Source organism: Haloferax sp. Atlit-4N (assembly GCF_003383025.1).
Lineage (GTDB): Archaea > Halobacteriota > Halobacteria > Halobacteriales > Haloferacaceae > Haloferax > Haloferax gibbonsii.
This window is the reverse complement of sequence record NZ_PSYY01000003.1, coordinates 286,409-401,751: the sequence shown is the minus strand read 5'-3', so window position 1 is coordinate 401,751 and position 115,343 is coordinate 286,409. Positions and strand designations below refer to the sequence as shown.

The 115,343-nt window shown below is 60.3% G+C and carries 99 protein-coding genes and 10 pseudogenes (2 of these 109 running past the window's edge); 49 read left to right on the top strand and 60 right to left on the bottom strand.

Features of this window, described 5'->3' with window-relative positions:
• A pseudogene (locus C5C07_RS17270) lies at nt 1–19 on the bottom strand (IS4 family transposase) (its annotated part extends 493 nt beyond the left edge of the window); the annotation flags it as partial.
• 96 nt (nt 20–115) lie between these two features.
• Between C5C07_RS17270 and C5C07_RS17265 the strand changes: the two are divergent.
• The 4 genes and pseudogenes from C5C07_RS17265 to C5C07_RS17250 all read left to right on the top strand — a co-directional run bounded on the left by C5C07_RS17265 (nt 116) and on the right by C5C07_RS17250 (nt 4,306).
• A pseudogene (locus C5C07_RS17265) lies at nt 116–751 on the top strand (IS6 family transposase).
• Nucleotides 752–973: 222 nt separating this feature from the next.
• The gene (locus C5C07_RS17260; RefSeq protein ID WP_115805667.1) at nt 974–1,876 is read left to right on the top strand and encodes a dihydrodipicolinate synthase family protein; all 903 of its coding nucleotides are present in this window, start codon (nt 974–976) and stop codon (nt 1,874–1,876) included.
• Nucleotides 1,877–1,985: 109 nt separating this feature from the next.
• Complete coding sequence (locus C5C07_RS17255; RefSeq protein ID WP_115805666.1) at nt 1,986–3,089, top strand: enolase C-terminal domain-like protein; 1,104 nt, start codon at nt 1,986–1,988, stop codon at nt 3,087–3,089.
• 458 nt (nt 3,090–3,547) lie between these two features.
• Complete coding sequence (locus tag C5C07_RS17250; RefSeq protein ID WP_115805665.1) at nt 3,548–4,306, top strand: SDR family NAD(P)-dependent oxidoreductase; 759 nt, start codon at nt 3,548–3,550, stop codon at nt 4,304–4,306.
• Nucleotides 4,307–4,380: 74 nt separating this feature from the next.
• On the opposite strand, the pseudogene C5C07_RS17245 reads toward C5C07_RS17250, so the two are convergent.
• The 7 genes and pseudogenes from C5C07_RS17245 to C5C07_RS17215 all read right to left on the bottom strand — a co-directional run bounded on the left by C5C07_RS17245 (nt 4,381) and on the right by C5C07_RS17215 (nt 11,637).
• A pseudogene (locus C5C07_RS17245) lies at nt 4,381–5,063 on the bottom strand (IS6 family transposase).
• A gap of 188 nt (nt 5,064–5,251) precedes the next feature.
• Nucleotides 5,252–6,124: an ABC transporter permease gene (locus C5C07_RS17240; protein ID WP_115805664.1), complete on the bottom strand. Its 873-nt coding sequence runs from the start codon at nt 6,122–6,124 to the stop codon at nt 5,252–5,254.
• 2 nt (nt 6,125–6,126) lie between these two features.
• Nucleotides 6,127–6,975, bottom strand: a complete 849-nt coding sequence (locus tag C5C07_RS17235; RefSeq protein WP_115805663.1) for an ABC transporter permease — start codon at nt 6,973–6,975, stop codon at nt 6,127–6,129.
• On the bottom strand, nt 6,972–7,817 hold the full coding sequence (locus C5C07_RS17230) for an ABC transporter ATP-binding protein (RefSeq protein WP_233510435.1): 846 nt from the start codon (nt 7,815–7,817) through the stop codon (nt 6,972–6,974). Before C5C07_RS17230 ends, C5C07_RS17235 begins: the two co-directional genes overlap by 4 nt.
• 276 nt (nt 7,818–8,093) lie before the next feature.
• Nucleotides 8,094–9,356 carry an ABC transporter substrate-binding protein gene (locus tag C5C07_RS17225; protein ID WP_147302039.1) on the bottom strand — a complete coding sequence of 421 codons (1,263 nt, stop codon included), beginning with the start codon at nt 9,354–9,356 and terminating at the stop codon, nt 8,094–8,096.
• Between the two features lie 242 nt (nt 9,357–9,598).
• Entirely contained in the window at nt 9,599–10,366 is a 768-nt protein-coding gene (locus C5C07_RS17220) for an IclR family transcriptional regulator (protein ID WP_115805661.1), read from the bottom strand.
• Between the two features lie 164 nt (nt 10,367–10,530).
• Nucleotides 10,531–11,637, bottom strand: a complete 1,107-nt coding sequence (locus C5C07_RS17215) for a Gfo/Idh/MocA family protein (protein WP_115805660.1) — start codon at nt 11,635–11,637, stop codon at nt 10,531–10,533.
• A 546-nt stretch (nt 11,638–12,183) separates the two neighbouring features.
• Here C5C07_RS17215 and C5C07_RS17210 point away from each other — a divergent pair.
• The 4 genes and pseudogenes from C5C07_RS17210 to C5C07_RS17195 all read left to right on the top strand — a co-directional run bounded on the left by C5C07_RS17210 (nt 12,184) and on the right by C5C07_RS17195 (nt 16,407).
• Nucleotides 12,184–13,332, top strand: a complete 1,149-nt coding sequence (locus C5C07_RS17210; RefSeq protein ID WP_115805659.1) for a Gfo/Idh/MocA family protein — start codon at nt 12,184–12,186, stop codon at nt 13,330–13,332.
• 115 nt (nt 13,333–13,447) lie between these two features.
• Nucleotides 13,448–14,797 carry a DUF362 domain-containing protein gene (locus C5C07_RS17205; RefSeq protein WP_115805658.1) on the top strand — a complete coding sequence of 450 codons (1,350 nt, stop codon included), beginning with the start codon at nt 13,448–13,450 and terminating at the stop codon, nt 14,795–14,797.
• A 300-nt stretch (nt 14,798–15,097) separates the two neighbouring features.
• Nucleotides 15,098–16,097 (top strand): annotated as a pseudogene (locus C5C07_RS17200) (IS630 family transposase).
• Between the two features lie 26 nt (nt 16,098–16,123).
• A pseudogene (locus C5C07_RS17195) lies at nt 16,124–16,407 on the top strand (helix-turn-helix transcriptional regulator).
• A gap of 714 nt (nt 16,408–17,121) precedes the next feature.
• Here the strand turns inward: C5C07_RS17195 and C5C07_RS17190 are convergent.
• Nucleotides 17,122–17,499, bottom strand: a pseudogene (locus C5C07_RS17190) (hypothetical protein).
• Between the two features lie 540 nt (nt 17,500–18,039).
• Nucleotides 18,040–18,937 (bottom strand): annotated as a pseudogene (locus C5C07_RS17185) (DNA-binding protein).
• Between the two features lie 596 nt (nt 18,938–19,533).
• Between C5C07_RS17185 and C5C07_RS17175 the strand changes: the two are divergent.
• Nucleotides 19,534–20,739, top strand: a complete 1,206-nt coding sequence (locus C5C07_RS17175) for a pyridoxal-phosphate dependent enzyme (protein WP_369333278.1) — start codon at nt 19,534–19,536, stop codon at nt 20,737–20,739.
• 129 nt (nt 20,740–20,868) lie between these two features.
• Here the strand turns inward: C5C07_RS17175 and C5C07_RS17170 are convergent, their stop codons facing one another.
• A complete protein-coding gene (locus C5C07_RS17170; RefSeq protein WP_115805657.1) occupies nt 20,869–21,834 on the bottom strand; it encodes an LLM class oxidoreductase in 966 nt (321 codons plus the stop codon).
• Between the two features lie 79 nt (nt 21,835–21,913).
• The gene (locus C5C07_RS21935) at nt 21,914–22,075 is read right to left on the bottom strand and encodes a hypothetical protein (protein WP_233510433.1); all 162 of its coding nucleotides are present in this window, start codon (nt 22,073–22,075) and stop codon (nt 21,914–21,916) included.
• A gap of 362 nt (nt 22,076–22,437) precedes the next feature.
• On the opposite strand from C5C07_RS21935, the gene C5C07_RS17160 reads away from it, so the two are divergent.
• Nucleotides 22,438–23,208 carry a helix-turn-helix domain-containing protein gene (locus C5C07_RS17160; RefSeq protein WP_115805655.1) on the top strand — a complete coding sequence of 257 codons (771 nt, stop codon included), beginning with the start codon at nt 22,438–22,440 and terminating at the stop codon, nt 23,206–23,208.
• A gap of 314 nt (nt 23,209–23,522) precedes the next feature.
• Here C5C07_RS17160 and C5C07_RS17155 read toward each other — a convergent pair whose 3' ends face one another.
• A complete protein-coding gene (locus tag C5C07_RS17155; RefSeq protein WP_115805654.1) occupies nt 23,523–23,732 on the bottom strand; it encodes a hypothetical protein in 210 nt (69 codons plus the stop codon).
• A gap of 986 nt (nt 23,733–24,718) precedes the next feature.
• Nucleotides 24,719–26,011: an MFS transporter gene (locus C5C07_RS17150; RefSeq protein WP_115805653.1), complete on the bottom strand. Its 1,293-nt coding sequence runs from the start codon at nt 26,009–26,011 to the stop codon at nt 24,719–24,721.
• Nucleotides 26,012–26,265: 254 nt separating this feature from the next.
• Between C5C07_RS17150 and C5C07_RS17145 the strand changes: the two genes are divergently transcribed.
• The 4 genes and pseudogenes from C5C07_RS17145 to C5C07_RS21930 form a co-directional block, all read left to right on the top strand.
• Complete coding sequence (locus C5C07_RS17145; RefSeq protein ID WP_115805652.1) at nt 26,266–26,763, top strand: VOC family protein; 498 nt, start codon at nt 26,266–26,268, stop codon at nt 26,761–26,763.
• Entirely contained in the window at nt 26,763–26,972 is a 210-nt protein-coding gene (locus tag C5C07_RS21145; protein ID WP_147302038.1) for a hypothetical protein, read from the top strand. The genes C5C07_RS17145 and C5C07_RS21145 overlap by 1 nt, the downstream gene beginning before the upstream one ends.
• Nucleotides 26,973–27,252: 280 nt before the next feature.
• Nucleotides 27,253–28,488: an MFS transporter gene (locus tag C5C07_RS17140; protein ID WP_115805651.1), complete on the top strand. Its 1,236-nt coding sequence runs from the start codon at nt 27,253–27,255 to the stop codon at nt 28,486–28,488.
• Nucleotides 28,489–28,765: 277 nt separating this feature from the next.
• Nucleotides 28,766–29,012: pseudogene (locus C5C07_RS21930) on the top strand (RNA-guided endonuclease TnpB family protein); the annotation flags it as partial.
• Nucleotides 29,013–29,161: 149 nt separating this feature from the next.
• Here C5C07_RS21930 and C5C07_RS17130 read toward each other — a convergent pair.
• From C5C07_RS17130 to C5C07_RS22430, 4 genes are all read right to left on the bottom strand, one after another.
• The gene (locus tag C5C07_RS17130; RefSeq protein WP_115805650.1) at nt 29,162–29,941 is read right to left on the bottom strand and encodes an IS5 family transposase; all 780 of its coding nucleotides are present in this window, start codon (nt 29,939–29,941) and stop codon (nt 29,162–29,164) included.
• Nucleotides 29,942–30,135: 194 nt separating this feature from the next.
• On the bottom strand, nt 30,136–30,372 hold the full coding sequence (locus C5C07_RS21140) for a hypothetical protein (RefSeq protein WP_147302037.1): 237 nt from the start codon (nt 30,370–30,372) through the stop codon (nt 30,136–30,138).
• A gap of 41 nt (nt 30,373–30,413) precedes the next feature.
• On the bottom strand, nt 30,414–31,283 hold the full coding sequence (locus C5C07_RS17125) for a formylglycine-generating enzyme family protein (protein WP_199522759.1): 870 nt from the start codon (nt 31,281–31,283) through the stop codon (nt 30,414–30,416).
• A 231-nt stretch (nt 31,284–31,514) separates the two neighbouring features.
• The gene (locus C5C07_RS22430; RefSeq protein WP_394338708.1) at nt 31,515–31,838 is read right to left on the bottom strand and encodes a PfkB family carbohydrate kinase; all 324 of its coding nucleotides are present in this window, start codon (nt 31,836–31,838) and stop codon (nt 31,515–31,517) included.
• Here C5C07_RS22430 and C5C07_RS22425 point away from each other — a divergent pair.
• Nucleotides 31,761–31,922: a hypothetical protein gene (locus tag C5C07_RS22425; protein WP_394338707.1), complete on the top strand. Its 162-nt coding sequence runs from the start codon at nt 31,761–31,763 to the stop codon at nt 31,920–31,922. The genes C5C07_RS22430 and C5C07_RS22425 overlap by 78 nt on opposite strands.
• Nucleotides 31,923–32,120: 198 nt before the next feature.
• Here C5C07_RS22425 and C5C07_RS17115 read toward each other — a convergent pair.
• Both C5C07_RS17115 and C5C07_RS17110 read right to left on the bottom strand, forming a co-directional pair.
• Nucleotides 32,121–32,950, bottom strand: a pseudogene (locus tag C5C07_RS17115) (IS5 family transposase).
• 269 nt (nt 32,951–33,219) lie between these two features.
• Complete coding sequence (locus tag C5C07_RS17110; RefSeq protein ID WP_115805648.1) at nt 33,220–34,071, bottom strand: DNA-binding protein; 852 nt, start codon at nt 34,069–34,071, stop codon at nt 33,220–33,222.
• Nucleotides 34,072–34,512: 441 nt separating this feature from the next.
• On the opposite strand from C5C07_RS17110, the gene C5C07_RS17105 reads away from it, so the two are divergent.
• The gene (locus C5C07_RS17105; protein WP_115805647.1) at nt 34,513–34,947 is read left to right on the top strand and encodes a nucleotidyltransferase family protein; all 435 of its coding nucleotides are present in this window, start codon (nt 34,513–34,515) and stop codon (nt 34,945–34,947) included.
• Nucleotides 34,948–35,373, top strand: a complete 426-nt coding sequence (locus C5C07_RS17100; protein WP_115805646.1) for a DUF86 domain-containing protein — start codon at nt 34,948–34,950, stop codon at nt 35,371–35,373.
• A 353-nt stretch (nt 35,374–35,726) separates the two neighbouring features.
• Here the strand turns inward: C5C07_RS17100 and C5C07_RS17095 are convergent.
• The 3 genes and pseudogenes from C5C07_RS17095 to tnpA all read right to left on the bottom strand — a co-directional run.
• Nucleotides 35,727–36,053, bottom strand: a pseudogene (locus tag C5C07_RS17095) (type II toxin-antitoxin system death-on-curing family toxin); the annotation flags it as partial.
• A 43-nt stretch (nt 36,054–36,096) separates the two neighbouring features.
• Entirely contained in the window at nt 36,097–37,425 is a 1,329-nt protein-coding gene (locus C5C07_RS17090; protein WP_115805644.1) for an RNA-guided endonuclease TnpB family protein, read from the bottom strand.
• Entirely contained in the window at nt 37,422–37,802 is a 381-nt protein-coding gene (tnpA, locus tag C5C07_RS17085) for an IS200/IS605 family transposase (RefSeq protein WP_115805643.1), read from the bottom strand. The genes C5C07_RS17090 and tnpA overlap by 4 nt, the downstream gene beginning before the upstream one ends.
• A 395-nt stretch (nt 37,803–38,197) precedes the next feature.
• Between tnpA and C5C07_RS17080 the strand changes: the two genes are divergently transcribed.
• A complete protein-coding gene (locus C5C07_RS17080) occupies nt 38,198–38,494 on the top strand; it encodes a ribbon-helix-helix domain-containing protein (RefSeq protein WP_115805642.1) in 297 nt (98 codons plus the stop codon).
• Nucleotides 38,495–39,395: 901 nt separating this feature from the next.
• On the opposite strand, the gene C5C07_RS17065 is transcribed toward C5C07_RS17080, so the two are convergent.
• The 17 genes from C5C07_RS17065 to C5C07_RS16980 form a co-directional block, all read right to left on the bottom strand.
• Nucleotides 39,396–39,854, bottom strand: a complete 459-nt coding sequence (locus C5C07_RS17065) for a DUF86 domain-containing protein (protein ID WP_115805639.1) — start codon at nt 39,852–39,854, stop codon at nt 39,396–39,398.
• A 43-nt stretch (nt 39,855–39,897) separates the two neighbouring features.
• Nucleotides 39,898–40,332: a nucleotidyltransferase family protein gene (locus C5C07_RS17060; RefSeq protein ID WP_233510432.1), complete on the bottom strand. Its 435-nt coding sequence runs from the start codon at nt 40,330–40,332 to the stop codon at nt 39,898–39,900.
• Nucleotides 40,333–40,385: 53 nt separating this feature from the next.
• Nucleotides 40,386–41,639, bottom strand: a complete 1,254-nt coding sequence (locus C5C07_RS17055; protein ID WP_115805638.1) for a hypothetical protein — start codon at nt 41,637–41,639, stop codon at nt 40,386–40,388.
• A 343-nt stretch (nt 41,640–41,982) separates the two neighbouring features.
• Nucleotides 41,983–46,164, bottom strand: a complete 4,182-nt coding sequence (locus C5C07_RS17050; protein ID WP_115805637.1) for an ATP-binding protein — start codon at nt 46,162–46,164, stop codon at nt 41,983–41,985.
• Complete coding sequence (locus tag C5C07_RS17045) at nt 46,151–48,349, bottom strand: VirB4 family type IV secretion system protein (protein ID WP_115805636.1); 2,199 nt, start codon at nt 48,347–48,349, stop codon at nt 46,151–46,153. Before C5C07_RS17045 ends, C5C07_RS17050 begins: the two co-directional genes overlap by 14 nt.
• On the bottom strand, nt 48,342–49,451 hold the full coding sequence (locus tag C5C07_RS17040; protein ID WP_115805635.1) for a hypothetical protein: 1,110 nt from the start codon (nt 49,449–49,451) through the stop codon (nt 48,342–48,344). Before C5C07_RS17040 ends, C5C07_RS17045 begins: the two co-directional genes overlap by 8 nt.
• Before the next feature lie 6 nt (nt 49,452–49,457).
• On the bottom strand, nt 49,458–50,525 hold the full coding sequence (locus tag C5C07_RS17035; RefSeq protein WP_115805634.1) for a hypothetical protein: 1,068 nt from the start codon (nt 50,523–50,525) through the stop codon (nt 49,458–49,460).
• A gap of 2 nt (nt 50,526–50,527) precedes the next feature.
• Nucleotides 50,528–51,370 (bottom strand): hypothetical protein, encoded by an 843-nt coding sequence (locus C5C07_RS17030; protein ID WP_115805633.1) that lies wholly within the window; start codon nt 51,368–51,370, stop codon nt 50,528–50,530.
• Nucleotides 51,367–53,109: a hypothetical protein gene (locus C5C07_RS17025; protein ID WP_199522755.1), complete on the bottom strand. Its 1,743-nt coding sequence runs from the start codon at nt 53,107–53,109 to the stop codon at nt 51,367–51,369. Before C5C07_RS17025 ends, C5C07_RS17030 begins: the two co-directional genes overlap by 4 nt.
• Nucleotides 53,110–53,139: 30 nt before the next feature.
• Entirely contained in the window at nt 53,140–53,472 is a 333-nt protein-coding gene (locus C5C07_RS17020) for a hypothetical protein (RefSeq protein ID WP_115805631.1), read from the bottom strand.
• 505 nt (nt 53,473–53,977) lie between these two features.
• Nucleotides 53,978–56,281, bottom strand: coding sequence for a pentapeptide repeat-containing protein (locus C5C07_RS17015; RefSeq protein ID WP_115805630.1), 2,304 nt, complete (start codon nt 56,279–56,281; stop codon nt 53,978–53,980).
• A 201-nt stretch (nt 56,282–56,482) separates the two neighbouring features.
• The gene (locus C5C07_RS17005; protein WP_008097137.1) at nt 56,483–57,439 is read right to left on the bottom strand and encodes a hypothetical protein; all 957 of its coding nucleotides are present in this window, start codon (nt 57,437–57,439) and stop codon (nt 56,483–56,485) included.
• Nucleotides 57,440–57,461: 22 nt separating this feature from the next.
• Nucleotides 57,462–57,992, bottom strand: coding sequence for a DUF2617 family protein (locus C5C07_RS17000; RefSeq protein WP_115805629.1), 531 nt, complete (start codon nt 57,990–57,992; stop codon nt 57,462–57,464).
• 6 nt (nt 57,993–57,998) lie between these two features.
• Complete coding sequence (locus tag C5C07_RS16995; RefSeq protein ID WP_115805628.1) at nt 57,999–59,834, bottom strand: spermidine synthase; 1,836 nt, start codon at nt 59,832–59,834, stop codon at nt 57,999–58,001.
• Nucleotides 59,835–59,892: 58 nt separating this feature from the next.
• On the bottom strand, nt 59,893–60,618 hold the full coding sequence (locus C5C07_RS16990; RefSeq protein ID WP_115805627.1) for a hypothetical protein: 726 nt from the start codon (nt 60,616–60,618) through the stop codon (nt 59,893–59,895).
• Between the two features lie 93 nt (nt 60,619–60,711).
• On the bottom strand, nt 60,712–61,302 hold the full coding sequence (locus C5C07_RS16985; RefSeq protein ID WP_233510431.1) for a hypothetical protein: 591 nt from the start codon (nt 61,300–61,302) through the stop codon (nt 60,712–60,714).
• Between the two features lie 130 nt (nt 61,303–61,432).
• A complete protein-coding gene (locus C5C07_RS16980) occupies nt 61,433–62,695 on the bottom strand; it encodes a glycosyltransferase family 2 protein (RefSeq protein ID WP_115805625.1) in 1,263 nt (420 codons plus the stop codon).
• 205 nt (nt 62,696–62,900) lie between these two features.
• On the opposite strand from C5C07_RS16980, the gene C5C07_RS16975 reads away from it, so the two are divergent.
• From C5C07_RS16975 to C5C07_RS16965, 3 genes are read left to right on the top strand one after another with little or no spacing between them, the layout of a single operon-like run.
• Nucleotides 62,901–63,374: a molybdopterin-dependent oxidoreductase gene (locus tag C5C07_RS16975; protein ID WP_008097123.1), complete on the top strand. Its 474-nt coding sequence runs from the start codon at nt 62,901–62,903 to the stop codon at nt 63,372–63,374.
• Nucleotides 63,375–63,378: 4 nt separating this feature from the next.
• Nucleotides 63,379–64,341 carry an extracellular solute-binding protein gene (locus tag C5C07_RS16970; RefSeq protein WP_115805624.1) on the top strand — a complete coding sequence of 321 codons (963 nt, stop codon included), beginning with the start codon at nt 63,379–63,381 and terminating at the stop codon, nt 64,339–64,341.
• Nucleotides 64,322–65,131, top strand: a complete 810-nt coding sequence (locus tag C5C07_RS16965; RefSeq protein ID WP_115805623.1) for a molybdenum ABC transporter permease — start codon at nt 64,322–64,324, stop codon at nt 65,129–65,131. Before C5C07_RS16970 ends, C5C07_RS16965 begins: the two co-directional genes overlap by 20 nt.
• A 227-nt stretch (nt 65,132–65,358) precedes the next feature.
• Here the strand turns inward: C5C07_RS16965 and C5C07_RS16960 are convergent, their stop codons facing one another.
• A complete protein-coding gene (locus C5C07_RS16960; protein ID WP_115805622.1) occupies nt 65,359–67,539 on the bottom strand; it encodes a cation-translocating P-type ATPase in 2,181 nt (726 codons plus the stop codon).
• Nucleotides 67,540–67,662: 123 nt separating this feature from the next.
• Complete coding sequence (locus C5C07_RS16955) at nt 67,663–68,091, bottom strand: universal stress protein (RefSeq protein ID WP_115805621.1); 429 nt, start codon at nt 68,089–68,091, stop codon at nt 67,663–67,665.
• 312 nt (nt 68,092–68,403) lie between these two features.
• Here C5C07_RS16955 and C5C07_RS16950 point away from each other — a divergent pair, with 312 nt between their 5' ends.
• Nucleotides 68,404–69,612 (top strand): CBS domain-containing protein, encoded by a 1,209-nt coding sequence (locus tag C5C07_RS16950; protein ID WP_115805620.1) that lies wholly within the window; start codon nt 68,404–68,406, stop codon nt 69,610–69,612.
• A 105-nt stretch (nt 69,613–69,717) separates the two neighbouring features.
• Here C5C07_RS16950 and C5C07_RS16945 read toward each other — a convergent pair whose 3' ends face one another.
• Nucleotides 69,718–70,326, bottom strand: coding sequence for a hypothetical protein (locus C5C07_RS16945; protein ID WP_115805619.1), 609 nt, complete (start codon nt 70,324–70,326; stop codon nt 69,718–69,720).
• Between the two features lie 671 nt (nt 70,327–70,997).
• Nucleotides 70,998–71,426, bottom strand: coding sequence for a hypothetical protein (locus tag C5C07_RS16935; RefSeq protein WP_049913728.1), 429 nt, complete (start codon nt 71,424–71,426; stop codon nt 70,998–71,000).
• A 267-nt stretch (nt 71,427–71,693) separates the two neighbouring features.
• On the opposite strand from C5C07_RS16935, the gene C5C07_RS16930 reads away from it, so the two are divergent.
• On the top strand, nt 71,694–72,134 hold the full coding sequence (locus C5C07_RS16930; protein ID WP_342339227.1) for a diadenylate cyclase: 441 nt from the start codon (nt 71,694–71,696) through the stop codon (nt 72,132–72,134).
• A 38-nt stretch (nt 72,135–72,172) separates the two neighbouring features.
• Here the strand turns inward: C5C07_RS16930 and C5C07_RS16925 are convergent, their stop codons facing one another.
• Nucleotides 72,173–72,412 carry a hypothetical protein gene (locus C5C07_RS16925; protein WP_049913727.1) on the bottom strand — a complete coding sequence of 80 codons (240 nt, stop codon included), beginning with the start codon at nt 72,410–72,412 and terminating at the stop codon, nt 72,173–72,175.
• Between the two features lie 382 nt (nt 72,413–72,794).
• Here C5C07_RS16925 and C5C07_RS16915 point away from each other — a divergent pair, with 382 nt between their 5' ends.
• Complete coding sequence (locus tag C5C07_RS16915) at nt 72,795–73,010, top strand: hypothetical protein (RefSeq protein ID WP_004971465.1); 216 nt, start codon at nt 72,795–72,797, stop codon at nt 73,008–73,010.
• A gap of 88 nt (nt 73,011–73,098) precedes the next feature.
• On the opposite strand, the gene C5C07_RS16910 is transcribed toward C5C07_RS16915, so the two are convergent.
• The gene (locus C5C07_RS16910) at nt 73,099–73,662 is read right to left on the bottom strand and encodes a hypothetical protein (RefSeq protein WP_233510430.1); all 564 of its coding nucleotides are present in this window, start codon (nt 73,660–73,662) and stop codon (nt 73,099–73,101) included.
• A gap of 318 nt (nt 73,663–73,980) precedes the next feature.
• Between C5C07_RS16910 and C5C07_RS16905 the strand changes: the two genes are divergently transcribed.
• The 4 genes from C5C07_RS16905 to C5C07_RS21795 all read left to right on the top strand — a co-directional run bounded on the left by C5C07_RS16905 (nt 73,981) and on the right by C5C07_RS21795 (nt 76,515).
• Nucleotides 73,981–74,718: a sporulation protein gene (locus C5C07_RS16905; RefSeq protein ID WP_004971461.1), complete on the top strand. Its 738-nt coding sequence runs from the start codon at nt 73,981–73,983 to the stop codon at nt 74,716–74,718.
• Between the two features lie 81 nt (nt 74,719–74,799).
• Nucleotides 74,800–75,810: an aldo/keto reductase gene (locus C5C07_RS16900; protein WP_050460006.1), complete on the top strand. Its 1,011-nt coding sequence runs from the start codon at nt 74,800–74,802 to the stop codon at nt 75,808–75,810.
• Between the two features lie 171 nt (nt 75,811–75,981).
• Nucleotides 75,982–76,350: a type II toxin-antitoxin system death-on-curing family toxin gene (locus C5C07_RS16895; protein WP_233510429.1), complete on the top strand. Its 369-nt coding sequence runs from the start codon at nt 75,982–75,984 to the stop codon at nt 76,348–76,350.
• Between the two features lie 24 nt (nt 76,351–76,374).
• Nucleotides 76,375–76,515, top strand: a complete 141-nt coding sequence (locus C5C07_RS21795; RefSeq protein ID WP_169330631.1) for a hypothetical protein — start codon at nt 76,375–76,377, stop codon at nt 76,513–76,515.
• Nucleotides 76,516–76,614: 99 nt separating this feature from the next.
• On the opposite strand, the gene C5C07_RS16890 is transcribed toward C5C07_RS21795, so the two are convergent.
• A complete protein-coding gene (locus C5C07_RS16890; RefSeq protein WP_004972276.1) occupies nt 76,615–77,634 on the bottom strand; it encodes a GNAT family N-acetyltransferase in 1,020 nt (339 codons plus the stop codon).
• A gap of 285 nt (nt 77,635–77,919) precedes the next feature.
• Between C5C07_RS16890 and C5C07_RS16885 the strand changes: the two genes are divergently transcribed.
• Nucleotides 77,920–78,312 carry a pyridoxamine 5'-phosphate oxidase family protein gene (locus C5C07_RS16885; RefSeq protein ID WP_004972274.1) on the top strand — a complete coding sequence of 131 codons (393 nt, stop codon included), beginning with the start codon at nt 77,920–77,922 and terminating at the stop codon, nt 78,310–78,312.
• A gap of 47 nt (nt 78,313–78,359) precedes the next feature.
• Here C5C07_RS16885 and C5C07_RS16880 read toward each other — a convergent pair whose 3' ends face one another.
• From C5C07_RS16880 to tenA, 3 genes are read right to left on the bottom strand one after another with little or no spacing between them, the layout of a single operon-like run.
• Entirely contained in the window at nt 78,360–79,889 is a 1,530-nt protein-coding gene (locus C5C07_RS16880; RefSeq protein WP_004972271.1) for a sodium:solute symporter, read from the bottom strand.
• Nucleotides 79,883–80,713: a TenA family protein gene (locus C5C07_RS16875; RefSeq protein ID WP_115805616.1), complete on the bottom strand. Its 831-nt coding sequence runs from the start codon at nt 80,711–80,713 to the stop codon at nt 79,883–79,885. Before C5C07_RS16875 ends, C5C07_RS16880 begins: the two co-directional genes overlap by 7 nt.
• The gene (gene tenA, locus C5C07_RS16870; protein WP_049968747.1) at nt 80,710–81,375 is read right to left on the bottom strand and encodes a thiaminase II; all 666 of its coding nucleotides are present in this window, start codon (nt 81,373–81,375) and stop codon (nt 80,710–80,712) included. Before tenA ends, C5C07_RS16875 begins: the two co-directional genes overlap by 4 nt.
• A 230-nt stretch (nt 81,376–81,605) precedes the next feature.
• Between tenA and C5C07_RS16865 the strand changes: the two genes are divergently transcribed.
• From C5C07_RS16865 to C5C07_RS16855, 3 genes are all read left to right on the top strand, one after another.
• A complete protein-coding gene (locus tag C5C07_RS16865) occupies nt 81,606–82,172 on the top strand; it encodes a TATA-box-binding protein (RefSeq protein ID WP_008097102.1) in 567 nt (188 codons plus the stop codon).
• Nucleotides 82,173–83,022: 850 nt separating this feature from the next.
• A complete protein-coding gene (locus C5C07_RS16860) occupies nt 83,023–84,255 on the top strand; it encodes a Cdc6/Cdc18 family protein (RefSeq protein ID WP_004041152.1) in 1,233 nt (410 codons plus the stop codon).
• Between the two features lie 115 nt (nt 84,256–84,370).
• Nucleotides 84,371–85,528, top strand: coding sequence for a M20 family metallopeptidase (locus C5C07_RS16855; protein WP_049968746.1), 1,158 nt, complete (start codon nt 84,371–84,373; stop codon nt 85,526–85,528).
• A 60-nt stretch (nt 85,529–85,588) separates the two neighbouring features.
• On the opposite strand, the gene C5C07_RS16850 is transcribed toward C5C07_RS16855, so the two are convergent.
• The gene (locus tag C5C07_RS16850; protein ID WP_004972263.1) at nt 85,589–86,008 is read right to left on the bottom strand and encodes a heme-binding protein; all 420 of its coding nucleotides are present in this window, start codon (nt 86,006–86,008) and stop codon (nt 85,589–85,591) included.
• A 232-nt stretch (nt 86,009–86,240) separates the two neighbouring features.
• Complete coding sequence (glyA, locus tag C5C07_RS16845; RefSeq protein WP_008097091.1) at nt 86,241–87,488, bottom strand: serine hydroxymethyltransferase; 1,248 nt, start codon at nt 87,486–87,488, stop codon at nt 86,241–86,243.
• A gap of 370 nt (nt 87,489–87,858) precedes the next feature.
• On the opposite strand from glyA, the gene ilvA reads away from it, so the two are divergent.
• Nucleotides 87,859–89,100 (top strand): threonine ammonia-lyase, encoded by a 1,242-nt coding sequence (gene ilvA, locus C5C07_RS16840; protein ID WP_008097085.1) that lies wholly within the window; start codon nt 87,859–87,861, stop codon nt 89,098–89,100.
• 121 nt (nt 89,101–89,221) lie between these two features.
• Nucleotides 89,222–89,602 (top strand): Rid family detoxifying hydrolase, encoded by a 381-nt coding sequence (locus C5C07_RS16835; RefSeq protein WP_004972257.1) that lies wholly within the window; start codon nt 89,222–89,224, stop codon nt 89,600–89,602.
• Nucleotides 89,603–89,607: 5 nt separating this feature from the next.
• Here C5C07_RS16835 and C5C07_RS16830 read toward each other — a convergent pair whose 3' ends face one another.
• On the bottom strand, nt 89,608–90,480 hold the full coding sequence (locus tag C5C07_RS16830; RefSeq protein ID WP_049913725.1) for a hypothetical protein: 873 nt from the start codon (nt 90,478–90,480) through the stop codon (nt 89,608–89,610).
• A gap of 248 nt (nt 90,481–90,728) precedes the next feature.
• Here C5C07_RS16830 and C5C07_RS16825 point away from each other — a divergent pair, with 248 nt between their 5' ends.
• Complete coding sequence (locus C5C07_RS16825; protein WP_008097082.1) at nt 90,729–91,379, top strand: helix-turn-helix domain-containing protein; 651 nt, start codon at nt 90,729–90,731, stop codon at nt 91,377–91,379.
• Nucleotides 91,380–91,410: 31 nt separating this feature from the next.
• Here C5C07_RS16825 and C5C07_RS16820 read toward each other — a convergent pair whose 3' ends face one another.
• Together C5C07_RS16820 and C5C07_RS16815 are read right to left on the bottom strand one after the other, a co-directional pair.
• Nucleotides 91,411–91,785: a hypothetical protein gene (locus tag C5C07_RS16820; RefSeq protein WP_115805615.1), complete on the bottom strand. Its 375-nt coding sequence runs from the start codon at nt 91,783–91,785 to the stop codon at nt 91,411–91,413.
• Nucleotides 91,778–92,920, bottom strand: coding sequence for an aromatic ring-hydroxylating dioxygenase subunit alpha (locus C5C07_RS16815; RefSeq protein WP_115805614.1), 1,143 nt, complete (start codon nt 92,918–92,920; stop codon nt 91,778–91,780). Before C5C07_RS16815 ends, C5C07_RS16820 begins: the two co-directional genes overlap by 8 nt.
• A 198-nt stretch (nt 92,921–93,118) precedes the next feature.
• Between C5C07_RS16815 and solA the strand changes: the two genes are divergently transcribed.
• From solA to C5C07_RS16800, 4 genes are all read left to right on the top strand, one after another.
• On the top strand, nt 93,119–94,261 hold the full coding sequence (gene solA / locus C5C07_RS16810) for an N-methyl-L-tryptophan oxidase (protein WP_115805613.1): 1,143 nt from the start codon (nt 93,119–93,121) through the stop codon (nt 94,259–94,261).
• 284 nt (nt 94,262–94,545) lie between these two features.
• Nucleotides 94,546–96,300 carry a BCCT family transporter gene (locus C5C07_RS16805; RefSeq protein WP_008097076.1) on the top strand — a complete coding sequence of 585 codons (1,755 nt, stop codon included), beginning with the start codon at nt 94,546–94,548 and terminating at the stop codon, nt 96,298–96,300.
• 34 nt (nt 96,301–96,334) lie between these two features.
• A complete protein-coding gene (locus C5C07_RS21790) occupies nt 96,335–96,493 on the top strand; it encodes a hypothetical protein (RefSeq protein ID WP_008097074.1) in 159 nt (52 codons plus the stop codon).
• Between the two features lie 140 nt (nt 96,494–96,633).
• A complete protein-coding gene (locus C5C07_RS16800; RefSeq protein WP_008097072.1) occupies nt 96,634–99,147 on the top strand; it encodes an FAD-dependent oxidoreductase in 2,514 nt (837 codons plus the stop codon).
• Between the two features lie 227 nt (nt 99,148–99,374).
• On the opposite strand, the gene C5C07_RS16795 is transcribed toward C5C07_RS16800, so the two are convergent.
• Both C5C07_RS16795 and C5C07_RS16790 read right to left on the bottom strand, forming a co-directional pair.
• Nucleotides 99,375–99,785, bottom strand: a complete 411-nt coding sequence (locus tag C5C07_RS16795) for a hypothetical protein (RefSeq protein ID WP_115805612.1) — start codon at nt 99,783–99,785, stop codon at nt 99,375–99,377.
• Entirely contained in the window at nt 99,782–100,645 is an 864-nt protein-coding gene (locus C5C07_RS16790) for a ParA family protein (RefSeq protein WP_004972235.1), read from the bottom strand. The genes C5C07_RS16795 and C5C07_RS16790 overlap by 4 nt, the downstream gene beginning before the upstream one ends.
• 262 nt (nt 100,646–100,907) lie before the next feature.
• Between C5C07_RS16790 and C5C07_RS16785 the strand changes: the two genes are divergently transcribed.
• The 6 genes from C5C07_RS16785 (at nt 100,908) to C5C07_RS16760 (ending at nt 109,217) form a co-directional block, all read left to right on the top strand.
• Nucleotides 100,908–102,278, top strand: a complete 1,371-nt coding sequence (locus C5C07_RS16785; protein WP_008097067.1) for an SLC13 family permease — start codon at nt 100,908–100,910, stop codon at nt 102,276–102,278.
• Between the two features lie 158 nt (nt 102,279–102,436).
• On the top strand, nt 102,437–103,090 hold the full coding sequence (locus tag C5C07_RS16780; RefSeq protein ID WP_199522754.1) for a helix-turn-helix domain-containing protein: 654 nt from the start codon (nt 102,437–102,439) through the stop codon (nt 103,088–103,090).
• A 183-nt stretch (nt 103,091–103,273) separates the two neighbouring features.
• A complete protein-coding gene (locus tag C5C07_RS16775; RefSeq protein WP_115805610.1) occupies nt 103,274–105,139 on the top strand; it encodes an ABC transporter substrate-binding protein in 1,866 nt (621 codons plus the stop codon).
• Nucleotides 105,140–105,190: 51 nt separating this feature from the next.
• Complete coding sequence (locus C5C07_RS16770) at nt 105,191–106,186, top strand: ABC transporter permease (RefSeq protein WP_049913740.1); 996 nt, start codon at nt 105,191–105,193, stop codon at nt 106,184–106,186.
• A complete protein-coding gene (locus C5C07_RS16765) occupies nt 106,183–107,103 on the top strand; it encodes an ABC transporter permease (RefSeq protein WP_004041131.1) in 921 nt (306 codons plus the stop codon). Before C5C07_RS16770 ends, C5C07_RS16765 begins: the two co-directional genes overlap by 4 nt.
• Nucleotides 107,100–109,217 carry an ABC transporter ATP-binding protein gene (locus C5C07_RS16760; RefSeq protein ID WP_115805609.1) on the top strand — a complete coding sequence of 706 codons (2,118 nt, stop codon included), beginning with the start codon at nt 107,100–107,102 and terminating at the stop codon, nt 109,215–109,217. The genes C5C07_RS16765 and C5C07_RS16760 overlap by 4 nt, the downstream gene beginning before the upstream one ends.
• Nucleotides 109,218–109,605: 388 nt before the next feature.
• Here the strand turns inward: C5C07_RS16760 and C5C07_RS16755 are convergent, their stop codons facing one another.
• Nucleotides 109,606–110,646: a zinc-binding dehydrogenase gene (locus tag C5C07_RS16755; RefSeq protein ID WP_008097059.1), complete on the bottom strand. Its 1,041-nt coding sequence runs from the start codon at nt 110,644–110,646 to the stop codon at nt 109,606–109,608.
• 98 nt (nt 110,647–110,744) lie between these two features.
• On the opposite strand from C5C07_RS16755, the gene C5C07_RS16750 reads away from it, so the two are divergent.
• Nucleotides 110,745–111,518 carry an SDR family NAD(P)-dependent oxidoreductase gene (locus C5C07_RS16750; protein WP_049968738.1) on the top strand — a complete coding sequence of 258 codons (774 nt, stop codon included), beginning with the start codon at nt 110,745–110,747 and terminating at the stop codon, nt 111,516–111,518.
• Nucleotides 111,519–111,796: 278 nt separating this feature from the next.
• Here C5C07_RS16750 and C5C07_RS21130 read toward each other — a convergent pair whose 3' ends face one another.
• Nucleotides 111,797–112,198 carry a hypothetical protein gene (locus C5C07_RS21130; protein ID WP_147302035.1) on the bottom strand — a complete coding sequence of 134 codons (402 nt, stop codon included), beginning with the start codon at nt 112,196–112,198 and terminating at the stop codon, nt 111,797–111,799.
• Nucleotides 112,199–112,257: 59 nt separating this feature from the next.
• Here C5C07_RS21130 and C5C07_RS16745 point away from each other — a divergent pair, with 59 nt between their 5' ends.
• Genes C5C07_RS16745 through C5C07_RS16735 form a run of 3 tightly spaced genes read left to right on the top strand, consistent with a single transcriptional unit; the run spans nt 112,258 to nt 115,280 of the window.
• Nucleotides 112,258–113,127 (top strand): fumarylacetoacetate hydrolase family protein, encoded by an 870-nt coding sequence (locus C5C07_RS16745; protein ID WP_115805608.1) that lies wholly within the window; start codon nt 112,258–112,260, stop codon nt 113,125–113,127.
• A complete protein-coding gene (gene gfo6, locus C5C07_RS16740; protein WP_115805607.1) occupies nt 113,124–114,242 on the top strand; it encodes a D-xylose 1-dehydrogenase Gfo6 in 1,119 nt (372 codons plus the stop codon). Before C5C07_RS16745 ends, gfo6 begins: the two co-directional genes overlap by 4 nt.
• Nucleotides 114,243–114,302: 60 nt before the next feature.
• On the top strand, nt 114,303–115,280 hold the full coding sequence (locus C5C07_RS16735) for a D-xylose 1-dehydrogenase (RefSeq protein ID WP_049968735.1): 978 nt from the start codon (nt 114,303–114,305) through the stop codon (nt 115,278–115,280).
• A gap of 27 nt (nt 115,281–115,307) precedes the next feature.
• Here the strand turns inward: C5C07_RS16735 and xacC are convergent, their stop codons facing one another.
• Nucleotides 115,308–115,343 carry the 3' end of a pentonolactonase XacC gene (gene xacC, locus C5C07_RS16730; protein WP_115805606.1) on the bottom strand. Its footprint extends 819 nt past the window's final position, so 36 of the gene's 855 nt are visible here — the last part of the coding sequence; its start codon lies beyond the right edge, outside the window — the gene reads right to left on this strand; it ends in the stop codon at nt 115,308–115,310.

The following is a 115,343-nucleotide window of genomic DNA, read 5'->3' as shown; positions in this document are numbered from 1 at the left end:
CCACCAAGGGAATGGCGCGCTAGTGGCTAGCGTGCTTTTTGAAGATAGTCACCGAGGTAATTGGCAGTGTTCAGATAAGGTCAAAGCATGAGTCGGACGTGGTTTCTTGATTCCTATGCCAGAAACCCGCCGCCTCACCGAATGTAGCGACTTCCCGGAGTTAGAATTTGTGGACCGAGAGGCGGCACCCGAGCCGGCGAGGAAGCTCGGTATCCAACACCACCTGGCGGGGCTGTCGCTGTCGGATACCGTGTCTTTCCTCGCTGGTCTGGGGGTCAACCGCTGTCGAACCACCGTTCACAACTGGATTCAAAAGGCAGGCTTACAGTCCACAGAGGGCTGAAATCCGAATCACGTCGTAGTTGACGAGACCGTGATTTGGGTCAACGACCACCGCTACTGGCTGTACGCTGCTGTCGATCCCGAGACGAATTATCTGCTGCACGTCCGGTTGTTTACGACGAGAACCACCGCCCTCACTGAGATGTTCCTCGCGGAACTCCGCGGGAAACACCTCGTTGACGACGCGGTCTTCTTGATCACTGGTTCGCCGTGGTTACACGCGGCCTGTCACAGTCACGGCCTGCGATTTCAGCATGTCACCCACGAAAATCAGAATGCCGTCGAACGAGTGTTTAAAGAACTGAAACGCCGCACAGAGTCGTTCGCAAACCATTTTAGACACGCTGACTCCGAGACCGCGGAAACATGGTTGCAAGCCTTCGCATACTGCTGGAATCAGCTAATCTGAACAATTCCTCTGGACGGTGGGCAAGGAATAAATACCTTAACCACAATTGATCTCCTATGCACGACCTGCAGATTGAGAGGCACAGAAAGAGCTCTGAAGGCAACGACAGGGCCATCTGTTCGACGCGGAAAGCGGCGAAACGATCAAGTACCGGGATAGACCCGACGACATGATATCTGAGTGGGCCTCGCGGTCTGGTTCTATGACGAGTGAGTACCCAATATGAGTGAGATAGAGGGAGTCTGCCCAATAATTGTCGTCCCATTCACAGATCAGGGCGCGATCGACTTCGATAGCTTCCGCAAGCAGATCCGTACACTTGCCGAAGGAGGTTGTCACGCCCAGATCCTCTTTGGATTCGCGAGTGAGTTCTATAAACTATCAGACGGTGAGCGAAAGGAACTGATAGAAACGGCCGTCGAAGTCGGCCGCGAGATGGACTGCCAGATTTGGGCGTCCGTGACGGAACAGTCGACACCTGTCGCCGTGGAGTGGGCGCAGTACTTCGAAGACGTCGGCGTCGACGGGTTGATGCTATTACCACCGTATACTGGTGAGACTGACAAAGAGTCGCTTCTAAGACATATGGAAGCGGTTGCCGACGGGGTCGATGTGCCGATCTTGATCCAGTACGCCCCTAACGAAGTCGAGACAACAATTAGTCCCGACACATTCGTCGAGTTGTACAATCGAGTGGACAACGTCACGTCATACAAGATCGAATGTAATCCACCTGGACCATACATGACCGAGCTACTTGAGCGAACAGACGGCGAAATAGACCTTCTAGTCGGAAACGCAGGCCACCAGTTCATCGAAGCGATGGATCGCGGTGCGGTCGGCGTCATGCCCGGTGGTGGGATGTCTGACTACTACCTTGACATCTATCAGAGCTACCAGGACGGCGACCGAAAGCGGGCGATCGAACTCCACAACGAAATTCTCCCGATGTTGAACCACATCACGCAGTCCGGACAACTGTTCATCCACTACGAGAAGCAGATAATGAAACGGCGTGGGATGCTCGCGACCGACCTGTGTCGTGAACCGACAGTAGCGCCTGACGCGTACTTCGACGGTCTCGTTGACGAGTATTACACGATGCTCGAAGATCGCCTCGATTAAGATAGATTGGCGTCGTGTCGTTCCGGATCGCGCTGCCACAGTGTCGTCACGTCAGGATTTCTAGCAGTTTTGTGGATATCTATTTATTGTAGGCTTCATATCAATCCGTATGGTAATTACCGGTGTCGACCTCTGGACGATAGACTACGACTCTATCACGAAAGAGGTCGGCAGCAATCCTACAGAGAAGTCCCGTCCACAGAACGAGACGTTCTGCGTCGAGATCCGGACGGACACCGGCGAGCGCGGGGTGGCCGTGAACCGCGGTGGTGGAGAAAGCGCCTGTAAACTCATCGACGACTACTTCAGACCAATTCTTGAAGGGAGCGACCCAGCGCGGATCGAGCACCTCTGGCAAGAGATGTACGACGCGCTACCGACGGCCCGCGGCGGGCTTTCGTACATGGCTTTGAGCGGGATTGATTTGTCCCTCTGGGATTTAAAGGGACGTGCAACTGACCGTCCGGTCTACGACCTTCTCGGTGGGGCAGTCCGCGAGGAATTGCCGTGTTACGTCACGGTGTTCCCGAATGTCATGGAGTCCCTGTCAGACGAGGAATTTCTTGGGGTAAAAATCCCGACTAAAGCGCTCCCCGAAGATGGACTTCGAGGCCTCGACGAACTCGAGACGAAGGTTGCCAGAGCCCGAGAGTTCTTCGGGGAGACGGCCGACATCATGATCGACTGCTTCATGGACTGGAACAAAGAGTACACGGTTCGAGCAGCTGATCGGCTTCAGAAGTACGATCTGAAGTGGATTGAAGATCCCCTACCAGCGGGCCATACAGTCCAGCAATATCGAGACATTCGCAACGAGGTGAAGCCGGTTCAACTCGCCGTCGGCAATGTTGAGTACGGTCATCGGAGTTTTCACCAACTTGTAAACCAGGGGGCAGCAGACATCATTCAGCCCGATATCCAGTGGGCCGGGGGGATGACCGAAATGAATCGGGTCGGCCACATCGCGAAACCAATGGGAATTCCCGTGATCCCCCACCGGTCGAACATCTACAGCTGTCACTACGCGCTTGCCCGCCACGACACGCCGTACGTCGAGTATATGTTGGGCCGAGGAACAGAAGTCCAACCGGTACGACCGGCGGCTGACGGCGAGCTAGTGCCTAGTGACGGAACGATTACTGTCCCCACGAAGCCGGGTTTTGGAATTGAATTAAATAAGTCGGTTCTCAATCGGTTCGTGGGCTCGGAGTAACATCCGGTATGGCCGAAAAGTCTAGAGAAACATTCGTGAAGAACGTGAGATGCTGACCCCTACGGTGAAAGACTAAGTGAGTAGCTGCCTAACATTACAGACATAGTAGCGTAAGTGATTCAGGAGTATTCAGAGACCACCCAACAGACCTCTGAGATCAAGGAAGAATGGTCTGAAGAGTCCATAGTGGAACAATATAGAGATTTACTGTTTCGGCATTACCGGAAATGGGCTGTGGAAATCTACAACTGGTTACGTGAGGTGGTATTTGTCGCCGAGTAGACGCAGTAAGAAATGTAGACAGCAGACCGAAGGTGAAAAGATAAAAAGTGCGAACAACTGAATGAAATGAATTCAAAGTCCGGTAGTACCGAAACTCGAAGCCAGTTAGTCGACGCAACAACACAGGCCCAATTGGGACACGAACGTTTAACACAGTTCGCTCCTAGATCGCGTTCATGGGATTTCCACTCGAAGGATCTCACTTCCTCGTAACGGGCGGAGCTAGCGGAATCGGTAAAGGAGTCACGTCTTGTCTGATCGAACAGGGTGCATCGGTATCTGTCGTTGACGTTGACGCGGAAACTGGAGCGACGTTCGTGGACGAGAATGATGCAGCCAAGTCACAGCTCCGTTTCTACGAGTGTGACATCACGGATGCGACACAGGTCCATACAACCGTTTGTGAGATTATCGAAGAGCTTGGACCCTTGCACGGATTGGTGAACAGTGCAGGTATCCAGGAGACGACACCGATCATGGATATACCTCTGGAGAAGTGGCAGCAGCACTTGGACGTGAACACGACGGGAACGTTCCTCGTCACACAGGAGGTCTGTAATCACATGATCACTGAGGAGATCGATGGGACTGTCGTGAATATCGGTTCAGTTGCTGCCTCGTTACGGCCGAGACCTGGACAGGGCGCGTACGCGGCGTCAAAAGCAGCAATGACGACATTCACGATTGTGTTGGCACAGGAATTGGCGGAGTTCGGAATCAACTGTAACGTTGTCCACCCTGGACCAATCGATACACCGATGTTCAGGAACGTCGAGGAAAAGCAGGCATCCGAAGAACGAGCGACACAGCTTCTGCTAGATAGAATTGGACGCCCAGAAGACGTGGGTTATCTCGTAACGTTTCTACTCTCAGATATGGCGGAGTGGATAACCGGCCAATCGTTCACGGTCGACGGCGGTGTGGTACACCGATAGGGTAATACTTCGGGCACTATCTAGTTAGTAACCTCCTCAACCGGCGTTCGTCCGTTGAGCGCTTGATGTGGCCTCTAAAAATTGTAGTATTGCACAATTGTATGAACCACTTGCGGACGCTTCCGTAACTGCCAACCCACGAATTATGGAAGCGGTCAACTCACACTTTGAGGGTGTGAATCCATTTTTCGATCAGGTTTCGGTCGACATGGTCAAGCCGACCACTCAATCCTAATCGAGAGAGTGAAGTCTGATAGCCGTAGCCATCAACGAGAAATACAGCATCTAAGAGATCGTGTTTCTTTGAGAGTCGATGGAGAAACGCAGCAGCCGGACCAGTCCCATTCCGTCCAAACAATTCGACGTCAAGAATCAGCTTTGTCTCGAGGTCTATTGCAGCGTACAACCAAGACCACTCGCCGTTGATTTTGACAGCGGTCTCGTCGACCGTAACCCGCTTCGGCTTCGCCTCAGGCGGGTTGTGACCGCTGTCAGCCATCCGATGTACCCACTGCCAGACAGCTTGGTGAGACCGTTCAATTCCGAGTAATCGAAGAATTTCTTTTGTTTCTCTAAGCGAACATCCGGTCGCGTGAAGCTGGACAGCGAACGCCCTGACGGGCGTCCCCAGAACGCTTTGCGTTCTGGTGTGCGAACGAGACGCAGAGCGTCTCGTCAACGTCGCTGTCCGCTCACGCTCCCCAGTTCCTTCTAAACCCGCCGCAAAGCACTCGCTGAGCAGGTCTGCGAGCGTCATGACCAATTCACTCAAGGGCCTGCTCGCTTCTCAAACTGGCTTAACTAGACAGCGCCTTTCTTGTAAGGATTTTTGAGTAAAAATTCTAACGGTTACTATATTCCGAGTCAGTATTGAATCGGTCAGGACCTTGGAGGATTCCTCAGCTGACCTCCCCATGCAGGCTTGTAGCCAAAAATTGGTAGAATTCAGGAGAGTGATCCGGGGGGTGTTATCTTCTTGACCGTCCATACGGCAAGTTGATAAAACACGTACGAGCCGACCATGATCACGAGTGCGACCCCAAACATATACCCCAAGTCGCCGGTCTTCCAACCAAGGACTATTTGGTACCCAATACCCGAGGACGAGGCAATAAACTCAGCAACGATGACGCCCACGATCGTGAGTTGTACTGTAGATTTGATACTACTCGCGATATTGGGAAGTGCACGCCAGAATCGGAAGTGTTTGACCATCTGCCACCTGCTCGCACCGAGCATCATTCCGAAGTGTTCGAATCGCTCCTCGAGTTCGTTCATGCCAGTGATGGTGCTGATAAACACCGGGAAAAATCCGACCCACGCACCGAAGGTACTGACGCCGTCGATGCCCAGTTTCAATTGTGCGTCGGCTGCCCCAACAGCAGGGAAAATGTAGGCTGTGGGACCAGTAAATGTGAGGAGCGTAATCTCCCCACCGACGATGAACCAAATAATAAACATCGGTGCGAGCACCGGGTGAGGGACGGCGTACGCGAAGATTATTAGTGGCATCGTCATCTGCCGAAGGGCATATATTTCGGCGACAATCACACCGAGGGCAACCCCGAATACGACAGCAAGGATGAACGCAACGAAGACCGAAGAGAACGTCTCCATGACCTGCATCGAGATCGTGTCTGCCTCTGTTACGAGGGAACTCACGGTGTATGGGATGTCCGCAACGATGCGGTTGTTATCGATTACACGGGCGATGATCTCCCAGAGCACGAGAAACAAGAACCCTGCAATCACCGTTGTAATCTGCCGTCGCATCCACTGTTTTGCTCTGACAGACTGGCGTGGTGAAACGAGTGACATGTTCACTCAGCCCCCATAATCGACGATTTCCGCCAGAAAATCATCTTGCTTTCGATGAGGTAGACGAGCAGCACGACAGCGGTACTGATGGCCCCGAGGACAAGTACGATTGCGAACGCGCGTGCCACGCTGGTCCGTCCAATTGCGGAGGCAGCCTGTGACCCAATGCCGAACGTTCCACTGACGAATTCGCCGACGACTGCGCCGATCATCGCAAGGACGAAACCAATCTTCATGCCATCGAAGATGAACGGCAGCCCTTTCTTGAATCGGACGTACTTGAACTCTTGCCAGGTAGTTGCACCGTACACGTGAAACATATTCTCTGTGTCCTCGTCGATACTCCGAAAGCCATCTATGGCGGCGATCAACATAGGGAAGAACGCGACCCAAACCGCCATCACGTAGTTTGCCAAGTAGAGCGCAGACGTGTTGTAGAAGCTAACCCAGTAGATCACGAGTGGCGTCATCGCGATACGTGGGACGGTGTTCGTCCCGATGATGAACGGCATCAGTGCGTCAAGGACCCGTGGGTTAGCCACGAGGAGTACCGCGACAGTAATCGACAGCATGAGTGCGAGCAGATAGCCGATGATGGCTGCCGACAGCGTGTTCGGCAACGCGGAGACGATAGCCGGCCAGATCCGAACCAATTCAGACAGTACTTCGAGTGGGCCCGGGAAGTATTTCGGGTTGAGATCCATCATCGCGGTGGCTGTGTGCCAGAATGTAAGTAAGAGGACGATGCCGAACCCGGATAGGGCCCAGCGCATTTGTCTAGAGTCGCTCGCGTTGGAGATGTCGATGTTAGGCATTCCTTCCCCGATTTTCTTTGTGGCGCTTCCAATCATTGCAATCTTTTGAAATGCTGGTGGAGCTTGGCAGACAGTTCGACGAAGCGCTCGCTTCCTCTCGTGTCTTCGTCACGGGGGCGTTCCAGGTCGACGTCGATGACTTCGGCAACCTGACCCGGCCGTGGAGAGAGCACGACGACGCGGTCCGAGAGGAAGATGGCCTCGTCCAAATCGTGGGTGATGAACAGGATGGTCTTTTCCGTCTCTCGCCAGATACGAAGGAGTTCGATGTTGAGGTCGTCCTTGGTCATGGCGTCTAACGAGCCAAACGGTTCGTCCATCAACAGCACAGAGGGGTTGTAAATGAGCGCTTGACTGATCGTGACGCGCTGTTGCATCCCTCCAGAGAGCTCGTTTGGATACGCGTTCGCGAATCCATCTAGACCGACGAGTGAAATGAGCTCCTCCGCACGGTCCCGGTAGTACTCCTTGTCGTGGTCTATTGCCCCGTTTTCTTTCAGGATTTGAACGGGGAGCATGATGTTCTTCCTTACTGTTCGCCATTCGAGGGCGACGGGGTGTTGGAACACGAGTCCAACCTCTTTCCGTTCGTGTTGCGGACTCTGGACGTCTACACCATTGATTTCAACAGAGCCACTCGTTGCGTCGAGAATACCCGCCGTCATGTGTAATAACGTCGTTTTTCCGCACCCTGAGGGGCCGACCACGGACACGAACTCACCGCGTTCGATGTCGATGTCAATTCCTTTGAGGGCTGTCACTGACTCCTCAGCAGGGGCATCTTCCCCGTACACTTTATCGATGTCGTTGAATGAGATCATACTACACTCAGCTGTGTCATCTTTCATCTCTGGTTCTTTGTTTGTTTGATTATTCATTTGGGTACAATGTCCTTATTGAAACGGCATAAACGTGCCTGCTGCTGTAACTCTACTTGAAGGCTGGTTCCCCTGTGTGAGGGTACTGTGGTGACGTCGATATGAGTTCATACGAGTAGCGTCGTCTACGATGTTGTTCCTCCCGGCTTTCGGTTGTCGCCCTGCTTCGGAGGCCAGACGACCGAATCGGGCGTTGAGGGCGAGATGCTGTTTTTGACGGGGAGTTGGATGACGCAAGATGTGACCTTGGTGCACTCGAACAGTTACACAGCGACGTCAGTTATCGGATTCTGCCTCTTCGAAGAGGTCCCAGATGAACCCTGCGTTTTTGGCTAGTTGGTTCCATTCGTCGTCGGTGAACGTCGCCGGTTCCATGTGTTCTAAGGGTTCCGTGATCACCATCTCACTCGCGGATGGGAGTGCGTCGGGGTTGTCGACCAGTGCCGGGCCGGCGTTCTCGAGGACGTTCGCGATGCCATCCTCAGTAAAGTAGCCCAATCCGTTATCTTTCATGTCGAGGGTGATAGCTTGCGCACAATTCACAGAGTGTTGGCCGGTGAGCTCCTCTTCTGTCCAGGTCTGTAGGTTCGGGTTCACCTCGTTCTTTAGATAGTCCAGATACTCCGATTGGTTCAGAAGGCCCCATTTCATAGCTTTGAAGTAGCCAGTCATGACCTGACCAACGAATTCGGCGGCGTTCTCTTTGTTGTCATACCAACTATTGTTCACCCAGATTGGGTATCCGGGGAACCCACCGAAGGCAGTGAGTGGAGTGACACCGAGTTCGGCATCAACTTCCTCCTGATAGACGGGAAGAAGGTCAATTGATCCCCAGACTGCGGCTACCTCACCATTGGCCAGTTTCGGTGCAGCAACTTCCTCGGTCCCCTCTTCGAGTGTCACTTCGCTCTGGTCAACATCGACGAGGTTGGGATAGACCTGTATCGTCGCCGCAGCAAACCCGGATGCCGCGAGTATGGTCTTTCCCGCGATATCGGCACGGTCCTCCATCATGTCTTTCCGCCAGATGAGAGACAGGAGAGGCCGGCCTCGAGCCAATCCCACCACGCTCATATCTAACGCTTCGGTGTTTTCGGTTTCGGGGTAGACACTAATTGCTGTGGTTATCGATGTGACCCCCATAGGTTTGTTGCCGACACCGATGTTCTGAGATTCTGTGTCAGAACCGTTCCCGCGAGTACCGTCGATGTTCGGGACACCGGCGTCTTCCCAGTACTCTCGCCCTTCGGCGACGTGGGTGTGGCCCCAAGATGGTTCTTTTTTCCACGGTGCTGTGAAGACAGCTTTCGTCTCGTCCAAGAACTCACCGTCAGAGGATTGGTCGGTGTCTGAACTATCGTTGTCTCCGTCACCTCCGTCGTTTCCTCCGCCTTGACCTGTACAACCGGCTAGCAAGGTGGCACCGATTGCCCCGAGTGAACCTTGCATAAACTTCCGTCGGTCGATAGACCCGGGAAGTGTACTATCAAGCTCGTCGAGTAATTCTGCTTTTGTTTCACTCTGTTCTCGTTTTGTCATGCTTCTGGACAGACTATTTTACCACATCATATATATAATTATTGTTCGTTTTGTCATGTGTTACCCTCATACGGGTGCTACACCGTCCTCGCTCTCCCACCCGCTGTGTCCTTCCCCCACCCCATCGAGATAGTATAGGGTGAAAATTCAAATAGAGATGTTCGTCCTCCGAAGCCACCGGCCCGTTTACTCGATCAAGGTAGTCAGAAAGCCACCTCGACCAAAAAATGACTCAATGTACACTATGCGAGCGCGAGTTCCAACTCGAACTCGTTAGCAATGTCAGTAACAGCGCTTGCTAGCTCGTCTTCCCTTTCGGGCCCCGTGATCGAGTGCTCCGGACCCGTAACGCTGAACCCTCCGATTACACCTCCCGAACGTTTGGTCGCTGCGACACCGATTGCGTAGAGTTCCTTGAAGTTCTCCGCGTGATTGACAGCGTATCCTTGGTCGCGAACGGTCCTCAATTCCTCGAACAACGTTTCTCTGGTGGTGATCGTGTTCTCAGTCTCTTTGGTGAGACCCCACTGGTCGATGATTTGTTCGACCCTCAGATTGGGGAGTTCAGCAAGAATTGCCTTCCCGACAGCAGTATCGTGAAGGTCAAGCCGATTCCCGATCTGTTCGTGTGCCCACCCCATCTTATTTCCCGAAGCGGTATGGAGGATGACTGCTTTTCCTCCCATCTCTGCGACGAAGACGGAACGAAGCCCGGTTTTTTCGAACAGTTGTTCTGTGAACTGCCGAGCGAGGACGAACCCAGACTCACGCGTCCGGACTTGACTCCCTAATCGAAGTAGCTCAGGACCGAGAAAGTAGAGGTCTCCTTTCTTCACAACGAACTGTTTCTCTTTCAACGTCGCGAGATGTCCGTGAATCGTACTCTTGGGCTTGTCCATTCTCGTCGCGATTTCGGAAACTCTAGCACCGTTGACAACATCGAGAATTTCGAGCACCTCTATAGACGTCGTGGTGGTCTGGAGTGTTTTCGAATCATCAGTTGTTGTCATGGCTAGGTTATGAACATCCCTATATAAAGTTCATTACGTTCGAACAATGACGACCGAGTGGTACCCTCGACGTTCGTTGGATTCAAGTCATCTATATAAGAGATGGATCTCTCTTTCAAGTGGACGATATGCAAAAACCGAACTCGATTCTGCAACGAGCAGGTTCAGTCTTCGACTTCGACCCACCCACCGCGTTCCCCTGATTCGTATGCCGCGTCGAGAACTCGAAGTAGTTGCACAGCATCATCGACCGTTGCCGGAACGTCCCCGGTTTCGTAGCCGGCGAAGTAGTCTTCGAAGTAGTCCTGCACGAAGTCCCCCCACGCTGGGAACCGGTCGTAGGTAAACCCGAACTCGATGGTTCGCTTCGGCGCGGCGGTCCAGTCGGGATGTTCCGACGTTAGGTCGAGAGAGACCGTCGGTTCGTGCTGGAGTGCGTCGTGGTGCAGAGGCGTCAGCGCCTGAGCGTTGGTCCCATAGAGACCGAGATGTGTGTCTTTGCCCCGGTCGCTCAGGTAGTAACCAGTGTGGTACGTTCCCAGGGTTCCTCCACGAGTTTCGAACTGCAGAACTGCCCCGGTTTCGACGTCCGCCTCGTCGGCTTCGTGAAATCGCGCGTTTATCCGAGAGATTGGATCGTCAAGAATCCACGGCATCATATCGACCCAATGAGGACCGATCCACTGGAGTGCGCCACCCCGGCTCGTCTCTTGATCGTAGATGTAGTGATCGGTGTTCCGATAGGAGAGCTGGCTGGCGTTGAACCGACCGTCGACGGTCCACACATCACCGAAGAACCCATCAGAAACTCGGTCACGAAGTTCTATCGCGACCGGGTTACGCCGGTAATACATTGTCGGCGAGACGGTTACGCCCCGTTCGTTGGCCTCTTGGGCTATCTCTTCGAGGTCGGCCGCTGTTCGGGCAATCGGTTTCTCACTGATAACGTGTACGCCGTTCTTCACGGCGGATTCGATAATCGCAGGCGTCTCATCGCTCCGGTAGGTGATCCATGCGACATCAACGGACTCGTCAGCGACGAGTTCGTGGGGGTCCTCGTAGACCGCTGCCCCCTCTACGAGGTTGGCCATGTCCTGTCCCTCCGTCGTTATCTCGTCTGGCCGTTCGTCCATGGCCGCGATGTTTTCGACGTCAACCACTCGACCGGGTTCACAGACCGCGGTGATAGTCACATCCAGTTCGCTCGCGACGGCGAAATACGGGTCGCGATGGTGGTGGTCGATACCGATGTATCCGATATTAGCACCCATGCATACGAATCGCCGAAAGTAGTATATAATGATTTGTATATCGGCAACAGAAGGGGATGAGCCCGATAGGTAGGTCTCGTTGCGGAACCAGGGGTGTCCCACTGACTCATCAGCTAACAACATTGCGTCTCGACAGACCGACAACCAGACGTATTTCAGAGTACATAATGGTCGACTATGTCGAACCAAACTTTTCGCTGTCAGAATGTAATGGTGAAATAGACGCCAGTATATTACAAGTGTAACTTTGTAATGTTTGGAAGGCACACATAAAGTTCGATATACTCAAACAGCATATCATGGAACCCCAGCCCGCGTGAGTCACAACCAGACACGAAACATAGGTGCGAAATTGGCAGATGTGAATGCGTATTTATGTGCTACGTTACATAATTCAACCATTTGTCACTTTACATAACCGGTCGAAACCAAGTATGCTATTCTCCATCCTCGAACGGCGTCGATGATTCGACGAGATAGACCGTACAATATCTACCCAAAACATTATTATCTTTCAAATTACATCGATTACCAGCGTATCAGATAATGCAAGAAATAGGTATCATCATGAACGGCGTGACCGGGAGAATGGGAACGAATCAACACCTCATCCGATCGATTTTGGCGCTGCGAGAGGAAGGTGGCGTGGAACTCCCTAACGGCGAACGAGTAATGCCAGACCCTCTGCTGGTTGGTCGAAACGAACGTAAACTCCGCGCTCTGAGTGAAGAACACGACATCGACCGTTGGGTCGCAGACCCCGACTTAGAGACCTGCCTCGACGGTGACGACCAGATATACTTCGACGCACAAGTGACCCCTCGGCGGCCCGCCAGCGTGATGAAGGCTATCGAGGCCGGCAAAGACGTTTACTGCGAAAAACCGCTTGCAGGCGATCTTGAAACAGCGCTCGAGGTCGCAAGGGCGGCAAAAGAAGGCGACGTGAAACACGGAATCGTTCAGGACAAACTATGGCTGCCCGGCCTGATGAAACTCCAACGACTCATCGATCAAGACTTCTTCGGCGACATTCTCTCGGTCCGAGTCGAATTCGGGTACTGGGTATTTACAGGAGAGGTTCAACCTGCGCAACGGCCGTCGTGGAATTATCGAGCAGAAGATGGCGGCGGGATAATCGACGACATGTTCTCACATTGGAGCTACGTATTGGAGAACCTGTTTGGTCGCGTCGAGTCGGTTCGTTGCCTTCAGAAGACGCACATCGACGAGCGAATTGACGGATCTGGGGAACCGTACGAGGCAACAGCCGACGATGCCGCCTATGCGATTATGGAGCTGGAAGGCGATATCGTCGCACAACTCAACTCCTCGTGGACTGTCCGTGTCAACCGTGACGACCTTTTCGAGATGCAAGTCGATGGAACCGACGGAAGCGCAGTCGCTGGACTGCGCGACTGCAAGACGCAAGACCACTCGAACACGCCTAAGCCGGAGTGGAACCCAGATACACCAAAAGAGCACGATTTCTACGAGGACTGGACAAACGTGCCAGACAATCAGACGTTCGAGAACGCGTTCAAACTTCAATGGGAAAAGTACATTCAACACGTCGTCGCAGACGGACCGTTCCCATGGGACTTCACGGCGGGTGTAAATGGTGTTCAACTGACTGATGCGAGTTACCGGTCATCCCAAGAAGGCCGTCGCGTCGACCTGGACGAGCTCGGGATCTGAAGACTAACCTCTATAGGATGAATAACGGTAGGAGGGTGATACCCCCTACGTCGTCGATCATCTCGTAAGCTATCCGACGGACAGTTTTATTTTGAACTCGTGCATCTTACCTAATATGTCTGAAAATACCGAGTCGAACCCTACTCGTTGGGTCTCTGTTTCAGAAGACGTTATTCTCGAGGCATGTGGGAATCCGCCACTCCCCGAGATGGGTGTCATCGAGCAGGTATGGGAAACGAACCCAATTCCCGAAGAAGAAATCTTGGCGGTCGCTAAGAGAGTTGTAGATTCGCTTTCGTTCGCGGAGGTCCAACATGGGGGAGAAGTCGCACTCGGCGTCGGAAGCCGCGGAATCGCTAACTTGGCCGAAATCGTAACTGCCGTGGTTGAGGCAGTCGCCGCGGAAGGCTTTGAACCGTTCGTCTTTCCCGCAATGGGGAGTCACGGAGGTGCAACCGGTGAAGGACAGCGAGAGATGCTGAACGAACTTGGGATCACCGAGGACCGAATCGGCTGTGAGATTCGGTCCAGCATGGAAGTGGTAGAAATCGGGCGAACACCAGACCGTGATGTTCCCGTTGTCGCCGATGCGAACGCTGTCGACGCCGATGCAATCATCCCCATCAACCGTGTCAAGCCGCACACCGACTTCGACGGAGAGGTAGAGAGCGGACTCTCGAAGATGTTGGTCATAGGTATGGGCAAACAGCGCGGGGCGCAGATCGCACACAAGTGGGCAGTCGACTGGTCGTTCCGGCGGATGATTCCCGAGATCACCGAGCAGCTACTCGACTCGCTCCCAATTGTTGGCGGTATCGCCATCGTTGAGGACCAGCACGACGATACCACGCTGATCGAGGGTGTTCCCCCGAGTGGATTCCTCGACAGGGAGCGTGAACTGCTAGAAGTCGCCTACGACTTGATGCCGAAACTTCCGTTCGAAGAGCTTGATTTAGTTGTGTTCGACCGACAGGGCAAAGAGATTAGCGGACAGGGAATTGATACGAACGTCATCGGTCGACGGCCGTTTTCCATCAACGAGCCTGCGCCGGAGAAACCAAACATCAAACGCATCTACACTCGCAGCCTGACGAAGAAGACGCACGGCAACGCGATGGGTATGGGATCAGCGGACGTCGTTCACGAAAACGTCGCTGCCGAGTTGGACGCGCAGACGACACTCATCAACGCCCTCACCGCGAGCACCATCCGTGGCGTGAAACTCCCCCCAGTCGTGGAAACAGATCGGGCTGGGATGGTTGCAGCGCTATCGACTATCGGCGTCGTCGACCTCGATACGGTCCGTGTCGTCCGCGCCGCGGACACGATGCATCTTCATCGTGTGTACGCGTCGACAGCGTTGGTCGAAGAAGCACGTAAACGAGACGACCTCCGCGTGGTCGAAGAACCCTCGCCGATAGAGTTCGAAGATGGGCAGTTTACCGCACCATCGCTCCGCGAATAAGGCAAGCACAGCTTCTCGTCGTTCTGAGGGCCACCAACAGGTAGTGTGGATCTGGACGAGGTGGTGGCTGTGAGAAGGTAACCTTCAGTTTCACAACGTCGGTGGTTTGGAAGGAGCTGATTCGCAAGGTCGATATCTCCACCCGTACTCCAGAGTCACAATGGCGACTGACCGATACCGGGGTTACCTATCGTGCTTCTGATCAGAGCGCAATAGTTAGGTATCTCGGTGAGACATACTTTGTCGATGCAGCTATAGTAACCGTTAGAACTTTTTGCACGGAGACTGTTGCAAGGGATAGTGAAGCATCTCGACGAGATCACCGTCGAGGAATTGCACCACAGCCTCGACAACGTGGACGGAAAGAAGCCGACACAACGGCTCTTAGCAGCTATCGCGTACAAGAACGGTGTCACACAGACTGAGCTAGCCGAGTGGTACGGCGTTCAGCGCCGGACAATCTACAGCTGGCTCAAGCGACTCGATACTGACGAGTCGCTTGAGCAAGCCGTCTCTGATGATAAGCGAACTGGGAGAAAACGAAAACTCTCAGAAACACAGCAAAAAGAATTCGAAGAAGCTCTTCACGAACCACCCCAAGAAGTCGGCATCGACGCGCCGGCGTGGACGCCGGCGCTTGTCCAAGATTTCCTCGAAGAAACCTACGACGTCGAGTATTCAATCCCGAGCTGTCGGCGGTTACTGAAAGAAGCGAGATTGAGCTATCAGAAACCACGCCGTACAGCCGCCGAAGCTGACGAAGACGACCAAAAAGCGTTCTACGAAGAACTCAAAAAAAGCGGCGGGAGATGGACGCCACCGTAGTCTGTATTGACCAAACCAAGAAATCCGTACAAGTTGAGCCGCGTGCCGCGCGAAAACCACGCGGCACGCGGCTCTCCGTCGAACTCTCTGGCCAACGCGACTGGATGTGTCTGCTGGGTGCGATCACCGAGGACGGTGATCGCTTCTTCTCGCGATTCGAAGAGTACGTTACCGCCGATCACGCGAAGCATTTCATTTTAGCACTATGTAAAGAAATTGAAGATGACTTGCACGTGGTGCTAGATGGTGCGCCGTACTTTCAAGCGTCGGCCGTCACGGACTTGGCGGCCCGTGACGACCTCGAATTCGTGACGCTTCCTTCGTACTCGCCGGAGCTAAACCCGGTTGAGGAGTGCTGGAGACAGCTTCAAGCAGCTCTGAGTAACCGGTTCTTCGACTCACTTGACGAGCTAACAACAGCGATTGATACTGCCCTTGAGCAACTTCAGTTCCAAACGTGAGTAATTACTTCTAACGACTACTATAGCTGCGGACAGCAAAATGCACGACTTGACCGGATTCCAACGCGATCTGCTGTACGTCACCGCCGGCTTGGATGAGCCACACGGACTCGCAATCAAAGACCACTCGAGGACTACTACGAAACCGAGATCCACCACGGCCGGCTGTATCCTAATCTCGATACGCTCATCGAGAAGGGACTGCTCGATAAAGGCGAGAAAGACCGCCGAACGAACGTCTACACGATCACAGCCAGAGGTCGCCGGGAGATCGAAGCCCGCGACGACTGGGAACAACAGTATACGAGCGAACTCACCACCTGACTGCTGTTACGAGACGAGTGACAGTTTTCTTCGACAACAGTACAAGTGAGGCAGGCACCTATTTGGATCTGAAATTCACGAACTCGTACTGAGGCGTTTGATTCCTAGTCCAAGTGAGCCACTGAGAGTTCCGGGTATAAGCGCAGCACTCAAACCAACCAGTCCTGCCCATGCGATGCGAAAGACTAGCCCTGGCGAAGCCCCAGTAATCCCAACCCCAGCGAGGTGAATCCCGAACCCAGCGGCAAAGGAGAATACGAACAGCCACGTTCGAACCAGTCTATCGTCTCAAGCAGCAAGGACAGCGCTGACTACCAGTAGCCCAAACGCAAGATACACCCATCGAAACACCGATACGAGAATCTCGATCACGCCGCCAACGCCAATTCGGGGTAGTTTAGGAATCTACGGACAGAGCTATGACTTCAGTCAAAAATCAATGACGGTCCTACTTCGGAGTGAAAGAGGGAGGGGTACCCTCTGACGTGTATCAGGCCGGGCATCCTGGAACACGCCAATGCTGGTGGTTTAGAGGCACTCAGCACGATTGTAGTGATCTACGACCATCTTCAACTTGGCGGTTACGTCTATCCTTGAGATGTCGATTAGATGTTTTGACAGGACGTCACCGGGGCATTTGCTGGACATTCGTTGGTAGCCCACCTTTTGTTTAGAACTGTGGAACTGCCGATGGCCACTGAGAAACATTTTCAGCTACCCCTCTATCGCTTTGAGGGTGCTGAGGTCCGCGTAGAGGACTTCGCCGTCGCGAACGACGTATCGCTTCGCCAGAACCGAACCAACACTTTGTGTACCCCGCGGTCTGGATGTCGAGTTCTTCACCGGACTCGAGATAGTTGGCCAGCTTTCGGAGGAACTTGTGATGACGAGACCACCTTCGTAGTCCGGAAGTCCATCCTCACGAGTTTCGTAGATCTCGAAGGCGTCGTAGCCCCAGATGATGAGCTCTCCTTCTTCGTCTACTTCCCAATTCAGGGTCCCGAAGCAATGTGCTTCGCAGAGTTAGTGGACTGCCTGTGCATCGGTTACGGTTGCACCGGTCGACGTCGTCGCTGCTTGGAGTGTTGCCATTGTTAGTCCTCGAGGGCACTTTCCTTCTCCCGTACCCCTTTGGGGAATAAAACCGACTGGAAGAGAAGCCGAACCGACGCTGTTCGACCGAGCCTTTCCTCAGGATTCGGCCTTGGTGTTTGCTTTCTCCTAAGCACCTAGCCGAGTGAGCAGCCCTACTTGTTCCAGAAGCGTGGTGGCCTCAACGATTCGCTCTCGGTCGGGAGAGTCCAGTTGCTCGGTGTCGATGCTGTTGAGGTTACTGAGTGCGCGATGCAGTCGGTATCCTGGTGTATCTCGTGGGTCCATCATGTACGCCTCCGCCTACTTCTAGCGCAGAAAAACTCTCTCTGGTCGGTCTTTCGACACTGCCCTCCGCGAATCCTTGACCTACGTAATGAGGTCGTGGCTGCGCGCGCAGCGGAGTCCTCGTGAGCATCGCGAACGAGGGCACGTGAGACAGCGAATGCGAGTCTCACGGAGCGAGCACGGAGCGGAGGGTGGGGAGGTGGGGTCTGGGTCGGTCCGGCACGTAGCAAAAAAGAAGGGTGCGACGACTGGCTATTCCCACCACCGTCCGCGCTCAGGGAGATGCACGGTGCTCCAGCCGGTCAGAGCTACCGAAACCCGCCCATTGTACCAGTTCTTCGCCGCTCCGTGAATGCGAACCGTCTCACCCTCTTCGATCCAGGGTTGGTCACTCGCCACCCACGACGTCAGCTTCGTTTTTCCACTGTAGTCTTCGATAAGTCCCACTTGGGAAATGGCTGAACTTGACGGCTCCCACAACTGCGTCACGGTACCTTCGATGCTCACCTCTTTGCGATTGACGTCCTCGAGCTTCCCGATGGGGACCACCTGTCCCGGCTCCGTCTGCAACTCCTTGAACACCCCGACAACTGCACTCGTCAGGTCTTTTCCCACTGACTACGGCTTCACCCAGCCGCCGACCAATCGCTGATCGCGACCAGCCATCCAGCTTCTTCGCCAGCCGCATCGACTGCTTGTTCACTGCCGCCAACTGCTCCTGCGTGAGTTCTGCACGGGGATCACCTCGTTCCGGGTCAGCCATCGGATTCACGCTCGCCGCCCGCTTCTGGAACTCTGCACGCCGCTCAGCGCTCCGCTTCGCTGCAATATCTCGCGTCCGCTTCTCCCGACCTTCCTGCGTCCCCAGTTCTGCCTGGGCACTGATGCGCTCCAGCTCTGTTTCCCGCGCCCGAATGCGCTCTTCCTGTTCGAGGGTCGCACCGTAAATCCGCTCGTCACTGGTGTCGACCATCCCGTCCGGGTGGTTCGCGTCGACCTTCGCCTGCACTTCCATCTGCACCGTCGCCTGGAACTCCGGCGTCTCATCGACGACCTCGAAGCCCTCTTCGTCGACCGCCGCGTCGTCCGCTGTTTCGAATGCCTGTTCATCCACCGAAACCTCATTACCAAAGACGTTCTTACTTGACATTGGAGTTCAACTCCTGAAGGCGCTCACGCGCCCGACACCGCGATGCTATGACATCGCGGTTCTTCGACGACACCGACCGACAGAACCATCTGCGCGCTCTCGCTCGCGCCTTCGCGAGCGCCCCCTGGGGCGCGAGCGAGAGCGCCATAGGAAGGCTACCCAACCAGCACCGCGCGCCGTCTCACCGAGCGCAGCGAGGTGAGGTACGAGGCGCGAGCGAAGCGAGCGACCCGGAAAGCCGCCCGGAGCGAGCGGCCAGCGCATTCCCCGTTCGCCGCGACGCAACCACGTCCGTCGCGGTCGGCTTCGCCGAGGTCCGGAGGACCCAAACGGGTGAAGCGCTGGCGTCGAGACCAGATTTACTGTAGCCCGGAACGCGATCGAGTGACGGAGGAACGAGAGCGCGTCAGCCCGGAATGGTCGGTCGCGAGCGACGCGGAGGGCGGAACGCGGCGAGCGGGGCGAGCCGTATCGTCCCACACCAGCCAGCCGATGGAGCGCGTTGATTCCGCAACGAACCCTAGGAGGGACAGAAAGAGGCCGTACGTTCGAAACCGCAAGCGAACGCATATGTCCCCGGCCGCCACAGCATCGCTATGTCTCTCTCGTTGAGCTGTTACCGTTGCGGGGAGCGCTATGACGACGGCATCCGGGTCAGGTGCGCCTGCGGGGAACCGCTCTGGGTCGACACGGACCCGGCGGCATTCTCATGGGGCGACTGTCGAGACCGGGGTGGGATGTGGCGGTACGAGGCACTGTTGCCGATCGATTGCCCCGAGGGTATCGCGCGGGCTGCAGGCGGCACGCCCCTCGTCAGGAGCCCCGGACTCGACGATGCTGCGGGCGCTCGGGTGTTCGTCAAAGACGAGGGTGAGAATCCAACTGGTGCGTATAAGGACCGCGGGAGCGCGGTGGCCGTTCCTCACACGGCCGCGACCGGTGACGACGTCGTTGGCACGGTCTCGTACGGCAACATGGCAATCAGCACCGCTGCCCACGCGGCGAGCCTCGATCGGCAGTGCGTCGTGTTCGTTCCGGAGCGGACCTCGTCAGTGCGGCTGGAGCTCATCGCTCAGTACGAGCCGACCATCGTACAGGTCGCCGGCGACTACGGGAAGCTGTACGGGGACGCGCTCGACCTGTCCGAACGCCTCCCGATCGACGTGCTCGTGAGCGACGCACCCACCCGCATCAGCGGGTACAAAACGGCACTGTTCGAGATCTACGAGTCGCTCTCCCCGGCGGCGCCCGACGTGATCGTACTCCCTGCGAGTTCCGGTGGATTCGCCTCGGGGGTCTGGCTCGGAATCCGGGACCTCGAGCGTGCGGGACTGATCGCGGAGCCGCCGCGCCTGTGTCTCGTCCAGACTGCGACCGCCGACCCGCTAACGCGGGCGTTCGAGGCCGGAGAGACGGATCCGACACCGCTGTCGCCCGACGAGATCGGCGACACGATCGCTCACTCGATCGGTAACCCGGACCCGCCGAGCGGCGCTCGCGCCCTCGCCGCGGTTCGCGAGACTAACGGCGCCGTCGTCTCCGTTACCGACGACGAGATACGGACCGCTCAGCGCCGGTTCGCCGCCGACGGCGGGTTCTGCGTCGAGCCGGCGTCCGCGACGACGCTAGTCGGCGTGTCACGCCTCGCGGAGCGTGGCGATATCGACGCTGATGAGTCCGTCGTCCTCGTGCCGACTGGGACGGGGTTCAAGGAGATGGGAACCGGTGAGGCTGAGGTCACGACCGAGACAGTCCGTAGGGACGCCCTTCGGGATCGGCTCGAATCGTTGCTCGCCCCGTAGCGCTCGCGGTTCGAGGCGAAGGAGATCATCCCAGCGATTGGCGTGACGTCCTCTCAATGGCTCTTGTCGAGATTGAAGCTCGTCAGCGTGCATTCTGGGGAGACTAATTCTGCATACCACTCACACGGTTCAGGAGAACGAGACCTCCGGGAGTACTTCCGTCCCAATCTCTTCGAGAACGTCCGCTGCTGGCCGGTTGTTGTATCGGAGGTTGATAGTGAGGTGGTCGACACCGACATCGTGCCATCGTTCAAGTCGATCGATGAGTTCGTTCCGGCCAAGCTCGACGCCTTGATGGATGCGTCGCGGTTCAGCGTCTGACTCTTCGGCCAGGAAGATGTGTTCAGACATCGCGAAGGGTTTCTCTACATCAGGTCCAGCCTGTTTTGCGACTCGCTGACGCCAGTCGTCGACGAGTGCCTGCTGTGTCTCGAAATCCTGTGTGTAAAACAGCCAACCGTCACCGTGTTCGGCAATCCAGTCGCGTTCTTGTCGCGCGTGGCCGGTAACGAGAAGTGGGATCTCATTGGTCGGTTTCGGGACGACGTCGGCAGTCCCCTCTAGTGTCGACCGTGCCGAATCAATAGTCGGGAACTCCGACCCGAGTGCTTGACGGAACACGTCGATGTGCTCGCGGAACAGCTCACCTCGCGACGCAGCGTCGACGTCGAACGCAGGGAATTCGACCGGTCGATCACCGCTGGCGACGCCCATCACGAGACGCCCGTCGGAGAGTTGATCCACAGAGGCTGCCTGCTTCGCGGTGTGAAGTGGGTGGCGAAGCGGGAGGACGACGCTTCCAGTTGCGAGTGCGATATCGTCTGTGTGCGCCGCGATATACGAGAGATACGTGAAGGTATCGTAGAGATGGCCAGCGTCACCGAACGACGGGTCCCACAGGGGGACATCACGGAACCAAAGCGCGTCAAATCCGAACGACTCGGCACGCTGTGCGAGCTTGACCTGGTTCTCCATCGTAGGTTTGCCCTGTTGGACCGACTCAATAGGAAAGAATAGGCCGAGTGTCAGGTTGTCGTCTCCAAACAGGCGGTTGTACCCGGCGTTGTAGCCGTGGTCGAAGTCGTATGTGGTCATCGCCTCCTCGTTATCGCTCGTTGTCGTTGGACCCTTGGTTGGTACATTCCGAACTGTGCGACTTCCAGGTACCAGCGGCTCAGTCGGGGCAGGAGTACCCTGAGAGATTCACGCCTTCAGCCTCGGCGGCGTTCCTGACCCCCTCCTGAAAGAACTCTACAGGCCACTCACCGTCCGCACCGGGCGGCAATCGGTGACCACAGACCTCGATTCGACTGCAGACTTGATTCTCGTCGTCCATACAGAACCGACATTGGAAGAGCCGCCCGGAATCCTCTCGGCCGACCAATTGGACGCCAGTCTCTGTGACGTCGCTACTGCCGACATTGCACTCATCAGGCTGGGATGTCACGATTCGGAGCTCACCAGCTGGCGAGACAAGTTGGGAACCACACCGAGGACACCGTCCGTCGTGGGGTCCACTTCCGAGGAACCAGTAGGTGTGGTCACAGTCGTAACACGACAGTTGTCCCTCCGGGGCTTGGTGGGGCATTCAAGGCTTCTGAGAGCTTGGTTGGGGTATTCCGAGTCCGTCACACGGCTCCCCTTCGAGTTGGAATATTCTAAACGAGGCTATAGGTGCCGACAAATAGGTGAGATATCATGCGCGAATTCGTCTTCACTGTCGAATACGAGAAGGGAGCCGACGAGGTCATGGATCTCTTTATCGGAAACCCAGATCTGCACTCCAAAACGATGGCCGTCCACGCGACGAACGAGTCGATGTGGCGTCTCGACAGAATCACCGGACCGACAGAGGCCCTCGAAGAGTTTGATGCAGTCGTCGAGAGCGTCACCCTCTGTAACGAAGTCATCGGTATGTGTGGGGCACCGGTTGTCGAGTGGAACTATGAGACGCTCTCCAGTACCTCGAACGGGCGTATTGTCTACTCGTGTCGTGAGGAGGGTGGGGGTGTTCAGTCGATTCCATACGTTGCGGCAAAGCACATTGGAGATGGTCTCATGATGCAAGCAGAACGTCGCGGAAAGCAGTACCAGTGGCGGCTCCTTATCGACGACGATACTGTCGGTGAGATCTACGAAGAGGTGAACGATGGCCTCAGCGAGGGACTCTCGCTCAGCGTCCAGCGCATCAGCGAACCGGAATGCTGGCTCGAGGAGGGATTCGACTCGGACGAGCTCCCACCGGAACAACAAGCAGCACTCGAAGCCGCAGTCGAGTTCGGCTACTACGAATCACCGCGTCGTAATACAGTCAAAGAGATTTCCGAGAAACTCGGCATCCCCAACTCGACGCTGCAGTACCGCTTGACTCGAGCGGAGGCGTGGTTAGCTCGTGAATTCGTCACGGACACACTCGGTACCGAAGTCGAACACCGTGTCGACCCTGACGAACTCGAAGTGAGTGCGTGAACTGCCTCGGGGTCAAGTGGTTCGAGACGCAGAGCGTCTCGTCATCACGGAAAGTTTTGATTTCCGTACGACCCCGAGGCACTCGCCTTGAGCCGCTTGTAGATTCGAATTGAGAATAGTCGTCTCCAATCGCGTGGTGTCGTCCGCTTTGTGTCTCACGAGAACCAGTTACGGTGGAACGGCTCTGTTGAAACCTCTGATCCTGACAGTAAGTGCGTGCTGAATATCGAGGGTGAGTTCAGCACGACCGAGGGATGACAGTCCGACCCGACGGGAACGGTTTGCGTAGCATTGTAAACCACGGTTAGGTGGAATCAGAATCGACGTATGACAGAGATAACGGCACTAACAGCGATGATACCGCCAATAATCCCAACTGTGGCAAACAGGAAGAAGTGTTCGTTGCCATCGGAAACGAAGTATCCAATGTCGGCAAGCACAATCAGTACGAGGGCATGAATCAACGTCTGTAGGTTTGTCTGGGTGCGGATTGACTGGAGTTTTTCAGCCGTTTCGGAGGGCATAATCAAAAAGCGGAGAGTACGCTTTTACAGGTTGTCCTTCAGCACACCACGCCCACAGACTGGATGCTGACTCTGCGCTCTTTATTCAGCACGACAATCAAAACATATCATGGATTGAGGATCTCAACAGAGCGGGTGGAACAGTTATCTCCCCCGGTTGTGTATGCAAAATCACACACCAGATGTGGAATTCAACCACTATCTTGCTACTATCTGTCCAACATTTGATGCACGCAGTCAGTCGTCCCGAACTTGCTTGCAGAAGGCGAGAAACAAGCGTCCCCAACGTGAACGGTCACAGATCAACGAGAACCGAAAGAACGGACTCACCATGATTTACTCCTCAGTCCTTCTCGACATCGACATCGAAGAAGCGAAAAAACTCGTTCGGAAGCGGAACCGTGGCCTCTCTCGCAGGGAGACCGATGGAGAGGTGGTGTACATGAGCCAAGCCGGGCATCGGTTAGGCACACTCACAGAAGCTACACTCCCGAATGGCCGGGTGGGGACACGACTTCGATATCGAAGCTCGATAATCTCACCAACTGAGGCAAACGCAAAGCGACAAGCGAGAGGAATATATGACGCAGTATCGTCTTCGAAGTACAGGTGACATCCTCCCAGAGATTACAATAATCACACCATGGTTGGGTATTGATCTACCGACGTATCCGTAGACTCCTGTGCAATCTCTTTCATACGTACACGGCCCCAGTAGTGGTGGCACTATCGGGTTTTAAACAGAGACGCGGGTTGTCATTCTCGTTACACTATTCTGGGCCGGGCATATCGGCACGGGCCGTCTCGTGGGCGATGGGTTGACGAGACGCCTCGCGTCTCGTTTGTGCACGAGTGCTTAGCACTCGTGAACGCTGTATCCCCTCCCTACTCGCTCCTTGAGGAAGCGAACTTAGCGCCTATTTTCAGTAAAAATAACTCACAAACACAGTACCTCTTCGCACGAGGCGGATGTCGCGAGCGGTGATTCAGTCGGACGTGACCACCGAGGTAGTCTTCGAAGATGACTGTCGACGGTCGAGCAACCAACTGATGGTAGTCAGTACCAGTCCACCGGCGACGAACACCGCACCAATCCACGGCGTGTCGACGAGTCCGAGGCCGTTACCGCCCTCAGTGACCCAGCCACCGACGTAGGCGCCGACAGCGATGCCGACGTTGAACGCGCCAATGTTGAGTCCGGAGACGACGTTGACCGCTTCGGGGGCGAGACGTTCGGCTTTATTGACGACGTACGTCTGCAGCGGCGGAACGTTCGCGAAGCCGACGACGCCGAGTAAGAACACCGTGACGATACTCCACGTCGGGTCGCTGGCGGTGAACGTGAACGCTGCGAGGACGACTGCCTGGACGGCGAACAGTCCGACCAGCGTCTGGACTGCACCGAACCGGTCCGAAAGCTTTCCTCCGCCGAGGTTACCGACGAACACGCCAGCACCGTAGAGGACGAGTAGTGCACTCACGGTCGCAGGAGCGAAGCCCGAAACTTCGCGGAGAATCGGTTCGAGATAGGTAAATGCGACGAACGTCCCACCGTATCCGATGGCAGTCATCGCGAGGACGAGCAGAATTTGTCCCTCAGCGAGCGCCGACATCTGATCCGAGAACGACCCTTGCTCTTTGTTCTTGAGGCCACGCGGGATGAGGACCCAACTGGAGACGAAGCCAACCAATCCGAGGAGGACGATGGCCCAGAAGGTCGTCCGCCAGCCGAAGTTCTGACCGATATACGTGCCAAGTGGGACGCCAGTCGCGGTGGCGACCGTGAGACCGGCGAACATGATGGCAATCGCACTCGACTCGCGTTCCTTCCTGACGATGTCGACAGCGATAGTGGACCCGATGGCGAAGAACACACCGTGGGCGAGCCCCGTCAGGACGCGTGCGAGGACGAGCAGTTCGTACGTAGGTGCGAACGCCGCGACGACGTTCCCCGCGACGAATAGCCCCATCAAGCTCAACAAGAGCTTACGACGTCCGACGCGACTCGCCAGTCCGGTGATCACCGGCGCACCAAAGGCGACGGCGAGTGCATAGAGGCTCACGAGGAGGCCTGCGGTTGCGACGGTGACACCGAGATCGATGCCGATCGGTGTCAACAGGCCGACGATGATGAACTCGTTCGTCCCGATGGCAAAGGCACTAATCGTGAGTGCGAGCAGCGCTGCCGGGTATGGGAAGAAGCGCGATACCGGCTCGCCTGCTGGTGAGTCATCACCAGTAGGTTCGTCGTGTGCTGTTTCAGCTTGATTCGATTGCACACGTTGGTCGATGTGAGCGGCCTGATTCAGCCCTCGTTCGGAATATCTTAACTGATGCCTAGGACCCAGTAACAACTAAAAGCGGCAGTTGAGACATTCCAACGTTGTGGGTTGTTCATGGACATTCCGAGTGCCCCGTAGTTGAACGAGTATCAGTATCGACCGAGTGTGACTGACGCCCGCTCGTGCCACGCTTTGCGGCAGAGACGTCGGCCTTCACGCCAGTCTTTAGGACTCCCTGTCGATGGACGATGATGAGTTCAAATCCACATCCGCGTGGCATAGCACACGTTGGCGTTTCTGTCCCCGAGGTCGAGAAGGCAATCGACTGGTACGAACGGGTCCTCGGATTTGAGTGTTTCATGGGTCCCGAGACAGTCGACGGAGACGAAGAGACGCAGATTGGCGAGTTGTGCCGTGACGTCCTCGGCGAGTTCGAGTCGGTGCGTATCGCACACTTGTCGACGGGCAACGGTATCGCAGTCGAACTGTTCGAGTTCGACGAGCCAGAGCCGTTCGAAGAACCCAATCCCAAGCGTCCGGGCTACTTCCACATCTGTGTCATCGATCCCGATATCGAGGGACTCGCAGCCGAAATCGAAGCAAGCGGTGGTGAACACCACACAGACATTTGGGAACTGTTCCCCGGCCAGGAGTACCGAATGACTTACTGCAAGGACCCCTTCGGGAACCTCCTCGAAATATACACGCACAGCCACGAACGAATCTACAGCAACCAAGGAGACTACTGATGGACGCCATCGTCCTCGACGAGCCTGATGGACCGACTTCACTTCGACAGGCGGCCGTTGAGACGCCGACCGCGAAGAGGCCGGCCGATGCCTCGGCGAAATCCTCGAACGTGAGCCAATTCTCCCACGACGGTTCCGCATGGGAGAACCCCTTGATCCCGTCAGCGGCGACTTTCGTCACGAGACGTGGGGAAGTCCATCGGCGGTAGAGCCTGCGGAGTACGCCCCACCCTCGCTGTTGGAGAGGTCTGGGCCGCCCCAGTACGCACCGGGCGTGCTACCGACCCACGAGGAGACGAGCGAGCCATCGAAGCCGAACTACCCGATATACGCGTTTTTGTTGCGTGACCGACGTGCGCTCTGTATTCAGCACGAACTCGGCAAACTATCAGCTGCTGAGGTTTTCAACAGGGCCGATTATCTTGAAACTGTATTGGCTACGCAGTCGGATGGTCACACTCAAGCAGCTCAGGAACACTCGTCTCGAGTGTGAATATTCGGATCCCAAGGGCGAAAAATGAGGAACGTCTTGTTCTCGGGTCGGTCATTGTTAGCACGTTCTTCATCGGATTCGGTGGGGGAGTGATTTTCCCCATCTTGCCGAACCTCGGTGCTATTCTCGGAATTTCCCCGTTTCTCGTCGGTATGATCTTGAGCGCGAACCGGTTTTCACGTCTGTTCGCGAATGCACCGGCCGGAAGCCTCGTGGACCGATTTGGGACGAGGAAACCGTTCGTCATCGGAATGTTCGTCCAGGGGATTTCGACACTCGGCTACGTTATCGCAATGATCGCACCACTTCCCGAAGCGTGGTTCATGACTGCCCGCATTCTATGGGGTGTCGGGAGCGCGCTTGTTTTTGCGACTGCGTACACGATAGCCGACGATATCAGTGATGGTGGGTCACGGGGATCGAATATGGGACTCATCAGAGGCGGCGTACTTTTTGGATTCCCGACGGGAGTAGTACTCGGCGGCCTCGTCAGCGAATTCTCCGGGGACGTCGTTGCGTTCGCGGTCGCTACCGCTTTCGCGTTCTTCGCCAGCGTCGTCGCATACCAGACAGTGCCCGAAACACACGTTGATGGAGGTGCGAATCAGTCTGTCAAGCCTTGGGAAATTAATAAGAGTCTCCCCGCAGTAACGGTCGGCTTAGTCAACTTTGCCGTCCTGTTCGTCTACATTGGGGCGTTGTTTGCGACGCTAGTCTTATTTCTCGACCAGAACCAACTCAGCGTATTTGGATTCGATGCTCAGGGCACCTCGGGTCTGTTCATGGGCCTCACTGTTCTCGCTGCAGGCCTATCGATGTATCTTGGAGGACGCGTCAGCGATCAGGCTCAGTCACGAGTCCCGGTTTTGCTCTTATTTCTTGGCGTCACGTCGATCGGGTTTCTGTTGCTCGCACTTGCGGACTCAGCGTGGATGTTGGTTCTCGCCTGCGTGTGCATTGGGCTCGGACAGGGCGGCACAAGCGGGCCACTGATGGCGCTGTTAGGTGATCTCGTCGCCGACGGCGAGATGGGACGTGCCGTAGGGACGAACAACGTCCTCGGGGATGTCGGCGGTGGGTTTGGTCCTATTGTCACACTGCCGATCGTGGAGGCAGTCGGGTTTTGGCCCGTGTATTTCTGCTGTGCGGTCATGCCGCTTATCGCGGCCGTGGTCCTTTTGCTGGGTGTCCGACGAGAGACAGGTCGTTTTCTCCCGAGTGTTGACTCCTGACGTGGTGTCAACTGTACCGTCCTCAGAACAATTCTGGACGGTGCTCAAAACAAACCTTAAGTGAAACTGGCGGTTCTGTTGCAATCCTTCAGCGTTGACATTGCAGCGAGTCGTTCTTCCCACGGTTTTCGCGGACACTGCTGGGAACCTGCTCCTCAGCAAATCGGCAGATGTGAAGTGGATTTCAACAGAGCCCCCCATTGCAATTCCGAGTCCTACAATATCCAACTACACTCTCAATATCTCCCGGAAGTACACCACCCAATAGTCAACTACAGTGGAATACCGTCGAACCGCCGTCATCAAACTCGACACACCCGAAGGAGCCGACCTGCTCCTCCGCGAGACTGTCGAGCAGTTCAAACACTGCGCTAACACCGCATCTGAGTGGTGCTGGCACGGCGACGACGGATACCACGTCACATCCAAAGCCAAAGCCGAACGCGCTCTGTACGACCAACTCCGCGACGAAACCGACCTAAACCACAAATCTCGTCCAGAAAGGGATTCGGCGGGCCGTCGAAGTCCCAGCAGCGATGGAGGGAGAAGACCTCTCTGATGCGCTTTGTGGGTCTGGGGAGCGAACGAACAGGTCGGTATACCTCTCAGGCGGAAACTGGCGTGCAGTTAGAACGGAGGGCTCTGGTGAATCGCCATACAGCGGTTGATTTGGCTATGTTGCGGCACGCTTGATGTTGTGAACGACACATTTCAAAACGAGTTCACGAAATTCACGGTACCACGTTCGCGCTCGCACGGCGTCGCCGTGCGTGCGCTTAATCGACGAGAAGACGGTCTCACACATCGATCTTTGACGGTATCGAGGCCCATCGATCCGCGCGTTATGCGCGTGGTCGATGGGCCGGAAGATGCGATGTTTAATCAGCGGTCTCACGCCTTCCTCCCGTAGTTTTTCGCGTAATCGCATCCAGTCGTAGCCATTGTCGGCGGCGAGGCTGTGCAGGTCGCCTGCGTTGCGGGAGGCGACCTGCCAGCCGAGTTGTGTATCGTGGGTTTTCTCGGTCGTACAATGAACGTCTAGAACAGCTTGCGTTTGAGTATCGACGAGAGCCGTCGCTTTGAGTGTCTGAACACGGTAATTCGTGCGGCGGCAGTAGTGCTTGCTAGCGTTTTCGCGGTCGAAAAACGTGGCATCAATGGCGGCGTGACCTGAGAGGTCGTGCAGCTGCGCTGACAGGCGCAGCAGCACTCGCCAGATCTTCATTTGAAACCTATCAAATGCCTTAACGAGCGTGGAGTGATCTGGGAGATTGCCCTCTTCGAGGCCGATCTCCCCACAAATATGCGGCATTTCGCTCAGCAGATCGAGGGCGTTGCGGTACGACTCATCAAGGTAAATCCGCAGACAGTGCAGCGACAGGAGAGCGTAGTCGGCGACAACATTTTTAGCTAACGTGACTGCCTTTTTCGTGAAGCGGGAAATTTTCGACATAGAGCATCGGCGGTTTCCCGCTTCATCTTCCAAATTCTAACGGTCGAAACCGACGCCGTCTAGTGATTCACCAGAGCCGAACGGAGAGATATACGTTCGCTAGATTTGTCGACGAATTAGCCGAATACTCACATATCCCTCACGGAGATTGGGTCCTGTATGACAATGCCGACGACCCCCACCAGTACCGGAATTTAATCTACGATGCGGAGTACGCCCATATCCGAGAAGAGCTCTAGGAAGAGCTCAACGATTGGATAGCCAGACTCGACGACCCGTTCGCGCCGCTTCCAGAGATGGTTCGCCAATTCGATATTGTCGACGAGTGGAACAGTCAGGTGGACTGGTTCCTCGAGACACACGATAGTTACACCCACGAAATCGGCTATGTCGACGACGACGATGGGGACGAGACGAAGGAGTGAGGCCACGAACTAGACCACGTCCAGAGGGAAGACTTCGGGAAAGCCAGTCAGGAGTTCGATGCGTCAACCACACACCGGAATCCGAGGTTACTAGTGGAACTATCTGGCGTGTTCTGGGACCTGGCAGCAACCCGATAGCGATTGCACCACGAACGATGACACAGGTGCGAACCGCCTCGCATCAGCCGTTCATCTCCACGCGGTGGACCAGTCGGGTTATCAGTGGTGTACTCAGCGGTCGTATGATAGTCGGGACTGAACCAATCTGCACACCACTCCCAGACGTTTCCTGCGACGTTGTATAGCCCGTATCCGTTCGGTTCGTAGGCGTCCACTGGGGCCGTTCGATGATATCCGTCCGAGCCTGTGTTCTCCTCTGGGAACGTTCCTTGCCAGATATTACATCGGTGTTCGCCGTTCGGTTTGAGTTCGTCACCCCACGGGTAACGTCTCTGTTCGAGGCCACCACGAGCTGCATATTCCCACTCGGCTTCCGTTGGGAGGCGTTTGCCGGCCCAGTCAGCATAGGCTTGTGCGTCGTTCCACGAGACGTGTGTCACGGGATGTGTCAGTAATTCTCGATTGTCGAGTATGCTCGAACTCGGTCCATAGGGTCGCAACCAGGATGCGCCCTCTACTCCTGCCCACCACGACGCTTCGGGAACGCTCCCAACAATGTGTTCTCGGTCATCATCGGAGATGAAATCCTCGAAAACGAACGACCAACCAAATCGCTCCGCATCGGTTGTATATCCGGTATCTCGAACGAACTCGAGGAATTGCGCATTCATTACTGCATACTTATCCATGTAGAACGAATCGACCGTTACCGACCGCGTTGGTCCTTCCCCGTCCTGAGGAAACCCGACGTCGGAGTCGGTTCCCATCCTGAATTGGTCCCCGTCTATCCGGACCATCCTCGACACCCGCTCGTCATCCCCACTTGCAGGGTTAGTCCTCGTTCGAGCCTCTCGTGAAGTACTATCGCGGTCAACCCCTCTTGATGGGTGATTCGCATCGTCACGGGAGGCCGAGCAACAAGCGGGGTCGTCTTCGGTCATCAATGGGAAGTCGTCTGTGGACAGAGTAAAATAACTTTTGACGGAGGGTTGGTGTCTTTATGATAGTACGTTCGGGTTCAGACCTCACTATCGAGCGATGTCAGTCGTACTTTCGGAGAGCACATGCTCTACTTCTTCCGGTGTGACGATTGCCAAGTCTCCTGATATCGTGAGTTTGAGTGCGGCAGTAGCTGCAGCGTACGCTAGCGCAACTGGAACGTCATCGTCTTCGATACGACGTGCCAGATACGCGCCAACGAAAGCGTCACCGGTTCCAATCGCGTCGACAGTATCCGTTTCGAACGCTGGCTGTTCGTATGTGACGCCCTGGTGATGAGCAAGCGCACCCTCGTCGCCACGGGTTATGATGACCGTCTCGAAACCGAACTCGTCGACAAGATTCGAGGCGATCTCCTCGGAAGAGCCATCACGGTTGAGAATAGTGTTGATGTCCCGCCAACGAGCACGTCTACCGCCGGGAAGAGCGATTCGTAGGTTTTCCGCGCTTCTGAGGGGGCCCAGAGCTTTGCTCGGTAGTTTATATCAAAAACAGTTTGCGTCCCTGCCCGTTTTGCTTCAGAGAGCAACTCCGCAGTGGTCTCTTCGAGCGTCTCTGAAAGTGCTGGAGTGATCCCACGGGTGTAAAATTTAGACGCGCCTCGGGCCTTGTTTAGACACTCGAAATCGCATGGTTCAGGCGGTGAGAGACTGTTCAATGTTTCTGACAGCTGCTTTTAGGACGATTTCTCGGAACTGCCCGAACCACGTTCTGGCTTTAACTGTTGAGCCGAACCGCTTGCGAAGCGCGAAAAATATCGATTCGACGATAGACCGCTGATGGTACGTTTTATCATTAATCCGAGCATTGTGTGCGGCGTCAAGTGAGTAGAATTCTCGATGCTTGATCACTGGTCTAACGCCTTCGTCCCGCAGCATATGACGCAGTTTGTCCCAGTCGAAGCCTTTGTCAGCGACCACAGTTTCCAAGCGTCGAGATTTCTCGTGAGAACTTGCCACGCAATTTGTGTGTCGTGTGGTAGGTTCATTGAGCAGTGAACGTCGAGGATTGCTCTCGTCGAGTAATCCACGAGAATCGTTGTCTTCACCAACTCAAACGTACCTTTGACACGTTTCGCGTAGTTGTGGCTGGACGAGCGATGAGCGATGCTGGTGGAGTCGATAGCCTGAATCTCCCCAATGTCAAACAGATCTACCGACAGCCGCAATAGCACCCGCCAGACCCGCATCTTCAGCGCCTGTTTTCGAGCACAGACCGTAGTAAAGTCCGGTAATTCCTCGACCGACAGCCCGAGCTTCTCCACGATATCAGGCATTTCACGGAGGATATCGAGGAGTCGCCGGTACGGAAGGTCGAGATACTCACGAAGTCCGTGAATCGCAACGATCACCCAATCGGCGTAGCCACCTTTTCCTTTTCTGAGAGGTGTCTGAGGATCGCATCCGACAGCTTTTTGAGATAATTGGACACATCGGTCGGTGAAGCGAGCCAGTTTGGAGTGCACACCCGGCTGTGCTCGCTTCAATTCCTAGAAACCCCGGTTCTTAGGCGATATTACTAGCGTCTAAACACGGCCCGCGCTCTGAGTTCAGCACGACCTCAGAAACATATCAGCGACTGGGGGCATCAACAGAGCCAGTATTACCAGTCAATTAGGTTGTGGCTGCGCGCACAGCGGCCGCGACAACGTCGCCAGCGCGAGCACGGAGCGGTGGGTGGGGAGGAGGGGCCGGGAGAGTGGAGTCACAAAAAGAAAACAGCCGCTTGCGACGCCTACTCAGCCCACCACGCCTCGCGCTCTGGGAACGACACCTCCGACCAGCCCGTCACAGCCACCGAGACACGCCCACCGTACCAACTCTTCGCGATGTTCCGCATCGTCACACGCTCGCCTTCTCTCACAACCGGTTTTCTCGACTTCGTCCAGACAGTGAATTTTGTTCTCCCAGTCTCGTCCTCGATGAGTCCCACCTGCTGAATTGCGCTATTCGACGACTCCCACAACTGCGTCACCGTTCCAGAGATAGACACCTCACGACGACTCACCTCACTGACCGCCGCAATCGGAATCACCCGTCCGGGCGCCTGTTGCAACTCTTCGAACACACCGACCACCGCGCTCATCATGGACTTCCCATCTGCAACTTCTTCGGCCAATCGCCGGCTAATTGCCGACCGCGACCATCCATTGAGTTTCGCTTGTAATCGCGCTGCCTCCCGGTTCACTTCGCCCAATTCTTCAACGGAGAGTTGCTCACGCGGGTCCGGCTCATCCGGGTCGGCCCACCGATTTACACATCCTGCTCGCTTCTTGAACTCTCTCGTTGCTTCGATGCTCATCTGTTCTGCCACAGTCGCCGTCCGCTCTTCCCGGTTCGACGTCTGTCTCCGGTCCCACCGAGTTTTCGTCTGTTCAATCTCCCACTCACGCGCTTGCATCCGTTCTTCTTCCGCGAGGGTCAGCCCCCGTCCAACTGCTTCTGGGTTATTCAGGTCGACTTTGGCTTGGATTTCGAGTTCAACCGTTGGGTGGAGTTCAGGCGTCTCATCAACCACGTCGTCGACGACTGCTCGGGGGTGTTCGGAGTGCGAAACTTCATTACCGATTTGCTTCTTAGTACTCATTGCGGATTACCTGAAGGCGCCTACTCAGCGTCTTCTTCCGACACCACGACTCTCCAGCCGTTGCTCTCTCACTGACCTACTGGTTCTGCGCACGCCTTTCGCGCCTTCACGAGCGCCCGCAGGGCGCGGAAGGCGTGCCCTCGACGATGGGACGATATCCAGCATCGCGCGCCAGACTTCCCGGAGCGAGCGGCCAGGACGCAAGCCGTTTTCGCGTCCGACGACCGAACCTGTGAGGGCGTCGTGACCGACAGCGCGCTTGGTGCTGGCGCACCGGGATGGTGCGAGTGAAGCGAGACGCGACTAGAAGGAGCGGCTCGTCGCGAACGATGAGTGAAACGAGTCGTGAGCACGAAGGGCACAGGGCGGCGAGCGGGGCGTGCCGTGACGGCGACCGAAAAACCCACCGAGATATATTAAGCAGGAACGTGAACTACCACTATGCCCCAATCAGATGACCCCGCTGTCGAAACAATCGACATTGAGGGAATCAAAGAGTACCTCGCTCAAACGGAGGTCATCTTCGCAGTTCTGTTCGGGTCATATGCAAGAGGAACGGCAGACGAGTCATCGGATGTCGACATTGCGCTCCGTTTCCCCGAGGAGATGTCCGAAGCCGAGCGATTCCGCCGACGCAACCGTATTGATGCCGACTTGCAATCGTACGCCGAGGGATTCGTCGACGTGAGCGATATCGAGTCACTGCCAACTCACGTTGCCCATGCGGCACTCAGAGATGGTGTTCGTGTAGTCGGTGACGAGAGGGAGGTGAATGCGTATAAGAAACGTGTCGACACAGAATACGACGCAAGTGCGAGTGAGCGAGAACAGGAACGCCGAGAGTTCATTGACCGGCTTGCTCGTGGAGACGTCTAGATGGTTGACGAGGACATTGTTGTCGACAAACTCCGATACATCAACGAGTACACGAACGATTTGAAGCAGATGCGTGGGATGTCCAAAACAGAATATGTTGAAGACATCATCGTCCAGCGAGCAGTTGAGCGGACGTTTATGAACCTCATTCAATCCTGTATCGACCTCGCACAGCACATTCGAGCTTCAGAGGGGCTCTCCCCAAGTGGGACGTCAAAGAGCGAAATCGAGTCGCTTGGGAACGCAGAGATACTCTCACGCGATGTCCAAGACCAAATAGAAGAAGCAGTTGGGTTTCGAAATATCCTCGCTCACCGATACGGTGATGTGAATCACGACGTCGTCTATTCTGTTCTGCACAACGACCTGCACTGGTTCGACCAATTCCAGCAGGAGATTGCGCAGTGGCTTCAGCAACGATACTAATTCTGTCGCGGTGGCTCTCACCAGAATCGTGAGCATGGAGGGCACAGGGGGGCGAGCGGCGGGGCGTGCCGTAACGAAGCGTCCGTTCAACCAGAGTTGACGCTCAGACGGACAGACTTAGACAGACGAGAACTACGTACGAAAACAGATTACTCGTGCTCAAGTGCCGCGTAGATTTCGGCATGACGACGTCCATCGAGTTTCCCCATTTCTAGGGCAATTTCACGGCGTTCCTCGTTACTCTCAGCCGACTGGTACCGTTCGTACAGTCGGCGGACTTCTTCGTCAATCGGAGTCGAGGAATTGGTGCTGGACGCCATTTCTGTATCGAAGGTACTCATTATATCCCTAAATCAGTTACGACGGGCACACGCTCGGAAGTATATGACTGCTGTTTGGATGTCAACAGCTGCTTCGTCGGTTGCAAAGCGGTGCAGCAATGCACGAATTTCGTCACCATAATCGAACAGATATCCATTCAACATGTAGAAGACGACCACCGTTCTGAGTGCTGTTCGCTTGTTCCCATCAACGAACGGGTGGTCGGCAACGAGAAGTCGCATCAGATGCACTGCTTTTTCATGAACTGTCTCAGGAACCTCTCCAAAGAATCCTTCTGAAACGTACTGGAGTACAGATTCAATCGCATCTGCTGACCTAACTCCCGGCTCCTTGACATCCTCCCCGCGCTAAAGCGCGAGGATTCCTCCGTTGGGGGTTCGGCTACCGACCCACGGAGGCAACTTGCGGGTTCGTGCGCACTTCTTTGGGACTGTCGTGAGGGTGTGGTTTCCCCGACCAGTCGTGGTCGTCCCACTCGAATCGCACGGGCCGTGCCATCGGCCTGACTTGCGTATCGCTGTTTTCTCGAAGGAACGTCTCTGACGCCGTGAGGTCGGCGTGTCCCTCGAATCCGCATGGACACGTCAGCGTATCTTCGTGGCGAACCGTCTCCTCGTGGTCGCCACACTCGGGACACGTCTGACTCGTCCACGCTTCCGACTCGGCTTCGAGACTGATGCCGTACTCCTCACAGACACACGCGAGACGGTGGATGAACTTCTTGAACGCCCAGAAGTTGTGTGTCTTCTCGTTCACCCTGGCCGACCAATGCGTTTTCAGCACGTCGGTCAAGTCGCCTACATACACCGTCGCCACGCCCTCGTCGTACAGTCGTTCAACGAGGTCGCGCACCAGTGCGTTTTGGGCGTGGTCACGGCGCTTCGTCCGCTGTCGGTACAGTCGTCGAATTCGCTTGGAACTGTATCGTCCCTCTCGGAGTTTCGACTGTAGGCGGGCGATTTCGTCAGTCGTCTCACGGAACCGTCCGAACAACTCCCGACCGTCGTAGAGGTACTGGTTCCCAGTGGTCGTGGAACAGGCGACGAGATTGTTTGCGCCAACGTCGAGGGCGGCTTCGTGAGAAGCCAGTGGTGAATTCCGAAAACGCGAAGCGTTTTCGACTTCAGGAAAATCTTCGATTTTCCGTGAATCCAGTCGAGAATCAGGTACGGTGACTGGTTGGAAAGCCCTGAACGTGTCGCTCACTTCGTCGTACTCAAGTTCCAGACGACCCTGTTTGCCGTCCCACTTCGGATTGCCTCGGACTTCGAGGCGGAGCCGTTCATGGTAGCCGAGTCCGTATTCGTCTTTCAGTTCTTGCCCGACAGGGATTTCGAGACGGCTACGCTTGCCCCACTCAATCGTGTACTGGTTGCACCGAATGTAGGTGCGAAGTTCGCGTCCGTCCTCCTCGTTGCCCCAGTACGACGGTGGGTTGGCGTACTCGCCGTTCTCCTTGAGGGCGAAGAACGACCGCCACGCTTCGCTGTTCTTGCGCGTGACCTGTTGAACAGTCGCGCTTCCGATGACGCCGTTGTAGCGTCCACGGTATTCGGAAGTGTCCCACACATCGCCGTCTCCGAAGTAGTTCTGACGACGTTCGTAGGTCAGTTCGTTCCACAGGGAGGCGGAGGCGTCGAGTAGCCGTAGGAGGCACTCTTTGTCGTTCTCGGTCTGTGGCACGACCTCGAAGGTGTTGACGCGCTTCATGCGTCCTCACCCTCCTGTTCAGCGATGTATCGTTCGACAGCGCCCTTGGAGGCACTCCCCGCCGTTCCAACGTAGTACAAACGAGTCCACTTCACGCGGTCGTCGTACCGCTGGTTATACTTCCGCGCCGAGATGCCCTTCACCCAGTTGACGATGAGTGACGGAGCGTTCTTGGGTGGACTCCCGATGAACAGGTGTACGTGGTCGGGCATGACCTCGGACTCGGCCAGTTCGAGGCCTTTGTCCTCACAGATTTCCGCGAAGATGGTTTCGAGACGTTCCTTCGTCTTCCCCGTCAGGTGCGAGCGCCTGTCTTTCGGCACGAACACTATGTGGTAGTAGAGTTCGTATTTCGCGTGACGGGTACTGTTCACCATCTATGCATACTATCGCAGTTGGCCGGCTTAACGATTGTGTTGGAACCCCGTATATGCCATCGTTGGCGGTTGAATACTGTTGGTCGGCTCATCTCCGCCCTGAAGGGCGAGGCTTTCGCCTCGAATTTTTCGTAACGCGTTCTCTATTGAGGTCGTGGGAGGTAGGTCTGGCCCAACCTCCATCGTGATTCGGCTGCCACCGCACGCAGGGCACTCCATAGACCCCAGATAACCTCTACCGGTTTCAATATGTGGACTGTGCCACATCACATGTCCGCAAGAAAAAGGGGCACAGAGGCGTTTTTCCTCGATTATTAGGGCGGCCCAGTCAACATCGCCTCGCAGGTAGTTCTTCGGAGAATTCTTATCACAACACGGATGCATAGCACACGTATATGTCTGATGCTGATACAGGGTCCAGTAATAACGGCCCGGAAATGGTGCAAATAAACATCCGGTTAAGCCAAGCCTTCCTCGAAGACATCGATACGACGTGGGAAGAACAGGGGTTCAACTCACGGAGCGAATTCCTTCGCTACGCTGCTCGTGACGCCATCAAACATCCCGAATTTTCGCGAGAAGGATGGAAGCAAATCGCAGCGAGCGAACACGACCTCCGGTCCGGTGAATCCGATTTAGTCTCGCGAGACGAAGTCCTCGAAATGATGGATCGAGACACGGATGGCGAGTGAGGAAGACTGGACGTGGAAGTTCTCACCACGCGCTGCGAACCAATTCAAAAGGCTCGATACGCACGTGCAAGATCGGATCGTCTCAAAGCTCCGTATCGGACAGTATCGTCTGGCTTGTGTCTTGGACTACGACGAGTCAATCCTCGAGGTCCATCGAATCGAGCACCGAAGCGGTGCTTATACAGCCGACGATTGAGCTTCAGAATCGGAAGCATCGTTATCTCAAATCAGCGGCTGGTTTTTGAGCAATGAAGTATCCTCAGTTCGGGAGTGATACGACCTCCTTAACCAACAAAATCGAGATGGTGTTGCCTCTCGTTGGTTAAAATTGCCGATTGTAGAGTTGCCGCACCGGCTTCACACTAAACACGTCGCGCGCTTCAACAGGTATGCTGTGACTACGGTCGGTCGCGAGCGAATCCGTCCGCGAAAGCCGATTGACCAACTCGTTGCGCACGGACTCCCGGCTGACTGTCGTCTCATGCCACCCCAGACGCTCATCGTAGTGTCGCTTGCAGAACGTCTCCGCAACGTCATCAACTGCAATGTATTGGGTTCGTTTTGTTCCCCACACGTTCGATGAGATGTACTCCGCACCGACATCCTCGTGAGTGAGTTCGACGAGGACACACTCGACGAACGCGACAATCGAAGTGTGGTGGCGGTCGTTTGGGACAGTCAGTCGGAGGTTTGACCACGGGGACTTGGGTTGATTCGGATTGCTCAGCGGTCTATCGTTGCTACGTGGGTGTTGCTGTTGCTCGGAATGCATGCGTTGTCTCCAGGGCACACAAGTTGCCCCGTCACACCTAACGGGGCTACAAAATCAGGGTACCCTAGATGAGGGAGATGTATCTCAAATTGTGGTTCTCAGCAGCGCTCTAAAACAGACTCTTCAAATTCAATCGTCAAGCGCGCCAATCGAATTGAGATATTCTCGTACCTCAACCACAAACGTTCGATACCGCTCGAGGTCCTGCAGTGCGTTATAGACCACATCGTGGTCGATGATATTCCCGTAGGTGTGTGAGAGGACGTTCCGAAACCGTGCTGCTTGGGCCATCTCATCGGTAGTCTCTGCAGTTAGGATATCGAGCTCGCCGGGAACACGCATTGACTCGGGATTACTTCTCGGTGGAGTACCGCGCTCGTGCTTAGCTAGTTCTTCGGCGATGTCGATCGACGCTTCAGTCACTTTCACAAACCATCGTTCAACGATATCACGGCTGTCGGAGTCCGCTCTATACTCATCCCGAGTGAGGGCCTGTTTGCGGGCTAGAACACCGAGACTTTCTTCGATTGTCTCGACAGCGACGAGTATCCGGTTGAGTCGGTCAGCAGGAAATGCGTCGTCTGTCATCGCTTGCTGTCAGTGCCATCTGTTGCGGTGACAGCAGAGCCACTCAGATGTTCATCGATTTCGCCAGCGCGCTATCGAAGCGTTCTCGCGGCGATTGCTCAGCCTCTGCAGTTTCTGTGAGATCACGTCGAACCTTCTCAGCACGTTCTAATTCACCGACGAGGAGGATACCATCGTCGAAGACAGACTTTGCGACCCGGGGGGAGAGCGTGTGTACGTCCACAAGATCGACGTCGTCTGTGCCAAGTTTCTCACTCAGGTCAGCACTCAATCCAAAGAATGCGTCATTGTATGCTGGGTCGTCGTGTTGAACCTCATCAAGCTCGACTGCAATATCGATATCACTTGTGGGGTGCGTTTTCCCGCTAGCGTGTGAACCGAAGAGAATCGCAAGTCGCACTGAATGCTCTCTCAGAATTGCTTGAATGGTCTCAAGCGGAAGATCATCAGTGACCTCGGTTGTCTCAGCGGTTCTCATTATTGTAGGCCACGTCGCGGTGCCACATAAATTCTCAGTCATATCAGGGTGTGTTACTCTGTGTTTCCGCCGAACAGTCGTTTCGTTCGGTCTAACAACGACGTCTTCACTGAGTCGTCTTCAAGCTCTCTCGGACTGTGTTTCCCGTCATTATTGGCGTCACCGCGCACCGAAGGCCTGTCGCTAAGCCGCTCAACCTCGGCTTCGAGTGCTGCGATACGCTCGTTCTTCTGTTCAATCGTCACCTTGAGTTCGCTGACACGGATAGACAACAATTGGTTCTTCTCGATGAGGTAGGCGTTCTGGCGGTTCAGTTCGTCGGTATCCACGTCGGTGGTCTCAGGCTCTGTTTCTAGCTTCGACTGCGTCGATTCGTTTCTTGGACTGGGGTCGTAGTACTCCGACGTCGCTTCGATCGCCCGCTCAATGGTTTTCTCGCCGTACGTCGATCCGTCGGCGTAATGAACTTCGTCCCATTTCTCTCGAAGGAGTCCCGACTGTCGAAACAAGGTGTCTATCTGTGTCGTGTCTCCGCCGGTCCAGAAGGCCAGCAGACAACACAGCGCCATGTCTGCTTCCGAGTTGCTGTCGTAGCCAGCGGTGTTCCCGTTCCACAGGCGTTCGAATTTTGGGCCGTTCGAGGCGTTCTTTGCTTTCTTCAGTAACTCGTTGTCTTCGAGGTCGACTTCGGGTGTGGTCTTGGCGACCTCCCTGACGCGCGTATGTTCGTCACGTTCGGGTTTTTCTTCCTCTGAGTGGAGTTGGACGTATTCACGATGGATCGCTTCGAGTGCGTCCTGTCGTCTCTTGACTTGTCCAGGCGTGTTGTCGACGCGGTCGCCGGTGACGGTGAAGAAGCGAGCGGTGTCGTACAGTTCGATATGTCCACGTCGGTTCCGACCTTCGGGGAGGTCTCCGTTGATGAGCACATGATACCCCGTTCCCGAGGGTGAGACCTCTGTGTAGGAGTCAAGTCGGTCGATGATGTCCTGTGCGTCGTCGTCGACGTCACCGGTCTCTGGATCTCGGCAATCGTCCAGGTCGACTCCGACGATTGGGTCCTCCTTGGTGAACACGAAGCCGATTCCATCTGCCCGATTCGCTTTGACAAACGAGCGTACTGTTTCGAAATCTGACCATGTCTCTGGATCCGTTGACGACGCGAATGACCCCTCACCAGGGACCACTGGAATCTTCGTTTTCTTCCCGTCTCGTTTCTCGCTTCGCCAGCATACCCATTGGTCTCGTTCGACGAGTTCTGTTGGGAGATTCTTCTGTGTCACAGATGTGGTAGTTTCTTTCGTCATTGTCTCGCCTCAGTTGTGGTTGCGCGCCTCTCGCGCCACAAAAAAATCTCCCGAGCGATTGCTCGGCCGTTTCCAACGGCATACCCCCCATCTATACTAGTTGGTTTTTGCTGTAACAGATCTCCAGATTTGCTAGTAGGACGCCCATCGGGGTCTTGTACGTGATGTACGGCATTTTCTGGAAGGTGGGCAGGTGTAACGCCATTCTCGGCGTTGTCGTAACGTCTTCCAGTCTTGCGTTTTTGTATATTTTGACGAGAGAGCAGGCTACATTGGCGTAACGCGAAAGAAACACGCTGTAGGACAGCACCTGAGCCCTTAGAATCCGTGTTTTGACTGTGCATCAGTTTTCACTCCGTTTCTTCAGTGCAACGCCATTGTAACTGCGAACAACCTCACCATTGCGGCGCTCGGTAGAGCGCTCAAACGTTATCTGATTACTGAGACGTCTGCTGAACCAACTCTTTGAATCAGCGCTAATTTGATGTTGTTCAGCCCACGTTTCATACGTCGAATAGACCTCTGCAGCGAGGACTGAACTGTGCTCGTCTTCGACTAACCATTCGGTTACGAATTGTTCGACAACTGCGTCTGGATCGTCTTTCCAACCGGGGTCCAGAGTAGGTTCTGAAGAGTAATCTGAAGAAGACTCAGGTTGTTCCGGTTTTTCTTTGGTTGTGTCAGCCTCCTCCGTGTGTTGCATCTCAAGGAGCGAATCGAGTGGTTCCTGTGAACCACCATTGTAGACGACTGCTTCATCGTCTTCAGAGAGGATTACTGTGGCATAGTCGTCTGTATCGTACGATGGGTTCGGTAACTCATTTTCAGGGATGAACGGCTCTTTGATCTTCACCCACTCAGCCTCGAACGCGTCCTTAGACTCGTATACGTGCGTTTCCCCACGGTCATACACGAGGTACTTGTCGACAGCGGGATCGTAGCTGTACGTTGCTGGCACGCGTTCCTTCGTAACCGAAGACCACTCGGAGACTTGGAGATACTCTGTGCCGGACCCATCGCGGAGAACGGTCGACTCTTCCTCCAATTCCCATACACTACGTTTCGAGTCGTCACCACCGTTCACAGGTCGAACTGCGGTAACACCGCCCTGTTCGGTTGCACCACCATTGAACGTGAGCGGCGAATCGTGAGTATAGAACCATGTCTCACCGCTTGCGAGTTCACGGACAGGGGGCGAGAGGATATTCTCGACACGTTCTGCCCAGTAGGTTTCCGTATCTCCCGGCCGGACCACGAACAGCGGGAATGTACCTTCTTCTTGCGCTTTCCGGAGATTCGTGAGGACCTTGATTGGATTATCTGGAGTCGTCGTCTCAACCTCAATTGCGAACGTCTCCTCTAACTCGGGGTGAGTCGCTCGCGCGTCAGGCTTCTCGCTTCCGTCCTGTGACAAAATCGAGACGGTGAACCCGAGTTTGGAGAGTTCTTCTTCAACCTCCAAGAGTGCTGCATCGTGGTCGTCTCCACCAGCGGATCGTACATCTCCAGTATCGGGTATAGATATCCCTTCGCCCTCCTCACTCAACCGGATGATTACTTCGTCAGCATCGATATCGACGGTCGTTTCGAGTAGTCGCGAGCGCTGTCGGATACTCGCTAACTCGTCGTATGATGGTGCGTCGGCCTCAACTTCGGCGAACAGGCGTCGAAGTTCGTCGTCAACTACTTCGACTGCAATCCACCCGTTGTCTTCGCGGACATCGTTTTGGAGTTGGAGACTCCGAACAACTTTCGCGAGAACGACGTCTAACTCGACATCAGTGACACTGAGAACTTTTTGGAGATCTTCGGGAGTCTGTGTACTCGGAATCGATTCGTTGGAGACGCCAAATTTGCTCTCAGCTCGTTCATGCATCGCTGAGAGCGTCTCTTTGAATTGCTGTTCTTCTCGCTCAGTAAGTGGGTAGTCGCTTTCTGGATGCCCTGCAGGGATTGGCAGTGGCTTGATGCTGAACGGATACGGTCCCGTCTCACCGAATTTGGGGCTCGGGAGGTTGGCAATCCACTCGCCACGAGGGAGCGACCGAATCCGGTTGGAGAACTCGTCAGGGTCCAACCCTTCGTGGGCCATCGCTCGGGCAAGTTCTCGGTCGACATTAATTTGGCCGACAAGTGAGCTTCCGATGTTGTTCAGGGCGTTCAGGTAGACTTTCCGCCCGCCCTCTGCTTCCATCTGCTCGGGGAATTGCATCGATAACCCCACAGAGAGTCGGAAGCTTCGGCCCTTCTCCAAGAGGCCGTTCATGATGTCGGAAACGACGACCGAAGATGCCTCGTCGACGAGGAGGTTCACCACATAGTCGTCGGGATACTCGCTGACCTCGCGTTTCCGCTCTTTGAGTGCATCATCGAGATTCGAGAGAATCAGACCGGTCATGAGACGCGACGCATCATCGCGAAGGTCACCAAGGTCGAACAAAATAATCTTGTTCTCGTCGAGGACATCTCGGAAGTCGAATCGATTCTCTGTGTTGTTGAATACCTGGGCGAGATACGGCCGGTCGGAGATGTAGTTGAGTCTGTGACCAACGCCATCCATGACGGCTGAAAACGAACTCGGGTCTTTCTGAAGCTGCCGTTGGAGCGTGCGAGACACATTCTCTTGGCTCGATTTGGGAAGGTCGTCGAAATTCGCGTTCGGTGGACCTGCCTGTAGGACTTGATCAACGGCGTGCTCCAACTGCCGATGTGCAAAGTAGTCGGCCGATTCTCGATACAATCCGTTCTCTCGGCCGTGTTCTTCATCGAATAGTGCCTTGATTAGCGTCCGAATCAACGTGGGAGAGACGACCGCCCTCTCGTAGCGCTCTCTACCCATGACGAGCTTTAGGATTTCTTCGTAGTGCTCTGCTTTCCGCTGCACAGCATCTTCACGACGTCTTCCATTTTCGAGGGCAGGGCCAAGGTCGAAAAACGAGAATCCAGGGAGCACGTCTGGCATTGGAAAATGAATCACATTCTCTTTGAGGTCAGTTGTTCCGAAGCGCCGAGCGTGTGCTCGCATGTAGTTCTCGGCCATTCCGTCGCCTTTCGGTTCGACGACGATGACTGGTCCTTCGGTATTCTCGTGGAGCGAGAGAATCTCGTTGATGAAAGCCTTGGACTTCCCCGCACCAGTAGTCCCAAATCGGCCGTAGTGAGTTGGCAATAGATTCGGGGGGATGCACGTCGGGACGTCTTCGGGTTCGCCGTTCTCGTCCAGAGCATACCCAATCGCCATTCCATCGCGGAACTCTTGCATGAGGTCCTGATGGGGGCGAGGGAGTGGATTGCGACTCTGTTGTTCAGCACGAGTCCCTCGGGCCCCTTCCACGCTGAGTTGGTCACTCGACGGAACAAGGAGGAAGTTCGCTAACTCGTCAGCGTTTAAAATGAGGTCTGGGCGTGTCTTCCCACGACCTGTCTCTAACTCTCGGTCCAGAAGATTCCAGAGGTGTTTGCGGGCGTTCTTTTGCTTCGTTTTCTGACGCCACCCCTGTTCGTTGATTCGCTGTCCATCGAGGCCGTAGAACGGCCCGTCCAGTGGGTCGAACACTGGGAGAATGGACTCGATTTTAGAGGTCACATCATCCGAGTCAACATCGGTCGGTAGAACAGCGACCGTGCGAAGGTTGACTGAATAGGTCTGCTTTGGACGCTTCGCAGTAATTCGATCAATACGGCCTTGGACACTGTCTGGCAGGTTGCGTTCTCGACGATGACGTCTGTCTTCGTGTTCGTAATCGTCGAATTCGAAGATTGGACCGATATATCGCTGCCCGAATGTGTCTCGCCCATCTTTGAGGTCTTCGACGCGCAGTTCGGCGTCAGCTTTCCATTCAGGCTTCCGCTGGAAGACAACCTGGAATCCGATTGGATGTTCGAAGTCGCTCAAGTGGTCGATAAGTGTCGCTAACGGTGTAATCGTGATTTCAGCACCTACATCCTCCCCCGTAGTCGCCTTCGTGAACGGAACGACCGTCGTCATCCAGTCCCGCTTCCGTTCGGCAGTTCCACGCCACTGGACGCCGGCTGGCTGGAGTTGCTCTATCGACGGGCGAGCGTGGACTTGTTCTGAGTCAACCTCGTGCACCTGCTCATCGGATTCTGCCAAGTCACCATCTTCATCATGCTCGTCAAACTCATCCCATAGCTTCCCGGCTTCGAGTGCTTCCTCGAATTCTTCGCGGGTGTACTCCTGTTCGGGGATGATTTTCTGTGCAGGATCCAGTTTCGTACGCTCGATGTCGAACGTCGACGGGTAGATCGACAGAAGTCGCGACTCAAGCGTGTCGAGGTACTCAGTTGCCCCGTAGTAGAACTCAACCGGTTTATCCGTACCCTCACTTATTGCGAGGAATTCGAAGCGTGGAGGCTCAGAGGAATTGAGTGGGTTCAACTTGCCAAGCAGACCAATCTCCGAGGTCGTCGATAGCTTGTGAAGACTGCTGAGGACCTCGACAATACCGTTGGTCCCGAGTTCTTCGGACGTCGGTGTGACGCGAAGATACTCACGCTTCGTCATGGGTCACCCCCTGAGAACCACCGTCAGTTTTAGCGGAAACAGTGGTGTCACTCGAAAGAGAGCTGTCTCGTAGTTTTTCACGGAGTGCCTGCACCTCTGGGTCAGCCGTGTCGCCCCCAGCACCCGGAAGCGACTCAGCAGACGACTCGGTTGGGTCGAAGTCGATGACTTGTTTCTCTTTGGGCATCGCCTCAACACGGATTCCACGCCACTCGCCGTCGACGCCGACGAGTGCCTCAGAATAGCCAGCATCCTCATTCCCGGGAATTGCATCCTGGACGAAGCGCATCTGGGCGTAATTCAGTCCGAACTCCTTAGCCCACGTTTCGTCCATCCCATCAAGATGGTGGAACTGCTTGACTGCACACTGGTCGAGGATCGCTTCGGACTCTGTGTGCTCGAAGAACTCGTCGACCGTCTGTGTGACTAACCGAATTGAGAGATTGTGGTGGCGGTGGTGACGGAACACCGTCTCCAAGAACGCTAGACTCGCGGCGTCCTGCATGATGTACCGTGCTTCGTCAATGACGAACACAACCTCCTTGTCGGTCTCTTTCGCCCGCTCGTAAACGAGCGAGATGAGGAGTTGCATCGTCAGCGCCGTACTGCTGTTGACGCTGCCCTCTTGTTGGGCCAGATCAAGGTAGATGACCTTCTCGTCACGGATGTTGAAATCTGAGGCTCTACCGAGATTCGAATATCGTCCTTCATTTTCGAATGGCCGAAGCTGATCGAGAAGCCACGTTGCGTCGTCACGGAGTTTACTCGCTTCAGCGTCTGTGCGAACGACGAACTCTTCGGGAGACTCGACCATCTCCTCGAAGACGTCCATCATATCACGGACAGTCGGGCTCGGATTGCCGTGTGTGGCAATGTCGTCGGTGATCCCTTGTCGCTCGTACGAACGCTTGAGACCGAGTTCGAGCGTTGTTCGTCGGTCACCGAGAGAGATGCCACGGAGTGCGAAGTAGTTCGTCAGGAAACTCATCGCGTCGTCGAGTTTCTCGTTGAACGGACTCGCGTCCTCTCCCATCGCCCGTTGGACGTGTTCGGGTGTCTGGCGAATCTCTAGAGGGTTTAGTCCGAGTGTCCCACCAACCGTGATTCGTTTGGCGTTGAGTGCTTCGGCGACACCAGCCCAGTTGTTGAGCGGTTCGAGGATGATGCCGATTCGGTCCTTACTCTGTTCGATAGAGCGGATGAAGTTCTGCTTCGAACCAAAGGACTTGCCGGATCCGGTGTCACCCACCGTGAACATCGCATACCCGTTGTCACGCGCGAATGGGTCGATGACAACCGGGCTATGCGTGCCTTTGTGGATTCCGAACTCCACGCCGCCCTCTTCGAGAATTGTCGCGTTGTGTGGCGATGCAAGGAGCGCACCAACAGCCCCACCAAGGGCGATTGATTCGCGGCCGAAGACGTTGTCGCCGATCGGTGCCGCAGATTGTATCGCCAAATCCTGTTTACAGATGGCAGTCTTCGGTGTTAGACTGGCAGGCTCATCGCGGAGTGCACTCTTCACACTCTGAACAGCATCACGAAGTTCATCGCGTGTGTCGGCGCGAACGGTGACGAAGAGTGCCTGGTCGAAGACACTAGTTCCACTCTCAACAGCGTTGTACGTCGCAGCCGCTTGGTTCGCGCGCTGCTGAAGGTAGCCACTTCGAACGCTCTTTTCGAGATCTGCGTCGACCTGGAGGTCATCAGCGATGTCTTGGAGTTCGTTCAGCGCACGCTGCTGGTTCTTTGGTCGGATATGTGCCGTGAGGTCGAACTCGACATCAGTCAGTTGGAAGAGGTCGCTGAGGTAGCCGTCGTTCGGGTAGTCCGGGTAATCGGTAATGGAGAGCGTCGTCGTCCACTGCTCACCGACATGGGCTGCACGGGTTTCCCATTCGGCAGCGGCGGGTGCAATCGTCGTCTTATGTGATTCTGCGATGTCATCGAGGAGTTGCCCCTCGCCGTGGCCCGTTTCTAGTGTCTCCTCGTCAAGTACATCCGAGAAGTTAACTTCGGGCTCTTCCTCAGTGGTACGGCGTTTCCACGCGAGGATGCAGATAAGACCGACTGTGAGTAACCCAGCGGCATAGAGCATCGCACCCTCCGGCGACGTCGGTTGTTGAAGCCATTCGAGAGTCTGGCTAATAAGTTCACTCTCGGTCTGGAGAGCGATATTACGCATCGAAACCATCCTCCCGGCGGGAGCTCCCGATAATCGGTTGACCTCTGATGATTCGCCCTGGATTGTCGTAGTCGTGCTCGTGGCCGTTCCAGAAATCCATCGTCAGCACGAACAACTCGACAGTACTGAGTCGACGAGCAGACCATCCCGAAGCCTGCTGGATGAACCCCGACTCGATGCTAGCAATCTTGCTATCGAGTTTTTCGAACATTCGAGCACGTTGTTCGGCTTCTGAGAGGTCTTCGCGGCGGGTAACGAACGGGTTGAATAGGAATCCAATGACAGGGATACCGGTCAGTTTCTCTGCCGGGGTTCGCTCGTCGTGGGAACGGTCATAGACTTCGAGTGGCGACGCTTCGACACCAATAAAGAAGCGTATCTGTTGGGTCCCACGCTCTCGCATCGCCCGTGGGCGTCGCTCGCGGTACTCTTCGAGGAGTTCACGGAAGACGGGATTTCGAGAGACGTCTTCGTCGGAAAGGCGCTGTTCGATGTTCTCAGTCAAGTGTTCGACTGGGAACGACCGCGTCGTCGCGTGGAACTTGAGCTTCGAGTCAAGTTCTTTGTTCGCGAACTCCGAACCTGCTTCCTGCAGTCCGGCCCAGTCATCAGACATGGCGAAATCCATGTTCCCCGGGTTGATTTCGATGAGCGCCTCTATCGCACCGTCCGATCGCTGTATGGCACCTGCACCGGGCCACGCCCGTTCAACGTTGGTGAGGTCCTGTGTTCGTTCGTCGAGAGTGAACGGAGTGTAGTTCGCAAGGCCACCCTCGTTTCGACCGGAATTATCCTCCGATTCGGCTGCGCTGAACGTTCGACGCGGCCGCTTCGCATAACGGAACACGTCCTTCGCCCACGTCCACGCATTGAGGTGGTCAGGGGCGACGTACACGATGGCCCCTCCGAGTCCAAGCCCTCCAGCGATGAGTGGGAGTGAGAGTGAGTCGATTCCGAGGAGGCCGGCGATGAACAGCCCCACGAGTGGGAAGGCGATGAGAACACCGACGTCTCCCTCCTCAACATTGAGGAATGGAATACGGCTTTCTTCTCCGAATTGGTCCATGATACGGCGTGCTGCTGCGTCTAAATCTGTCGACATGATGAATTAGGAGTTGTAGTTGTGCGGGTCGTTCTCGGTTCGACGATACAAGGACGTGTTCTGGGTGTCTGAGTTGTCTTCAGTCCGGGCGGCCGCTTTCTCTGCAATTGCATGGCCAGCGGCAGCCTTGGGACCCCAGCGAGCGGCGGTTGTGGCGATTCCAGCGCCTCCGACGTAGGCACCAGTCGCGACGCTTCCGACGATCACTGCGCCTCTGCTGGCCGACCCAATGGCCTTCGCAGTCAGCGGCGTTGCGTAGGAGAACGTCTTCCACGTCAGGTAGAGTGCGATAACGGGGAGTGAGACGGCGACGAGGTATTGGAGAAATGCAGTCGCTGGTGAGAACGTCCCGCTGGCGAATAGCAGGTCGTAGCCTTTGAACACGACTGCTGCCGGGAGTGGGAGGACGACGAGAGGGACGAACCGCTTTGCAAAGCCAGTCGCGATGTCAGAGAGAACGGGGATGTTTCCGTATCCGAGTGCGATGGCAATCGGCATCCCGTAGACGTAGACGTACAGCAAGATTTCGCGGATGAAAAAGAGCGCTTCAATCGCCCACATCGAGATTCCACCGATTGCTGCGAGCAGGAGTCCCAGTACAGGGTTTAGACTGATTGTGCTCAGGAACCCGACCATCACCCTCGACAGAGTTGTGAGGGATGGAAAGAGAGCAATCGTAAACCCGTCTACAAGATACAGAGAGATGGTACCAACCCAGTACCACGAGATGATGAAAACCGCACCAGTCCAGGCATTCTTCTTCGTTTTTCGGGCCTCATAGGTACTCCCCATATTGAAAATACGAATCACGTGTCGACCCTGAACACTCATCACGAGGAGTAACAGTGCGATGAGCATGATTTCGCCACCAACGAGCGCGTCCCGTATCTGAATCCAGGGACTGTTCGACGGGGTGCCGAACACAAACGCACCGCTCGTCTCTGGGGTTGGTGTGCCGAATAGTTCCGCAGAGAGAGTATTGTAGCCGGTTTTAACGCCATCAACGAACAAACTCGTAAGCCACTCAATGACGTCTTTGAAGCCCTCTAAAACGACATCTATCAAGTCAACCATGATTAGACCTCGTTGATTGTGACCTTGCAGTCGGTCATGGTGTCCGAGCCAGAATATTCGATATTGAATTCCTTCGATAACTCGTCACCAGAAACACTGGAACCAACATGGGCAGAAAACATGCCAGCGTTCGTGTCCACACTGCAACCCATAGCATCGTCTCCAATCTTTGCACTAAATGGCAGTGAGTTACTGTACACGTCTCTGGTCTCGCCAGCCGGGATGACTACCTCATCAACCTCATAGAGGCCCTCATTCCGTGGATTCTCAACTGGGTTAGGCACATCACCCGAGAAACGAAGTGATATTACCGCGTCTGGGCCAGTTCCAGAATTGTGGACTGAAACAAACGCTTCACTGTCTTTGATTCGATTCGTCTCACTCTCACCGTACACCTCGTCCCACGGCTTGTCGGGATTGTTTCTGAAAAGCCCGACATCGACGATTTCGAGTTCAGGGCGAACCTCAAGACTCGTCTCGTCGAGAGTGTCCTCACCCTGAACCGCTAACACACGGTATTCGCCGGGGTCGTACGCAGTCCCAATCTCGAATGAAACCTGTCGAACGCCAGCAACAACATCACGTCGTCCGAACAACTCTCCATTCGGTTGAATGAGATTGACCTGGTCGACCTCAGCCTCGGAACCAAGTTCGACAACAAGCGTCGTCTTCTCGACAGCGACTCGGTTCAAGACACCCTGACCGCCAGAATCGTCATTCGTGGTAGTAGTCCCATCACCGGTCTCACCACCGCCGTTGAGACAGCCAGCAAGTCCAGCGAGTGAAAGACCTGCTGCGGTTTGGAGGACGGTTCGTCTATTGAAATGTGATTGATCTCGTGTCATGGATATCGTTCAGAATCGTCTCGTGGTCCGAAGAATCGGAGGGTGCGCTTTCCGGCGTAGAATATCACGATGAACGGGATGAACTGCCAACCGACCTCGACGAATAACGCAAACCACCCATCGAGTGTTCCGAGTGGGTGCCATCGCGCAGTCGCCGTGTCGGAGACGTACGCGGGATTAGCCACAAGCCACGTACTGGGGTGGTATCGTGCTGTGTAGAACTCCGGTTGGTCGACCGTCACGACCGCAACGCCAGACTCGTTCGTCCGAACTTGCTGGTCGGCAATCGTGATGTACCCACCACCGGGTTCGCCATTGAGTGTTCCCTGGCGTTCGTCAGCCGTGAGGTCGATCGGTGTACCCGTCTCGTTGTCCCGAAGCTCAACTCGGATTGTTGCTTGGTCGTTCGTCTGATCGATCACCTCTGCAGTCAGCCGACTTTCACGGAGCTCACGCTCTGGGCCACCACCAACGTCAGAGGCGGAGGGAGTGACGTTGATGCCACGGACAATGCCAGAAACACGAAGTGCATCGCGGTCGACCTCGTCTGCTCGAACAGCTAGGCCATAAGTGGGCGTGTACGACTGGTCGACGACTTCAACTGAGACGGTGTCTTCGATAGTGGCCTGTGGACTCGTGCGCTCTTGGCCCCACGAATCGATTATCCTCGGTCCATCACGAATCGGTTCAGTCCGTGGGCCAATTCGTGACGGATACGCGTGGACATACACTGGGAGGGCATCTGATGTGACCTCCGTCTCGTTTGACCCAGTTGCTCGAACGAGAGAATCCCACCGAGGGTCACGAGCGGTGTAAAAACGCCAGACGCCGCGAACACTCGACTCACTATCCTCGGTGAGCGTGTACCCCTGCCATGGCCGTGACTGGAAGATGGCAACCCCAGTGTCACCATTGGGATACTCGGCGTAGTAGGAGTACGCTCGAAGATTGTAGACCTCGACGTCGACCGAATCAGAGACGGTAATCGTCTCACTCGGGTACGTGACCTCTGTCTCTGTTCGGTTGCCGATCGATGTCTCCGTTGTCTTCTCGAGTTCGACTTCGATGTCGGCTTCGAGTGTGAGCGTCGTACTCCACGCCTCGTCGAGTTGGTACTCGAGCGCGGGCGTATGTGTTCCCGAAGACTGAGCGACGACGTCGTCACCTGCTTTCAGCCGAACGTCTGTGATTTCGTTGTCAACGAGAGTCCACGAGACATCCGAGTTGCTCGATTGGCTCCCATTCGGGATGCGGACACGATAGTCAACAAGGCCACGAACGGTGCCATCGGGGGCGACGTAAAGCGGCGTGTCGCCTGCTTCGAGATGTCCTCGCGTAGACGGGTGGACAGCGAATAGTGTCGCGTGTGCGTCCTCTATGAAGACGCCATCTTCGAGAGAAGCGTGCTCTGGATGCATCGACATCTGTGAATCGCCGGCTTCCAAGTCATCGAAATCATTGCGTGTCCACGTCGCTGCGGTCGCCGGCGGGCGTGTGAACGTGATGTCGGTGCCATTCGCGAGCTGGTGAACCGCGGTCCGGTTCTCGCCGTATCGTTGGCGGTACTCAGTCTCGTTCATGTAGTCGTCAGAGTCACGAGACCACAGCGTCGCTGACTCGTTCTCGGTCAACCCGTTGTCTTCTGTTCCTGGGCGTGGTGGGGTTGCAGTTACGAGCCCCGCGATGCTACTCACTACGAGGAGGCAGGCAACCGCGACAGACCACGCATCAGTACGCATCAGGGAGACTCGGGGAAGTCAATCTCCGAGTTACCAGGGTGCGAGGTCGACACACTGGGCGAGTGGGAGTCCCATCATCCCCCCTGCAACGGTGTACAGCGGCCCGAGTATCGACAGGATGAGCCCGGACTTCAGCGCTGAACGCTTGTGGCGCTTGAGGCTCTTTTTTTGGTCGTGGCTCATTGTGAACACCTCGGCGAGGGAGTCAGCCTGCCAGACAACGACGAGTCCGATAATACCGAGAGCAGTAGTTATCTGGAAGAAACCCTCGATCATTCCGGGGAGTTTGTCCGCACTGCAGATGACCCCCTGTTGTGCTGCGGCAGGTTGTGCAAGCAAAACTAAGCTCAAGATGGCAGTCATCGCGATGACGCGGCGAGCCGAACCAAACTGAGTCGATTCTTGATTTGAGCTGGAGACTGTATTGGGAGTGTTGTCGTTTGATTTGAACATGTAGGTCGAATATTGATGGACCTGTCCCAAGGCCCAATTCTCAACAATATCAAATATAGTCGGGGATTAAATTCTGTTGGTTGGGAAATTTGTAGATGAAATATTAATATCTAGAATATTTCTAGACTTGAATACAAGAGTCAAGTGACATGCGTCACGTAGATCACGGAGCCGAGCCTGAGGCACGTCATCTTCGGACGGCTCGTCGGTCCAATTCAGCGACGTTGCGGAGCTACCCATTGCCGGTGATTGCAGACGTGCCTGTAAATCGCGTTCTCTATGTAGATTTCACCCCGTTAACTGCACTAAGACGGGTGTCGGTTTGCTGACGCCCCTTTGACTGGGTCACACAGATTCTATCAATTACTACTGCGTTCAACGGGGTTGTCGGGGAGTACAGCCCCACTCCGCGCGATTAGCTCCCGCCGAGCACGCGCTTGAACAGCGTGAACGTGAGCAGGGTGAAAAACAGCCCGTTCAACATCCCCTGACTCGCCGCGAGCACGCGCGCCGCCGGGCCGAGCGGGTTGATGTCGCCGTAGCCGACCGTGCTAAAGCTGATGTAGCTGTAGTAGACGTTGTCGAAGAGCACCTCCATCGTCGTCTTGTCGACGGCGGCGGGGTCGAAGACGCTCCCAGCCTGCGTCAGAAACGGCCCGCCCAGGGCGTAACACAGTCCGAACAGCGCCGGAAGGAGGAACGTGAACGCCGCGATTCGCGGGAGGCGGTTACCGTAGCCGCAGGTGACCTGCATGAGCGTGTTCAGTCCCACGCTGGCGACCTTCTTGCCGCGGGCCCACGTGTTCAGCGAGTACTCGTTGAGGATGATGTCGAAGTTCTTCTGGCGGTTGTAGTAGTAGCGCTTGAACTCGAACTCGCGGCTCGCCGGGGTGTCGCCGACGGCGTTGGCGCTGTCCTGCGCCTTCCGGTACGTTTCTTCGATGATATCGGGCGTCAGTTCCACGGCGAACTGGCCGGTCGCGCCGTTGCCGACGAAGTCGTGGATGGTCCAGTCGTTGCGTTCGAGGTAGCCGTGGTGGTCGCTGAAGTCGAAGCGGTCGAACTCGGTGAGACAGAAGCGGAAGTGGTCCAAGAGTTGGTGTTCGTTGCCGTCGCCCTCCAGCGTCAGGTCGCCGATGGTCGCGCGGGTGAGGTCGTACGGCGTCGGCTCGCCGGAGCCCTGCGAAATCGTGCCGCCGGAGAGCGTCGCGTCGGTGAAGTCGAGGTAGGTGTCGCGGTCGCCGACGAGCACGCGGAAGCGCGCCGTCTCGAAATCAGACTGCCGGAAGTCCGCCCGGTCGTGGAACGTCGTCTCCCAGAACGACGCGCTCGTGAAGTTCGCCGCCTCGAACTCCGCGCCGGCTTCGAAGGTCGCCTCGTTGAACGAGGCGTTGGCTTCGAGGTGCTGCAGTTCGCCCTCGAAGAACGCCCCGCGGAAGGAGGCGAGGCCGTGGAACGCCGCGGTCTTGAAGCTCACGTCCTCTTCGAACCGGGCCTCGCCGAACCGAGCGTTCGCTTCGAACTCGACCCCCTCGAACGAGGCGTCGCACCCGAACGTCGCCTCCTCGGCGACGACGGCGTCGCGGAACTCGCTCTCGTCGAAGTTCGCCTGCCCGCCGAACGACGCCAAAGAGAGGTCGAACGCGCCGTCGACGCGGAGGCGATAGCAGTCGGTGCGGGCGGTGAACGTCGCGCGGTCGAAGTTGACCGCGCCCTTGAACACGGCGTCCTTGAAGTCCGAATAACGGAATCGCGCGAGCTTGTAGTCCGCTTCGCCCTCGAACGTCGCGCCCTCGAACGTCACGTCGTCGTGGGTCGTCCGGCTCCCGCCGTTGAACTCGACGCCGCGGAACTCGGCCAACTGCATGAACCGGGCGTCGGCGAAGCTCGCGTCGTCGTCGAACCGCGCCTCGTCGAAGTCGGCCATCTCGTCGAAGCGGACGCCGTCGAACCGCGCGTCGCCCTCGAACTCGACGTGCTCGAAATCCGACCCCGCGGTGAACCGCGCGCCCTCGAACGTCACGTAATTGAAAATGGCCTGTCTGAAACTCGCGTCGTCGCGGAACGTCGCGTTCGCGAAGGTGATGTTGTCGTCGAGGACGTGGCTGCTCCCGCTGGTCTCGACGTTGCGGAAGCGCGCCGTGCTGTGGAACGTCGCGTCTGCGAAACTGGTGTCGCCCTGGAACACCGTCTCGTCGCAGCGGACCTCGCCGCGGAAGGTCGCCTCCGAAAAGCGGACGTCCTGTTCGAACGTCGCCTCGTTGGTCGTCACCGCGCCGGTCACGGTGACCTCCCGAGCGTCCACGTCGCCGGTGACCACCGCCTCGTCGAGTTTGAGGCGGCCGACCGTCGCCTCGCGGAGAATCAACCCCTGGTCGAGGCGGCCGTGAGTGAGGTCCAACCCCTCGATGTCGGCGTGCTGGAAGTTGAGGACGTGGTTCGTCGCGCCGTTGATGTCCTGGTAGGTGAGCGAAAGGTGCGGGAGGTCCGCTCCGACGTACTCGTTGACGCGGGTGTCGGGCGACTGGAGGTTCGCCCGGAGTTCGCCGACGATGTCGTCGCCGGTCACGTCGAGCGAGGCGCGCTCGTCGCGGCTCATGTGGAACACGCAGAACTCGCTTTCGGGGTGGGCTTCGTGCGGGCACTCCCACGTCGTCTGGAGGTGGGCGTCGGTCTGGACCGACGGGTCGAACGTGTACCGGCACGACGAGGAGGACATCAACGCCGGCGTGGACTCATTTCTCGACATGGCTGGGGAGGGGCGGACGGGTGTGCCGGGGACAGCGGGTGTGGCGGGTGCAGCTGAGGGTGCAGACCCGGCGGGCGCGTTCGGTCTTCGGGGCGACGGTCGAACGCGCGGACAGTCGTATGTGCAACATTGTCTGGTGTTTTGATATATATCTTCGGACCGCCGTCGGCGTCAGTCGAATATCTCGCGGCGCTCGGACGCCGAGAGTTCGGCGTGAATCGCGTTGGGCGAGCAGTGTTCGCACTCGCGGGCGGGGTTGGTGCTCTGCTCGAAGGTCCAAAGCGGCCAGCCGAAGAGGAAGAAGGCCTCCATCTGGTGGCGCTCGATGATGGCCTCGGCGGGCTTGCCGCAGTTCGGACACCACTCGTCGCCGTCGGCCGGCTCTTGGAACGTCACCTTGCGGCGGCCGAACCCGGCGTTCGAGTAGGCCTCGCTTCGGGACATCTCGACGAGGTCCTCGGCGGGGTAGGGGTCGGCGTCGACCGCGTTGTCGAACCCGGTGTCGGTCTCGACGCTCGACGCGAGGTACGGCCCGACGCTGACGGTGTTGTCGTAGCCGACGAAGTGGACGGAGACCGCCGCGCCCCGGCCCTCGACCCGCACCTCGTGGCCGTGGCCGACGAGGTAGAGTTCCACGTCGGAGTTGACCTTCGTGAGGTCGATGTCGTGGGCCATGCCGACCGCGTAGACGCCGGTATCGGGGTCGGTCGCGCTCCCCGACTGCTTCCAGCCGAAGGTGGACACGTCGTAGTCGTCGGGAGCGGCGCCGGGCGTCGCCTCGCCCGCGTAGACGTTCTCCGCACCGGGTGCCGAGACCGCACCGTCGGCGGCGGCGGCCGCGATGAACACGTCTTCGGCGTCGCCGAGGAGCACGTCGCCGTCGACCGACTGGACGTAGCCGTCTTCGAGGCTGCCGCGAATCTCGGTCTCGACGGTCGCGTCGCCGACGGCCGCGTCGTCGGTCACCGGCGCGTGGGTGAAGACGTACTCGGCGTTCTGCACGGTGAGGTCGCCGGCGACGCTCGCGCCGCCGACGAACACGTCCGCTGGGTCGCGGAGTTCGACCGGGGGGCGTTCGGAGCCGTTGAGCGTCACGTCGCCGTCGTAGGTGGTGGCGTTTCGGGTCATCGTTGGGTAGTTCGTTCGGGAGTCATCGCTGAGCCTCTCGTTCGGGCGTCATCGTCGTCTCGGTGTACAGCGCGAGGTCGTGCTCCGGGTAGGTGTGGTACGTCTCGTAGCCGCCGTCGCCGACGCGGATGATGGTCCACGCCTCCGGGCCGAACCGATAGGCGACGGTCGCGTCGTCCGGACCGGGGAAGGCGTCAAGCGGCCGGCCTTCGACGACTGTTTGGGCGTCGAGTCGGTCGCTCTCGAAGCTGAACTCGCGTTCCGAGCCGACGGAAAGCGGCGTCTCGTGGGTTCGCTCGTGCGGCAGCGGCTTGCACGAACACAGCTCGTGAAAATCGAGCGCCGGCAGGCCGACGTAGTGGGACTCGCCGATGACGGTGAGGACCGCCGGTTCGCCCGCGAGCGTCGCCGGGGAGACCGTCTTCACGTCCACGGTCGTCAGGTCTGGCGCGTCGGCGCTGTAGCCGAAGTACAGTTCGGTCGGTGTCTCGGCCGGCGGAGACGGGTCGGAGGCGGCGGGCGGTTCGGTGGTGGAAGGTGGTTGGGAGGGCATGGGAAATCAGGTGTCGACGAGGATGTCGTAGTTCGGGTGGAAGATGGAGTTCTCGCGGACGCCGCGGTAGTGCGGGACCGCGTGCCACTCGGCGGAGCCGTAGTGCTCCTCGCGGGCGCGGACGTACCGGGTCGCGCCGTCGCCGGTGAGCCGGGGCCGGTCGCCGGGCGCGAGCACGTAGAACTGCTCGACGCGCTCGGTCTCGCCGTCGTCGTCGAGGTCCTCGCGCACCCAGTAGGAAAGTTCTTGGGTGAAACCCGCGGCCCCGACGGTGTTGACGAACGCCTTGTGGTGTTCGGGGTAGGCGTCGGGCGAGTAGCCCCACGTCACCGCGACGCCGTCCTCGGAGAGGTGGGTCCGGACGGAGCGGTAGAACTCGGTCGAGTAGAGCGTGAGCAGGTCGTCGTCGGTCGCGCCGGGCACGTCGAGCAACACGAGGTCGTACGTCTCGTTCGTCTCTTGGAGGTACCGGTAGCCGTCGGCGACCGTCGTGTTCAGCCGGTCGTACTCGTGGGCGTCGTCGTGCCAGCGGCCGAAGAAGGGGTCCGTCTTCGCGTCGCGCATGAACTCGCCGTCGAGGTCGACGTGGTCGACGGTGACGCCGTACTCCCGCAGGTGGTCGATGGCAATCCAGTCGCCGCCGCCGACGACGAGTACCTTGGTCTCCGGGCCGGGTTCGACCAGCGACATCGGCACGTCGACTAGTCCCCGATGGTAGCTGTCGGCCCAACTCTCGCAGAGTTGGACGGCCGCGCCGAGGCGGAGGCACTGTTCCGTCCGCCCGTCGAAGTGCGGGTTCGGGCCGGTGCCGGTCCACGTGCGGTTGTATCTGATGACGTGCTGGTAGGCGGTCGTCTCCTGTGAGGTGACCGTCGCGCGCATCGCGCCCGGCGGATACTCGTTTTCTATCTGCTGTTCGAGGTAGAGTTGCGACAGGCGCTCGTCGGCGACGTCGTGCTTGGCGACGACGCCCGCGTAGGTCGCCGTCAAGAGGAGACAGACCACGAGGAGCGTCTTCGAGACCCGGGCGGCCGAGAGCGACCGGTCGGCTCGGGCGCTGTCGGTCGCGTTCCCGCCGTGTGCGGCGCTGGCGGACGAGGCGGGGCTTGCGGACGGGGCGGCGTCGCTGAAGGGCCACCACGACCACTCGCCGAAGTGGGCGACGAAGACGAGCGCGGCGACCCCGTTGAGGAGCGCCAGCACGAATATCGTCGGGATGAGGCCGAGACCCGGGTAGAGGACGCGGGCGTAGACGACGGCACCGGCGAGGCCGCCGACGTAGTCCATCGCGAGGATGACGGAGAGGCCGCTCCTGCGGCCCTCGGTCCGCTCGACGGTCCAGAGGGTACCGACGGCGGCCACGACGAAATCGTGGATTCGCGCGCCCGCGGTTCGGAGCCACGAAGGCGTCGCCGACCCGTCGTCGCCGAGTTCGTCGAACATGCGGGTCAAAAGCGGGAGTTCGAACCCCGAGAGGAACCCGACGACGACGACCGGCAGGCGGGCGACGGTCCAGATGACCTCCGCGGGCACCGCCTGCGGGATGCGGACGCTGTTGAGACCGACGATGAGCAGGAAGCCCGCGGGTGCGGCCGCGGCCAGGAGCACCTCGGTGCGGAAGAAGTTCCCACCGAGGTTCGCGCCGTCGAGGTCGTCCGAGAGCGCCGCGCCGATGCCGAGGCTGAAGAAGTACAGCCCGACCGTGATGACGTACTGGGTGACCGTCCCGCCGTACATCACTGTCAGCAGTTCGGAGTAGACGAACTCGTAGGCGAAGCTACAGAACGACACCACGAAGGTGAGCGTCAGGAGCGTCGCCGTGTCGATTCGCGTGTTGGACATCGATGGAGGGCGAGTGGGTGAATGATAGAGGGCGAGGGAAAGCGCGCGTCAGCCGCGCTCAGATGCGCGGAGAGACTTTCCACTCTTCCTCGATGGAGTATCCCGCGTCACCGATACCGTCGGTGACTTCGAGGTCGTAACACTCCCAGCGGAAGTCGTGGTTCACGTCGTCGCCGACGACGTGCGCGCCGACGCGGTACCAGCCGTCTCGTCCGAGTTGGCTCCCGTTCGCCATGTCGTACTCGACGGTTTCGTTCGGGTCCTGTATCTCACGGTCCCACGGGACCGGGCCGGCGTCGGGCGCGTCGTCTCGCATCGCCGCGGTCGACCCGAGGTAGGCGATACCGAGCGCGGCGACGCCGACGGGGAACCGACTCACTTTGCTGGCGTTGTTCTCGTACCAGTCGTCGGCGTAGTCGCCGCCGTGGTACCACGCGTGGCCGTGGACCGTCCGCGGGGCGGAGGCGTAGCCGCCCGTGCCGCGGCCGGTCGCGCCGCGGCCGCCACCGCCGCCGCCCTTGCCTTTCGCGCTCGCAACCCCGACGGGGCTGAGCGCGGCCAGCGACTGCGGGTCGAACCCTGACAGCGACGACTGCTCGTTGGCTTCGTAGCGGGACATCACCCACGTCTGGTCGGCGAGGTCGACGACGAGCGAGCCGTCGGAGACCTCGAAGTCGGAGACGACGCTCGACTTTCGCGGGGGAGGGGAGTTCGAACCGAGACAGCCGGCGAGTCCGCCGACGGCCCCGAGGCCGGTCAGTTGGAGGAACGTACGACGCTTCATGGGGACTCTCGTCTCTGTCAATCAGAAAACTAGGATAACAGTCTTGTGGTTCGATACGTCTCGCCGGAGAGAACGTCGTGTCCGCTGACGGATTTACGGGCGGACCGTCGCGAACGCGGTCCTGACGCTCCCGATGACGACCCTGTCGAGCGAGTGCGTCGCCGCGCCGAACGCGACGAAGAAGACGACTATGACGAGGAACTCGACGAGCGGGAACGCGCCGAACGGGAATACGCCGACACCGAGGTCCGTGGCGAGCCGGATAAACGCGATGCCCGCATCGACGGCGCGGTCGAACGTGAGAACGGCGATAGAGCCGCCGACGACGGTGACGACGGCGTACACGAGAAGTCGCGGGACGCTGGGGACGGCCCATCCCGACGCTACGCGGTCGGGTCGGCCGGCGTCCCCGGCGACGACCCCGAGCGCCGCGAGTTGCCGGCGGAGTTGGTCGAGCGTCGTCACGACGAAGATGAACCACAAGAACGCCGCGAGTCCGAAGCCGACCGCCGACGCCGAGAGCCCGGGAACGACACCCGTCACGGTGTCGACGAGAGTCGGCGTGGCGCGCTCGACGAACAGATAGAAGACGACGAACCCGAGCGCCGCGTCCACGGGTCCGTACGCCGGGAAGGGCTCGTGTTTGCGAGCGCGGTCGGAGCCGGTGTTCGCGTGCGCGTTCATGCGCGAAGAGACGCGCTGCGAGGGCATCAATCGGCGACTCGATTGTCACGGCGCGAGAGCCAGCCACCGGAGGGTCGTTGGACCCGTGATCATCGGGTCCCGGGGAACGAGACGGAACGAGAGTCTCACATCAATCATCAGGGATGTGAAGCGATTCGCGGAGTTCGCTCGTGAGCCGGTTCACGTCCAGATGCTCGGGTAAGTCGTTCCGCCCGTCGTGTTTCGTGAGCGAGCCGGGCTCGAACGCGGGGTTGCGCTTTTCGACCGTCTCCAGCGGCACCTTGGTCGTGACGGCGAAGTGCTCGACCGGGGAGACGAACCCCCAGAGCGCGCCCGCCGTGTTGAGAACGACGAGAATCGGCGTCCACGGGACCGCGAGGAGCGTGAGTTTCGACTCCGACCAGTAACTTGCCACGCCAGCACCCGTCACGACGAACAGCGTGGCGAACTCGAGAAGGGAGCCGACCCGATAGAGCACCAAGTCGGGGAGCGCGCCGGGGATGACGAACGTGACGAGCGTTATCAGCGGGATGAGCGGCGAGAAGCCCCACGCGACGAGGCGGAACTGCAGAAACAGCTGATAGTGCAGCGGCAGGAGGTCCGAATCCTGTCGCGTCCCGGAGAACCACCGTCGACGCTGCTTGAGCATCGTCATCACCGACGGCGGGGCCTGATTGCGGAACTTGCAGTTCAGCACGCTGAAATCGAGGTCGGCGGCGGCGGCGGCGCGCCACGCGAAGTCCGTGTCCTCGGTGATGGTCTTCGAGTCCCACGTGATGCGGTTTTCGAGGCTCGTCCGAATCGCGATGCCGCCGCCCCACGCGTACAGCGGGAAGCTGAAGCGGCCGAACGCCCGCTGTTCGCGCTGGTAGCCGATACGGAACACCTCTGAGAGGTACGTTACCCACGACCCGGTGTACACCGGCAGTTCGGTTATCTGGATGATGTCGCCCTCCGGCAACCCCTCGAAGTTCGCCATCAGCGTGTCCTCGTCGAGGTAGAGGACGAACTCCTTGTCGCAGGGAATCTCGCGGCGCGCCCATTCGAGCGCGCGGCCCTTGTGAGACGCCGTGCAGGTGAACTCCTCCGGGACGGCGTGGACCGTCGCGCCGTCGACCGAAATCGGCTTCTCGGCGACGACCCGAACGTCGGCGAGGTCGTCGGGGACCGCATTCACCGTCGATTGGACGATGTTGGCCGCGTCGATGGTGATGATGCGAACTTGGATGTCGTCGTAGCCGTAGGCGACGTCCCCGGCGGGGATGGTCTGTCGCCACGCGAGGACGAGCACCTCGACGAACCACGTGAACACCGAGGCCGAATACAGCACGAAGACGGTCCAGACGAGCATCAGGAGGACGAACACCGCCAACTCGGACTGGGCCCCAAACATATAGATTAAACATACATTCTTGAAATAATGAATGTTTGGACGTCGGAATCGGCCGACTCGCAACCGAGTCGAAACCGCGCGCCCGGGTTCCGACGTCCGTCTACCCAGCACGTCGGGAGACTCATTTTCAGACAGTTATAAACCCTTAATTGTTTGAGGTTACACACACCGTTAGAGTCAACCAATATCGGACTAGTGAATACGCATGCACGCACAACACGACCGGTCGCGTCCGGCGACCGTCCCGTCCGGGCCGATTCTCCTCCGCGGCGACCACCGAGCGTCGCTGTCGGGCGCGGAGTTACTCGACTTCCCCGCTGAGGACCGAACGGTGACGGTCGCGTGCGCGTCGGGGACGCGCCACACCGCGACGTGGACCGGGGTTCCGGTCTTCGACCTCTTCGATGACGTCGACCTCGACGACGAGACGACGCACCTCGTCGTCGAGAGCGCCGACGGGTATCGCGTCTGTATCGACGTGTACGACGCTCTCGACGCCGTGCTCGCCTACGCCCGCGACGGGACGCCGATAGGCGAGGAGCACGACTACGAGACGCGCTTTATCGCGCCCGACGTCGACGGGTCGCGGACGGTGAAAGGCGTCCGCGCCGTCGAAGCACGCGCGCTCGACCCGTCTACCGACCCCGAATCGCTCGAAGACATCTCCAAGAGACCCTGACCAGATGACGCGAGAGAGACGGAGTCGGCCGACCCGAACGGACGCGGCGGAGAACACCAGCGACTCCGCGAACGGGTCGAGCAGGCGGGCGTTCCTCGCGTCCGTCGGTGGGGTCGCGGCGGCCGGCCTCACCGCGACAGCGGGCTGTCTCGGTCGAGCCGGGTCGACGCCGACCGTGTCGATTCTCGCCGCCGGGAGCCTCCAGCGGGCGCTCACCGCCGAGTTCGAATCGCCCGAGGGAACCCGCGTGGAGGTCGAGGCACACGGTTCCGCCCGCGTGGCGCGGATGGTCGACGACGACCAACGCGACCCCGACATCGTCGCCCTCGCGGACCCGACGCTGTTCGACGCGCCGCTTTCTGTCCCGTGGTACGCGACGTTCGCCAACAACGCGCTCGTCGTCGCGTACAACCCCCAGACCGACGGCGGCGAGCGAGTCGCCGACGCCGCGTCGTGGCCCGACGCCCTCCTCGACGACGACGTCAGCCTCGGCCGAACCGACCCCGACCTCGACCCGCTGGGTTACCGGACGCGGTTCGCGCTCGCGCTGGCCGCCGACTACTACGGCCGGCCGGCGCTCGCCAACGACCTGCTCCGCCGCGACCAGATTTACCCCGAGACGCAACTGCTCGCGCAGTTCGACGCCGGCGGCATCGACGCGGCGTTCGTCTACCGGAGCATGGCCGTCGAACGCGACTACCCGTACCTCGAACTCCCGGCTGAAATCAACCTGAGCGGCCCCGAACACGCGTCGGCGTACGCGACGGTCTCCTACACGCTCCCGGAGGGTGTCACCGTCCGCGGCGGCCCAATCCGGTACGCCGCGACGCGACGAACCGACACGGCGGCGTCGAAATCGGTGTTCGAGGCGCTCGTCGGGACCGCCGGCGAGTTCCTCGAACCCTCCGGGTTCGCCGTGCGCGCGAGCCACCCGCACTACTTCGGAGATGTCCCACCGAGCGCCTAACCGCCGCGAGAGCGGCGTCACGCGACTCCTGCCCGAGACGTGGCGAGGCCTGACCCTGCTTCTCGCGGGGATGCTCCTCGTCTACTACCTGCTTCCCATCGGCGCGCTCGTCCTCGCGCAGTCGCCGGCGTCGCTGGTCGGCGACGTGACGAGCGACGTCGTCGTGACCGCCGCCACCAACTCCGTCGTCGCGGCGACGCTGAGCACGCTGGTCGCCGTCGCCTTCGGCCTCCCCTTGGCCTACTGGCTCTCGCGCACGTCGTTCCGCGGCCGCGACGTGATTCTGGCGATGGTCATGCTCCCGCTCGTCCTCCCGCCGGTCGTCAGCGGGATGTTACTGCTCAAGCTGGTCGGCCCCGCGGGCCTCGGTCAGCTGACGAGCGTCCCGCTGACGCGCTCGCTGGTCGGGGTCGTCCTCGCGCAGACCTACGTCGCCTCGCCATTTCTGGTCGTGACCGCGAAGACGGCCTTCGACGGCGTGGACAGGCAACTCGAAGCGGCGGCCCGTTCGCTCGGCGAGGACCGCATCGGGAGCATCCGGCGCGTGACGCTCCCGCTGGCGAAGCAGGGCATCCTCGCCGGGGTGACCCTGACGTTCGCGCGGGCGATGGGCGAGTTCGGCGCGACGCTCATGCTGGCGTACTACCCGCGGACGCTCCCGGTGCAGATCTGGGTGTCGTACCTCTCGACCGGCCTCGACGCCGCGTTCCCGGTCGCGCTCGTCCTCGTCGGCATCGCCGTCGGGGCGATTCTGTTGGTCCACGCGCTGGGGACGAACCCGTGGGAGTGAGGACGGGCAGGAGCACAGGAGCCATCAAGGCGGCAAGCTCACCATACCGGACAGCGCGACGAAGCCCGCAGCCGCGAGGAACCGGCGAACCGTCTTCATACTGGAACGTACGGCCTGCGTGTAGATGAACAGGCTGGTTGGAAAGCCCGCCGGCCTCTCGTCATCGCGACAGACCGGCGGTCCTCCGAGCGACCTGGGGGAGTTCGCCTCCGTCGCCCGTGACGTGCTCACCCACGAAAGCCGAGCAGTCGAAGGCCGTTCAGTGAGACGATGACCGTCGAGCCCTCGTGGCCGACTACTGCGAGCGGGAGCGGGATACCTCGGAGGAGGATCGCACCGACCATGAGTGCAATCGCGCCGAAGGCGATTGCGAGGTTGATGGTGAGCGTCCGGCGAGTCCTGCGTCCGAGACCGAGCACGTAGGGAATCTTGCTGAGGTCGTCGCCCATCAGCACCACGTCGGCGGTGTCGAGCGCGACGTCGGTTCCCGCACCGCCCATCGCGATGCCGAGGGTCGCCGTGGCGAGCGCCGGCGCGTCGTTGACGCCGTCGCCGACCATCGCCACGTTCTCGAATCGCCCGACCAGGTCCTCGATGGTCGCCACTTTCTCCTCCGGGAGCAGTTCGGCTTGTACCTCGTCGATGCCGACTTCGTCGGCGATGCGCTGTGCGACGCGCTCGTTGTCGCCCGTCAGCATGACGATGTGCTCCACGCCGAGCGAGCGGAGGTCGTCGATCATCTCGGCCGCGCCAGGGCGAACGGTGTCGGTGAAGGCGAGCCACCCCGACACGCTGACGTCGCCGTGGTGCTCTCGGGCGACGAGGACGCTCGTTTTCCCCTCCGCCGCTAACGTCTGGAGACGGTCGAGGCCCGGTTCGAGACCGCCGATCGCCGCGTCCCCGAGGACGGTCTCGAAGTAACTGCGGTTCCCGATGTGCGTCGTCGTGCCGTCGACGTCCGCTTTGACCCCTTTCCCGGCGACCGACTGGAACCGCTCCGCGTCGGGGACGTCGAGTGAGCGAGCATCTGCCGCCCGTACCGTCGCACGGGCGAGGTGGTGCTCCGAGCGGGCCTGCACCGCGGCCACGATAGAGAGGAGTTCGTCCTCGGTCAGCGTCTCGTCTGCCGTGCCGTCACGGACGAACACGTCAGTCAACTGCGTGTCTCCCTGCGTGAGCGTCCCGGTCTTGTCGAAGGCGACCGCATCGATACGCGCGGCGGTCTCGACGTGCTCGCCGCCCTTGAACAGGACGCCCTGTCTGCCTCCGGAGGCGATAGCTGAGAGGACTGCCGCGGGCGTCGAGATGATGACCGCACACGGCGAGGCGGCGACCATGAGCGTCATCGCGCGGTAGAACGTCCCGGTGAAGTCGTTCCCGAGCGCGACCGGAACGGCGATAGCTGCAATCGTGAGCCCGAACACGCCGAGGACGTACGGTTGTTCGAGACGGTCGATGAGCCGCTGTGTCGGGGCTTTCTCGCTTTGAGCGCGTTCGACCATGTGGATGAGACGGCTGATCGCCGACTCGTGTGCCTGCCGCGTGACTTCGATTTCAAGGCTCCCACTCTCGTTTATCGTGCCGCCGAACACCTCGTCACCGGGCACCTTGGGTACGGGAACTGATTCGCCGGTGAGCGAGGCTTGGTCCACCGTTCCCTCGCCGGACGTGACGATGCCGTCGAGCGGGATTCTGTCGCCGGGGCGGACGACGAACACGTCGCCGACGGCGACCTCCTCGATGGGAACCGTCACCTCCGCACCATCGCGGAGGACCTGCGCCTCGTCCGGCCGCATCTCGACGAGGGACTTGATCGCCCGGCGCGAGCGGCCGATCGCGTAGTGCTGGAGCGTGTTCGACAGCGAAAACAGGAAGAGGAGCATCGCTCCCTCGAACGGTGCGCCGATAGAGAGCGCCCCGAGCGCGGCGACGATCATCAACAGGTCGATGTCGACAGCGCCGTGACGAAGCGTTTCGATCGCCCCCTTGAGCCCGTACCAGCCACCGAAGGCGTACGCGACGCCGTAGCCGGCCCACATGAGGAGTGACGGTCCACCGAGCCATCCCGTCGCCAGGCCGGTCACCATGCCGATCAGCGTCAGCCCGACGAACACGGCCTCCCGCCTGAGGTCCGAGCGGGTGGTCGCCTCGTCGGGTGCCGTGTCGGGGTCGTCCCGAATCGAGACGTCGCGGTCGCGAACCGCTTCTCGAAGCTGTTCCTCCGAGGTGACGCTCTCGTCGTAGGTGATTCGAACGCTCCCCGTTCGGAACGAGACGTCGACGTCGTGGACGCCGGGCGTGTCCCGGAGGTGTCGTGCGAGGGCTCGCGCTCCCGCTTCGCCGCGACCGCCTCGTCGTTCGATCTGGACAGCACACGTCGAGAGCGAGGGTGATTTAGTAACGGTCACGCGGTCTCTCCATACACTGCATCCTGATTCTGTATTGTCGGTCTGTCATCGTGTCCCTGTCTCAGTGCAGACGAAGCGGGTCCCCACTATCGACCGCCCTCGAGTCCTTCTGGTCCGAATGGTTCAACTGACGATCGTCACCGGAATCCGCGCTCGGCGGGTAACCGTCTCGGCAACGCTCCCGAGGAGCGCACGGTCGATTCCCGAGCGGCCGTGGCTGCCCATGACGATCTGATCGACGTCGTGGTCGTCGGCGTATTCCGAGATTGCTCGTGCCGGTTTGCCGACTTCCGTGACGGTAACGAGTTCGGTATTCCGTTCCACCGCGAGGTCCGTGGCCGTCGTGTGGATTTCGGTTGCGACTTCTTTCGCATTCTCGTGCCAGTCTTCGGCGACTGGTAAGCCGCCAGCCTCCACGTCGATAACCGAGTCGAGCGGATTAATCACGTACATCGATGTGATGGACGCGTCCGGAAAGGTCTCGATGGCATAGGCGAGCGCGCGCTCTGAAAGCGGAGAGCCATCGAAGGCGACGAGAACGTTGACCGGCATGAGGGACACTTCGTGGTGAGTAGGGATGAGCGTACTGCCGCGCGGGTGGCGCACCGACGATTCGTGAAGGAAGAGCGTTCACACGGACCGGGTCGTGGACATCACTCGGCCGGATTCGGCGGTTGAACGCACTCAGCTGCCTCGCGTGGCGACGTGAGTGTGCTAGCGACGGGGGTCGTCGCCGTCGGGTGTAGCCTTCTCGTTACACTGCTGGCGTTCTCCGTCGCCCTAACGCCGCCCTTCGAACACCTCCGACCCCCAAGTGTGGGACAGGCATAACCGTCCAGCGCCCCTCTCACTAGAGAGTTACTCATGGATATCTCCGAAATTCTCTCCACGAAGTTCACCGAGTTCGATATCGGGACGCCGCTGTCGAAGGTCGCCGGCGCATTCGAGAATCAAGAACTCGATGCCGTCGTGGTGACTGACGGTGACGAGTATCGTGGTGTCGTCAGCCGCCGACAGTTGGCTTCCTCGTCCAATCAGCCCTCCGCAAAGGTCGGCTCACAGGCCCAGCACGTCCCGACCGTCGAACGCACCGAAGACGTTCGGGAGGTCGCGCGACTCATGATCGGGAGCGACGCCAAAACGCTTCCCGTACTCGATGAAGAGCGTATATTCGGTGTGGTGACCGCAGATGCTATCCTCGAAGCCGTGCGTCCGTTTCTCGATGCCGTGACCGTCGAAGACGCGTATTCGCCGAAGCTCGTCAGCACGACTCCCGAGGCGACGATCGGAAAAGCCCTTAACGTGCTTCGGGAATCCGGTATCGCCCATCTCCCTGTTATCGACGGGGACGACCTTGTGGGGATGGTAAGTCTGTACGACGTTATCGAATTCACGACGCGAGGTGGAAGCAAGAGCCAGGGTGGGTCGTCGGGCAGCTTCGGTGGCCGCGGACGCTCTGGAGGGTCTCACGGTGGATTCGGTGCTCGTGAGGGCGACTCAGACCGGATGCTCGACCTTCCGGTCAGGAATCTGATGTCCGATGCAGTTGTGACGGTCCGCCGAAGCGCCCCCCTCGACGAGGTCGTCGAAACGATGTTCGAACACGAGGTCTCGTCGCTCGTCGTCACGGCCGACCAAACGGGCGACCCAGTCGGTATCATCACGAAGACGGACGTCATTGAGGCGCTCACCTGGGAACGCGACGACCGGAACGCCGTGCAAGTGTTCGGACTCGACTTGCTAGAGGGGATGGACTACGACGACGTCTCCGCGTTGATCGAGAGCGTCACCTCGAAGTACGGCGAGATGAGCGTCATCAAGACCAGTATCGAACTACAGGAACACAAAGAACAGAGCCGAGGTGTACCACTCGTGTTGGCACGGATTCGACTGGTGACTGACCGCGGCTACTTCACGGCCGATGGCGAAGGCTACGGTGCCACCCACGCGCTCCGACTCGCCGCGAACGCGGTCGAACGCCAACTCCTCAAGGGGAAGACGTACGGTCAGTCGAAGAAGCAATCCGACGCTGAGTCTCAAGAGCACCTCTACGGCTGGTGGCTCAGCGGGTGACGAACTCACCTTCCCACGAGAGGGCTGGTCGGCGTCGATCGACGGACAACCAGTATGGTCGGTTGACCGATAATCCGTGAGGGGCAGATTGCACTAAGGGCGAATCTATTGATACCGTTGTTCGACTTCGAGCGCCTCGCGGACGGCGTCGTCAAAGCGTGTCCGTAGCTCGTCGCTGAGCGCCTGGACGTGTGAATCTTGCTGTACTACTTCTAGTGAATCCCAGTTGCCAGCCTCGGTCGCCGCGTACAGTTGTGTGAACTTTTCCCCATTGTTGCCGTACGCAGTAACAACCACGTACGGCTTAGCCTCTTCAGAACCTTCGGAGGTGTGCCTCCCGCGCCACTCTTCGAGTTCGGTGACGCTTACCCGTCCGAACGTCGCCAGCTCTGCGCTGAGTCCACCGGTCCCAAGGCGCTGAATGAGCTGTTCGCGGTCCCATTCCCGTGTCTCGTTGGTCTCGGTATCTCTCCCTATTACGGTTTCTTCGGTTATCGATTCGACGACCCAGTGCGTGAGTAGCGGCCCGGCCATCTCAGCAGTTGACTGAGTACCGACGTCGCCTTCTTGGATACGGTCGCCTTTCTGAACGCGGATGTACCGTGGATTCGACGCGGGGAGATCGATGAAGATCTCTTCCGAATCTACGTTGACCAGTGCTTCGACGCCGTCGATCGTTCGCGTTTCTATCGTTTTCTTTGTGTGTTCAGTCATAATTGGCGGCTTTGGTGTACCGGACGCAGCGAGCGGAAAGTGAGTCGGCTTGATGTGTGCTCTACCGAGTGGCCCATATCCGTCTGGCAGACACCGACTGCATCGACACGCGTCGTCACCGGTTCGGCCGTGCGGCCACCACTTGAGATACGCCGGGGAGACGGTTTACCCTGTCGTCCGTTCGCACAGTGCGGACACACTATCCGCACTCCGAAACAGGGATTCACCGAGACACGTCTAGATCACGACCCTCGGCGGGTAATTCGGTGCTTCGGAGGAGTCGATATCGAATCCAGTTCGAGGAGTTCAGCAACGGTTATCGCCCACTCTCCCGCGTGCAAACGGCCAATCAGGTGAGTGATAACTAATAGCGTGGCCGCAGTATACATGCGGATATGCGGTCATACCGCCATGGGACGAAATCGTTCATCGAGTTCATGAGCACATATCTCCAAGACCATCCCAAACGCTGTCCAGTATGCGGGAACGAAGCCCGCGCTCAGTCGGAGTGGCGGATCGAAAAGCGCGACGAGGACGGTCTCCACTTCATGCACGCCTGTCCAGAGTGCGGGGCTGAGGAAGACGTATTTTTAAATCTCGAACCGGAACACGGGCGAACCAGACGGTAGTCGCACACCGGAGACAGTGTAGTAAAAGTGGCGAGACGAACCTCAGCTCTGTGTTTGACGGGTGAACTCACCGAGTGCCTCTTCGATGAGCGTCGCAACCCGTTCACTGTACCGCCAGAGTGCCGCGTTGAGTCGCTCTTCGGCCTCGTCGTCGAGGTCGTCTGCCCCGCGAAGGACGGAGTCTTTGGTGATCTGTGGGTGGTACACACAGACGACGCCGAGTGAGGAGTCCGAACTCGAGGTTCCCGCCGTGTGAATTCCGTACTGATCGGTTCCCCAGACACCATCGCCTCCCTCTCGTTCCAGTTCGGAGTCGAGCGCATCGAGCAGTTGCACTTCCTCGAGGGAGAGGATGGGGTCGTCACCTTCGAACAGTTCAGTGTACGCCTCCATCCTGGCACTTCTCGTCCACTGGTCCAACCGGGAACGCGCCCGTAGTACGAGTTGTCGTTCGTCTGGAAATTCGGCCATGCTTCTAGAAGGGGTGCAAGCCGAATGAGTGTTTGTACAGCGTCTACGGATGGTAGGTACGTCAGCGGTGATGTCCCTTAGGCGTCTCTATCACGGGCAGAGCATTCAAACAGCGTCTCCCCGTACATCGAGTATGTCGGTGAGAGAGCTATCGTAGAAGCTAACGACAGTCAAGCGGAGTACGCCACAATTCCAGAGACTATCGACATCCTCAGATATGTCGCGGAGAGTTTGAGCCTCTCTTTCAGCCGGTGGGACGAACCATACGTGACCGGACCGAGTCTCTATTTTATTGTCGTCGCGGACATAGATTTCGGAAAATACACCGATCCACTGGGAGACAACACGTGGCCCGTCAAACAGTGCCGGTCAGTCGGCATCACATCCAATGAGTTCATCGACGCAGCCCGCAACGTGGCATTCAGCTGCGATGGAGCAGTCGTTATTGCCGCAGATAAGACAATCCAAGAACAGATGGTTCGCGTTCGGACTCCAAATACTACTGAAGCGGTCGAAGAGACACCCATCGCCTCTGCCGCTTGGATGGGAACCAAACATCTCAGTGCGTTAGAAGTATCTCTCCGAGAAGAAGTTCTTGCCAGTGTAACGCTGAGCGAAGAGAACGGACGTGTGACCGTCTTTCGGAGTGGAGAATATACTGATCGCGAACGTGAAGAACTTGGGGGACGCTGGCGGGCGGGACACTGAGGTTGCGCGTCTCTTCCGGCGACGGATGTTCCGCGAGCTCAGTTCTCGAATCCGTCGTCGTATTGTTCGTAGGTAATCGTTAGCTTGCCTGCCGTTGGACGTTTCGCTGCGTCTCGGAGCGTTTTGAACGATTCGAGGAGTTCGCTTGTGCCGGTCGAGTCATCTCGGCCGCTCGACGACTCCTCTCGAATCGTATCGTAGACTCGCTCCAAGATGCGTCGAGCGGCGTACGAATCGGTCTTTGAGTCGATGTCGAAGGAAGCCACGTGACGAGACATACGCAGATATCGTGCTCCACGATGTTAACAGCCATCATGGTTCAGCCGGTAGCGTGTCATCGCCCACCGTCGGAGGTGATTCTCGTCCACTCGGGGTCACCGGTTCGGACAGCGGTGAGGATACACTCTGGCTCGGTTCTACCGAGAACTACCGTTTCGCAGTGTGCACGGTGAACCTCCTTCGCGGCGAGAAGGTCGACCGATACACCGTTTTCGGCAGCACTGTCGATATGGAGAACGAGGCCAATGGGTTGCCTCGGGCGGGGCTCGCCGACGGAGTCGAAAACGGAGAGGGAAGCACGTCGGAACCCGGCCACCCCGCAGACCGAATCGGCACCCACCTTCTTTACGGAGCGTTCCGTGGTCGCGAATAGAGGACTCGATGACATCGAAACAGGGCGGACACACGCCGCTTTCTCCTCGCGCGACGCGAGCGTTCGAACACCTTCGGCCTCTCGTCGCCGACCGCGACTCGGGGATGCCCGTGGCGGACGCGCGCCGTCGGGTGCGCTCGGCGGGCGAAGACCCCGAAACCGTCGACGAACTCCTGAACAAGGGCTACCTCTACGAAGTCGAAGGCGACGTGTACGTGACGTGAGGCGTGTCGCGCTGGGCTGTGAGGCGCGCGAGTGCGGACCGTCGACAAAAAAGCCGAAGCGAGACGAACTCATCGCGATGACGGCGACTTATTGTCCCGGTGGTGACGTCGGCCGGGTGACCTGATTACCGACGCCGGAGACGACGTACGTCTGGTACTCCCAGTCGCCGCCGAACGCGGGCGGACGGTCGCCCGTGTACCGCGGGTCCGTCTCGTGGACGATGTTGTAGTTGTAGTTCCCGTTGTCGTCGTAGCCGCGGCAGTTGATCTGGTTTCTGACCCAGCCAGTGTCCAAGAACGGGTCGTTCGCGTACGTTCCCCGGTACTGGACTTTGTACTCACAGACGGTGAGACGGTCCTGGTCAAGCTCGTCGATGCTGTCGACCGTCCCGCTGACCCGACCGTCGCCGAGGTCCCAGTACCAGTCTTCCTGCGGATACGCTCCCGAACCGTACTCGCCCTCGTACGCCAAGACCGACTTGTACGCGCCGGTAACGACCTCCCCCTCGTCAGGGATACCGTTGCCGTCTTCGTCGGCGAACTGGCTTTTCGCGGTCGAACTCGCGGTGCCGACGCCGGCGAACGCGACGAGACCCACAAGTCCCGCCGCGTTCCGAAGGACGGCTCGTCGAGTTCGTGGTTTTGTTGTCACTTCTGAACACCTCGGGTGATAGACAATGTCGGCGGGTAAATAGATATTTATCTGTCATATCTGGGCACTATCAAAATCACCTGAGGGAACTGGTTCGGTGGCTATTATACAATTTTGAATTTCTCACCCGTCACAAAATTCATAATTCTTACATTTTTTGAGGCGGGTCAACAAGTCCCGATCCGGAGACAAGTCCATATCCTCTGGAGGCTCGACGCGTGTGCATCAACGAATCGGTCGCACAGGAGATCAACTGTCGCTCGGAAAGTAGCGAGCCACGAGATACTTACACCGCGAACGAGACGGTCGGTGTGCATCATGAAGAAGGTCCTCGCACGAATCGGAATCGGCAACGCGACCGTCGATACCGTTCTCCCCTCCGACACCGTCCGCGCCGGCGAGACGGTCGATGCAGAAGTGCGCATCGAAGGGGGTTCGACAGAACAGGAAATCGGGAAGATTCGGTTCGAACTGGAGACCCGCTACCGGACCGAAGAGGGCTACCGAGAGGTGGATATCGCGCAGTACACCCTCGCGGAAAGCCTCACTATCCAACCGGACGAGCGGGAGACGCGATCGGTCTCGCTCGACATCCCTCGCGGAACGCCCGTCACTCTCGGGAACGTCGACGTGTGGGTCGAAACCGAACTCGACATCGAGTTGGCCGTCGACCCCGAAGACAAAGACTACCTGAACGTCCAGCCGACGCCGCGGCTTCAGGCCGTCTTCGACGCGCTCGACGACCTCGGCTTCTCGCTGCACAGCGCCGAGTGCGAGGCCGACCCCCACGGCGTGTTCACCGCGAGCAGGCGCTTCGTCCAGGAGTTCGAGTTCCGACCCACGTCGGGGCCGTTCGCCGGCGAGTTGGACGAACTCGAAGTCGTGCCGCGACCGGGCGAAGACGCGCTCGAACTGCACCTCGAAGTCGACCGTCGCGGCGGCGTGCTGAGCGAGCTTAGCGACTTGGACGAGCGGACGGTCCAGACGACGGTCCGGACCACCGACGCGAGCCAGGTGCGCGACGAACTGGAATCGCTGATTCGCGCGAACGCCTGACGGCGGAACGCGGGGCGACTCACCCCAATCGCCTTCCGGCTACCCAACGCTTTTGCGTCGATTCGGCGTATCTGTGCGGGCATGACGACACCCGAAGACATCGACCTGGACTTCGTGCCGTTCGGCGAGACGGGCCTCCAGACGAGCGAACTCCAGTTCGGGACGTGGCGGTTCGGCAAGGAGACCGAACAGGGCAACGTCGAAATCGACGAGGAGCGCGCGCACGAACTGCTCGACGCCTACGAGGCGGCCGGCGGACGCTTCATCGACACCGCGGACATCTACGGCGGCGGCGCGAGCGAGCGCTGGATCGGCGACTGGCTCGACGACCGAGACCGAGAGCGGTTCACCATCGCGTCCAAGATTTACTGGCAGATTCGCGACGGCGACCCGAACAGCCGCGGGACGAACCGGAAGAACATCCGGCACCGCATCGACGCCCTACTCGACCGCCTCGACACCGACTACGTGGACGTGCTCTACATCCACCGCTGGGACGACGAGACCCCCACCCGCGAGATGATGAAGACGCTCAACGGCCTCGTCGAGGACGGAAAGGTCCACTACCTCGGCGCGTCGACCCTCCGACCGAACGCGTGGAAAGTGGCGAAGGCGAACGAAATCGCCCGCGCCGAGGGCTGGGAGCCGTTCACCGTCGCCCAGCCGCGGTACAACCTCGTCGACCGCGAAATCGAGGGGGACTACCTCGAGATGACCCGCTCGTACGGCATCGCGGTCTGTCCGTGGAGCCCGCTCGGACAGGGCTTCCTCACCGGGAAGTACACCCGCGAGGACGGCCTCACCGGCGAGTCCCGCGCCGCGGAGTCCAGCCGGTTCGAGGAGTCGTATCTGACGGAGGAGAACTTCGACGTGCACGACGAACTCGACGCGGTCGCCGAGGAAGTCGACGCGACGCCCGCCCAGACGGCGCTCGCGTGGCTCATGCACCGCGACGGCGTCACGGCCCCCATCGTCGGCGCACGTACGGTCGAGCAACTGACCGAGAACCTCGAAGCCGCCGCTATCGACCTCACGGACGAGCAGGTCGACCGCCTGACCGAGGCGAAGCCCGACCCCTACGCGGGGCTCTAACTTCAGCGTCGAAGGAAACGGTGATACGGCCTCCGGGAGAACACAGCGTTCAATGAGTCGCCCACTCTGGTACCCGACCGTCGACGATGTCGTCGAGATACACGATGACATCGTTTCAGAGTATGCGGAGACGACGCGCGGGGTTCAGAGCGAGGGGGATATCGAGTTCGCGTGGAGTATATCGAAACGGGAAGCTTCGGCGCAGCACCGGAGACCATACACGAGAAAGCGTACCATCTACTCCGACTCCTCGTCGCTAACCATCCGTTCGTCGACGGGAATAAACGAACCGCGCTGAACACGACAGTCGTATTCTACCTGCTCAACGGGTATCGATTGGAGTACGGCCACGAAGTCAGAGAGATTCTCAAGCAGTTCGGAACCGATGAAGCCGCCACGGACGAGGACGGCGTTATCGATTATCTCCGGACACACACCAAAGAAGTCGACCTCAATGACGTGGTCGAACAGTGGCGAAACGGACTCGTTCGGCACGGACTCGACCAGTTAGACGACGACGCATCAGACCCGAAGCAATAACTCTACGGAAGACACAGTAGGCGTATGGCAACGAAAGACGGCGCGAACAATGAATCCGAACTCGACAGGGTGATGGAAGACATCCGTCGAGAGCTCGTTCTCCGCGTCGCGAAGGCCGACCGCGACGACCACCGGGGCGTGTACGACGCACTCGAACACGAGTAAACCCGGGTTTTCCGTGCGACCGCCGAGTTGGGTAACTAGTAGGGTTTCTGGGACTTCTTGATCAATATCCGGACGGAATTCGGGACGAACCGTACTCCGTTACACGCCCTCCCGAATCGTCTTGTAGAGGTGCGCGAGCGTCTTCATTCCCGCCGCGTTCCGTTCGAGGCTGTAGAAGGGGTGGAGTTCGGGATTGAACTTCGCCTTGTACCGGTTGATACGGCGGTTGTTCGCGCCGACGAGGTCGTACGTCGTCCGCCCGCGGTCCATCGCGTCGCGCATGATGTGCCAGTCGAGCAGGTCGTTGACGGCGAGGTCGGTGTCCACGTCGGTCCGCACGCCGCCCTGCCACCGCGACACCGTCTCCTTGTAGTCGACGGCGAGGATGCCGCCGACGAACTCGCCGTCGGTTCGGAGGACGTAGGGGCGAATCTGTCCCTCGGGGAGGGTGGTGTAGAGGTCCTTGACGAACGACGGGGTCGACCGGTACGAGATGCCCTGTGCCTCGTAGCGCGAGGCGACCTGTTCGACGATTTGCTCGATTTCTTCGGGACCGCCCTCCTCGATGGTGTACGCGTCGTCGGGCGCGTTCCGGATGTTCGACCGAGCGTCGCTGCTGAAACTCATGAACACGTCGTCGGCGCCGGGCGAGAGGTCGACGTGGTAGGTGTACTGCGGCGTTATCGCGTAGTCGTTCCACGAGAAGGCCCTGAGGTCGTCGTACCGGCCGTCGAGGCGGATATGGGTGTAGCGCGGTCGAATTTCGTCGCGGACCCATTCGAGGCAGTCGTCGATGAACTCGTGGTGCCGGCCCTCGCGCTTTCGCTGTTTCATGTGGTCCATGTTCAACAGGACCGGTCCGAGATACGCGACTCGCAGTTCCGGCGGCGGCGAGAACACCGTCGCGATTGGTCCTTTGTCGATGCGGAACATCGGAAACAGTCCGACGACTTCCTCACCTTTGCGTCCGACGAGCGGTATCAACTCCGCGCCGGCGTGGGCCGCCTGAATCTCAAGCGCGTCGTACTGATGGAACGCGTTGCCGTGCGGGGACTGTTCGACGAACGCGTCCCAGCCGTGGACGTCGTCTCCAGTCGCCCGTCGAACCTCGATGCTCATGAGTAGGGTGCCTGAACTGTCGCGTCTGACCCCTTTGTTATGCACCCGTTATGAGGCCCCTTTCACCGAATTTGGACGGAGTCAAACCGCGTTTCGGCTGGCGTTAGGAGCGAGTGAACAGGGCAGAGAGGTGAGAGAGACTACGCGAGTCGCGAGCGTTCACGAGGCGGGACGTGGCGCGACCAGCGACTCGACGGGACGCGGCCAGCAGCGCGGGGACTACCCTCGCGTTTGTAAAACCGGAGCGAAGTCACCGTTTTACGCCGACACGACGATAATTAGCATATGGCAGGCCTCTCCGAACGCGCCGCGGCGCTCGTGACGAGCGAACCGGTCATGGCGCACCTCGCGACCAGCGTCGACGACCGCCCCCACGTCGCACCCGTCTGGTTCGACTACGCGGACGACCGCGGAGTAATCGAGGTGCTCACCACGGGTCGAAAGCTCGAAAACATCCGCGAGAACCCGCGCGTCGCGCTCTCAATCCAGAAAGACGAGAACGGACAGGCGCAGTGGAAGGTGACGATTCTCGGGACGGCCACCGTCGTCACCGACGACGACGCCCGGAAAGACGCGACCCAGCGAATCAACCGGAAGTACGGGGCCGAAGAATCCGCGTGGCCCGAAAACGAACTCGTCCGAATCTCGGTGGGGACCGCGACGGTCAGCGAGTACTGAAGTCGTCCAGCCGGGATAGTGAGGCGAGCGAGTCGGACGACGGTGCCTCAGTCGGACGACGGCGCCTCAGTTCGGCCGTCGTCGAACCGGCGAATCTCTCGCGAGAGCCGACCGAGGTCGAACCCGGCGTCCGTGAGTCGGGCGGCGACGAGCGCCGCCGCCGTCGACACCACGAACGCCCCGCCGAAGGACGTGAGATACAGCGGGTCGGCGGCGGGGAGCAGGCCCCCGACGACCGGAATCGACGTGATGACGCCGCGGAGGTCGGGGAAGAACGCGAGGCCGACGGCGAGTCCGGTGAGACTGCTCGCGAGCGCGCCGGGGCCGGTGATTCGCGTCGAGTACAGCCCGTAGACGAGAGGGAAGGCGACGGCAGCGCCGAGCAGGTCGGCGAAGAAGAACAGCCGGAGGACGCTCTGGGCCCGGAGGCTGACGTAAATCGCGGCGACCGCGACGACGACTGTGAGCGCTCTCGACCCGAGCGCGAGGCGGCGGTCGCTCGGTTCCGCGAGCAGGCGCGCGAGGTCGGCGGTCACGAGGCTCGAAAGCGCATTGAACAGCGTGTCGATGGAGCTCATCACGAGCAGGAGCGCGAGGAGGACCGCCGCGAGGACGAGCCACTCGGGGAACGCCTCGCCGAGGAGGACGAAGAAGGCGGCGTCGGCGTTGTAGCCCGCGCTCGCGGGGTCGGTGACGACGGCGGCGTTACCGACCGCGACGACGCCGAAGAAGGCGGTGACGAACACGATTGCGCCGTTTGCGAGCGCCGCGGTTCGAAAGCTCCGCCCGACCGTCTCCGACGAGTCGGCCGCGTAGATGCGTTGCCACCACGTCTGGTTGATGAGTTCCGCGCCGAGGATGGCGAACGCGAGCGCGAGGCCGAACTGCAGGCCGGCGACCGCACCGAGGTCGAGAAGCGCGGGGTTCGTCGCCGTGATACCGTCGATGGCGGCGGCGGGACCGCCGAGCGCGACGAGCGTGCCGGCGAACGCGAGCAACAAGAGCGGGATAACGATGACCGCTTGGACCGCGTCGGTCGCGATGCTGGCGCGGAGGCCGCCGTAACTCGTGTAGAGCAGGACGAAGCCGCCGACGAGGAGCGCGGTCTGCCACTGCGGGACGCCCGCGACGAGCGAGAGCGCGCCCGCGATGCCGGTCAACTCGGCGGCGAGGAAGATGAACATGTAGAGCGCGCTCACGAGGAGGACGAACGCGTACATCGCTGACCCGTACCGGGCGTGGGCGTATTCGGTCAGCGAGTGACCCTCGGGGATGAGTTCCCGGATTCGCGGACCGAGGCGGGCGTAGACGAGCATCGGGACGGCCTCGCCGACCGCGTAGCCGACGACGGCCGCGATACCGAAGCTCGCACCCGCCTCCGGAGCCGAAAAGAGCACCCACACGCCCATGACGGACGCGACGAGCGTCGCCGTCGTCCGCCGGCTCCCCGCGGAGTCGCGGGCGCTAATGAGGTCCTCGACGGAGCCGACACGACCGCGAGAGAACCACACGCCGACGCCGGTAAAGGCGACGAGCGTCGCGACGGTCAGCCCGAGCGCGACGGTCGAACTCACCATCGACCGTCACCCGGTCGAGAAGAGCGACCGCCCGACTTCGAGGACGCGGATGAAGTCGTAGGTGCCGTCAAGTCGCCGGACGGAGCCAGTTCGTACGCCTCGTCGAAGAACGCGACTTCCAGTTCGACCGTGCGACGGAACAACTGCTCGAGCCGCCGTTGCCGACGCGGGGAGGCGGCCGCGCCCTCGCGGTCGAGTTCGGTCCGGAGCCACTCGACGAACGCCGCGAAGTCGTCGACCGCGTGGAGGTCGACCCACTCGGAGAGGTAGAACCGCGAGGGTGGTTCGTCGGCACCGGTATCGGTCGCGGGGTCAGTCGCAGCCGCGGCGGTCGCCCACGACAGATAGACCCACTCGGCGGGGACGAGCACCGCCAGCGTCTCGGCGTACCCGCCCTGCCCCGCGGCGCGTTCGAGCAGGTCGATAAAGGCGCGCGTCGCCGGCGTAGTCTCCGGGTCGGAGTAGACGGACTCGGGCACGTCGAGCGCGTCGAACGCCCGGAGGAAGTAGTCGTCCTCGTCGTCGGTGAGAACGCCGAGGAACGAGACGAGTTCCGACTTCGACTCCATGGTCGGCGCGGTACCGACGGCGTGGCCGAAGACGCCGACGAGCGTCTCCACGAAGGCGTAGTCCTGTACGAGGTACTGTCTGAACACGTCGTCTGTGAGTTCGTCGGCGGCGAGTTCCCGCGTCAGTCGATGTCTCGTCGCGTCGCGCCACGAGTCGCCCGCGCGCTCGCGAAGCCAGTCGGTAAAGCGCGGGTCGGACCGCGACGCGGCGAACTCGTCGTACGTCTCGGGGGTCGACGAGTCCGTGTCGGTCATAGGGGCCACTCCTCTCGCCGCCAGGCGGCGTCCCAAAACAGGTACTCGTACTGCGCCGACGTGCGGAACAGGTCGCGGTAGCGTTCGCGGTCCGACTCGGTCGCGCTCGCGGCCACGTCGTCCATGAGCGACTTACACCAGTCGGTGAGTTCGGTGAACTCGTCGCCGGCGTACATCTCGACCCACGCGGCGTACTGCTCGTGGTCCGGAGCCCCCGCGTCGGCGAGCCGGCGTCCCGTCTCGTTGAACCCCCACATACACGGAAGCAGGGCGGCGACGATGTCGCCGAAGGAGCCGAGCGTCGCGGTACGAACGAGGAAGTCAGTATAGGCCCGGGTCGTCGGCGACGGCCTCGTGGCTTCGAGTTCGGCGGGGTCGATGCCGAACTCGGCGGCGTAGCTCCGGTGGAGGTCCATCTCCTCGTTGACGGTCGATTCGAGGAGGCTCGCGAACGTCCCCATGGAGTCGAGCGTCGGGGCCTTCGCAGCACCGAGCGCGAAGAGCCGACTGTACTCGACGAGGTAGACGTAGTCCTGCCGTACCCAGTAGCGGAACGGCTCCTCGTCGAGGCTCCCCTCCCCGAGTCGAACGACCATCGGATGGTCGAGGATGGCCGACCAGAACTCGTCGGCCTCGTCGTGTATCGTGTCTGTGAACGCCATGGCGAGTAATCGAAGAAGACGCTAAAAAGAATTATGATGGGGTGGTATTCATTGGTTATCTCATGTGGAGCCCGTCCCGACTGTTGTCCGACCGCCGGTCTCAACTCGCCCAGTACGCCGGCCGCCCGGTCAGCGGTGGGTTAGCCGTCCAGTTGTCTAGTTGTCCGGTGATTAACGCGTGTGAACGACCCCGGTAGTTTAAGTCGAGCGAGTGTCAACGAATCCACAAGATGTCGCACGTGAACGCCGTCGGGTCCATCGAGATTCAGAACGTCGTCGCTTCGACGGAGGTTCCGGTCGAACTCGACCTCGAACGACTCTCGCTCGATATGGACGGGACGGACTACGACCCCGAGAACTTCCCCGGACTCGTCTATCGAACCCGAGACCCGAAGTCGGCGTGTCTCGTCTTTCGGTCTGGGAAAATCGTCTGTACCGGCGCGGACAGCGTCGACGACGTGAGCACGGCCATCGAAACGCTGTTCGACGAGTTCACCGACCTCGGCGTGCCCGTTCCCGAGGATGCGGATATTACGGTCCAGAACATCGTTTCGAGCGCCGACCTCGGCGAGGCGCTCAACCTGAACGCGCTGGCCATCGGTCTCGGTCTCGAAGCCGTCGAGTACGAACCCGAGCAGTTCCCCGGACTCGTCTACCGTCTCGACGAACCGAGCGTCGTCGTCCTCATGTTCGGAAGCGGAAAAATTGTGATTACGGGGGCGAAGCGGACTGCCGACGCCGAAGCAGCGCTCAAGACGGTCGACGAGGACGTTCGCGAGCTCGGACTGTTCGGGTGAGCACTCGGTGGGTAGTCGACGGGTACTCGGTGGCCGTTGAGACACCGGGTGACGTACTGGCGTGTTGGCGAAGCTGGGAAGGCGGTTAACTGGAGGTCGGGAGACGGTATCGGTGCTGACGGTGGCTGTTTTCGGGTTGTTGTCCGTCGGCTCCCGCTTCTCGTCCGTCCTGTTTCCTTTAGTCTCTGATTCGTTGCTTGTTGTTGTGGTGTTGTGTTGAGTAGTAGAACTAGTAGTCTAGCTACTAGTGTTAGTTCGGTGCGTCAGTGAGGAGAACGGCATCGCGTCGTTGGATGCGTGTCGAGGTGTCGTGGCTGTTCTTCGAAATGGGTGTTGTTCATGATTCGTCCGTCTGCGCTCGGGAGTACACACACACACCCCCCTCGCGTTTGTAACGGCTACGCCAGACCCTAGAGGAATTCGACACACCCCCCTCGCGTTTGTAAATATAGAAGCAAAAACATCCGGAAATCACTCGACCTGCGGACCACCCCCACGCCGATTCGCGTTACATTCGCGAGGGTGGTGTGTCTGCACCGGTGCTTTCGACGCTCAACGTTACAAACGCGACGGTACTCCCCCCGTTCAATTACAAACGCGAGGGTGGTCTCTCGCGACTCGAGTTACAAACGCGAGCGTACCCCTCCAGTGAGTGGTTCCCCCGAGACCGTCTCGCGCGTTACAAACGCGAGGGTGGTGTCTGACAGCCTTACTTGCGCGATACTACTCGTTGATCGTCGAATCCAAAACCGGGACTGAAATACCGCTCAAACGGCCGTATTTGTCGCTGTTACAAACGCGAGTCCACCCCTTCACCTTTATTACGGGTGAGTATGAATACCGAACTCACATGACATCGGACGAGAGCGAGGGCGGGACTCGCGACCCGCTGTTCCGCTACGACCAGCCTATCTTCGCGAACGAGGATATCCTCAAAATCTCTCATCTCCCCGGTCCCGACAAGATTGTCGGCCGCGACGAGCACATGTCGAAAGTCGCACAGGCGCTCAACCCCGCCATCTTCGGACGCGAACCGACCCACCTGTTTATCTTCGGAAAGACCGGGTCGGGAAAGACGCTCACCGCGCGTCTCGTGAGCGAGCGGCTCCAACACGAGGCGGTCCGCGAGGACGTCGACGTTCGCATCGCCGTCATCGACTGCGGCGAACAGCACACCGAGGCGTCGGTCATCAAGACGCTCGCCTCGCAGGTCAACGACCCGTCGAAAAGCGGGATGACGATTCCCGAGCGCGGGCTGTCGACCGGCGACTACTACAACCGGCTGTGGCAGGTGCTCGACACCTGTTCCGACGTGACCATCGTCATCCTCGACGAAATCGACATGCTCCGCGACGACGAGGTGCTTCGAAAGCTCTCGCGCGCGGGCGAGAACCAGAAGATAGTGGACTCCCGTATCGGTATCATCGGCATCTCGAACAAAATCGACTACCCCGAGGAACTCACAGAGCGCGTCAAGTCGAGTTTCGCCCACGACGAACTCGTCTTCCCGTCCTACGACGCGAACCAACTCCGCGAAATCCTCGAAAACCGGAAGGACGCGTTCAAGCCCGGCGTCCTCACCGACGACGTGATTCCCCTCGCGAGCGCGCTCGCCGCCCAGGAACACGGCGACGCGCGGAAGGCAATCGATATTCTCCGTAACGCCGGTCGTATCGCCCGAAACGAGAGCGCGGAGACCGTCACCGACGACCACGTGCGGGCCGCCAAAGAAAAGAGCGAAGCCGACCGCTTCAGCGAACTCCTCGAAGGGACCGCAACGCAGTCGAAGGCCGTCCTCTACTCCCTCGTTCTCCAGACCGGCGGCCGAAAGACCGCCGAGATTACGACGAACAAGATTTATCGACAGTACCTCACCGTCGCCGACGACCTCGACATGGACCAACTCTCGGAGCGCCGCGTCCAAGAACTCCTGCAGGAACTCGATTTCCTCAACGTCATCCAGTCCGAAGTCCGGGGTCGCGGCCGCGGGCAGGGCGTTCACGGGACCCACCGCCTTCTCGAGGACCCGGACATCGTCAAGCGGGTGCTTCTCCGAGACAGTCGTATCTCCACGCTCGAATAGCGATGCCCGACGCGTGCGTTCGCACGGAATCTTCCACGCTGACGGTCGAGTTGGAAAAAAGCTATCGCACGAACCCTTAACACACGCCCGTCTCTGTCGATAGACGACCGAAATCATGGACGAGGAGTTACTATCGTTGCTCACGAGTCTCGTCGAAATAGAGACCGAGAACCCGCCGGGAGACGAGGGGGCGGCGGCGGCTTTCGTGTACGACTGGCTCGAATCTCGGGGCGTCTCGGCGACGCTCGTCGAGGAACCGTATCCCGACCGACCGCAGGTCGTAGCCCGCGTCGGCGACGGTGAGCCTTCGGTCGTCCTCAACGGCCACCTCGACGTGGTTCCGGCGGGCGACCGCGACCAGTGGGACCTCCCGCCGTACGAACCGACTGTCAGAGACGGTAGGCTGTACGGTCGCGGGAGCGCGGACATGAAGTGCGGCGTCGCCCTCGCGATGCTCGCGACGGTCGAATTCGCCGACGCGCTCGACTCCGGATCCCTCGACGGGTCGCTCGTGTTCCACGCCGCCGTCGGGGAGGAGACGGCCGAACCGGGAACGAAGACGCTCCTCGAACGCGGCTACGACGGCACCTACGGCGTCGTGCTCGAACCCACGTCGCTGCGAACCGCGACGAGCGCGAAGGGCCTCGGCTGGTACGAGATTACCGTCGGTGGCGACCCATCGCACGCGAGTCGGCCCGACGAGGGCGACAACGCGATCGGGAACGCCCGACTCGTCCTCGACGCGCTCGCGGCGTACGACGAGCGGATTCGACAGCGGTCCGACCCGCTCGTCGGCCGGCCGACTGCGACGGTCACGCAGTTCGAGGCGGGGACCAAGGAGAACGTCGTCCCGGAGGGGGCGACGATAACGGTCGACAGGCGGTTCGTTCCCTCGGAGTCCGTCGAGGAGGTCGACGCCGAAATCGACACGGTGCTCTCCGACGTCGCGGCCGAACACGACCTGCACGTCGAGTGGGCGCGAACGCGGGTCTACGAGTCGGCGGCGGTTCCGACCGACAGCGACATCGCGACGCGCTTTCGGGACGCGGCCGCCGAGCGGGCCGACACCGACCCCGAACCGTGGGGCATTCGGGCGGCGACCGACGTTCGGAACCTCGTCAACGACGCCGGGATGGACGCGATTACGTGGGGTCCGGGGTCGATGGCGCAGGCCCACGCCTACGACGAGTACATCGAGCTGTCGGAGGTCGAAGCCGGGTACGACATTCTCTGCACGGCACTCCGTGGACTGTTCGAAGACGTGGAGAACTGACGGTCCGAACGTCGGCCCTCGGCCGAACGACTCGAAAAAAGCGGCTGACAGCGACTTCGATTATTCGACGAGCTCTTCGAACCGCTCGACTGCGGCGCTCGCGACCGCCATGTCTTCGGACACCTCGCCGCCGCTGACGCCGACGGTCCCGACGATTTCGCCGTCGACTTCGAGGGGATAACCGCCGCCGAAGACGACGAGCCGATTCTCGTCGGTCGTTTGGAGTCCCCAGAGAGACTCGCCGGGGTGTGTCGGCTCGGCGAGTTCGTGCGTGGGCGTCTGTAGCGCGGCCGCCGTGTACGCCTTGTTTCGAGAGATGTCGACGCTCGCGAGCCACGCGTCGTCCATTCGGTGCTGTGCGATGAGGTTACCCTCCGGGTTCGCGACCGTAATCACCATTCGCAGTCCCATCGATTCGGCCTCCGCTTCCGCCGCTTCGATGAGTACCTTCGCCGTCTCGAGATTGATTGCATCGGACATATCGCTTCGTCGAAACCGGTCTCGACGGCCCTACTTATACGTGCGCCGCCGCGCCGAGTCGGCGACTGAATCTGCTTCTATCCGTCGATTTCGGGCGTCTGAGTCTCGCCCGGAGCGGTTCCCCGGCAAAACAATAGTGGTAGAAATACTGACAATTCATGTCGCCGCCGACGGTCGCGAACCGGGACCGTTCGGTCCGAGGTGAGTCGCGCGGGTTGGGGCCGGGGTCGACTCAGTCGTACAGCGGGTACTCGTCGGTCAGTTCGTCGACCTTCTGGTCGACGAACCCCTTGACTGATTCGTCGTGCGGCGCGTCGACGATTTCGTAGATGAGGTCGGCGACGGTTCGGCAGGCCTCCTCATCGAAGCCGCGGGTCGTCAGCGCGGGCGTGCCGGCGCGGATACCGCTGGGGTTGAACGCCGAGCGACTCTCGCCGGGAACCGTGTTGGCGTTGAGGACGATACCGACCTCTTCGAGGGCCGCTTCGACGTCCTTGCCGGTCGTGTCCGGGTGCGACGGCCGGAGGTCGACGAGGACCAAGTGGGTGTCCGTGCCCCCGGAGACGAGTTCGAGGCCGCGCTCCTGTAGCCGCTCGCCGAGGGCGGCGGCGTTATCGACGACCTGCGACGCGTACTCCTCGAACTCAGGGGTTAGCGCCTCGCCGAAGCCGACCGCCTTGCCGGCGACGTTGTGCAGTATCGGTCCGCCTTGGAGTCCGGGAAAGACCGCGGAATCGACGTCGTCGGCGTGCTCTTCGTCGCACATGATGATGCCGCCGCGACCCGAGCGAATCGTCTTGTGGGTCGAGCCGGTGACGAAGTCCGCGACGCCGACGGGTGAGGAGTGTTCGCCCGCGGCGACGAGGCCGGTGATGTGGGCGATGTCGGCGAGGTGGTACGCGTCGACCGCTTCGGCCGCGGCCTGCACGCGCTCCCACTCGACTTCCCGCGGGTACGCGGAGTACCCCGAGATGATGATGTCCGGGTCGAACTCCTCGGCCTTCTCGGCGAGTTGCTCGTAGTCGACGTAGCCGGTCTCGGCGTCGACTTCGTACTGTTCGACCTCGTACGTCTTCCCCGCGACGTTCACCGGGTGGCCGTGGCTCAGGTGGCCGCCGTGGGTCAAATCGAGCGAGAGAATCTTGTCGCCGGGGTCGAGCACGGCGAGGAACACGCCCATGTTCGCTTGCGACCCCGAGTGCGGTTGGACGTTGACGTGGTCGGCACCCCAGAGTTCCTTCGCGCGGTCGATGGCGAGTTGTTCGACTTCGTCGGCGTACTCGCAGCCGCCGTAGTACCGGCTTCCCGGGTAGCCCTCGGCGTAGTTGTTCGTCAGCTCCGAGCTTTGGGCCTCCATAACCGCCTCGCTGACGTGGTTCTCGCTCGCTATCATGGCGAGCGTGTCGTTCTGCCGCCGGCGTTCGCCCGTCAGCGCGTCGGCGACGGCCGGGTCGGTCTCTCGAACGGTGTCGTAAGGCATCGTGGGTGCATCTCGACTCTGCGGTATAACGCTTCGCCGACCCCCGAGACGAGGGTGGAACGCCGGGCGAGAACCACAACTTGACAGAACGAATATGTTCTGTGGTCGGGCCGAGAGGCGCGACGAGCGCCCGTTGTGGCTGTCTGCGAATAATCCGAATTGAGGTTGTTGACTGCCAAAAACGGCATGTACTGTGCTCGGTTCTCACCCAGACGAGCGCCGACCGGCGATAGCTCTATATTGGAACTTCGTCACGTTTCTCACATACCGTGCTAAGAACTATCACAGTTTACGGACAGTCCCGAACCCGAGGCGACACGCGCCTGCCATCCCGGCGCGCCGTGCGACCGACCGCCGGGGTGAGTCGCCGATGAGTGAGACGGAGTCGCTCCCGGTACAGTACCGCGATATCGAACGCGCGCGCGAGCGACTCGAAAACGACCGCGTCGTCAAGCGGACGCCGATAGAGCGGAGCACCTCGCTCGGCGACCTCGTCGGCGCGGACGTCTACCTGAAGATGGAACATCTCCAGTGGACGGGGTCGTTCAAGACGCGGGGCGCGTACAACAAGATTCGACAGGACACCGACCGCGGAATCGACGAGTTCGTGGCCGCGAGCGCCGGCAACCACGCCCAGGGCGTCGCGCTCGCCGCGACCGAGTGCGGAGCCGACTCCACGGTCGTGATGCCGGAGAACGCCCCGCAGACGAAAATCGACGCGACGCGCGACTACGGCGCGGCGGTCGAACTCGTCGGCGAGGACTTCCAGGAGACGATGGCGTACGCGCAGTCGCTCGCCGAGGAGTCGAGCGCCGAGTTCGTCCACGCGTACGACGACTGCGACATCGTCGCCGGGCAGGGAACGCTCGGCGTCGAGATGTATCGCGACCTCCCCGAGATGGACACCGTAGTCGTCCCCATCGGCGGCGGCGGGCTCATCTCGGGTATCGCGACCGCCATCAAGCACCACGACCCCGAGATTCGCGTCGTCGGCGTGCAGGCCGCGGGCGCGGAAACGGTCCACGAGAGCCTCGACAAAGGCGTTCCCGTGACGCTCGACGACACGAACACCATCGCCGACGGCATCGCGACCGGCGGCATCTCGGAGTTGACGCTCCGAACCATCGAGGAACACGTCGACGAGGTCGTCACGGTCTCCGACGGGGAAATCGCAGAGGCCATCCTCCTCTTGCTCGAACGCGCCAAGCAGGTCGTGGAGGGTGCCGGTGCCGCCTCGGTCGCCGCCGTGCTGAGCGACCACCTCGACGTCGAGGGCGAGACCGTCATGCCGCTGCTCTGCGGAGGGAATCTGGACATGACGATGCTCCAGACGGTGCTCGTCCATGCGCTCACCAGCCGCCGGCAGACGCTGCGCCTCCGGGTCCGAATCCGAGACGAACCCGGCGAGATGGCGCGGCTCTCCCGACTCATCGCCGACCGCGACGCGAACATTCACGACGTTCGCCACGTCCGCGCCGTCGACGCCCTCGACGTCGGCGAGGCGCACCTTCTGTTCCGTATCGAGACGAAAGGAGCCGAACACGCGGCGGCCGTCGTGGACACGATAGAAGACGCGGGCTACGCGGTCGACGACGTTTCGGCCCGGCGATAGCCGCGTCGCTCGTCGGTTTCGGTCGCTCTCGCGGTCTCAGCACAAACTATTATTATTTTGACACCTCGTGCGAGTTCCGTCGGGACACAGCTTGAAGGACGGGAACGCCGACACTCTCCCCGTGAAGCGAATCATCGATACCGACGAAGCGCCCGCCGCGGTCGGCGCGTACAGTCAAGCGACGACGAACGGCTCTATCCTCGTCACGGCCGGGCAACTCCCGCTCACCCCGGACGGGGAACTGCTCGACGACGAATCGGTCGAAGAACAGACGCGTCAGTGCCTTCGGAACGTGGAGGCCATCCTCGCCGCCGAGGGGCTGACGCCGGAAGACGTGCTCAAGACGACTGTGTTCCTCGACGACATCGACGACTTCGACGCGTTCGACGAGGCGTACAGCGCCTTTTTCGACGTGGAACCGCCCGCACGGAGCGCGGTCGGCGTCGGCGACGTGCCGAAGGGTGCGGCCGTAGAAATCGAGGCCATCGCCGCGGTCGAGTAACGCCGCTACTTCTCTCCGGCCGACGCTCTGATGCGCGCCACGACGTCCTCTCGACTCACATCGGGGTCGTCGTCGGTGGTGAGACGGCCCATCACGAATTCGAGCAAGTCGAGGTCTTGGAGCAGTTCGAGCGCGTCCATACGTTCGAGGCCAAGCACCTTCCCGAACTCGTAGACGGTCTTGGCGTCGTTGGCGGCGTCGGCGAGTTGGTCGATTGTGACGGACTCGGGGAGGCCGATGCCGTCGGCGAGCGCCTCGGGCGATTCGCCGGCGTCGTTGGCCGGCGTCGGCGCTCGCTCGATAGCCGCCGGCTCGCCGGCGAGCGACGTTTCATACGACGACGGCTCGTGGACGCCTTGGTCTATCATGTACCTGCGGACCGTCTCGTCGGTCACGTCCATCTCGAAGGCGTCGGCCATCCGCTCGAACGTCTCGTACCGCGCGTACACGGCTTCGAGGTACGGCGTGTCTTCGAACGCCGGCACGTTCGGGTTCCGGACGGTCTCGGGTGACTCGGTATCGGCGTCGCCCGTCTCCTTCGGAGCCGTCGGCGTCGAATCGGCCGCAACCGTGACGACGACCGACGGCTCCCCGTCGAGCGAGACGTCCGCGGCATCGACGGCGACGTGTTCGCGACCGCTCGGCAACACGTCGTCGACTTCGAGCGTGAGCCCAATCGTCCCGTCGGAGTCGAGAGAGGTCCCTCGGACTCCGACGCCGGAGCCGCCGCCGGCGCTCGACGAGAGCGCGAACTCGACGTCCGCCGACGCGCCCGTCTCCGTGACCGCCACGGACGACTCTTGGACGCTCGCGGCGTCCGTCCGCTCGCATTCTTCGAGGAATTCGCCCAGTCGCCGAAGCGATGTGCCCACACTCATTGTCCGTCTCGGTCACCACGGACGCGCCGGGACTCCCTGAAAAGCGGTGTGGAATACTGAGTGGATTTATATAGTCCCACAGAATATGCGGCGAAAACTATTAACAAGAATCTGCTGTTCAAACTACTATATCGTGCTCACGAGAAACGTTTTCACCGCGAACGTCGAAACGACTTCGCGTACTTCAACCGATCCGACGCTCTGGTTTGCTCGGTCTCGAACCCCTTGGACTACGAGGTAAAGACACGATGAGTTTGATAACTGTTGCCGACATCGCGCACGACGACCTCGCGCTGACGCCGACGATTCGGTCGGAAGCCGCGAGCGAGATAGACGTCGTCTCGCAGTCCGCGACGGACCCCGAGACCGGCCTGTTCTTCTTCGTCGTGAAGGGCGCGGAGTGCTCGGCGTTCGAAGCGGCGTTAGAAGTCGACCACACAGTCAGCGACTGGCGACTCGTCTCCGAGCGAGACGACGCCGCGGTGTATCGCATCGGACACACGACGGACGCGATTCTCCTCTCGCCTATCGTCACGGAGCTCGGCGGGCTCATGCTCGACGCGTGCAGCAACGACACGGCGGGCTGGCGGGTCCGTCTCCAGCTATCGGACCGCGAGGCGCTCTCGGAGCTGTGGGAGTACTGCGAGGCGAAGGACATCACCTTCGAGCTGAACCGGATGTTCCGACAGGACGGCTGGATGAACGGCGAGCCGAGCAAACTCACCGACGCACAGCGCGACGCGCTGGTCGCCGCCTACGAACACGGGTATTTCGAGGAGCCGCGAGAGGCGGCGTTAGACGACCTCTCGGAGGTACTCGACATCTCGCCGACGGCCGTCAGCGGGCGAATCAGACGGGGGACCGCGGAGCTGGTCGAGTCAATTCTTCTCGACGAGTGACCGGGTGAGCCCCGCAAAAAAGGTGTGGGAGTCAGACGGCGAGGACGTAGTCGTCCTGCGGTTCGTAGATTTCGCCGCTCATCCGCAGGTCGCGGACGGCGTCGAGCGTTTCGCCGATGGCGACGCCGTTGTCTGCGAGCGCCGCGGCGAGTCGCCCGAGCGCGACGCCGTCGGGGTGGTCCTCGCCGAGTTCGATGAGCGCCTCCTTCGCGTCGTCGCTCTCGGCCTCGGCGTCGAACGCGACGCGCTCCCACTCGACGTCGTGGCCGGTGACGTTCGCGTGTCGTCGGTACAGTTCGACGGCGTCGTTCGGCTCCGCGACGGAGACGTGGAGGTCGCACGCCGGGCAGGTGACGACGCCGGCGCGTGGTTTTTCGGCTAGTTTGGCATCCTCGTTTTCAGGCATTGTAAGCGTCCTGTGCGAGGCGGTGCAGTTTGTGGACGGTGTGTTCGTTCGGACCGAGCTGTGCCTGCCCGAGCGCGCCGGACGTGAGTCCCTCGTACTGCCGTTCGACGAGTTCGAAGTCCTCTTCCTGGAGCTGTCGGCTCGTCTGGACGAACTTCTCTTCTTCCTCCGACAGGTCGGAGTCGCGGAAGTAGTAGTCCGCGATGAGCTGGAAGCGCCCCTCGTCGATGGGGTCGATGATGTACGTACCGTAGCCGTCGGCGGTGCCGTACATGTTGACCGTGAAGTTCGGCCAGAAGTAGTAGAACTTGGCCTCGTGCTCGGGATGGATGCGCATCTCGTCGTCGACGTCCTCTTTGTGCTTGTAGTGGAGCACCCAGTGGTAGTCGTTGACTTCGAGTTCGGAGTCCATGAGTTCGAGTCCCCGGACCCAGTCTTGGTGGTTCGCCTGACAGTGGTCGCACTCCGAGTAGTTCCCGCTGAACGTCTTCCAGTTGCACTCGACTTCGGAGACGTAGCGGCGGGCGTGTTCGTACTCGCCGAGCGGCAGGTCTTCGAGTTCGGTCTTCATCGACCCGGCCTGTTCGGCCAGCGAGAGGCTCGGTTCGTCCTCGAAGTTGACGAACACGAGCGGCCCGATGGCGTCCGTGTTGACCTCCATCAGTCCGTTCTCTTCGGGGTCGAGTTCGCCGACGGCGTCGTCGTCGAGGTCCGGGTTCAGGCTCGCCTCCTCGAAGCTCTTGGGGGTGCTCTGGAGCGTCCCGTCGAGTTCGTACGCCCAGAGGTGGTACGGGCAGGTGATTCGATTGAGAGTTCCGGTGTCGGTCATCGGCGTGTCGTCGAGCATCTTCGACCCGCGGTGGGCACAGACGTTGTAGAACGCCCGCACGTCGCCCTCGCCGTCACGGGTGACGATTATCTGCTTGTCACCGATGGTTCGCGTGAAGTAGTCGCCGGCGTCCGGGATATGGGTCTCGTGGCCCGCGTAGACCCAGTACTGACCGAACACTTTCTCCTTTTCCATCTCGTGGACCTCCGGGTCGGTGAAGTACCTCGCCGGCAGCGCGTTCGTTTCCGCGGTGATGTCAGCACTCACCGCACCGATCTCGTCACGATTGTTGTTCCACCGTGTCATGGGAGGAAGAAACACACATCTTTGGAAAAGGGTTCGTCGGGAATAGTGGACCCGTATAAGTGGCGGTGGATAATCGCGGTGGCGCGACGGTTCGGCCGTCAGCGACGCTCTCGACGGGTTTTGAGTCGGACGACGGAAAAAGGGGCTCCGTGATACAGGTCAAGAGTGAAGGGGGGACGTTCCGAACCGACGGACACAATGAGTGTCCGCGACGACCGATACGACGTCGCCGTGGTCGGGGTCGGCGGGATGGGAAGCGCGACCGCGTACCACCTCGCCGACCGCGGCCTCGACGTCGTCGGTCTCGAACGATACGACATTCCCCACTCGCAGGGGTCGTCTCACGGTATCACGCGCATCATCCGGCGCGCGTACTACGAACACCCCTCGTACGTCCCGCTCATCGAACGGGCGTACGACCTCTGGGACGACCTGGCCGACGAGACCGGGCGCGAGGTCATCCACCGAACCGGCTCTATCGACGCCGGGCCGGTCGACAACGACGTGTTCGCCGGCTCGAAGCGTTCCTGTGAGGAACACGACATCCCGCACGAGGTGCTGACCGGTGCGGAAGTCAACGAGCGGTTCCCCGGCTACGAACTCCCCGAGGAGTACCGGGCGGTCTATCAAGAGGACGGCGGGTTCATCGTCCCCGAGCAGGCGATTATCGCGCACACCGAGACGGCGCAGGCGCGGGGTGCCGAGATTCGCGCCCGCGAGCGAGTCGAAGACTGGGCGGAGACGAACGACGGTGGCGTGCGCGTCCGCACCGACCGAGGCGTGTACGTCGCGGACGCGCTCGTGCTCGCCGCGGGCGCGTGGAACTACAAACTCGCCGATGCCCTGGACGGGCTTGCGGTCCCCGAGCGACAGGCGCTCGCGTGGTTCCAACCGGAGTCGCCGTCGACGTTCGCGCCCGAGGAGTTCCCCGTCTGGAACCTCAGCGTCCCCGAGGGTCGGTTCTACGGGTTCCCGGTCCACGACGTGCCGGGCTTCAAACTCGGCAAGTACCACCACCGCGACGAGGAAGTCGACCCCGACGACTTCGACCGCGAGCCGAACCGCGCCGACGAGGCGATACTCCGGGACGTCACGGAGAAGTACTTCCCGGAGGCCGCGGGGCCGACGATGTCGCTCGCGACGTGCATGTTCACGAACTCGCCGGACGAACACTTCATCCTCGACACGCTCCCCGACCACCCGCAGGTCGCCGTCGGGGCCGGCTTTTCGGGACACGGCTTCAAGTTCGCCAGCGTCATCGGCGAAATCCTCGCCGACCTCGCCGTCGACGGCGAAAGCGACCTGCCGCTCGACATGTTCTCGCTCGACAGGTTCGAGTGACGACCGCGGCTTTCGGTTTCACCCCGTCAACCGATTTGAGGATATAACTTTCGCAACGCTCCTCTATTTGCGTATAAATGCCACTATTATCGAAGACTATCGGTTAAGATGTGTAATACCGATGGGTTGGTTGAATCGTGAGGGGTGTGGGCTCGTGTCATAGCTCGAGTGGACGCGTCGGAGCAGGCGCCGACCTCGACGGTGACCGCGGGTGGCCCCACAGCGGGACAACGATATGAGCGTACACGAATTCCAGAGGCGATTCCTAACGGAGGGTGTATCGAATGCCGAATAGCAACGACTCGGCCGACCGGTCTACGAGCGAACTACAGGCGGACCTGTTCTACCCGGAGACCGAGCGCGAACCCGGTGATGGGAACATCCAACGCTGGGGGCTCGACATCCACCCCGTCGTCTTCCCGGCCGCGCTCTTGATAATCGGCGCCTTCGTCGCCGTGACGCTCGTCCTCGGCGAGCAGGCGGCGAGCGTCTACTCGGGCGTCAGGGGTTTTTTCGAGGGTAACTTCGGGTGGTTCTTCCTCCTGTCGGTCAATCTCTTTATCGTCGTCTTGGCATACTTCGCGCTGAGTAAGTACGGCGAGATAACCCTCGGCGGCGTCGAGGCCGAAAAGGAGTTCAGCGACTTCTCGTGGATGGCGATGCTGTTCAGCGCGGGCATGGGTATCGGACTCATGTTCTACAGCGTCGCGGAGCCACTGTACTACTTCACCAACGTCCCCGGCTTCTTCGACGCCGAAGCCGGGTCCGGTGGCGCGGGCATCGCCGCGATGACCCAGACGTTCTTCCATTGGGGGTTCCACCCGTGGGCCATCTACGGCCTCGTCGGACTGGGGCTCGCGTTCTTCTCGTTCAATCGGGGGCTTCCGCTCACCTTCCGGTCGATTTTCTGGCCGCTCCTCGGTGAGCGAATCTACGGCTGGCCGGGCCATCTCATCGACCTCGTGTCGGTGTTCGCGACGCTGTTCGGCCTCGCCACGTCGCTCGGACTCGGCGTCGCACAGATAAACACGGGTCTATCGTACATCCTCGGCGAGAGCATGCTCGGCATCCTGAGCGTTCCGAACAACACCGGGATGCAGATTGGGCTCATCGCCGTGATTACTCTCATCGCCACCGCATCCGTCGCGGCCGGCCTCGAAGACGGCATCCGGCGTCTGAGCACGCTGAACGTCTTTCTGATGTTCGTCTTGTTGTCGTTCGTGCTCGTCGCCGGCGCGACGATGAGTATCTTCGGCGCGTGGGTGCAGGGGCTCGGAAACTACTTCAGCGACTTCCTCTCGTTGGCGTTCTTCACCGGCACGCTCGGCGGCGGTGCGTCCACCGTCAACGGTTGGACGGTGTTCTACTGGGCGTGGTGGATTGCGTGGTCGCCGTTCGTCGGCATGTTCGTCGCGCGCATCTCGAAGGGACGGACGGTCCGCGAGTTCGTCTTCGGCGTGTTCGTCCTGCCGTCACTGTTCTCGACCGTTTGGCTCTCGGCGTTCGGCGGGAGCGCCCTGTTCAACTCGCTTCAGGGCAACGGCGTCGTCCTCGCGACCTACGGCGAGGCCGGACAGACGGTCGCGATGTTCGCGCTCCTCGAACAGTTCCCGTTCAGCGCCGTCTCGGGACTGCTCGCGGTGACGCTCGTAGTGACGTTCTTCGTGACCTCTTCAGACTCGGGGTCGCTCGTCGTCGACCATCTCACGTCGGGCGGCAAACACAATGTTCCGCGGACGCAGCGTATCTTCTGGGCAGTCACGGAGGGCGTCGTCGCGTCGCTTCTCCTCTACGGCGGCGGGCTCGACGCACTCCAGACGGCGGCTATCGCGACGGGATTCCCGTTCGCTATCGTCCTCGTCGTCACGTGCTACACGGTCTATCTCGGCCTCGACAAGGAGTACGAACTCCTGCAGTCCGAGGAGTTCGCCGAGCGGATAGAGAACCTGGGTGACGAAGATATCGACATCGACGTCGGTCGGTCTCGGACGTCGGTCGTGACCAACATCCGAGAGAAATCCGGGACGACGGACGACTGAACGGAAGCACCGAATCGATGACTCTACGCTATCGATGAACGCGCTCGCTGTCGCTTCGGCGGCGTTCGCGGTCTTCCTTTTCGTCGTCGCGCTGTTCGCGATGACTGTCGGTGAGCTACAGGGCGCGGGTCTCGCGTTCCTGAGCGCCAGCCTCGTTATCTACCTCAGAGAGAAGTACCTCGTCGGCGAGTGACGCTCGTCGGCGAGAAATACTCGTTGGCGAGTGACGCTCGTCCGTGGCCAGACCCGGTTCTCGTCACCCCCGGAACTTATACACCTCAGATAGTGGTCCCAGAGAGACATCCGAAGGCCGCGGTCACTACTGTTTGGTATATGAGCACATGGTCTACGTTTCCCGAACGCGCCGGAACGGTCGTCGTCGGGGCCGGCTGTGTCGGCTGTAGTGCGGCGTATCACCTCGCCGAGTCGGGTCGCGACGACGTCGTCGTCCTCGACCGGGGACCGCTGTTCGAGACCGGGGGCTCGACGTCTCACGCGCCCGGACTCGTGTTCCAGACGGCCGGGAACAAGCTGATGACAGAGATGGCGTCGTACACGCGCGACCTCTACGACGGGTTCGGCGACTTCCGGACGTGCGGTGGCATCGAAGTCGCCTACACCGAGGCGCGCTGGGACTTCCTCAAACGCAAGCGCGAGTGGGGGCAGTCGTACGGCATCGACGAGGGCGAACTTCTCACGCCCGAGGAGGTCGAAGCGCGCGTCCCGCAGATAAACTCCGACGTCATCTACGGCGGGTACTACGTCCCGTCGGACGGAAAGGCCGACGCCGTTAGTGCCGCCGAGTCGATGGCGGAGCAGGCACGTGAGGCAGGCGTCGAGTTCTACGGCCACACCGAGGTCACGGACATCGACATCTCCGGCGGCAGTATCGATGCGGTCGATACCGAACACGGCCGAATCGAGGCCGACGAGGTGCTCGTCGCCACGAACATCTGGGGGCCGTTGTTCGGCGAGATGGTCGGCACGGACATCCCGCTCGTGCCCTGCGCACACCAGTATCTCGTCTCCGACGAACTGGACGAACTCGATGGCGCGTCGCGCGAAATCGAACAGCCGCTGCTTCGGCACCAAGACCACTCGCTGTACTACCGACAGCACGGCGAGCGCTACGGTATCGGCTCGTACAACCACGAGTCGCTCCTCGTCGACCCGTCGGACATCTACGGTCCCGACAAGCTCGACGACCTCGGACTCGAATACCCGTCTCTCCGCGAGTTTACGGACGAGCACTTCTACGAGAACACCCACCCGGACCACGACCGGTCGGCGTTCGACGCCGCCAGCGAACTCGTCCCCGGCTTCGCGGACTGTGAGTGGACCTCCGCCATCAACGGGATGTTCTCGTTCACCCCCGACGGCATGCCCATCCTCGGGCCGGACGAGGACACGGAGGGACTCTGGTGGGCGCTCGCCGTCTGGGTCACGCAGTCCGGCGGCGCGGGCGACATCGTCGCCAGCTGGATGGAGGACGGGACGCCGCGGCTCGACGGCTCCCGAGTCAACGCTTCCGGAGCGCACGTCTCCCGGTTCCAGTCTCACACGGGCAGCCGAGAGTACACCTACGGCCGCGGGGCACAACAGTACCGGGAGGTGTACCAGCTCATCCACCCGCGCGAACAGCCGGACGGACAGCGTGCCCTCCGCCGGAGCCCGTTTTACGACCGGCAGGCCGACCTCGGCGCGGAGTTCTACGACAGCGACGGCTGGGAGGTCCCGCAGTGGTACGAGTCCAACGAGACGCTCCTCGAAACGTACGACGTTCCGGACCGCCCCGACTGGCTCTCGCAGAACTGGTCGAAGGTCCACGGCGCGGAACACCAGCACCTCCGCGAGAAGGTCGGCATGGTCGATATGACGACCTTCACGCCCATCGAAGTGACGGGACCGGGTGCGCTGGAGTTCCTGCAGGGGCTCCTGACGAACGATGTGGACGTCACCCCGGGCCGGATGCGCTACTCGGCGATGCTCAACGAAGACGGCGGCGTGCTCGCCGACCTGACGGTCGCCCGTCTCGACGACGACCGGTTCGTGCTGTTCACCGGGGGCGGAAGCTCGGCGACGCTCCACTCGCGGTGGGTCAAAGAACACGCGCCCGACGACGGCTCCGTCGACGTGACCGCGCACGTCTCCAGTCGGACCGGTATCGGCGTCTTCGGGCCCGACTCCCGGAAGGTGCTTTCGGACCTCGTCGAGGCCGACCTCTCGAACGACGAATTCCCGTTCTACTCCGCACAGGAGACCTATCTCGGGAGCATCCCCGTGACGATGCTTCGACTCTCGTACGCCGGCGAACTCGGTTGGGAGATTTACGCCCCGACCGAGTACGGGTGCCAGCTCTGGGACGCGATTCGGGAGGCCGGCGAGGAGTACGACATCGCTCCCGTCGGCTGGGCCGCGCTCGACTCGACGAGTATGGAGAAGGGGTACCGTCTCTGGGGGACGGACCTCACGCCCGAACACAACCCGTACGAGGCCGGCATCGGCTTCGCGGTCGACCTCGACACGGACTTCGTCGGGAAGGCGGCGCTCGTGGAAGACAAAAACGACGACAGCCCGAGCGACCGCATCGTCCCGATAACGCTCGACGAGGAGGAGGCCGTCGTCGACGCGGGCCACCCGGTGTTCGCCGACGGCGACGTCGTCGGTTACTGCTGTCGGGCGGATTACGGCTACACTATCGACGCCGGCATCGCGTACGCCTACCTCCCCGAACAGTACGCCAGCGCGGGACAGGAAGTCGAAATCCGGTACGAAGGTGACGCCTACTCCGCGACGGTCCGGTCAGGGCCGCTCTTCGACCCCGGCCGCGACAAGATAATTCGGTGAGGGGCGATTCGCGGCGCGTCACCGCCTCCGATTCCCTCTGAATCGTTGGCTCCGTCGAGGCCCTCCGTCGCTGCTACCTTATTGTGGCCGTGCTGACGTCGGTGTGCGAGGAACTCACACTCGTAGTGTTACACTACTCTAGCGCTGTCACGGTCGGTGCGCTCCCGCTGTATGTCGCACGTGTTCTGTTTGGCGCTAAGAGGTTTGACAGAGTCGGATTCTCCGAATTATTCAGAACCTTCGTCGTCGACGCCGCGCTGTTCGAGGACGCGCTCGACGATTTCTTCGGGGTGTTCGGTCGCCACGCCGAGCGCGGCGTTGTGGAGTTCGCTCTTCGTGACGCTCTTGAGTCCGTGGTCGCGGGTCAGTTCGCGCTCCACGTCGTAGGTGATGATGTCGTCGAACTCGTCGGCGACCGCTTCGAGCACGTACAGCGCCTTGTGGACGGTCTCGTCGAACTCGAAGGCGGGGCGCTCGCGGGGGTCGATTTCGTCGAGCGGTTCCGATTCTGGCTCCACTTCCGATTCGGCCGCGTCGTTGGCGTCAGCACCCTCGGGCTCCGGTTCGGATTCGGGTTCCGACGCGGACTCCCCGCTCCCCATCGCGGCGTCGAGGTCGCCGAAGGGGTCTTCGCTCATCGGGCCACCTCGCCTTCTTCGACGATCTGCGCGAGTTCGTCGTAGCACGCCAACTGGTCGCAGGTGCTGTCGTAGTCCCGAAGCGGCATGTGCTCTCGAATCGACGCGTCGATGGCCGAGCGGTGCCGAATTCCGGGCTTCGGCAGGTCGTCGTCCCACTCGCCGTCGTCGATGGCCTCGAACACCTCCGGGTCGGTGTACGCGAAGTTCGGGAGCTTCGACGCGATGTTCGGCTTCGAGACGAGCGCCTCCACGAGCCGTCTCGTCGGGCGGTCGTGGTCGATTCGGTCCCGCAGGTCGGTCGGGACGACCGCGAGGATTTCGAGGTCGAAGTGCTCCCGCGCGGGCGTGATAAGCCGCTTGACCGTCTTTTCGAGCCCCGAGAGCGCACCCGACTCGGGGCGCATCGGCAAGACGAGGTTCTGCGTGGCGTACAGCGCGTTGTCGTTGAGTTTCCCGCGCGCCGCGGGGCAGTCCACGACGACGTAGTCGTAGTCGTCGCCGAGAAGCGGGTCGATGACGCGCTGTTTGAGCCGCGCCGACCCCATCATCACGCCGCCGAGGTCCGACTCGACCTGCTCGATGCGGTCGTTCGACGGGAGGAGGTCGATTTCGAACCCGGTCTCCAAGATGAGCTCCCGCGGCTCCAACTCGGCGTCGTCGAGGAGCACGTCGCCGAGGTGCGCTTCCGAGTAGAACTCCTCGCCGAATCCGAGCCCCGTCGTGGTGTGTCCGTTCGGGTCGAGGTCCACGAGCAGTACGTCGCTGCCCCGGTGTGCGAGCTCGCGGGCGAGGTTGATGGAGGTCGTCGACTTGCCGATACCGCCTTTGAGGAGACAGACGCTGACTGCACGTGACATGATGGGGATATCCGTGATAGCGAGATTCTCGGCGCAGTTGAAATAATTATGGTTACTCCGACTCTTTGGACAACTCAAATTATCTAAATAATCCAAATTATTCATTCTGGGGGTTGTATCGACTCGATTCGCGCTCTCCCCCCGACTGGCGGCCCGAATTGTCGCCGGCAGTAGCTATTTGGACCCGTTGTGTGCAGGTACGTTCGTGATAGATTGGTTGCCCGGTCGAGGGCTGCGCGCCCCCGAACTCTCGTCGCAGACGGTGACGCTCGCGGTCGCCGCCGCCTTGCTCCTCGCGGTCGTCGGCCTCCACCCCGTCTCCGTCCTTCCGGTTCGGTCGCAGTACGCGCTTTCGGTTTTCGTCGTCGCGCTCCTGCTTTGGTTGACGAAGCCGGTTCCGTACGCGATTTCGAGTCTGGCCTGCGTCTCCCTGTTGTACGCTCTCGGCGTCGTGGACTCCTTCGAGGCCGCGGTGAGCGGCTTCACCTCCTCGCTCGTCTACTTCCTCCTCGTGTTGTTACTCCTCGGCAACGCGGTCCGGTCGGTGGGGTTGGACACCCAGTTAGCGAACCGACTGCTGTCCCCGGACAGCACCCCTCGCGGGGCGTTTCGTTCCATCGCGCGGAACGTCCTCGTGCTGGCGCTGTTCATGCCGTCGGCGATGGCCCGCGCGGTCGCGTTCATCCCCATCGTCGAGGAGGTAACCGAGGAGTTCGACCTCCCGTCGGGAAGCGGGTTCGAGCGCGCGACGTTCCTCCTCTTGGGTCACATCAACCCCATCGCGTCGATGGCGCTCATGACCGGCGGCGGGATGGCGCTCGTCACCTCGGGCATCCTCGCGACGAGCGTCCGCCCGCTCTCGTGGGTCGAGTGGGCTGTCTTGATGGTCCCACCCACGGTGGCGCTCTACGTACTGGCCGCCGCGGCTGCCGGTCTCCTCAACACCGTCGACGCCGACTCGACTGTCGACCCCGGCACGTCGGGGATTGCGGATGCGTCCGCCGACGGCGAGTTGACCCGCGAACAGGGACTCGTCGCGGCGGTGATGGCCGGGACCGTCCTCGCGTGGGTCGTTGGGTCGTTCGCCGGACTTCCCGAGATTCTCCCGGCGGTCGCCGCGGTCTCCGTCCTCGCGCTTCCGGGAGTCGACGTTATCGACGCCGACGACGTCAAGGGACTCAGTTGGGGCGTCCTCTTTCTCATCGGCGCGACGCTGTCGATTCTGGACGCCCTGGAAGCGACCCAAACTATCGCGCTCGTCGTCGACCTCCTCGCGCGGTTCGTCCCGTTCGAGGCGTTCAGTCACTGGCAACTCGTCGGACTGCTCCTCGGGTTCGCGGTCACCGTTCGCGTGCTGTTTTCGACCGGGTCGGCCGCCATCGTGGTGATTCTCCCCATCGTGCTGCGATTCGCGGAGACGTTCGGCGTGACGCGGCTCTATCTCGGACTCGCGGTCCTCCTCGTGGTGGGGTCGACGACGATTCTCCCGTTCAACACGACTGCCGTCCTCGTCTCGCTAGACCGCGGACCGCTGACGAATCGGGACGTGACGCTGTTCGGGTTCGTGACGATGGGCCTGTCGCTCGTCGTCGTGACCCTCTCGTGGCTCTTTTATTGGCCGCTCGTCGCCTGAGTCGGCGACCGGCGCACCGACCCGTCCGCGCGAATCCAGGTTTCGGTGACGCCCCCCGTTGCGACAACCACCGGGCTATTTGTAGGTGAGCGGTATCTGCCCGGTACGGGTGAGTTCGCATCTTACGTGTTGAGTTTACGACGGCCCCGACCGGCGTCATGTCGAAGATAGACCGCCGTCTGCGAGACGCCCGGAGCATCGAGTTGGACAACGCGTTTTACGTCGAGGACGGGACGTGGATCGAGTCGCTCACCATCGCCTCGAACGCCCCCTTCGACGTGGAGTCCCTCCTCGCCGACATCTCGGGCGTGACCGTCTTCTACGACGAGGAGATTCCGACCGCCTCAACCGACGTGCAGATATGTCGAGTGACGATTCTCGCCAACGAGTCGTACCCGTTCATCCTCGGACTGGTTCTCAGACAGGAGACGATTCCGAACCGCATCGTCCTCCAAGACGGCGTCTTCGAGGTCGTCGCCACCGCCCAGGACTGGGACCACTTCAGGGAACTCGCCGACGAGATTCAGGAGACGCTCGGGGAGTTCGAACTCCGCTCCGTGACGCAGGACGAAGCCCCGGGTGAACCGCTCGACAGCGGCCGATTAAAGGAGGTGTTAATCTCTAAGCTGACCGACGACCAACTCGCGGTTCTGGAGACGGCATTCAACCACGGCTACTTCCACATTCCGCGGGAGACCTCTGAGACCGAACTCGCCGAGGAACTGGGTATCGCTCAGTCCACGCTGAGCGAACGACTCCGGACCGCGGAGCGAAATCTGCTCGAACTCATCTACGGTCCGCGACAGGAGTAGCTCATCCCTTGTTGGAGAATATTGCCGCATCTCGGCGACCGAGTATATAAAGAACGATAGATATCGGGGCGTATCGGGAACAGCACCATGGAAGATACTCCATAACAGGCTGTCGCAATGTCGGAGAAAAATCGTGATAGTTCGGGTGTCGAACGTGGAACTGGCCTTACGCGACGCGACTACGTGGCGGCGACTGCGACCGCCCTCGGCGTGACCGGACTCGCCGGGTGTACCGGTGGCGGCGACGGAAGCGGCGGGAGCGACGGCGGGTCGAGTCTCACCCCCGAGGTCCCGTCCGGAACCCCGGAGACGGTCGAGACGAAGTACTGGCGCGAGTGGGAGACCATCGACGCCGACGAACCGCCGCTCGACTACAGCGCGACCGCCGGCGCGGTGTTGGACCCCGTCCCGGTCGAATTTTCGAGCGAGGACGACCCGTGGATGCGGGAACACGCGCTCATGGTCCAGCGCGGGCTTGACGCCCTCGGCGTCGGGACGCAACTCAACGACCGACCGCTGAACCAACTGTACGCCCAGAGTTGGGACACGAAGGGGCTCGAAGCAATCATCTCGATGAGTACCCACGGTCCGGACCCGCAACGCGGGCTGGACCCGAACCCGCTTTTGATGCGGCGGAGCGAGACGAGCCTCTCGAACTACGACAACTACTACCACCCCGACCTGCAGGAGGTGCTGACGGAACAGAGTCAGACGACCGACCGACCCGAGCGCGAGGAGCTCGTCGCCGAGGCGCAGCGCATCTTCAGCGAGGACGTGGGCGCGCTCATCACGCTGTTCCCCGATATCATCACCGCGGTCAACACGGAGCGCTGGAGCGGCTACGTCCAGACGCCGGGCAACGGGCCGACGAAGGACTCGTTCGTCTGGTCGGAGGTGAACCTGCAACCCCAGACCGACGACCGGACCTACATCAAGGGCGTGACCACCTCGATGAACTCGCTGAACCTCCCGTGGGCCGCCGGCGGCGCGGAGGCGAAGCGGCTGACGTTCATCTACGACGGCCTCTTCGACGCCACGCCGGACCTCGAAGTCGTCCCCGCGCTGGCGACCGGCGGCGGGTTCGTCGACGACACCACCGTCGAACTCACTCTTCGCGAGGGCGTCGAGTGGCACGACGGCGAGCCGTTCACCGCGGAGGACGTGAAGTTCACCGTCGAACTGTACAAGGAACACTCCTCGACCAGTCAGACGCCGTTCTACGAACCGGTCGAGTCGGTCGAGGTGCTCGGCGACCACGAGGTTCGGTTCAATCTGAAGGGCCCCGACGCGGCGTTCATGACCCAGCGCGTCGTTCGCAGCGTCATCATCCCCAAGCACAAGTGGGAGGACGTGGAGAACCCGTCCCAGCACAACCCCGAGTCGCCCGTTGGCACGGGGCCGTTCACGTACGAGAACTGGGAGCAGGGAACCCGCTTCGAGGTCTCGAAAAACGAGGGCCACTGGATGTTCGACGACGACTGGCGGGCAGACGTGCTCGGCGACCAGGCCACGACCGGCGAGGGCGTCGACCGCGTCATCTGGATAAACGTCGGCAACATCGACTCCATGATCGGCTCGCTGCAGGGCGGCGAAATCGACGCCATCGGCACGACGCTCTCGAACTCGCAGGCCGACCGCGCCGCGAGCACCGCCGGCGTCGAAAAGATGACCTCGGGCAACTTCGCGCCGCTCGACACGAAGCTGATGTTCTCCTGTCCGCTCGTTCGCGACAAGGAGTTCCGCGTCGCTCTCGCCAAGTCGATAGATACCGAGGGCTTCGCTGCCGACGTGCTGCAGGACCGCGCGACCGTCCCGAGCGGGGAGAACCCGATTTCGGACCTCACGCCGTGGCACACGTCGGATACCACCCACTACGAGTTCGACATCGACGGAGCGAAATCGCTCCTCGAACAGGCCGGCTACACGCGGGACGACGACGGCAACCTCCGGTTCCCCAACGGGGACGCGTGGGCCGCCTTCGTCGAGCGTATTCAGCCCGGGAACATGCACAAGCGCCGCGACGAGCTCGGACAGGCGGACTTCTCGTGAGGTGACACGCATGTCGAACACTACCCACTCGTGGCGTTGGGGGGTCCGACCGTGAGCGAGTTCCAGCGGTTTCTCGCAAAGCGGCTCGCCATCTCCATCGTGCTCACCCTCGTGGCCGTCTCGGTCATCTTCGTCGTCTTGCGGTTGCTCCCGGGGAGTCCGTTCGAATCCCTCGTCACCGCGGGCAACCTGAGCCAGCAGCAAATCACCGAGATTCGAGCGATGTACGGCCTCGACCAGCCGATGTGGCGGCAGTACCTCAGCTACCTCCAGAGCATCCTGCTGTTCCAGTTCGGCTACTCCATCCTGCGGAGCCAGCCCGTCTGGGGGGTACTGGCCCCGCGGCTCGTCAACACGCTCATCCTGCTCGTCCCCGCGTTAGTGACGACGGCGGTCCTGAGTTCCCTGCTCGGGATGTACGTCGGCTGGAACCGCGGGAGCAAACTGGAGAAGCTCAGCATCATCGCCACGACGTTCCTCCGGTCGACGCCGGTGTTCATCACGGGCATCCTGTTCGTCATCATCTTCGCGTACAACCTCGAACTGGTGCCCGCATTCGGGATGCGCTCTATCAGCGCCTCGCCGGAGGGCTACGTCGAGACGTTCGCCTCGCTCGACTTCCTGCACCACTACATCCTGCCGTTTACGGTGTCGGTGCTGTACTACAGCGGCGACTTCCTGCTGTTGGCACGCAACGGCGTCGTCGAAAAGCGGGGCTCTGAGTTCCTCAAGCTCCACCGCGCGAAGGGGCTCTCGGAGATGCAGCAGCTCGCGCGGGCGGGTCGGAACTCCATGCTGCCGATTCTGACCTACTTCGCGCTGCGTCTCGGGATGATTTTCCAGGGACTCATCCTGCTCGAAGTCGTCTTCGGCTGGCCCGGAATCGGCCGCGAACTCGTGCTCGCCATCCAACAGCAGGACTACCCGCTGGTGCAGGCCGCCGTCTTCATCATGGCGCTCGCGGTCATCGTGGCGAACCTCGTCGCCGACGTGCTGTACGCCTACTTCGACCCGACCGTCTCGACCAGCGGAGGTGGTGCCGCGTGAGCACCGAGACGAAGCCCGAAGCCGAACTGAAAAAGCGCGTCGAGGGGGTCGCGGAGACGCTCCGCGACCAGTTCACGTTCCTGCGACGCGACCGCCTCGCGTTCGCCGGCGTCCTCATCGTCGCGGCGTTCGTCTTCCTCGGTCTCCTCGGCCCCGCGCTCGCCCCGCACGACCCCATCGAGCACACCGTCCGCGACGACGCCGGCTCGATGCTGCGGCTGTCCGAACCGACCGGCGCGGCTCCGTTCGGGACGACCGCCTACGGCAAAGACGTCCTGAGCCAGTTCCTCGCCGGCGCGCAACCGACGTTCATCGTCGGCCTGTTCGGCGGCATCGGGACCGGTGCGCTCGGCTTTCTCGTGGGACTCGTCAGCGGGTACTACGGCGGCTGGGTCGACGAGGTTCTCATGCGTCTCACGGACCTCACGTTCTCGCTGCCGTTCACGCCGATGGCGCTGTTACTCCTGACGTTCGTGACGCCGAGCGTCTGGCTCATGACGGGCATCATCGTCGCGTTCCTCTGGAAGATGCCCGCGCGCGTCGTCCGCTCCGAGGTCCTCTCCGTCAGAGAGCGCACCTTCGTGAAGTCGGCGCGCGCCAGCGGCGCGAGCGACTTGCGGACGATGCTCTACCACGTCGCGCCGAACGTGCTCCCCATCGGCTTTCTCTACACGGCCTACGGCATCGCGTGGGCCATCGCCGCGCAGGCCAGCCTGGCGTTCCTCGGATTCGGCGACCCGACCGTCACGAGTTGGGGCCGGATGCTCCGACAGGTGTTCGAATCGGGCAACATGCGCGTCGCTTGGTGGTGGGTGCTCCCGCCCGCACTCGGCATCGCAGCCATCACCACCTCGGTGTTCCTCATCGGCCGCGCCTACGAAGAAGTCATCAACCCGGAGATTCAGACCGAACAATGAGCCTCCTCGACATCACAGACCTCACGGTCACGTACTCGACCGACAGCGGAACCGTCCACGCCGTCAACGACGTGTCGTTCAGCATCGACGAGGGCGTCAACTACGGCCTCGCCGGCGAATCCGGCTCGGGGAAATCGACGCTCGCCGAGGCGGTTCTCGGTCTCCTCCCCAGCAACGGCTCCGTCGAATCCGGCAGCATCGAATTCCAGGGCCGCGACCTGACCGGCCTCAGCGAGCGCGAGCGTCGCGACGTGCTCTGGGAGGACATCGCCTACATCCCCCAGAGCGCGATGGACTCGCTCGACCCGGTGATGTCCACCGGCGCGCAGATTCGGCAGGCGATTCAGACCCACCGGAACGTCACCGACGACAAGGCGCGTTCGCGGGTCCGAGAGCTGTTCGAAATCGTCGGACTCGACCCCGACCGAATCGACGACTACCCCCACGAGTTCTCTGGGGGGATGCGCCAGCGCGTGACCATCGCGATGGCGCTCGCGCTCGAACCGGACCTCATCATCGCCGACGAGCCGACCACGGGGCTCGACGTCATCGTTCAGGACAAGATTATCGACAAGATTCTGGAGATACAGGACCGGATGGACAGCTCGTTGCTGCTCATCACCCACGAAATCGGCGTCATCGCCGAGACGTGCGACGAGCTTTCGATCCTCTACGGCGGAAAAGCCATGGAACAGGGAAGCGTCGACAACGTCCTCGTGAACCCCACGAACCCGTACACGATGGGGCTGAAGAACTCCTTCCCGGAGATAGAGGAGGGCGACCAAGACCCCGTCTCGATTCCGGGGTCACCGCCGAACCTGAGCGAGGAACCCAGCGCGTGCGTCTTCAAGGACCGGTGTCCGTTCGCGACCGAGGAATGCGAGGCGTCCCATCCGGACCTCGTCGACCTGCCGAACCGTAACCACCGCTCGGCGTGCCACCACGTCACCAAAGCCGCCCAGATGCGGCGCGACGCCACCGACCCGGAGACGTGGGGCATCCCCGACAGTCACGACGAATCGGACCGCGGCGAGGTGCTCCTCGAAACCGACGGTCTCGAGAAGTACTACGAGCAGAGCCAGCGGCTCTTGGAGCAACTCAGGGGGAACGACCCGAACTACGTCCGCGCCGTCGACGGCGTTTCCCTGCGCGTCCGGCGGTCCGAAATCCTCGGCATCGCCGGCGAGTCCGGCTGTGGGAAGTCGACGCTCGGCGAGACCATCGCGCTCCTGAAACAGCCGACCGGCGGCGAGTTCGTCTTCGACGGCGAGCCCTACGAGCACTACGCGGACGGGAACATGCGCGAGTTCCGCCGGAAGGTTCAGATAATATTTCAGGACCCCTTCGACTCGCTCAACCCGAGACAGACGGTTCGGCAGTTGGTCGGCGAACCGCTCACTATCCACGACTACCGGACCGACGAGCGCGAACGGGCCATCATCGAGACGTTGGAGAAAGTCGGGCTCACGCCCGCGCGGAAGTTCCTCGACCAGTACCCGCACCAGCTATCGGGGGGCCAACGTCAGCGCGTCGCGGTGGCCAAGGCGCTCGTTCTCGACCCCGACTTCCTCATCTGCGACGAGCCGGCGTCGATGCTCGACGTGTCGCTGAAGGTGAACCTGCTGAACCTCCTGCGTGAACTCGCGGACACCGAGGACATCGGCATCGTCTACATCTCCCACGACCTCGCCAGTCTGGTGCAGGTGTCGGACCGTCTCGCGATTATGTACCTCGGTCGGGTCATCGAGGAGGGAGACGTCGAGTCCATCGCGGCCGAGCCGAAACACCCGTACACCACCTCGCTCCTCGCGGCCGCTCCCGAGAAGGACCCGACGGTCGACCGCGACCGCGTTCTGCTCGACGGCGAGCCACCGAATCCGGTCGACCTCCCGTCGGGCTGCGTCTTCGCTCCGCGGTGCCCGAAGGCGGAAGACGCGTGTCGCGAGAGCGAGCCCGGACTCGATACCGTCCGAAGCGGCGAGCACCGCGCCGCATGCTACTTCCCGGACGGGGAGACCCCCGCCGCAGACGACCTCGCCGACGACCGCTCGGACTCTCAATACGGGGACCCTGAGTTCTCGCCGCCGGCCAGCGGCGACTCGGCCAGCGACTGACGCCGCCCTTCGACTCTCCTCGCTTCGTCCTTTGGCGACCTCCCGGTAGTCCCATGTCCCGGTTCAAGGTTCGACTGGCGCATTAAAATTGTATGAGAAAAACAATAGTGGCGGGAGGTATATTGGGAATGCTATCAAAAAATTGAATTTATTTGCCTATTTTGGTTTATTTTGTGTGTTATAGTCTATACACCCGACTATTTATTCAAACTATTGCGGATATTATATTCTGAATATTTATTTTCCAATAGTTAGATTGGGCAAGAAATTTGATTATGGCCACAGTTAGGGGATTGTGGCCGATGTGTCTTTCTTCGCCTGAATCTAATATTGTGTTTAATATACTATATTAGTTCTCGGTCTGGGTTGCGGTCGACCGGAACCCCCCTTACGCCAACTCCGAGATATCGAACACCGGCTTGCACGTCCCGCCCTCGATGAACGTCTCGAAGGCCTCGTCGGCTTCGAGCAGCGAAAACCGGGTGTCGACGAACGTCTCGCAGTCCACGTCGCCGTCACGAATCAGCCGGAAGGAGCGCTCGAAGTCCTCGTACATGGACGCGTACGAGCACTGCAGGTCGATTTCGGCCCGGACGAGCGGGGAGTAGGGCATTGAGGTCTCACCGGTCTGACCGACGAGGACGATTTGGCCGCCCTTGCGGACCTCTTCGACGGCCGTCGTGAGCCCCGAGGGGTGGCCGGTCGTGTCGAACACCACGTCGTAGCCGACGCCGCCGGTGTGTCGCTCGCGGCGCGCCTCGGTGTCGTCGTCGGCGACGTTGACGGTCTCGAAGCCGAGTTCCTCCGCGAGCGGGAGCCGATAGTCGGCGTCCTGTCCCACGCCGGAGACGACGACGGTGCCGCCCTGTGCGGCCGCGACTTGGGCCGTGAGCAGACCGATCGGACCGGGTCCTTCGACCAGCACGCGGTCGCCCGCGCCGACGCGAGAGTTCTCGATGACGGCGCGTGCGGCGATGCTCGTGGGTTCGGCGACCGCGGCGTGTCGCTGTTCCACGTCGTCCGGAATCGGATGGAGGGCGCGTTCCGGGACGGCGATGAACCGCTCGTAAGCGCCGTCGTGGTCGACGCCCGTGATGACCGCGTCCTGGCAGACGTTCTCCTCGCCGATGCGACATTGATAGCACTCGCCGCAGCCCCGAATCGGCCGTTCGACCACGCGGTCGCCGACGCCGAACTCAGTCACGCCGTCGCCGACTTCGACCACGCGCCCGGCGTACTCGTGGCCGATGACGGTCGGGAGCTCCATCCGTTCGAAGGCGGATTCGAACTCGTAGATGCCCGCGTCACTCCCGCAGAGGCCGGCGTAGTCGACCTCTACGAGCACCTCTCCGGCGTCCGGTTCCGGTTTCTGTCGCTCGACGAACTCCATAGCGCCGGAGCTACGCTCCACTTTGGCAAGTCCTCGCATGAGAGCACATGTGGCACGGGTCGGTAAAAACGTATTGCATGCGGCACTCCCATCGCGCGTTCCGCAACTATCATGTCGGCACCGTGCGGACTGGAACCATGGTCGCATACGAGCACACGCCAGTCTCCGTCAGTGACAAGCGCGCTGTCGTCGTCGGCGGGACAAGCGGCATCGGACAGGCAATCGCTCTCGGATTCGCCAGCGAGGGGGCGGACGTACTCGCAACCAGCCGACGCCAGTCGGCGGTCGACGAGACGGCCGACGCCATCGAGGAGTTGGGCGCGAACGCGGTTCGGGAGACGTGCGACGTGACCGACCCGTCCTCGCTCGAACGCGTCCGCGAGCGCGCCGTCGAGGAGTTCGGCGGTATCGACGTGGTCGTCGCCTCGCAGGGCGCGATCTCCCGCGACTCGGTCCGCGACATCGACGACGACGCCTGGGACCACGTCACCGACATCGCGCTCGGGGGCGTCCGCCGCGTCACGCAGGCGATGGCCCCGGCCGTCGCCGACGGCGGGTCGATTATCAACATCTCCTCTCTGGCCGCGCGGCTCTCGATGGCGAACCTCCCCGCCTACTCGGCGGCGAAGGGCGGCGTCGAGGCGTTCACCCGCGCGTCGGCGAAGGAGCTCGCGCCCGAGATACGCGTCAACGCCATCGCGCCGGGATTCGTCATCACGCCACAGAACGCCGACACCTACGCCGAAGGGACCGAAAAACGCACGCGAATCGACGAGCGAACGCCGCTCGGCCGAGTCGCGGAGCGAGAGGAAATCGTCGGCGCGGCGGTCTACCTCGCGAGCGACGCGTCTTCGTTCGTGACCGGTGAAATCGTCACCGTCGACGGCGGGTTCGCCGACAGCGCGTTCTGACGCGACCCTCCGTATCTTCTTCCGCACGTCGTCATCCCGTCGCCGGCCGAGAGGGTTCTCTCGAACATCCGTACTGTCTTCGACGCGCGGTCACCGCCGGTTCCGAAGGGCGACTCGATAGGTGTTCTGTAATGGAGAATGCAGTCTACGGCGCGGAATCACGCTCGGTCTCGCATCATGTCTCTCCTCGGTGCTCGCCCAATCCGGTCGCTTTCGCCGGCCTCCGCCCTTCTGCATTACAAGCGTACCTGTGTAATCTGGGCCGCGACCGTCCAGCGTCAAGCGCTTGCGTTGTGAACATTCCCGGTCGATATCGACGACCTATCGTTCTGTGATAGAGAACTTGTTGATTCGGCCGCCCCCGGGCCGAAGATACGCTGAATGTCAACGATACGCACGCAAAGACGGACTATCTCTCCTGTCTCTGGCAGACGTGTCTCTTCGGGGAGGCGGCAGACCGTGAGAACACGTCCGAAACGGCCGAAATCATGAACGTCGAACGTTCCGTCTCTCTGCGCCCGTGTTCTGACCATGAGAACAACCCTGTCGGATGCCAGCACGACGGTTCCGAGCCCTTGGCGGCCACGTCGCGGCCGCCGTTCGGCGGTCGGCTCCTCGTCGCTCGGATACGATCTCCTCTCGAACTCGCTCTCGTCCCGCGATTCCGCGCCGTCCGCCACCAGTTGGTGTCCACGTCGGGACGTACTTTTATAACAATAGATGGTAATGGGGATACTGAATGCAGTACCACCAGCTTGAGGTGTCGGGAGAGCGCTGTCTCACGGCAACTCGCGACTCCACGACGTACGACCTCACGAGCGCCGACGAGGACCTCCGGACGTTCGGGGATTTGGCTCGGGTGGCCGGTATCGCCCGAATCCCAATCGACCGACTCGCCGCTGAACTCACCGAAAACGCCGACGTCGTCGACCAAGAGTTCGTCGACCAGCACACGACCGTCCCAGTTGACGCCGAAGAAGTCTGGGCGGCGGGCGTCACCTACCAGATCAGCGAGCAGGCGCGCGAAGAAGAGAGTTCCATGCCGGACATGTACTACGACGTGTACGATGCCGACCGGCCGGAGATTTTCTTCAAAGCCACCCCCTCTCGGACCGTCGAACCGGGCGACGCCATCGGCGTCAGAGACGACTCCCAGTGGGACGTCCCCGAACCCGAACTCGGTATCGTCCTGCGGCGTGGCGAAATCGTCGGCTACACCGTCGGCAACGACGTGAGCAGTCGGTCGATCGAGGGCGAAAACCCGCTGTACCTGCCGCAGGCGAAGGTCTACGACCGCTGTTGTTCGCTCGGCCCGTGCGTGGTCACGCCCGATGACATCGACGACCCTCACGAGTTAGAGATGAGCATGACTATCGAGCGCGACGGCGAGGTCGTCTACGACGACGCCACGAACACCAGCGAGATGGTCCGCAGTTGCGAGGAACTCGTGTCGTACTTCACGCGCCACAACACGGTCCCCGAACTGGCGGTCATCCTCACCGGTACCTCGCTCGTCCCCGAACAGCCGTTCGACCTCCAAGAAGGCGACCGCGTCGACATCACCGTCGAAGATATCGGCACTCTCTCGAACGGCGTCACCACCGTATGACACCCACGCCCACCGATATCACAGAGGAGTTCACGCGCCGCGACTGGCAGGGCGACGACGTGACGGGAACCGTTAGGCTCGCCATGATCGGCCTCGGCTGGTGGACCCGCGACGAGGCGATTCCCGCGGTCGAGGAGTCCGAGTTCTGCGAGACGACGGTCGTCGTCAGTAGCTCGAAGGAGAAAGCCGAGGGCGCGAGAGAGCTGGCCGGGTCGATAACCCACGGGCTCACCTACGACGAGTTCCACGAGGGCGTCGCGGCCGACGCCTACGACGCGGTGTACGTCGTCACGCCGAATGGATTACATCTCCCGTACGTCGAGACCGCCGCCGAGTTGGGGAAGGCCGTCCTCTGCGAGAAACCGCTCGAAGCGTCGGTCGAGCGGGCCGAGAAACTCGTCGCCGCCTGCGACCGCGCCGACGTGCCCCTGATGGTCGCCTATCGGATGCAGACCGAACCGGCCGTCCGACGCGCCCGCGAACTCGTCGAAGCCGGCGTCGTCGGCGACCCGGTGTTCGTCCACGGGCACATGTCCCAGCGCCTGCTGGACGAAGTCGTCCCCGACCCCGACCAGTGGCGACTCGACCCAGAACTCTCCGGCGGCGCGACCGTCATGGACATCGGGCTCTACCCGCTGAACACCGCCCGGTTCGTCCTCGACGCCGACCCCGTCCGCGTCAGGGCGCGCGCCCGAGTCGACGACGAGGCGTTCGAGGCCGTCGGCGACGAACACGTCAGCTTCGGCGTCGACTTCGACGACGGCACGCTCGCGGTCTGCACCGCCAGCCAGTCGGCCTACCAGTCGAGCCACCTCCGGGTGACCGGCACCGAGGGAGAACTCGAAATCGAGCCTGCGTTCTACAACCGACAGAAGCGCGGCTTCCGGCTGTCGTGGGGGGACCAGTCAGCCGACTACGACTTCGAGCAGGTGAACCAGATGACCGAGGAGTTCGACTACTTCGCGTCCCGCCTCCTGACGGAGACCGACCCCGACCCCGACGGCGACCACGCGCTCGTTGACATGCGCGCGATGGATGCGATTTACGCCGCGGCGGAGCGCGGCACCGACGTCCCGGTCGACACCGACGTCGACTCCGCCTCCGACGAGGCGTAAGCCCCGATTCGACGCGTTTTCGCCCGGAGTTTTATTATCGGGGTCGCCGCACCTCCCCGCATGCAGTTTGGTATCCTCGGCACCGCAGGTATCGGCATCGAATCGGTGATTCCGGCGATTCAGGCGAGCGACCACGCGGCGGCCGCCATCGCGTCCCGCGACGAGACGCGGGCGAGCGCGGTCGCCGACGAGGTCGGCATTCCCACCGCGTACGGCAGTTACGAGGCGCTGTTGGCCGACGACTCCCTCGACGCGGTCTACATCCCACTTCCCAACAGCCTCCACGCCGACTGGGTTCGGGCGGCCGCCGACCACGGTCTGCACGTGCTCTGCGAGAAGCCGCTGACCGCCAGCGCCGACGAGACGGCCGCCGTCTTCGACTACTGCGAGGACTCGGGCGTCACGCTGATGGAGGGGTTCATGTATCGCTTCCACCCGCGGACCGAGCGGGCCGCGGAACTCGTCGCCTCGGAACTCGGCGAGGTCGTCTCGGTCACGTCGAACTTCTCGTTCCGGCTGCCCGACGGGGCGGAGAACATCCGCATCGAGCCCGAACTCGCGGGCGGGAGCGTCATGGACGTCGGCTGTTACGCCATCAGCGCGGCGCGACTCTTCCTCGGGACGCCCGACCGGGTGTACGCGACCACGACCGACACGCGCGACTGCGGCGTCGACACGCGGATGTCGGGCGTCTTGGAGTACGACTCCGGCGCGACCGCCCGGGTCGAGTCATCGTTCGATACGCCCGAGACGCAGTACTACCGCGTCCAGACCACCGACGGTTGGCTGGAGGCGAAGACCGCGTTCAACATCGAGCCGACGGCGTCCGCCGAACTCACCTATGCGACCGACGGCCGCGTCGTCACCGAGACGTTCGACCCGATAGATAACTACCGACGCGAGGTCGAGGCGTTCGCCCGCGCCGTCGAGACCGGCGAGACGCCGCGAATCGACCGCGAGGAGTCCGTCGACCTCATGCGGACCATCGACGCGGTTTACGAGAGCGCCGACACCGGGCGCGCGGTCGACCTGAACTGACCGCCCGCGGGCGGTGTCCGCTTCGGCTCAGTCCAGCCGAACGTCAGAGCGGAACTCGGGGCG

Coding starts and splice junctions, on each gene's coding strand:
- ilvA (WP_008097085.1), top strand. CDS start 87,859: ATGAGTGAGACGGAGTCGCTCCCGGTACAGTACCGCGATATCGAACGC.
- C5C07_RS16965 (WP_115805623.1), top strand. CDS start 64,322: ATGTCCCACCGAGCGCCTAACCGCCGCGAGAGCGGCGTCACGCGACTC.
- C5C07_RS17065 (WP_115805639.1), bottom strand. CDS start 39,854: ATGACAGACGACGCATTTCCTGCTGACCGACTCAACCGGATACTCGTC.
- C5C07_RS17105 (WP_115805647.1), top strand. CDS start 34,513: ATGCCCCAATCAGATGACCCCGCTGTCGAAACAATCGACATTGAGGGA.
- C5C07_RS17035 (WP_115805634.1), bottom strand. CDS start 50,525: ATGGTTGACTTGATAGATGTCGTTTTAGAGGGCTTCAAAGACGTCATT.
- C5C07_RS17000 (WP_115805629.1), bottom strand. CDS start 57,992: ATGCCCTCCCAACCACCTTCCACCACCGAACCGCCCGCCGCCTCCGAC.
- solA (WP_115805613.1), top strand. CDS start 93,119: ATGAGTGTCCGCGACGACCGATACGACGTCGCCGTGGTCGGGGTCGGC.
- gfo6 (WP_115805607.1), top strand. CDS start 113,124: ATGACACCCACGCCCACCGATATCACAGAGGAGTTCACGCGCCGCGAC.
- C5C07_RS17255 (WP_115805666.1), top strand. CDS start 1,986: ATGGTAATTACCGGTGTCGACCTCTGGACGATAGACTACGACTCTATC.
- C5C07_RS17175 (WP_369333278.1), top strand. CDS start 19,534: ATGTCTCTCTCGTTGAGCTGTTACCGTTGCGGGGAGCGCTATGACGAC.
- C5C07_RS16755 (WP_008097059.1), bottom strand. CDS start 110,646: ATGCGAGGACTTGCCAAAGTGGAGCGTAGCTCCGGCGCTATGGAGTTC.
- C5C07_RS16875 (WP_115805616.1), bottom strand. CDS start 80,713: ATGACCGACACGGACTCGTCGACCCCCGAGACGTACGACGAGTTCGCC.
- C5C07_RS16760 (WP_115805609.1), top strand. CDS start 107,100: ATGAGCCTCCTCGACATCACAGACCTCACGGTCACGTACTCGACCGAC.
- C5C07_RS16780 (WP_199522754.1), top strand. CDS start 102,437: ATGTCGAAGATAGACCGCCGTCTGCGAGACGCCCGGAGCATCGAGTTG.
- C5C07_RS16885 (WP_004972274.1), top strand. CDS start 77,920: ATGGCAGGCCTCTCCGAACGCGCCGCGGCGCTCGTGACGAGCGAACCG.
- C5C07_RS16890 (WP_004972276.1), bottom strand. CDS start 77,634: ATGAGCATCGAGGTTCGACGGGCGACTGGAGACGACGTCCACGGCTGG.
- C5C07_RS16945 (WP_115805619.1), bottom strand. CDS start 70,326: ATGACTGAACACACAAAGAAAACGATAGAAACGCGAACGATCGACGGC.
- C5C07_RS16995 (WP_115805628.1), bottom strand. CDS start 59,834: ATGTCCAACACGCGAATCGACACGGCGACGCTCCTGACGCTCACCTTC.
- C5C07_RS16735 (WP_049968735.1), top strand. CDS start 114,303: ATGCAGTTTGGTATCCTCGGCACCGCAGGTATCGGCATCGAATCGGTG.
- C5C07_RS16915 (WP_004971465.1), top strand. CDS start 72,795: ATGACATCGAAACAGGGCGGACACACGCCGCTTTCTCCTCGCGCGACG.
- C5C07_RS16970 (WP_115805624.1), top strand. CDS start 63,379: ATGACGCGAGAGAGACGGAGTCGGCCGACCCGAACGGACGCGGCGGAG.
- C5C07_RS17230 (WP_233510435.1), bottom strand. CDS start 7,817: ATGAATAATCAAACAAACAAAGAACCAGAGATGAAAGATGACACAGCT.
- C5C07_RS17110 (WP_115805648.1), bottom strand. CDS start 34,071: ATGAGTACTAAGAAGCAAATCGGTAATGAAGTTTCGCACTCCGAACAC.
- C5C07_RS16905 (WP_004971461.1), top strand. CDS start 73,981: ATGAAGAAGGTCCTCGCACGAATCGGAATCGGCAACGCGACCGTCGAT.
- C5C07_RS17020 (WP_115805631.1), bottom strand. CDS start 53,472: ATGACTGCCATCTTGAGCTTAGTTTTGCTTGCACAACCTGCCGCAGCA.
- C5C07_RS17060 (WP_233510432.1), bottom strand. CDS start 40,332: ATGAGAACCGCTGAGACAACCGAGGTCACTGATGATCTTCCGCTTGAG.
- C5C07_RS17240 (WP_115805664.1), bottom strand. CDS start 6,124: ATGTCACTCGTTTCACCACGCCAGTCTGTCAGAGCAAAACAGTGGATG.
- C5C07_RS16795 (WP_115805612.1), bottom strand. CDS start 99,785: ATGAGCGAAGACCCCTTCGGCGACCTCGACGCCGCGATGGGGAGCGGG.
- tnpA (WP_115805643.1), bottom strand. CDS start 37,802: ATGGTGAACAGTACCCGTCACGCGAAATACGAACTCTACTACCACATA.
- C5C07_RS16990 (WP_115805627.1), bottom strand. CDS start 60,618: ATGAAGCGTCGTACGTTCCTCCAACTGACCGGCCTCGGGGCCGTCGGC.
- C5C07_RS17030 (WP_115805633.1), bottom strand. CDS start 51,370: ATGACACGAGATCAATCACATTTCAATAGACGAACCGTCCTCCAAACC.
- C5C07_RS16925 (WP_049913727.1), bottom strand. CDS start 72,412: ATGTCTCGTCACGTGGCTTCCTTCGACATCGACTCAAAGACCGATTCG.
- C5C07_RS16805 (WP_008097076.1), top strand. CDS start 94,546: ATGCCGAATAGCAACGACTCGGCCGACCGGTCTACGAGCGAACTACAG.
- C5C07_RS16955 (WP_115805621.1), bottom strand. CDS start 68,091: ATGCCGGTCAACGTTCTCGTCGCCTTCGATGGCTCTCCGCTTTCAGAG.
- C5C07_RS17090 (WP_115805644.1), bottom strand. CDS start 37,425: ATGAAGCGCGTCAACACCTTCGAGGTCGTGCCACAGACCGAGAACGAC.
- C5C07_RS16975 (WP_008097123.1), top strand. CDS start 62,901: ATGCACGCACAACACGACCGGTCGCGTCCGGCGACCGTCCCGTCCGGG.
- C5C07_RS17080 (WP_115805642.1), top strand. CDS start 38,198: ATGTCTGATGCTGATACAGGGTCCAGTAATAACGGCCCGGAAATGGTG.
- C5C07_RS17130 (WP_115805650.1), bottom strand. CDS start 29,941: ATGTCGAAAATTTCCCGCTTCACGAAAAAGGCAGTCACGTTAGCTAAA.
- C5C07_RS17045 (WP_115805636.1), bottom strand. CDS start 48,349: ATGCGTAATATCGCTCTCCAGACCGAGAGTGAACTTATTAGCCAGACT.
- C5C07_RS17155 (WP_115805654.1), bottom strand. CDS start 23,732: ATGCCCTCCGAAACGGCTGAAAAACTCCAGTCAATCCGCACCCAGACA.
- C5C07_RS16815 (WP_115805614.1), bottom strand. CDS start 92,920: ATGACACGGTGGAACAACAATCGTGACGAGATCGGTGCGGTGAGTGCT.
- C5C07_RS17050 (WP_115805637.1), bottom strand. CDS start 46,164: ATGACGAAGCGTGAGTATCTTCGCGTCACACCGACGTCCGAAGAACTC.
- C5C07_RS16820 (WP_115805615.1), bottom strand. CDS start 91,785: ATGCCTGAAAACGAGGATGCCAAACTAGCCGAAAAACCACGCGCCGGC.
- C5C07_RS17025 (WP_199522755.1), bottom strand. CDS start 53,109: ATGCGTACTGATGCGTGGTCTGTCGCGGTTGCCTGCCTCCTCGTAGTG.
- C5C07_RS16880 (WP_004972271.1), bottom strand. CDS start 79,889: ATGGTGAGTTCGACCGTCGCGCTCGGGCTGACCGTCGCGACGCTCGTC.
- C5C07_RS17040 (WP_115805635.1), bottom strand. CDS start 49,451: ATGTCGACAGATTTAGACGCAGCAGCACGCCGTATCATGGACCAATTC.
- C5C07_RS17055 (WP_115805638.1), bottom strand. CDS start 41,639: ATGACGAAAGAAACTACCACATCTGTGACACAGAAGAATCTCCCAACA.
- C5C07_RS16750 (WP_049968738.1), top strand. CDS start 110,745: ATGGTCGCATACGAGCACACGCCAGTCTCCGTCAGTGACAAGCGCGCT.
- C5C07_RS21795 (WP_169330631.1), top strand. CDS start 76,375: ATGGCAACGAAAGACGGCGCGAACAATGAATCCGAACTCGACAGGGTG.
- C5C07_RS17100 (WP_115805646.1), top strand. CDS start 34,948: ATGGTTGACGAGGACATTGTTGTCGACAAACTCCGATACATCAACGAG.
- C5C07_RS16935 (WP_049913728.1), bottom strand. CDS start 71,426: ATGGCCGAATTTCCAGACGAACGACAACTCGTACTACGGGCGCGTTCC.
- C5C07_RS17015 (WP_115805630.1), bottom strand. CDS start 56,281: ATGTCCTCCTCGTCGTGCCGGTACACGTTCGACCCGTCGGTCCAGACC.
- C5C07_RS16850 (WP_004972263.1), bottom strand. CDS start 86,008: ATGTCCGATGCAATCAATCTCGAGACGGCGAAGGTACTCATCGAAGCG.
- C5C07_RS17145 (WP_115805652.1), top strand. CDS start 26,266: ATGAGTTCAAATCCACATCCGCGTGGCATAGCACACGTTGGCGTTTCT.
- C5C07_RS16745 (WP_115805608.1), top strand. CDS start 112,258: ATGCAGTACCACCAGCTTGAGGTGTCGGGAGAGCGCTGTCTCACGGCA.
- C5C07_RS16860 (WP_004041152.1), top strand. CDS start 83,023: ATGACATCGGACGAGAGCGAGGGCGGGACTCGCGACCCGCTGTTCCGC.
- C5C07_RS22425 (WP_394338707.1), top strand. CDS start 31,761: ATGAGCAAGCGCACCCTCGTCGCCACGGGTTATGATGACCGTCTCGAA.
- C5C07_RS16900 (WP_050460006.1), top strand. CDS start 74,800: ATGACGACACCCGAAGACATCGACCTGGACTTCGTGCCGTTCGGCGAG.
- C5C07_RS17260 (WP_115805667.1), top strand. CDS start 974: ATGAGTGAGATAGAGGGAGTCTGCCCAATAATTGTCGTCCCATTCACA.
- C5C07_RS16865 (WP_008097102.1), top strand. CDS start 81,606: ATGTCGCACGTGAACGCCGTCGGGTCCATCGAGATTCAGAACGTCGTC.
- C5C07_RS17210 (WP_115805659.1), top strand. CDS start 12,184: ATGCAAGAAATAGGTATCATCATGAACGGCGTGACCGGGAGAATGGGA.
- C5C07_RS16790 (WP_004972235.1), bottom strand. CDS start 100,645: ATGTCACGTGCAGTCAGCGTCTGTCTCCTCAAAGGCGGTATCGGCAAG.
- C5C07_RS17215 (WP_115805660.1), bottom strand. CDS start 11,637: ATGGGTGCTAATATCGGATACATCGGTATCGACCACCACCATCGCGAC.
- tenA (WP_049968747.1), bottom strand. CDS start 81,375: ATGGCGTTCACAGACACGATACACGACGAGGCCGACGAGTTCTGGTCG.
- C5C07_RS16950 (WP_115805620.1), top strand. CDS start 68,404: ATGGATATCTCCGAAATTCTCTCCACGAAGTTCACCGAGTTCGATATC.
- C5C07_RS16830 (WP_049913725.1), bottom strand. CDS start 90,480: ATGAGTGTGGGCACATCGCTTCGGCGACTGGGCGAATTCCTCGAAGAA.
- C5C07_RS17225 (WP_147302039.1), bottom strand. CDS start 9,356: ATGACAAAACGAGAACAGAGTGAAACAAAAGCAGAATTACTCGACGAG.
- C5C07_RS21935 (WP_233510433.1), bottom strand. CDS start 22,075: ATGGACGACGAGAATCAAGTCTGCAGTCGAATCGAGGTCTGTGGTCAC.
- C5C07_RS17005 (WP_008097137.1), bottom strand. CDS start 57,439: ATGACCCGAAACGCCACCACCTACGACGGCGACGTGACGCTCAACGGC.
- C5C07_RS16985 (WP_233510431.1), bottom strand. CDS start 61,302: ATGAACGCGCACGCGAACACCGGCTCCGACCGCGCTCGCAAACACGAG.
- C5C07_RS16825 (WP_008097082.1), top strand. CDS start 90,729: ATGAGTTTGATAACTGTTGCCGACATCGCGCACGACGACCTCGCGCTG.
- C5C07_RS16855 (WP_049968746.1), top strand. CDS start 84,371: ATGGACGAGGAGTTACTATCGTTGCTCACGAGTCTCGTCGAAATAGAG.
- C5C07_RS17125 (WP_199522759.1), bottom strand. CDS start 31,283: ATGGTCCGGATAGACGGGGACCAATTCAGGATGGGAACCGACTCCGAC.
- C5C07_RS17160 (WP_115805655.1), top strand. CDS start 22,438: ATGCGCGAATTCGTCTTCACTGTCGAATACGAGAAGGGAGCCGACGAG.
- C5C07_RS17170 (WP_115805657.1), bottom strand. CDS start 21,834: ATGACCACATACGACTTCGACCACGGCTACAACGCCGGGTACAACCGC.
- C5C07_RS21145 (WP_147302038.1), top strand. CDS start 26,763: ATGGACGCCATCGTCCTCGACGAGCCTGATGGACCGACTTCACTTCGA.
- C5C07_RS17250 (WP_115805665.1), top strand. CDS start 3,548: ATGGGATTTCCACTCGAAGGATCTCACTTCCTCGTAACGGGCGGAGCT.
- C5C07_RS16980 (WP_115805625.1), bottom strand. CDS start 62,695: ATGTTTGGGGCCCAGTCCGAGTTGGCGGTGTTCGTCCTCCTGATGCTC.
- C5C07_RS17205 (WP_115805658.1), top strand. CDS start 13,448: ATGTCTGAAAATACCGAGTCGAACCCTACTCGTTGGGTCTCTGTTTCA.
- C5C07_RS17220 (WP_115805661.1), bottom strand. CDS start 10,366: ATGACAACAACTGATGATTCGAAAACACTCCAGACCACCACGACGTCT.
- C5C07_RS21790 (WP_008097074.1), top strand. CDS start 96,335: ATGAACGCGCTCGCTGTCGCTTCGGCGGCGTTCGCGGTCTTCCTTTTC.
- C5C07_RS16800 (WP_008097072.1), top strand. CDS start 96,634: ATGAGCACATGGTCTACGTTTCCCGAACGCGCCGGAACGGTCGTCGTC.
- C5C07_RS17235 (WP_115805663.1), bottom strand. CDS start 6,975: ATGATTGGAAGCGCCACAAAGAAAATCGGGGAAGGAATGCCTAACATC.
- glyA (WP_008097091.1), bottom strand. CDS start 87,488: ATGCCTTACGACACCGTTCGAGAGACCGACCCGGCCGTCGCCGACGCG.